General features: G+C 68.1%; 103 protein-coding genes, 3 tRNA genes and 2 rRNA genes (2 of these 108 only partly in view). 55 read left to right on the top strand and 53 right to left on the bottom strand.

The features are described from left to right. On the top strand, positions 1-345 hold the end of the coding sequence (moeB, locus tag KNN16_RS12850; RefSeq protein ID WP_303897398.1) for a molybdopterin-synthase adenylyltransferase MoeB. It extends 813 nt beyond the left edge of the window; 345 of the gene's 1,158 nt are visible here — the last part of the coding sequence; its start codon lies off the left edge, out of view; its stop codon occupies positions 343-345. 142 nt (positions 346-487) lie between these two features. Here the strand turns inward: moeB and KNN16_RS12845 are convergent, their stop codons facing one another. From KNN16_RS12845 to KNN16_RS12815, 7 genes are all read right to left on the bottom strand, one after another. Beyond that, on the bottom strand, positions 488-757 hold the full coding sequence (locus tag KNN16_RS12845) for a type II toxin-antitoxin system Phd/YefM family antitoxin (RefSeq protein WP_303897396.1): 270 nt from the start codon (positions 755-757) through the stop codon (positions 488-490). 72 nt (positions 758-829) lie between these two features. Then, positions 830-1,249, bottom strand: coding sequence for an OsmC family protein (locus tag KNN16_RS12840; protein ID WP_303897393.1), 420 nt, complete (start codon positions 1,247-1,249; stop codon positions 830-832). A 40-nt stretch (positions 1,250-1,289) separates the two neighbouring features. After that, the gene (locus KNN16_RS12835; RefSeq protein ID WP_303897391.1) at positions 1,290-2,648 is read right to left on the bottom strand and encodes a prenyltransferase; all 1,359 of its coding nucleotides are present in this window, start codon (positions 2,646-2,648) and stop codon (positions 1,290-1,292) included. 1 nt (position 2,649) lies between these two features. After that, a complete protein-coding gene (locus tag KNN16_RS12830) occupies positions 2,650-3,132 on the bottom strand; it encodes a pyridoxamine 5'-phosphate oxidase family protein (RefSeq protein ID WP_303897389.1) in 483 nt (160 codons plus the stop codon). Between the two features lie 42 nt (positions 3,133-3,174). Further along, positions 3,175-4,296 (bottom strand): threonine synthase, encoded by a 1,122-nt coding sequence (gene thrC, locus KNN16_RS12825; RefSeq protein ID WP_303897388.1) that lies wholly within the window; start codon positions 4,294-4,296, stop codon positions 3,175-3,177. Between the two features lie 130 nt (positions 4,297-4,426). Next, positions 4,427-5,143, bottom strand: coding sequence for a hypothetical protein (locus tag KNN16_RS12820; protein ID WP_303897386.1), 717 nt, complete (start codon positions 5,141-5,143; stop codon positions 4,427-4,429). Between the two features lie 63 nt (positions 5,144-5,206). Then, positions 5,207-5,338, bottom strand: coding sequence for a hypothetical protein (locus tag KNN16_RS12815; RefSeq protein WP_303897384.1), 132 nt, complete (start codon positions 5,336-5,338; stop codon positions 5,207-5,209). A gap of 938 nt (positions 5,339-6,276) precedes the next feature. Between KNN16_RS12815 and KNN16_RS12810 the strand changes: the two genes are divergently transcribed. Beyond that, a complete protein-coding gene (locus tag KNN16_RS12810; protein ID WP_303897383.1) occupies positions 6,277-7,440 on the top strand; it encodes a CPBP family intramembrane glutamic endopeptidase in 1,164 nt (387 codons plus the stop codon). Between the two features lie 72 nt (positions 7,441-7,512). On the opposite strand, the gene KNN16_RS12805 is transcribed toward KNN16_RS12810, so the two are convergent. From KNN16_RS12805 to KNN16_RS12780, 6 genes are all read right to left on the bottom strand, one after another. After that, positions 7,513-8,295 carry an ABC transporter permease gene (locus KNN16_RS12805; RefSeq protein WP_299288040.1) on the bottom strand — a complete coding sequence of 261 codons (783 nt, stop codon included), beginning with the start codon at positions 8,293-8,295 and terminating at the stop codon, positions 7,513-7,515. Between the two features lie 3 nt (positions 8,296-8,298). Further along, complete coding sequence (locus KNN16_RS12800) at positions 8,299-9,291, bottom strand: ATP-binding cassette domain-containing protein (RefSeq protein WP_303897381.1); 993 nt, start codon at positions 9,289-9,291, stop codon at positions 8,299-8,301. Positions 9,292-9,303: 12 nt separating this feature from the next. Next, entirely contained in the window at positions 9,304-9,807 is a 504-nt protein-coding gene (locus tag KNN16_RS12795; RefSeq protein WP_303897378.1) for a MarR family winged helix-turn-helix transcriptional regulator, read from the bottom strand. A gap of 217 nt (positions 9,808-10,024) precedes the next feature. Continuing rightward, complete coding sequence (gene tsaA, locus KNN16_RS12790; protein WP_299289006.1) at positions 10,025-10,453, bottom strand: tRNA (N6-threonylcarbamoyladenosine(37)-N6)-methyltransferase TrmO; 429 nt, start codon at positions 10,451-10,453, stop codon at positions 10,025-10,027. 22 nt (positions 10,454-10,475) lie between these two features. Beyond that, positions 10,476-11,876, bottom strand: coding sequence for an MATE family efflux transporter (locus KNN16_RS12785; protein WP_303897375.1), 1,401 nt, complete (start codon positions 11,874-11,876; stop codon positions 10,476-10,478). A 124-nt stretch (positions 11,877-12,000) separates the two neighbouring features. After that, entirely contained in the window at positions 12,001-12,489 is a 489-nt protein-coding gene (locus KNN16_RS12780) for an SH3 domain-containing protein (RefSeq protein WP_303897373.1), read from the bottom strand. 357 nt (positions 12,490-12,846) lie between these two features. On the opposite strand from KNN16_RS12780, the gene KNN16_RS12775 reads away from it, so the two are divergent. The 4 genes from KNN16_RS12775 to KNN16_RS12760 all read left to right on the top strand — a co-directional run bounded on the left by KNN16_RS12775 (position 12,847) and on the right by KNN16_RS12760 (position 18,022). Then, positions 12,847-14,745, top strand: coding sequence for a peptide ABC transporter substrate-binding protein (locus KNN16_RS12775; RefSeq protein ID WP_303897371.1), 1,899 nt, complete (start codon positions 12,847-12,849; stop codon positions 14,743-14,745). Positions 14,746-14,888: 143 nt separating this feature from the next. Next, positions 14,889-15,833: a prephenate dehydrogenase gene (locus KNN16_RS12770; RefSeq protein WP_303897370.1), complete on the top strand. Its 945-nt coding sequence runs from the start codon at positions 14,889-14,891 to the stop codon at positions 15,831-15,833. Between the two features lie 60 nt (positions 15,834-15,893). Then, on the top strand, positions 15,894-17,225 hold the full coding sequence (locus tag KNN16_RS12765; protein ID WP_303897368.1) for a glycosyltransferase family 4 protein: 1,332 nt from the start codon (positions 15,894-15,896) through the stop codon (positions 17,223-17,225). After that, entirely contained in the window at positions 17,210-18,022 is an 813-nt protein-coding gene (locus KNN16_RS12760) for an ABC transporter permease (protein ID WP_299288275.1), read from the top strand. Before KNN16_RS12765 ends, KNN16_RS12760 begins: the two co-directional genes overlap by 16 nt. 1 nt (position 18,023) lies before the next feature. Here KNN16_RS12760 and KNN16_RS12755 read toward each other — a convergent pair whose 3' ends face one another. Further along, entirely contained in the window at positions 18,024-19,337 is a 1,314-nt protein-coding gene (locus KNN16_RS12755; protein WP_303897366.1) for a DUF58 domain-containing protein, read from the bottom strand. Further along, complete coding sequence (locus KNN16_RS12750) at positions 19,334-20,989, bottom strand: hypothetical protein (protein ID WP_303897365.1); 1,656 nt, start codon at positions 20,987-20,989, stop codon at positions 19,334-19,336. The genes KNN16_RS12755 and KNN16_RS12750 overlap by 4 nt, the downstream gene beginning before the upstream one ends. Positions 20,990-21,117: 128 nt before the next feature. On the opposite strand from KNN16_RS12750, the gene KNN16_RS12745 reads away from it, so the two are divergent. The 21 genes from KNN16_RS12745 to murJ (KNN16_RS12645) all read left to right on the top strand — a co-directional run bounded on the left by KNN16_RS12745 (position 21,118) and on the right by murJ (KNN16_RS12645) (position 42,970). After that, entirely contained in the window at positions 21,118-22,113 is a 996-nt protein-coding gene (locus KNN16_RS12745) for a LacI family DNA-binding transcriptional regulator (protein ID WP_303897363.1), read from the top strand. An 11-nt stretch (positions 22,114-22,124) separates the two neighbouring features. Next, positions 22,125-22,520: a D-ribose pyranase gene (rbsD, locus tag KNN16_RS12740; protein ID WP_303897362.1), complete on the top strand. Its 396-nt coding sequence runs from the start codon at positions 22,125-22,127 to the stop codon at positions 22,518-22,520. A 51-nt stretch (positions 22,521-22,571) separates the two neighbouring features. Then, positions 22,572-23,573 carry an ABC transporter permease gene (locus KNN16_RS12735; RefSeq protein WP_303897359.1) on the top strand — a complete coding sequence of 334 codons (1,002 nt, stop codon included), beginning with the start codon at positions 22,572-22,574 and terminating at the stop codon, positions 23,571-23,573. Between the two features lie 116 nt (positions 23,574-23,689). Next, positions 23,690-24,640 carry a ribose ABC transporter substrate-binding protein RbsB gene (gene rbsB / locus KNN16_RS12730; protein WP_303897355.1) on the top strand — a complete coding sequence of 317 codons (951 nt, stop codon included), beginning with the start codon at positions 23,690-23,692 and terminating at the stop codon, positions 24,638-24,640. Between the two features lie 106 nt (positions 24,641-24,746). Next, a complete protein-coding gene (locus KNN16_RS12725) occupies positions 24,747-26,249 on the top strand; it encodes a sugar ABC transporter ATP-binding protein (protein WP_303897353.1) in 1,503 nt (500 codons plus the stop codon). Next, positions 26,233-27,225, top strand: coding sequence for an ABC transporter permease (locus KNN16_RS12720; protein WP_303897349.1), 993 nt, complete (start codon positions 26,233-26,235; stop codon positions 27,223-27,225). The genes KNN16_RS12725 and KNN16_RS12720 overlap by 17 nt, the downstream gene beginning before the upstream one ends. Further along, positions 27,222-28,148, top strand: a complete 927-nt coding sequence (gene rbsK / locus KNN16_RS12715) for a ribokinase (RefSeq protein ID WP_303897346.1) — start codon at positions 27,222-27,224, stop codon at positions 28,146-28,148. Before KNN16_RS12720 ends, rbsK begins: the two co-directional genes overlap by 4 nt. Before the next feature lie 103 nt (positions 28,149-28,251). After that, positions 28,252-29,295 carry a histone deacetylase gene (locus tag KNN16_RS12710; protein ID WP_303897343.1) on the top strand — a complete coding sequence of 348 codons (1,044 nt, stop codon included), beginning with the start codon at positions 28,252-28,254 and terminating at the stop codon, positions 29,293-29,295. A 6-nt stretch (positions 29,296-29,301) separates the two neighbouring features. Next, a complete protein-coding gene (locus KNN16_RS12705; RefSeq protein ID WP_299284796.1) occupies positions 29,302-30,120 on the top strand; it encodes an isopentenyl phosphate kinase in 819 nt (272 codons plus the stop codon). Positions 30,121-30,222: 102 nt separating this feature from the next. Then, positions 30,223-31,272 carry a selenide, water dikinase SelD gene (gene selD, locus KNN16_RS12700; RefSeq protein ID WP_303897339.1) on the top strand — a complete coding sequence of 350 codons (1,050 nt, stop codon included), beginning with the start codon at positions 30,223-30,225 and terminating at the stop codon, positions 31,270-31,272. A 49-nt stretch (positions 31,273-31,321) separates the two neighbouring features. Next, positions 31,322-31,765, top strand: a complete 444-nt coding sequence (locus KNN16_RS12695) for an archease (RefSeq protein WP_303897338.1) — start codon at positions 31,322-31,324, stop codon at positions 31,763-31,765. Between the two features lie 59 nt (positions 31,766-31,824). Next, complete coding sequence (locus tag KNN16_RS12690) at positions 31,825-34,815, top strand: intein-containing RctB family protein (protein ID WP_303897336.1); 2,991 nt, start codon at positions 31,825-31,827, stop codon at positions 34,813-34,815. An 8-nt stretch (positions 34,816-34,823) separates the two neighbouring features. Beyond that, positions 34,824-35,567, top strand: coding sequence for a YggS family pyridoxal phosphate-dependent enzyme (locus KNN16_RS12685; protein ID WP_303897335.1), 744 nt, complete (start codon positions 34,824-34,826; stop codon positions 35,565-35,567). A 124-nt stretch (positions 35,568-35,691) separates the two neighbouring features. After that, positions 35,692-35,958 carry a YggT family protein gene (locus KNN16_RS12680; RefSeq protein WP_299284810.1) on the top strand — a complete coding sequence of 89 codons (267 nt, stop codon included), beginning with the start codon at positions 35,692-35,694 and terminating at the stop codon, positions 35,956-35,958. Between the two features lie 38 nt (positions 35,959-35,996). Further along, the gene (locus tag KNN16_RS12675; protein ID WP_303897332.1) at positions 35,997-37,259 is read left to right on the top strand and encodes a hypothetical protein; all 1,263 of its coding nucleotides are present in this window, start codon (positions 35,997-35,999) and stop codon (positions 37,257-37,259) included. A gap of 163 nt (positions 37,260-37,422) precedes the next feature. Next, positions 37,423-38,346 carry an alpha/beta fold hydrolase gene (locus KNN16_RS12670; protein WP_303897331.1) on the top strand — a complete coding sequence of 308 codons (924 nt, stop codon included), beginning with the start codon at positions 37,423-37,425 and terminating at the stop codon, positions 38,344-38,346. A 69-nt stretch (positions 38,347-38,415) separates the two neighbouring features. After that, positions 38,416-39,381, top strand: a complete 966-nt coding sequence (locus KNN16_RS12665; protein ID WP_303897330.1) for a metallophosphoesterase — start codon at positions 38,416-38,418, stop codon at positions 39,379-39,381. Between the two features lie 20 nt (positions 39,382-39,401). Continuing rightward, a tRNA-Glu gene (locus KNN16_RS12660) sits at positions 39,402-39,480 on the top strand. A gap of 57 nt (positions 39,481-39,537) precedes the next feature. Next, a complete protein-coding gene (locus tag KNN16_RS12655) occupies positions 39,538-40,500 on the top strand; it encodes an NUDIX hydrolase (RefSeq protein ID WP_303897327.1) in 963 nt (320 codons plus the stop codon). A 55-nt stretch (positions 40,501-40,555) separates the two neighbouring features. Then, positions 40,556-41,467: an esterase family protein gene (locus tag KNN16_RS12650; protein WP_303897326.1), complete on the top strand. Its 912-nt coding sequence runs from the start codon at positions 40,556-40,558 to the stop codon at positions 41,465-41,467. Between the two features lie 48 nt (positions 41,468-41,515). Then, the gene (murJ, locus tag KNN16_RS12645; protein WP_303897325.1) at positions 41,516-42,970 is read left to right on the top strand and encodes a murein biosynthesis integral membrane protein MurJ; all 1,455 of its coding nucleotides are present in this window, start codon (positions 41,516-41,518) and stop codon (positions 42,968-42,970) included. Here murJ (KNN16_RS12645) and KNN16_RS12640 read toward each other — a convergent pair. Continuing rightward, a complete protein-coding gene (locus KNN16_RS12640; RefSeq protein WP_303897324.1) occupies positions 42,939-45,218 on the bottom strand; it encodes a GAF domain-containing protein in 2,280 nt (759 codons plus the stop codon). The two genes, murJ (KNN16_RS12645) and KNN16_RS12640, sit on opposite strands and share 32 nt — an antisense overlap. A 366-nt stretch (positions 45,219-45,584) precedes the next feature. Between KNN16_RS12640 and KNN16_RS12635 the strand changes: the two genes are divergently transcribed. Together KNN16_RS12635 and KNN16_RS12630 are read left to right on the top strand one after the other, a co-directional pair. Next, positions 45,585-46,205, top strand: a complete 621-nt coding sequence (locus tag KNN16_RS12635) for an RNA polymerase sigma factor (protein ID WP_299284831.1) — start codon at positions 45,585-45,587, stop codon at positions 46,203-46,205. A gap of 5 nt (positions 46,206-46,210) precedes the next feature. Beyond that, on the top strand, positions 46,211-46,480 hold the full coding sequence (locus KNN16_RS12630; RefSeq protein WP_299284834.1) for an anti-sigma factor: 270 nt from the start codon (positions 46,211-46,213) through the stop codon (positions 46,478-46,480). A gap of 547 nt (positions 46,481-47,027) precedes the next feature. Here KNN16_RS12630 and hemW read toward each other — a convergent pair. Together hemW and uvrC are read right to left on the bottom strand one after the other, a co-directional pair. Continuing rightward, complete coding sequence (hemW, locus tag KNN16_RS12625) at positions 47,028-48,212, bottom strand: radical SAM family heme chaperone HemW (protein ID WP_303897319.1); 1,185 nt, start codon at positions 48,210-48,212, stop codon at positions 47,028-47,030. After that, positions 48,209-50,095, bottom strand: a complete 1,887-nt coding sequence (gene uvrC, locus KNN16_RS12620) for an excinuclease ABC subunit UvrC (RefSeq protein WP_303897316.1) — start codon at positions 50,093-50,095, stop codon at positions 48,209-48,211. Before uvrC ends, hemW begins: the two co-directional genes overlap by 4 nt. 183 nt (positions 50,096-50,278) lie before the next feature. Between uvrC and KNN16_RS12615 the strand changes: the two genes are divergently transcribed. From KNN16_RS12615 to KNN16_RS12600, 4 genes are read left to right on the top strand one after another with little or no spacing between them, the layout of a single operon-like run. Next, the gene (locus KNN16_RS12615; RefSeq protein ID WP_303897313.1) at positions 50,279-51,838 is read left to right on the top strand and encodes an acyl-CoA carboxylase subunit beta; all 1,560 of its coding nucleotides are present in this window, start codon (positions 50,279-50,281) and stop codon (positions 51,836-51,838) included. 30 nt (positions 51,839-51,868) lie between these two features. Then, positions 51,869-53,371 (top strand): acetyl-CoA carboxylase biotin carboxylase subunit, encoded by a 1,503-nt coding sequence (accC, locus tag KNN16_RS12610; protein WP_303897311.1) that lies wholly within the window; start codon positions 51,869-51,871, stop codon positions 53,369-53,371. Then, a complete protein-coding gene (locus KNN16_RS12605; protein WP_088570392.1) occupies positions 53,368-53,865 on the top strand; it encodes an acetyl-CoA carboxylase biotin carboxyl carrier protein subunit in 498 nt (165 codons plus the stop codon). The genes accC and KNN16_RS12605 overlap by 4 nt, the downstream gene beginning before the upstream one ends. A gap of 23 nt (positions 53,866-53,888) precedes the next feature. Further along, positions 53,889-55,562 (top strand): methylmalonyl-CoA mutase, encoded by a 1,674-nt coding sequence (locus KNN16_RS12600; RefSeq protein ID WP_303897307.1) that lies wholly within the window; start codon positions 53,889-53,891, stop codon positions 55,560-55,562. Between the two features lie 7 nt (positions 55,563-55,569). Here the strand turns inward: KNN16_RS12600 and menC are convergent, their stop codons facing one another. The 4 genes from menC to KNN16_RS12580 are packed head-to-tail and all read right to left on the bottom strand — an operon-like array spanning position 55,570 to position 59,222. Next, the gene (gene menC / locus KNN16_RS12595; protein WP_299286836.1) at positions 55,570-56,679 is read right to left on the bottom strand and encodes an o-succinylbenzoate synthase; all 1,110 of its coding nucleotides are present in this window, start codon (positions 56,677-56,679) and stop codon (positions 55,570-55,572) included. Positions 56,680-56,702: 23 nt separating this feature from the next. Continuing rightward, entirely contained in the window at positions 56,703-58,241 is a 1,539-nt protein-coding gene (gene murJ / locus KNN16_RS12590) for a murein biosynthesis integral membrane protein MurJ (RefSeq protein ID WP_303897304.1), read from the bottom strand. 60 nt (positions 58,242-58,301) lie between these two features. After that, the gene (gene dtd, locus KNN16_RS12585; protein ID WP_299286834.1) at positions 58,302-58,772 is read right to left on the bottom strand and encodes a D-aminoacyl-tRNA deacylase; all 471 of its coding nucleotides are present in this window, start codon (positions 58,770-58,772) and stop codon (positions 58,302-58,304) included. Positions 58,773-58,820: 48 nt separating this feature from the next. Continuing rightward, positions 58,821-59,222, bottom strand: coding sequence for a hypothetical protein (locus tag KNN16_RS12580; RefSeq protein ID WP_303897302.1), 402 nt, complete (start codon positions 59,220-59,222; stop codon positions 58,821-58,823). A 193-nt stretch (positions 59,223-59,415) separates the two neighbouring features. Here KNN16_RS12580 and KNN16_RS12575 point away from each other — a divergent pair, with 193 nt between their 5' ends. Genes KNN16_RS12575 through KNN16_RS12565 form a run of 3 tightly spaced genes read left to right on the top strand, consistent with a single transcriptional unit; the run spans position 59,416 to position 61,737 of the window. Continuing rightward, complete coding sequence (locus KNN16_RS12575; RefSeq protein ID WP_299286832.1) at positions 59,416-59,811, top strand: hypothetical protein; 396 nt, start codon at positions 59,416-59,418, stop codon at positions 59,809-59,811. Between the two features lie 52 nt (positions 59,812-59,863). Further along, a complete protein-coding gene (locus tag KNN16_RS12570) occupies positions 59,864-60,424 on the top strand; it encodes an IS607 family transposase (protein ID WP_303900617.1) in 561 nt (186 codons plus the stop codon). Further along, positions 60,415-61,737, top strand: a complete 1,323-nt coding sequence (locus tag KNN16_RS12565; protein WP_303897300.1) for an RNA-guided endonuclease TnpB family protein — start codon at positions 60,415-60,417, stop codon at positions 61,735-61,737. The genes KNN16_RS12570 and KNN16_RS12565 overlap by 10 nt, the downstream gene beginning before the upstream one ends. A gap of 156 nt (positions 61,738-61,893) precedes the next feature. Here KNN16_RS12565 and KNN16_RS12560 read toward each other — a convergent pair whose 3' ends face one another. Then, entirely contained in the window at positions 61,894-62,241 is a 348-nt protein-coding gene (locus tag KNN16_RS12560) for a hypothetical protein (protein ID WP_088570385.1), read from the bottom strand. A gap of 258 nt (positions 62,242-62,499) precedes the next feature. Here KNN16_RS12560 and KNN16_RS12555 point away from each other — a divergent pair, with 258 nt between their 5' ends. The 4 genes from KNN16_RS12555 (at position 62,500) to KNN16_RS12540 (ending at position 67,293) form a co-directional block, all read left to right on the top strand. Next, positions 62,500-63,510, top strand: a complete 1,011-nt coding sequence (locus tag KNN16_RS12555; protein ID WP_299286831.1) for a LacI family DNA-binding transcriptional regulator — start codon at positions 62,500-62,502, stop codon at positions 63,508-63,510. 72 nt (positions 63,511-63,582) lie between these two features. After that, the gene (locus tag KNN16_RS12550; RefSeq protein WP_303897296.1) at positions 63,583-64,902 is read left to right on the top strand and encodes an extracellular solute-binding protein; all 1,320 of its coding nucleotides are present in this window, start codon (positions 63,583-63,585) and stop codon (positions 64,900-64,902) included. A gap of 85 nt (positions 64,903-64,987) precedes the next feature. After that, positions 64,988-66,352, top strand: a complete 1,365-nt coding sequence (locus KNN16_RS12545) for a carbohydrate ABC transporter permease (RefSeq protein WP_303897294.1) — start codon at positions 64,988-64,990, stop codon at positions 66,350-66,352. Beyond that, positions 66,349-67,293 (top strand): sugar ABC transporter permease, encoded by a 945-nt coding sequence (locus tag KNN16_RS12540; protein WP_303897293.1) that lies wholly within the window; start codon positions 66,349-66,351, stop codon positions 67,291-67,293. Before KNN16_RS12545 ends, KNN16_RS12540 begins: the two co-directional genes overlap by 4 nt. 44 nt (positions 67,294-67,337) lie before the next feature. On the opposite strand, the gene KNN16_RS12535 is transcribed toward KNN16_RS12540, so the two are convergent. The 5 genes from KNN16_RS12535 to KNN16_RS12515 all read right to left on the bottom strand — a co-directional run bounded on the left by KNN16_RS12535 (position 67,338) and on the right by KNN16_RS12515 (position 72,199). Further along, positions 67,338-67,790, bottom strand: a complete 453-nt coding sequence (locus KNN16_RS12535) for a hypothetical protein (protein WP_303897292.1) — start codon at positions 67,788-67,790, stop codon at positions 67,338-67,340. A 93-nt stretch (positions 67,791-67,883) separates the two neighbouring features. Next, the gene (locus tag KNN16_RS12530; RefSeq protein WP_299286388.1) at positions 67,884-69,590 is read right to left on the bottom strand and encodes an ATP-binding protein; all 1,707 of its coding nucleotides are present in this window, start codon (positions 69,588-69,590) and stop codon (positions 67,884-67,886) included. A 163-nt stretch (positions 69,591-69,753) separates the two neighbouring features. Next, a complete protein-coding gene (locus KNN16_RS12525) occupies positions 69,754-70,392 on the bottom strand; it encodes a hypothetical protein (protein WP_088570379.1) in 639 nt (212 codons plus the stop codon). Between the two features lie 12 nt (positions 70,393-70,404). After that, positions 70,405-71,589 (bottom strand): DNA double-strand break repair nuclease NurA, encoded by a 1,185-nt coding sequence (locus KNN16_RS12520; protein ID WP_303897290.1) that lies wholly within the window; start codon positions 71,587-71,589, stop codon positions 70,405-70,407. 121 nt (positions 71,590-71,710) lie between these two features. Then, entirely contained in the window at positions 71,711-72,199 is a 489-nt protein-coding gene (locus KNN16_RS12515; RefSeq protein WP_303897289.1) for an EVE domain-containing protein, read from the bottom strand. Positions 72,200-72,351: 152 nt separating this feature from the next. On the opposite strand from KNN16_RS12515, the gene KNN16_RS12510 reads away from it, so the two are divergent. The 6 genes from KNN16_RS12510 to corA all read left to right on the top strand — a co-directional run bounded on the left by KNN16_RS12510 (position 72,352) and on the right by corA (position 78,235). Then, positions 72,352-73,434 carry an inositol-3-phosphate synthase gene (locus KNN16_RS12510; RefSeq protein WP_299286376.1) on the top strand — a complete coding sequence of 361 codons (1,083 nt, stop codon included), beginning with the start codon at positions 72,352-72,354 and terminating at the stop codon, positions 73,432-73,434. Continuing rightward, positions 73,415-74,314, top strand: coding sequence for a lysophospholipid acyltransferase family protein (locus tag KNN16_RS12505; RefSeq protein WP_299286374.1), 900 nt, complete (start codon positions 73,415-73,417; stop codon positions 74,312-74,314). The genes KNN16_RS12510 and KNN16_RS12505 overlap by 20 nt, the downstream gene beginning before the upstream one ends. Before the next feature lie 46 nt (positions 74,315-74,360). Continuing rightward, positions 74,361-75,515, top strand: coding sequence for a glycosyltransferase family 4 protein (locus tag KNN16_RS12500; RefSeq protein ID WP_303897287.1), 1,155 nt, complete (start codon positions 74,361-74,363; stop codon positions 75,513-75,515). 18 nt (positions 75,516-75,533) lie between these two features. Next, a complete protein-coding gene (locus KNN16_RS12495) occupies positions 75,534-75,995 on the top strand; it encodes a KTSC domain-containing protein (RefSeq protein WP_303897285.1) in 462 nt (153 codons plus the stop codon). 166 nt (positions 75,996-76,161) lie between these two features. Continuing rightward, positions 76,162-77,232: a low-specificity L-threonine aldolase gene (ltaE, locus tag KNN16_RS12490; RefSeq protein WP_303897283.1), complete on the top strand. Its 1,071-nt coding sequence runs from the start codon at positions 76,162-76,164 to the stop codon at positions 77,230-77,232. A 40-nt stretch (positions 77,233-77,272) separates the two neighbouring features. Then, positions 77,273-78,235: a magnesium/cobalt transporter CorA gene (gene corA, locus KNN16_RS12485; protein ID WP_303897281.1), complete on the top strand. Its 963-nt coding sequence runs from the start codon at positions 77,273-77,275 to the stop codon at positions 78,233-78,235. Positions 78,236-78,249: 14 nt separating this feature from the next. Here corA and KNN16_RS12480 read toward each other — a convergent pair whose 3' ends face one another. From KNN16_RS12480 to KNN16_RS12390, 19 genes are all read right to left on the bottom strand, one after another. After that, positions 78,250-79,599: a hypothetical protein gene (locus KNN16_RS12480; protein ID WP_303897279.1), complete on the bottom strand. Its 1,350-nt coding sequence runs from the start codon at positions 79,597-79,599 to the stop codon at positions 78,250-78,252. Continuing rightward, positions 79,596-80,531 (bottom strand): hypothetical protein, encoded by a 936-nt coding sequence (locus KNN16_RS12475; RefSeq protein ID WP_303897278.1) that lies wholly within the window; start codon positions 80,529-80,531, stop codon positions 79,596-79,598. The genes KNN16_RS12480 and KNN16_RS12475 overlap by 4 nt, the downstream gene beginning before the upstream one ends. A gap of 50 nt (positions 80,532-80,581) precedes the next feature. Then, complete coding sequence (locus KNN16_RS12470; RefSeq protein WP_303897275.1) at positions 80,582-83,998, bottom strand: FtsK/SpoIIIE domain-containing protein; 3,417 nt, start codon at positions 83,996-83,998, stop codon at positions 80,582-80,584. A gap of 88 nt (positions 83,999-84,086) precedes the next feature. Next, positions 84,087-84,626 carry a hypothetical protein gene (locus KNN16_RS12465; protein ID WP_303897272.1) on the bottom strand — a complete coding sequence of 180 codons (540 nt, stop codon included), beginning with the start codon at positions 84,624-84,626 and terminating at the stop codon, positions 84,087-84,089. 34 nt (positions 84,627-84,660) lie between these two features. After that, complete coding sequence (locus KNN16_RS12460; RefSeq protein WP_303897270.1) at positions 84,661-86,127, bottom strand: hypothetical protein; 1,467 nt, start codon at positions 86,125-86,127, stop codon at positions 84,661-84,663. A 99-nt stretch (positions 86,128-86,226) separates the two neighbouring features. Beyond that, positions 86,227-86,673 carry a hypothetical protein gene (locus KNN16_RS12455; RefSeq protein WP_303897268.1) on the bottom strand — a complete coding sequence of 149 codons (447 nt, stop codon included), beginning with the start codon at positions 86,671-86,673 and terminating at the stop codon, positions 86,227-86,229. A 16-nt stretch (positions 86,674-86,689) separates the two neighbouring features. Further along, positions 86,690-88,045 (bottom strand): hypothetical protein, encoded by a 1,356-nt coding sequence (locus KNN16_RS12450; RefSeq protein ID WP_303897266.1) that lies wholly within the window; start codon positions 88,043-88,045, stop codon positions 86,690-86,692. A gap of 3 nt (positions 88,046-88,048) precedes the next feature. After that, complete coding sequence (locus KNN16_RS12445) at positions 88,049-89,065, bottom strand: hypothetical protein (protein WP_303897264.1); 1,017 nt, start codon at positions 89,063-89,065, stop codon at positions 88,049-88,051. A gap of 36 nt (positions 89,066-89,101) precedes the next feature. Continuing rightward, positions 89,102-89,491, bottom strand: a complete 390-nt coding sequence (locus KNN16_RS12440) for a hypothetical protein (RefSeq protein WP_303897261.1) — start codon at positions 89,489-89,491, stop codon at positions 89,102-89,104. Beyond that, the gene (locus KNN16_RS12435) at positions 89,488-89,886 is read right to left on the bottom strand and encodes a hypothetical protein (protein ID WP_303897260.1); all 399 of its coding nucleotides are present in this window, start codon (positions 89,884-89,886) and stop codon (positions 89,488-89,490) included. Before KNN16_RS12435 ends, KNN16_RS12440 begins: the two co-directional genes overlap by 4 nt. A 13-nt stretch (positions 89,887-89,899) precedes the next feature. Then, the gene (locus KNN16_RS12430) at positions 89,900-90,265 is read right to left on the bottom strand and encodes a hypothetical protein (protein WP_303897258.1); all 366 of its coding nucleotides are present in this window, start codon (positions 90,263-90,265) and stop codon (positions 89,900-89,902) included. Continuing rightward, positions 90,265-90,456 (bottom strand): Flp family type IVb pilin, encoded by a 192-nt coding sequence (locus KNN16_RS12425; protein WP_088570322.1) that lies wholly within the window; start codon positions 90,454-90,456, stop codon positions 90,265-90,267. The genes KNN16_RS12430 and KNN16_RS12425 overlap by 1 nt, the downstream gene beginning before the upstream one ends. Before the next feature lie 26 nt (positions 90,457-90,482). Further along, positions 90,483-91,385: a hypothetical protein gene (locus tag KNN16_RS12420; RefSeq protein ID WP_303897257.1), complete on the bottom strand. Its 903-nt coding sequence runs from the start codon at positions 91,383-91,385 to the stop codon at positions 90,483-90,485. Continuing rightward, positions 91,382-92,344, bottom strand: a complete 963-nt coding sequence (locus KNN16_RS12415) for a type II secretion system F family protein (protein WP_303897256.1) — start codon at positions 92,342-92,344, stop codon at positions 91,382-91,384. Before KNN16_RS12415 ends, KNN16_RS12420 begins: the two co-directional genes overlap by 4 nt. Before the next feature lie 17 nt (positions 92,345-92,361). Beyond that, positions 92,362-93,678: an ATPase, T2SS/T4P/T4SS family gene (locus tag KNN16_RS12410; protein ID WP_299284246.1), complete on the bottom strand. Its 1,317-nt coding sequence runs from the start codon at positions 93,676-93,678 to the stop codon at positions 92,362-92,364. Positions 93,679-93,794: 116 nt separating this feature from the next. Then, positions 93,795-94,949 carry a hypothetical protein gene (locus tag KNN16_RS12405; protein ID WP_303897254.1) on the bottom strand — a complete coding sequence of 385 codons (1,155 nt, stop codon included), beginning with the start codon at positions 94,947-94,949 and terminating at the stop codon, positions 93,795-93,797. After that, entirely contained in the window at positions 94,946-96,064 is a 1,119-nt protein-coding gene (locus tag KNN16_RS12400) for a hypothetical protein (protein WP_303897252.1), read from the bottom strand. The genes KNN16_RS12405 and KNN16_RS12400 overlap by 4 nt, the downstream gene beginning before the upstream one ends. Positions 96,065-96,074: 10 nt before the next feature. Further along, positions 96,075-96,401 carry a hypothetical protein gene (locus KNN16_RS12395; protein ID WP_303897249.1) on the bottom strand — a complete coding sequence of 109 codons (327 nt, stop codon included), beginning with the start codon at positions 96,399-96,401 and terminating at the stop codon, positions 96,075-96,077. 18 nt (positions 96,402-96,419) lie between these two features. Beyond that, entirely contained in the window at positions 96,420-96,722 is a 303-nt protein-coding gene (locus KNN16_RS12390; protein ID WP_303897248.1) for a hypothetical protein, read from the bottom strand. A gap of 236 nt (positions 96,723-96,958) precedes the next feature. Between KNN16_RS12390 and KNN16_RS12385 the strand changes: the two genes are divergently transcribed. Continuing rightward, positions 96,959-97,522, top strand: coding sequence for a sigma factor (locus tag KNN16_RS12385; RefSeq protein WP_299284232.1), 564 nt, complete (start codon positions 96,959-96,961; stop codon positions 97,520-97,522). A gap of 67 nt (positions 97,523-97,589) precedes the next feature. Here KNN16_RS12385 and KNN16_RS12380 read toward each other — a convergent pair whose 3' ends face one another. The 4 genes from KNN16_RS12380 to KNN16_RS12365 form a co-directional block, all read right to left on the bottom strand. After that, positions 97,590-98,663 (bottom strand): RNA polymerase sigma factor RpoD/SigA, encoded by a 1,074-nt coding sequence (locus tag KNN16_RS12380; RefSeq protein ID WP_299284229.1) that lies wholly within the window; start codon positions 98,661-98,663, stop codon positions 97,590-97,592. Positions 98,664-98,892: 229 nt separating this feature from the next. Further along, positions 98,893-98,964 (bottom strand) — tRNA-Met (locus KNN16_RS12375). A 12-nt stretch (positions 98,965-98,976) separates the two neighbouring features. Further along, positions 98,977-99,094, bottom strand: a 5S ribosomal RNA gene (gene rrf, locus KNN16_RS12370). Between the two features lie 159 nt (positions 99,095-99,253). Continuing rightward, a 16S ribosomal RNA gene (locus KNN16_RS12365) occupies positions 99,254-100,823 on the bottom strand. A 970-nt stretch (positions 100,824-101,793) separates the two neighbouring features. Here KNN16_RS12365 and trpS point away from each other — a divergent pair. The 5 genes from trpS to KNN16_RS12340 all read left to right on the top strand — a co-directional run bounded on the left by trpS (position 101,794) and on the right by KNN16_RS12340 (position 106,644). Further along, the gene (gene trpS, locus KNN16_RS12360) at positions 101,794-102,834 is read left to right on the top strand and encodes a tryptophan--tRNA ligase (protein ID WP_303897247.1); all 1,041 of its coding nucleotides are present in this window, start codon (positions 101,794-101,796) and stop codon (positions 102,832-102,834) included. Positions 102,835-102,894: 60 nt separating this feature from the next. Beyond that, positions 102,895-104,265 carry a TrpB-like pyridoxal phosphate-dependent enzyme gene (locus KNN16_RS12355; protein WP_299284223.1) on the top strand — a complete coding sequence of 457 codons (1,371 nt, stop codon included), beginning with the start codon at positions 102,895-102,897 and terminating at the stop codon, positions 104,263-104,265. Positions 104,266-104,836: 571 nt separating this feature from the next. Continuing rightward, the gene (locus KNN16_RS12350) at positions 104,837-105,859 is read left to right on the top strand and encodes a D-2-hydroxyacid dehydrogenase (protein WP_299284220.1); all 1,023 of its coding nucleotides are present in this window, start codon (positions 104,837-104,839) and stop codon (positions 105,857-105,859) included. Positions 105,860-106,121: 262 nt separating this feature from the next. After that, entirely contained in the window at positions 106,122-106,373 is a 252-nt protein-coding gene (locus KNN16_RS12345; RefSeq protein ID WP_299284217.1) for a hypothetical protein, read from the top strand. A 10-nt stretch (positions 106,374-106,383) separates the two neighbouring features. After that, entirely contained in the window at positions 106,384-106,644 is a 261-nt protein-coding gene (locus tag KNN16_RS12340) for a hypothetical protein (RefSeq protein ID WP_273089103.1), read from the top strand. Between the two features lie 40 nt (positions 106,645-106,684). Here the strand turns inward: KNN16_RS12340 and KNN16_RS12335 are convergent. After that, positions 106,685-106,759: transfer RNA gene (locus tag KNN16_RS12335), tRNA-Pro, on the bottom strand. A 170-nt stretch (positions 106,760-106,929) separates the two neighbouring features. On the opposite strand from KNN16_RS12335, the gene KNN16_RS12330 reads away from it, so the two are divergent. Next, positions 106,930-108,231 (top strand): nitrate/sulfonate/bicarbonate ABC transporter ATP-binding protein, encoded by a 1,302-nt coding sequence (locus KNN16_RS12330; protein ID WP_303897245.1) that lies wholly within the window; start codon positions 106,930-106,932, stop codon positions 108,229-108,231. 99 nt (positions 108,232-108,330) lie between these two features. On the opposite strand, the gene tkt is transcribed toward KNN16_RS12330, so the two are convergent. Continuing rightward, positions 108,331-110,376 (bottom strand): transketolase, encoded by a 2,046-nt coding sequence (gene tkt, locus KNN16_RS12325; RefSeq protein ID WP_303897244.1) that lies wholly within the window; start codon positions 110,374-110,376, stop codon positions 108,331-108,333. A gap of 705 nt (positions 110,377-111,081) precedes the next feature. On the opposite strand from tkt, the gene KNN16_RS12320 reads away from it, so the two are divergent. Together KNN16_RS12320 and ileS are read left to right on the top strand one after the other, a co-directional pair. Continuing rightward, positions 111,082-111,801 carry an alanyl-tRNA editing protein gene (locus KNN16_RS12320; RefSeq protein ID WP_303897242.1) on the top strand — a complete coding sequence of 240 codons (720 nt, stop codon included), beginning with the start codon at positions 111,082-111,084 and terminating at the stop codon, positions 111,799-111,801. A gap of 74 nt (positions 111,802-111,875) precedes the next feature. Continuing rightward, positions 111,876-112,521 carry the start of an isoleucine--tRNA ligase gene (ileS, locus tag KNN16_RS12315; protein WP_303897240.1) on the top strand. The gene runs 2,534 nt beyond the window's last position, so only the first 646 of its 3,180 coding nucleotides appear in the window; the start codon lies at positions 111,876-111,878; its stop codon lies beyond the right edge, outside the window.

The following is a 112,521-nucleotide window of genomic DNA, read 5'->3' as shown; positions in this document are numbered from 1 at the left end:
CCCATCCATGAGCATGAGGTGCGCACGGAGTTCGACATCACCCCGCAGGAGCTCAAGGCCATGCTGGAGCGGGACGGCCGGGGGATCGTGCTGCTGGACGTGCGGGAGCCCCACGAGTGGGAGATCTGCCGCCTGGAGGGGGCCATCCTCATCCCGCTTCGCGAGCTGCCGGCGCACCTGAACCGGCTGGACCCGACCCGGGAATACGTGGTCTACTGCAAGACGGGGGCGCGCAGCGCCCAGGCGGCCCGGATCATGCAGGCGGCCGGCCTGCGGGTCCGCAACCTGCGGGGGGGCATCAACGCCTGGTCGCGGGAAGTTGACCCCAACGTGCCCCTCTATTAAAATTGGAGGAAATACCAGGCGGCCGATAACCCGCTCCATACACCGGCGCCCCGGATTCCGGAAGCGCGCACCCCCTAAGGGCCGGGGGCCCGGCAAAGATCGCCGGGCCCCCGGCTGCTTGGAGGGGATGAGAGGGACACCGTCAGAAATCCCTTCGCTCTCCCCGAACCGCCTCGACCGCGGACACGCCCGTTGGCCACTTTTTGCCGATCTCCGCGGCCAGCCGATCCAGGTCGCGTAGCACCTTCCGCACCTTTTTCATCCCCACCCGCCGCTCCGGTGGCACAACGGGCGAGATGCGCGCCACCACGCGGCCACGGTATGTGACCAGATACTCCTCCCCTCCCTCCCGCACATCCCGCAAGATCCGGCTGAGCTGTTCCTTGAGTTCGCGCACGCTAACGCAGGGCATGTCCGACCTCACGCGCCGGAGATCTCAGAAGGTCCGCACCTTCCATTGGGAGAGCCTTCGGGATGTGGAGCCTCATCCCTCTTCCTCCACGAGCTCGATGGTGTGGGTGAGCGCGGCCACCCCGCGGACCGTAGCGCTGACGGAGCAGTATTTCTCCTCCGAAAGGCGCACTGCGTCCTCCACCGCCTTCGAGGAGAGCCCGCGGCCCCGGACCCGATACGTCACGTGGATGCGACGGAAGGCCCACGGCGGCTCCGGATCCTGCTCGCCGTGCACCCGGACCTCCAGGCCGGTGACCTTCTGCCGTTTCTTCTCCAGGATGTCTAACACGTCGAAGGCGGAGCACGCCCCCAGGGCGATCAGCAACAGCTCCGCCGGCTTCATCCCCACCCCGTCCTCCGGCCCGGTGCCGGAGATCACCACGCTGTGCCGCGTGCTGTCGATCCCCACAAACTGGCGCTTCTCCACCCACTTGATCTGCACCTCGGCCATGCGCGTTCCACCTCATCTCTGGGTTCGCCCCCGCCCGGGCTCAGGATCCTCCAGGCCCCAGCCATCGGCTCACCAGATAGCTGGCGGTGAGCAACAGCCCGGCGTAAAGATGCAGACGGATCTGTGTGGCCATCGCCGGGATCAGGGCGTAAGGCTGCTCGGCGAAACGGGCAAGGGAACGGCCGACGGAGACGGCCATAGGGAGGGTCACTCCGACCGCGACGGCCCAGGGGGGCATCCACCTCAGGATCACCGCGATCCCGACAAAGAGATAAGCAGCCGCCACCCCGATCCCGTAGATCCTTGCCCGCCATCGCCCGGAGAGGCGAACGGCCAAAGTGCGCTTCCCAGCCGCCGCATCCCCCGCCCGGTCCGGCACCTCGTTGACATAAAGCACCAGCGCGATCAGGAGGGCGACGGGCACGGAGGCGATCAGGGGGGGCCACCCGATGCGGCCGGTCTGGACCATATAGGCGCCTATGGTCATCAGGGGGCCGAAGCCCAAGGCCACCGCCAGCTCCCCCAGCCCCCGATAGGCCAGCCGCAGCGGAGGGGCCGTATACGCGATGCTGAGCAGAAGGCCCAAGGCCCCCAGAACGAGAAGCGGCACCCCGGCGCGGAAGATCACCATCAACAGGCCGAGGAGAGCTCCACCTCCATACAGGGCTGCGCACAGGAGGGCCATCTCCCGGATCCCCAGGAGGCCATATTGGATCACCCGCGAGCCGCCGCTGAACGGCGTAGGGCTCGGGTTGACCGCGTCCGCCCCGGAGAGCGCGTCGAAGATGTCGTTGCACACGTTGAGCCCCAGGTGCACCAATGCCGCGGCGGCCAGGGTGAGGACCAGCCAGGGCAACGAGAAGGACCCCTCGTAGAAGGCCACCGCCGCCCCCAGGAGCACCGGGATCACGGTGGCCGTCAGGAACGGCGCTCGCGTCGCCCGGAGGAGCAGCCCGACAAGCGGCAGGCGCGGACGGATCGGACGGCCGTGGATCCGGCTCAGAAAGGCGAAATAGCGCTGCGCTTGCGGCACTGCCCCCTCGCACAACGCCAGGAACGGCCGCTCATCCTCCCGCCATCCGGAGACCCGATGGGGCCGCACGGCCACGCCATCGGCTCGACGGTGTGCAGAACCGTGGAAGGTCCAGTATCGTCGCCCCTCGTAGCCTCCCTGAGGCCGCGGCCGGATCCGGCTCAGGATCACCGCGACCGGGGCACCATCCGGTGGCAGGGGCTCATCGGAGATCCGCAACCGGATCCCATCCTCCTCCACCTCAAAAGGCCCCGGGCGATGCATCGGGTAGCCCGCCTCGTCCACCCAAACCAGGACGGCGAAGGGATGCTCCGCCGTCCGCCGCTGCGCCTCCGCCAGGATCTCGCGCATCGCAGGCTGGGACATCTCAGCCACCCTCCGAGAGATCGTAAACAACCGGCTCCCCCACCCCACCGGGGGGCCAGTGGAAGATCCGGCGAGGGGTGATGGCGATCACCGCGCGCTCCCAGAACAGCGGGAGCATCCACCGGTTTTTCACGAGGCGAGGGATATCCGGCTCCTTCCGCGCCCAGGCCGGCAACAACCACAGCCATCCAGAGTGGGGGTCCGCGTCATCGATCGTGGCCTCCCCCTGGATCGTCACCGCCCCCCAGCGCGCCACCGGCGCCGCCACGGGGTCCGTGATGCTCAGAGCCACCCGTGGGTTCCGCCGGATGTGAAAGAGCTTGCGGGAGAACAGCACACTGGAGGTGAGATAGATCCGTCCATCCCCGACGTAAAGGGGGAGCATGGGATGGACCACGGGACGGTTCCGACCATCCAGCACTGTGAACTCCGCCACCAGGGCGGCCTCCAGCAAGGCTTCCACCGCTTCCGGCAAGCGGCTCATCCGTTCACCTCCGGACCGGAATCAAACGAGGGAACGAACGGCTCAGGGAACGCTCGGGCGAGGGAGGGGCGCTTCGGTTTCCGCCCGGGGCTCAGGCGGGCGCTCCAGCAACGGCTCCAGGGTCCGACGGAAGGCCTCCCAGTCCGCCGGGACCTGGACGGGCACCGGGAGGACCCGCATGGCGATCTCGGGATCCTTCAGGCCGTGGCCGGTCAGCACCGCCACCACCTGGAGCTCCTCCCGGCGCGGGATCAGCCCCTCGGCCAGCGCCCGGCGCAGCCCGGCCACCGCGGCGGCTGAGGCCGGCTCCACGAAAAGGCCCTCCAGGGCCGCCAGCATCCGCCACGCCTCCAGGATCTCCTCATCCGGGACCGCGAGGAACCGCCCGCCGGACTCCCGGACGGCCTGCGCCGCCTCAGGTCCGCGGGCCGGCCGCCCGATGCGGATCGCCGTGGCCACCGTCTCCGGCTGATCGATGGGATGGCCCCGCACCAGCGGCGCCGCCCCCTCCGCCTGGACGCCCAGCAGATGCGGCAAGGCGGCGATGCGGCCGGCCTGATGGTAAGCGCAAAACCCCTTCCAGTAGGCGGTGATGTTCCCGGCGTTCCCCACCGGGATCGCCAGCCAGTCGGGCGCCCGGCCCAGCTGATCGCAGATCTCGAAGGCAGCGGTCTGCTGACCTTCCAACCGGTAGGGGTTCAGGGAGTTCACCAGGGCGATGGGATAGACCTCCACGGCGCGCCGGACCAGCGCCAGCGCCGCATCGAAGTTCCCCTCCACAGCCAGGACGGTCGCGCCGTAGGCCATCGCCGCCGCCAGCTTGCCCAGGGCGATCTTCCCAGCCGGGACCAGGACGATGGCCCGCAGGCCGGCGCGGGCGGCATAAGCGGCCGCCGAGGCGGCGGTGTTCCCCGTGCTGGCGCAGATCACCGCCCGAGCGCCCTCCGCCACCGCCTGGGTCAGCGCCGTGGTCATCCCCCGGTCCTTGAAAGAGCCCGTGGGGTTCAGGCCTTCGTATTTCAGATAGAGGGAACCGGGAAAGCCGATGGCCTGCGCCAGACGGGGAGCGGGCACGAGCGGGGTGTTGCCTTCGTGGAGGGTGATGGGATCGATCGGGGCCACGCGCAGAAACGGGCGATACGCATGGATGATGCCGCGCCACATCGATCCTTCCGCCATGAGGTCCTCACTCCCCACCTCCGGGATGTGGCTCCATTTTAACTCGAGCACCCCGGGGTTTCCGGACAGCGCATGGCCCCCGCAAAGGGCGGACGGGATCTTCGAGAGGGCTCTTTCAGCGGCCAGCCTCCTGGAGGGCGGTCGACACAGCCGGACGCTGGGTGGCCAGGAGGAAGCCGGCGAACATCAACGTGGCCGCCAGCAGCTCCCCCAGATACAGATACTGCCCGGCCCCCAGGCGGGTCAGGGTGCTCGCCGCCGCCACCAAGAGGGCGCCTGCGGCGATCAGGATGTTCCCGACCACCCGCTGGGGGAACGTCTGCCGGCGCCACAACAGATACGCCGAGTAGAGCGCACCCCCCACCAGGGTGATCAGACCGTAGACGTTAAAAAAGGGCGTGGTCAGGCGAACCGGCGCCCGCGAAGGCATGATCGCGCGATACTGCTCGCTGATGGGACGAGCAGGGGTGTAAGCGGAAGAATCCAAGGGGGTGGTCAGCATCAGATATCCGGCGAAGAGGCTCCCTAAGATCAGGACCGCCAGCAACGCGTGGGCGACCTCCCGCCGACGGACCAGCAGATAAACCGTCCCCTGGCCCAGCCAGGCGGCGTTCAGCGCCGCGCCGAAGAGATACCAGGCCCGGAAGATCCATGGGTTCCAGCCCACGGCCAGATACGCCTCAGCGAAGCTGCCCAGCCCGAACATGGTCAGCCCGATGCCCCAGAGCAGAAGATGCGTCCCACGCCGCTCTGCATACCGCCGGAACACCGCCGCCACGAAGGCGGCCATCACCGCGGTGGAGAGAAAGGGAAGGATCTGATGCACCGACATCACCGGCCTCCCTTCCGGAGAAGTTGGCGCAAGCCTCCCGCCATCGCCCGGCGCCCCGCCCCACTACACCCACGGGATCCAGCCCGCCACCACCCCAACCGCGATCCCGATCAGGGCCAGCAGGATCGCCCCCAGCAGGATCAACAGCGCCGGCACCCCCCAGCGCATCCACCCGAACCCCCCGGAATCCCTCATCCCACACCACCTGCAGAATGTTCACAAATCTGCAGAATAAAAAAGAGCAAAGCAAATTTTATTGCAATCCGAAGGAGCTTGCAACCCTCCCCTGTCTGAGGCCGGACCTGGATAGAGGGTGGGGCCTCCGGGCCCATCCAGGGGTTCCCTTGTGGGGAAATCGGGGTTTGGAGCGCAGGAGCAGATTCCGCCGCGACCTTGCAGCCTCGAAGACGAAGGGTTCGGGACGAAAGCCCCTCCTACAGGATGTGTAGGCCGAAATTCATTTCGGCATCCACATGCTTGTTGTAGGAGCGGCTTCAGCCGCGACCCTTATGCCATCAAAGACCGAGGCTCTGGGTGAAAGCCTCTCCTGCAGCCATGACCTCCGCGCCATCGAAGATGGAAAGTTCGGGGCTAAAGCCCCTCCTACCAAAAAACCGCCTTTTGTAGGAGCGGCTTCAGCCGCGACCCCTGCGTCATCGAAGACGGAGGTTCGGGGCGAAAGCCCTTCCTGTCAAAGATTGAGGTTGTCGGAGCGGCTTTCGCCGCGACCGATTGTGGCGATGGAGAAAAGCCGTCCACGAATGAGGGATAAGCGGAGGCTCCGAAGGCCGCATTCGTGGATGGGATTCGTGGACGGCTCCCCTCATTGTCGGAGCGACCCTCGCCGCGATCCTTGCGTCATCGAAGACGAGAGGTTCGGGGCGAAAGCCCCTCCTGCGGGAAAATCAATCGATGTAGGAGCGGCTTCAGCCGCGACCCTTGCGTCATCGAAAACCGGAGGTTGGGAGTTGCCGGAGCGGCTTCCGCCGCAACCCTTGCATCCTCGAAGACGGAGGTTCGGGGCGAAAGGCCTTCCTACAGGAAGATGGAGGATTGCGCGCAGGATCCGGAGACATTAGATTGAGCGAGGAGAGCGCTTCCATGCGGCGTGGATCCTCTTCCGGAGAGCCCGGATGATGCGGGCATCGAGCGGAACCCCTCCGGTGACGCGGGTTTCGGAGACCCTGGCCCGGGAGTGGCCGGCGCTGGGGATCTGGATCCTGGCAGTCCTCGGCTTCGGATGGCAGGCCCTCTCCCAAGAAGGAGCCGGACAGGGACTTCCTGCCCTGGCGGTCTTCGCACTGCTGATGGCAGCCTATATGGGGAGCGCCTTCCTGCCCGTCGAGGCCGCGCGGCGCTGGGCCGGCGAGGACCTCCGGCGGGTTTACGGGATTCCCTTCGCGCTCTGGTTCGCCGGCGGCCTGTTGGAGATCCTGCGCGGGCTTCCTACGGATCCATGGGCCCTTCTCGGGGGTTTGGCCTTCCTGGTCTGGCCGGTGGCCCTCGTCCTCCACAACCGGGCCGCCTGGGGTCCGATCCCCGCCCTGGTGGTCCTGGGCACCCTGGCCCTGATCCTGATCCCCGGTCCCCTCCCCGGGGATCCGGTGGGCTGGGCCTTTCGGATCGGGGCCGGGCTCTGGCCCCTCCCGCTGATCCTCGGATGGCCCGCCGCGGCCCGCCCGCGGGCCCATCTGCTCTACTTCGGCGCGATCCTGTTTGTGTGGTATGCCGTGGAGTTCGACCGCCTCCCGGCGCTGCCCCTGCTGCGCGGTGGACCCTCGTATTTCCACCTCGCGGCCATCCCGCTGTTCCTGTGGCTGATGCTCCTGAGCGGGCGCTTCCCCGATCTGGGGTTGACCTTCCGCTGGACGGGGCGGGATCTCCTCGCCATCCTGGTCCATCTGGCCGGGTTCGCGGCCTTCGCCCTCCCCTTCGGGTGGCTCACCGGCTTCCTGACCCCGGCGTCGACCCATCCGGGCCTGCCGGAGGCCCTCCTCCGCCTGCTGGCCATCTATCTTTTCATCGCCCTTCCGGAGGAGATCCTCTTCCGGGGCGCGCTGCATGTCCACCTGCAGCGGGCCCTGGGATGGCCGCCGCTGCGCACCCTGCTGCTATCCTCTCTGCTCTTCGGCCTCGCCCATCTGAACAACCCCCCGAAGGTGGGGCTTTACGCCGTCCTGGCCACCGTGGCGGGCTTCTTCTACGGGCGGACATATTTGCAGACGGGGAAGGTGACCACGGCGGCGATGGTGCATGCCCTGGTGGACTGGGTGTGGGGCCTTCTGTTCTCGAGGTAGATGGGACGCCCCTTCATCGTTGCGGTAGGAGGGGAGACGCAGCATCGCTGCGTCCCCCCTTTTCGGATGGGCTTATTCGGTCTTGCTGAACAGCCACACCGCGGGGATCAGGAAGAGGGCCCAAAAGGCGATGAGGGCGATCAGGTTGACCTCCAGCGGATGGAGGATCAACATCCGCAGGATCGGCTCCGGAACCAGGCCCTGCAGCGCCGTCTGGCGCATGGCGTCCACCCCGTAGGTGACCGGGTCCACGCGGGCCAGCCACTCCATCCAGAGCGGCACCTGGCGCAGGGGGAAGAAAGCCCCGCTGACGAAGAACATGGGCATCAGCAGGAAGTTCATCATCATATGGAAGCCCTCCATCGACCGCATGCGGGCGGCGATCAGGATGCCGAAGGAGGTCATGGTAGCCGCCACCAAGATCATCATCACCACCAGGGTGAGAACCTGGGGGAGGGTGAACCGCACGCCGACCAGAGGGGCCAGGAGCATGATCAGCAGTCCCTGGATCAGGGCGGTGGTGCTGCCGCCGGCCACCTTCCCCAGGGCGACGGCGGTCCGCGAGACCGGGGCCACCAGCACCTCCTTCAGGAAGCCGAACTCCCGATCCCAGACAATGGAGACGGCGGAGAAGACGGCGGTGAACAGCACAGCCATGCTCAGGATGCCCGGGAAGAGGAAAGCCCGGAAGTCCACCCCGCCCATTCCCGCGGCTACGGCGGGGGCGAGACCGTTCCCGAACACGATCAGGAACAGCAAGGGCTGCCCCAGGGAGCTGATGATCCGCGCGCGGTCCCGCAGGAACCGCAGGAGATCCCGATACCAGATGGTGTAGACCGTTTTGAGAAAAGCCATGGATCACCTCCGACCCCAGAGTCGACGGCTCAGGCGCATCCGCTCCAGGGGCGAGGCCTCCTCGTCCCGGATGGCGCGTCCGGTCAGCTTGATGAAGACATCCTCCAGGCTCGGCCGGCGCAAGCTGATGCTGTGGACGATCAGCGGAGGCTCTGCGCCGTTCTGGAGGACCCCCAGCAGGCGGGGGATCAGCTGATCGCCCCGTGGGGCTTCCACCAGAACCCCCTCCGCCGTGGGCCGGGGATCCAACCCCAGGGCCTCCCGCAGGCGCTCCACCGCCCGGGCGTCGTCGCTGGTCCGCACCAGGATCACATCCCCGCCGATCATGGCTTTCAGATTGTCAGGGGTGTCCAGGGCGATGATGCGGCCGTGGTCGATGATGGCGATGCGATCCGCCCGCTCCGCCTCATCCATATAGTGCGTGGTGAAGAAGACGGTGGTTCCCTCGGTGTCCCGCAGGCGGAGGATGTAATCCCAGATGTGGCGACGGGTCTGGGGATCCAGCCCCAGGGTGGGCTCGTCCAGGAAGAGGACCTTCGGCTGATGCAACAGGCCGCGGGCCAGCTCCAGCCGGCGCTTCATCCCGCCGGAGAACGTGCGCACCTCCTGGTGGGCGTGGTCCAGGAGGTCCACCAGCTCCAGCAGACGCTTCGCCCGCTCCTCGAAGATCCGTCGGGGGACGTCGTAGAGCATGGCGTGGAACGCCAGGTTCTGCCACGCCGTCAGGCGATCGTCCAGGCTGGGATCCTGGAAGACCAGCCCGATGCGCCGGCGCACGGCATGGGGCTCGCGCACGATGTCGTGGCCGCCCACCCGGGCGGTCCCGGCGGTGGGCCGCAACAGGGTGCAGAGCATGTTGATGGTGGTGGTCTTGCCTGCGCCGTTCGGGCCCAGGAAAGCGAAGAGCTCCCCTTCCCGGACCTCGAAGGAGACCTCCCGCACGGCCGTGAAATCGCCGAACCGTCGGGTGAGACGCTCCGCCTCGATCGCGTTCATTCCTCCACCTCCTCACGGTATGGGACGGCGAGCGCGCTGGGCTTCCCGCGGCCCCTGCTGCGGAGAGGGCTCCGCCGGCCCGAGGGTCCGCTGCAACAGGGCCATCGCCTGGGCCAGCAGCGCCCGCTCCTCCGGGCCCAGCGGGCGCAGGCGGCGCCCCAGGCGAGCCGCCGCCCGGGCCTGAAGCCGCCGCAGGGCCCGTCGCCCCTGGGGAGTCAGCCGGATCCACACCCGGCGCCGGTCCGAGGGATCCCGCTCCACCCTCACCCAACCTTGCTCGGAGAGGGTCCGGATGGCGCGGGAGACCGTGGAGGGGCGGACGGCCTGGGCGCGGGCCAGCTCCGTGAGAGTGTAGGGCCGCTGGGCCAGCATGCCCAGCATGCGATAGGACTGGGCCGGGAAGAGCTCCCCGGCCTCCCCTTTCACCTCCGCCCAGATCTGACGCATCACCCGATGCAGGGTCTCCAGCACCACACGGGCCAGCTGGCCCTCGCTCAGGGAACCCCGGGTCGCCACAGGCCGGCTCCTGCTCGGATTGTTGCCCTGGCTAAAAGTTAGCGAGGCGCATTATAAATCTCAGGGGCCGGCCTGTCAAAAACCCGGCCGGGGCGGTTTTTCGGCTCCTGTCACCGATGGAGCCGCAGGCCTCCGTCCGGGGCAACCTCCGCGCCGGCCTTGTTGCCCTGATGGAAAACCGACAAGGCGGGCGCGGTGTCCGGGCGATGAAGAGGCATCAGGGGGCGGGCTCCGGAGGGTCGGGTGGACGATCCAGGTCGGAGGCGATCTTGAGGTCCAGGATGGGGGAGCCGTCCAGGGCATCCAAGCCCCGCACCCGCACCACGTTGCCCTCGATGGCCAGCACCCGCACGCCGGTCAATCCGATGGGGTTAGGTCGATACTGGGAACGGGTGGCGAACACCCCTTTCATGGGCTTGGTTGGATCCCCTCGGGGATGAACCTTCAGCCGGGGCTCCTTCACGCGGTCCAGGACGTAGAGCACCATCAGGATATCGCCGGGCTGCAGGCCCTCCAGCCCTTCCACGAACTCGGGGTCGAGGACCAGCTCGCTTTCCTCCTGCCGCATCACGTCCGCCTCGGTCCACTCCGTGAAGCGGCTCCGCACATAACCGATGGCCCGGAAGGTCCACTCTTTCCGATCCATCCCAGACCCCCGCAGGTTTCCTTCAAACCCGGATGCGTTGCCAGGCCCCGCTGCGGAAGCGGTAGCCGAACAGCAGCGCCCGCACGGCGAAGTCGGCGAACATCCCCAGCCAGGCCCCGGGCAGTCCCCAGCCCAGGCCATGGGCGAGGAGCGCCGCGACCGGGAGCCGAACCATCCAGATGGAGGCGGCGGTGACCAGCAGCGTGTAGCGCGTGTCTCCTGCGCCGCGCAGGGCTCCCGAGAACACGAAGCTGACAGCCATCACCGGCTGGATCAGCGCGGTGATGCGCAGGGCCGCCGTGCCCTGGGCGATGACCGCCGGGTCCTCTGTGAACAACGCGACGAGCAACGGCCCGGCGAGGGCCAGGATCAGCCCCAGCGAGCCCATCAGCCCCAGGGCCAGGAGGAGCGCAACGAGGGCCGCCCGTTTCCCCTCCTCCGGCCGCCGGGCCCCGAGGGCCTGACCGGTGAGGGTGGAGGCGGCCACTGCGAACCCCCATCCGGGTAGAAAAGAGAGCGACATCACCCGCAGGCCGACCTGATGGGCGGCGTAAGCCGCCGTGCCCAGGCCGGTGATCACCCCGGTTAGCTGCAGCAGGGCGAGCTGGAGGAGGAGCTGCTCCAGGCCGGCGGGCAACCCGACGTTCAGGATCCTTCGCACCAGCCCCCACTCCAGGCCCGGCCAGCGATGCGGCAGGCGAAGCACGGAGGTGCCTTGCCACAGACGGATCAGCACCAGGCCTGCCCCCAGGGCGCGGGCGCAGGCGGCTGCCATGCCCAGCCCGGCCACGCCCACATGCCATGGGCTCCACGGGCCGACCAGAGCCCAGGCCAGAAGGGCGTTGGTGAAAACCACCACAGCCCAGGTGCGCATCGGCGTGAGGGTATCACCGGCGCCGCGGAGGGCCGCGTTCCCCACGAAGAGCACGGCCATGGCCGGAAAGGAGAGGGCGACCCAGCCCAGATACGTGGCCGCGGCATGTTCCACCGCAGGCTCCGCGCCCAGCCCGCGGAAAAGGGCCGGTCCGCTCAGAAGGGCGAAAAGGGCCCCGCCGATGCCGAGGAGCCCCGCGCTGAGGAGGGCCTGGACGGTGATCCGGCCGGCCTGTTCAGGGTCCCGGGCGCCGACGGCTCGGGCCACCAGGGCGGTCGCGCCCACCCCCAGGGCGCCGAAGAAGGCGGCCACCAGGTTGATCACCTGGCCGCTCAGCCCCACCGCCGCCAGGGCCACTGTCCCCAGGTGCCCGGCCAGGTAGGCATCCGTCCAGTCCACCACGATGTTGAGCAGCTGCTCCAGGGCCGCGGGGCCGGCCAGCTGAAGGACCACCCGGATGGTCTGCGTCCCTGGGGCGCGCGGATGGATGCGGGCCTTCCAGGAAATCCCCAGCGCGCTGGGGGCGCGTTTCACATCCCGATGAGGCATCCCCTCCCCTCCAGGCTTTCGCGGCGGGGATCCAGGGTGTGTCCCAAAATCGTAGGACAACTGCGAGCAGTTGTCCTACAACGCGGCGAGGCCCGACAAAATTGGGACACACCCGGGATCCACCCTACGGTCCGTAGGAAGGCACCAGATACGCGCCGGCGGCCCAGCCTTGCTCCCCCGTGCGGGGATCCTCCAGCTGCCACCAGGTCAGGCCGTCCGCCTCTGTGGGGCCGCCGATCACCCGCATCACCGTTCCCTCAGGGAGGAAGCGGATCCGCTCCGCCTGCAGGCCGGGGGCCTTGCGGAAGCTGAGCCCCTGGTCGCCGGCGCCGCTCACTTTCACGAAGATCCCCACCTGAACGGCGGCGGGGAGGGTCGGCGTAGGGGTAGGCTCCGGAGGCGTGGGCGTCGGCGAGGGAGCGGGCGTCCAGGTCGGTCGGGGCGTCGCCGTAGGCGCTCCCCTCAGGTCCGCGGCGAGGGTGCGCTGCAGATATCGAAAGCCCCCTGTGCAGAGCAGGGTGGCCATGAGCAGGGCGCTCAGCAGAAGAAGCCATTCCCCGGGTCGTAACTCGCCCTCTCCGGGTCGGGGTCGGATGCGAATCGGCCGTTGCATCTCTCCCTCTCCACGACGGCGTTTCCAACCGCGGCCAGCCCCATTTTACCGGATATCTCTTACGCCTGATTGGAGGCCGCCTCGGCCGACGGGATCGCGACGCCCTCCCTCCATACCCAGCCCTCGATGAGGAGATCCTTCACGCCGTCCGGTCCGGGGAAGACGCCCCGGATAACGCTCAAGTCCGGGTCCCCCGGATTTAAGAAAAGAGCCTTGCGGGAAGGCGCACATTTTGTATAATTTAGGGTGTAACCTCAGGCTATGAAGGAGGGACAGGCCGAGAGCCTCGACTGAGCGCTGGCCCCGCGTCGTCTGGGTAGCAGCTCCCCCCCTCATTTTCAGCAAGGAGGAGAAGCGATGGTTCCCAAAAAGCTTGGATGGAGCGTGGCCTTTTTGATGCTCCTGGCCCTGGTGGCCGGAGCGTGTGCGCCCGCTGCGACCCCCACCCCGGCTCCGGCTACCCAGCCGCCGCAGCCCACCCCGCCACCGCCTACTCCCACCCCAGCCCCGAAGACCCTGGTGGTCTGCATGGCCCAGGAGCCGGCCAGTCTCTATATTTACTCCGAACCCATGCTGGTGAGGTCCCACGTCCTCGAAGCGATCATGGATGGCCCCATTGACAGCCGCACCTTCGCCTATCAGCCGGTCATCCTGGAGAAACTGCCCAGCATCAAGGACGGGGACGCAGTGGTCGAGGAGGTCGAGGTCCAGGAAGGCACCTACCCCATCGCCGATGCAGCGGGGAACGTGGTCACCCTCACCAAAGGGGTCACGGTGAAGGTCCTGGTCGACCCCAAGACGGGGAAGACGGAGGACCGCACGTTTGAGGGCGGCTCCATCAAGCTGCCCGTCATGAAGGTCACCTTCAAGATCAAGGAGGGGGTCCTGTGGTCGGATGGCCAGCCGGTGACGGCGGAGGACTCGGTCTTCTCCTTCGAGGTGGCCAAGGCCCCCGAGACCAAGGTCTCCAAGTTCACCATCGAGCGCACCGCTGAATACAAGGCCCTGGACGCCCGCACCACCCAGTGGGTGGGGATCCCGGGCTGGATCGACGCCACTTACTTCATCAACTTCTGGACTCCGCTGCCCAAGCATAAGTATGGCAAACTGACCCCGGCCCAGATGAACGAGGATCCGGATGTGAACCGCAACCCGCTGGGCTGGGGCGCCTTCATGATGAAGGAGTGGGTGGCGGGGGATCACATCACGGTGGTGAAGAACCCCAATTACTGGCGGGCGAAGGAGGGCCTGCCGCGGATCGACACGGTGATCTTCCGCATCGTGCAGGACACCAACCAGCTGCTGGCCCAGCTGCTCTCCGGCGACTGCGACATCGGCACGCAGGACGCCGCCTTCGACGCGCAGGCCGAGTTCCTCAAGCAGGCGGAGGCCGAGGGGCTGCTGAAGCCGCAGTTCGTCCTGGGCACCGCCTTCGAGCACCTGGACTTCAACATCCAGCCGGCGCCGGGCTACCAGATCGCGGCCGGCAACGATGTGTTCCAGGACAAGCGGGTGCGCCAGGCCTTCGCTTACTGCATCGACCGCAAGGCCATCATCGACAAGGTGCTCTTCGGCCGCAGCGAAGCCCCCGCCGTCTACATGCCTTCCATCCACCCGCTCTACGCCAAGGATGTGGTGACGGTCTATGAGTTCAACCCGGAGAAGGGCCGCGCCCTCCTGGAGGAGGCGGGCTGGAAGGACACGGACGGGGACGGGATCCGGGACAAGGGCGGCAAGAAGTTCAGCGTGACCTACGGGACCACGGCGGGCAACCGGCTGCGGGAGCAGGTCACCCAGATCATCCAGAAACAGCTCAAGGATAACTGCCAGATCGAGGTCAACCTCTACTACAAGCCGGCCCGGGAGTTCTTCGCCAACTGGCCGGACGGCCCGGTCTTCGGGCGCAAGTTCGATCTGGCGGAATACGCCTGGGTGACCGGTGTGGAGCCGCCGTGCGAGCTCTACAAGACCGATCAGATCCCGTCGGACGAGAACCCCGGCGGCCAGAACAACACCGGCTACAGCAACCCGGCGTATGATGAGGCCTGCAACCGCGCCCTGAGCACCCTGGATCCCGACGAGAAGAAGAAGTGGCACGCCGAGGCCCAGCGGATCTTCAGCGAGGACCTGCCGGCGCTGCCGCTCTTCGTGCGGCTGAAGATCGCCGTGGCCTCGCCGAAGGTGAAGAACTTCATCGTCGACCCCACGGCGAACTCCGAGATGTGGAACATCGAGGAGTTCGACATCGAGCAGTAAGGCGGGAAGCCGCCATCCATCCCCGGGCGGGTGGGCCTCCACCCGCCCGGTTTTTTTCCGAGAAACTCTCCCTCCTCAGGAGAGGTGGTATACTCGAAGCGGCAGGCACAAAGATTGAACCTTTCGGCGAGATCAGGAGCCGCATGCGGATCGCGATCGTGGGGTTAAGGAAGATCGGGATCTCCCTGGGGCTGGCGCTGCGGGAGGCAGTGCCCCAGGCCCAGCGGGTGGGCCATGATCCAGACCCGGCGCAGGCGCGGGAGGCGCTGCGACGAGGGGCCGTGGACCGCACGGACTGGAACCTGCCGGGGGCCTGCGAAGGAGCCGACCTGGTCCTCCTGACGCTCCCCCTGGCGGAGATCGAGCGAACCCTGCAGGCCATCGCCCCGGTCCTGGCCGAGGGCGCCCTGGTGATGGACACCGCTGAGCTGAAGGCGCCGGTCATGGCCTGGGCCCGGCAGCATCTCCCCCCTGCCACGCCCTTCGTGGGCGGCCATCCCATCCTTCGGCCGGACGCGGGGGAGGAGCCCGCGGCCGATCTTTTCCGGGACGCCCTGTTCTGCCTGACCCCTTCCGCCCAATCGCCCGCCTGGGCGGTGGAAGCGGCGGCGGGGCTGGCCCAGCGCCTGGGCGCCCGGCCGTTCTTCATGGACCCTGTCGAGCACGACGGCTGGATGGCGGCCCTGGAGCAGCTGCCGGCCCTCCTCGGGGCCGCCCTCCTGACACTGTGGTCCGCCGCGCCGACCCGGCGGGAGCTGCCCCAGGCCGTCGGGGCGCGCTTCGCCCGGATCACCGCCGACCTCCCGGACGCCCCCAGCGCGCGGCTGGCCGCGGTGGCCAACCGGGACGCTCTGCTCTACTGGCTGGATCGCCTGCTGGAGACCCTGGGTCAGCTGCGGGGCGCCCTGGCCAGCGCCGAAAGCGCCACAGAGCTGGAGGACCTTTTCCAGACGGCTACCCAAACCCGAAGCGACTGGCTGAAGACCCGTCGGGAAAGCCCGCTCGGTCCCTCCATCCCTCTCGAGGGGACCCGCCCGTTGGAGGCCTTGCTGGGCCTCCATCGCCTTCGCCCTACCCGCAAGCGCTGAGCGGCCATGGCGGCTCGAAAGCGAAGCGCGGCCCACACCGGAGAAGGACAGGCACGCCCGATGCGGGTGTTGATGATCGCGCCGACCTCGTTCTTCAACGACTACGGATGCCACGTCCGCATCCTGGAGGAAGCCCGGGCGCTCCAGGCCCTGGGCCTCCGGGTCCGAATCGTGACGTATTACAAGGGCCGTGACCTGCCCGGGTTGGAGATCGTGCGCACCCCGCCCCTGCCCTGGCGCTCCCACTATGAGGTGGGATCCTCCCGTCACAAGATCGCCTTCGACGTCTATCTCTCGGCGACGGCCCTGATCACCGCCCTCCGGTGGCGCCCGCATCTGATCCACGCCCACCTGCATGAGGGCGCCCTCATCGGGACCGCCCTGCGGGCGCTGCTTCGGACGCCGCTGATCTTCGATTTCCAGGGCAGCCTCACCGGGGAGATGATCGATCACCGCTTCCTGAACCCGGAAGGGCCCTGGTATCCCTTCATGCGACGGCTGGAGGTCTGGATCGACCGTCAGCCCGATCTCATCCTCACCAGCTCCATCCACGGGGCGCGCCTGCTGATCGAAGCGTTCGGCGTGCGGCCGGAGCGGGTGATCCCCTTCCCGGACGCGGTGAACACCGAGGTCTTCCGCCCTCCGCAACCCGAAGAGGGGCCTGTGTTGGAGCGCCTGCGGGCCCAGTGGGGGATCCCGTCGGAGCGCCGGGTGGTGGTGTATCTGGGGCTGCTGGCACCTTATCAGGGGACCGACCTGCTCTTAGAGGCCGCCGCCCGGGTGGTTTCGAGCGACCCTCAAGTTCACTTCCTGGTGATGGGCTTCCCGGGGGAAACGACCTATGCGGCCCGGGCGCAGGCCCTGGGGATCGGAGGCCATGTGACCTTCACCGGGAAGGTGCCCTATGAGGCGGCCCCCCTCTACCTCCGCCTGGGGGAGGTAGCGGTGGCTCCCAAGATGTCCGCCACGGAGGGAAGCGGCAAGCTGCTCAACTACATGGCCACCGGCCTGCCCGTGGTGGCCTTCGACACCCCGGTGAGCCGGGAGTTCCTGGGGGAGGCCGGCTATTACGCCCGGCTGGGGGATGCGGAGAGCCTCGCGGCCTGGATCCGTTACGCCCTCCAGCACCCCGAGGAGTCCCGGGAACGCGGCAGACGGCTCCGCGCCCGCGCGGTCGCCCATTACAGCTGGGAGACCGCGGGACGAACCCTCCTCGCCCTCTATGAGGCGCTTCGAGCGGGGAAGCTCCCACAGCGGGTATACGCCCCGGCGCCTCGGCGCGCCACCACCGGCCCGGAGGCCCGGGGGCGCCCCGGGCATGAGCCTTTCCTCTCCACCCCAGAAAGCCTGAAACGCCATCCGGGGGAGCACCGAGGATGGGGCGCGCGTTGAAGGAACTGTGGGGATATCGGGATCTGCTCTGGCTGCTGACGTTGCGGGATCTGAAGGTCCGCTACCGGAACTCCGTCCTGGGGATCGCCTGGTCCTGGATGAACCCCCTGCTGATGATGACGGTGTTCACCGTGGTGTTCACGGTCATGAACCGGGGGCCGGCCAGTCTGCCTCATTTCCACGCCTTCGTGTTGATCGGCATCCTGGCCTGGAACGCCTTTGCGGTCTCCGTGCAGGGAGCGGCGGAGAGCGTCACCGCCAACGCCGCCCTGGTCCGCAAGGTGTATTTCCCCCGGGAGGTGCTGCCCCTCGCCGTGGTCCTCTCCAACGCCCTCAATTTCCTGATCTCGCTTCCCATCTACTTCGCCATCGCCTGGATCTCCGGGATCCGCCCGACCCCCTGGCTGCTGCTCCTCCCGGTGACCCTGATGGCCCATCTCATGTTCACAGCGGGGGTCTCCCTCACGGTGGCGGCGCTCAACGTGTTCTACCGGGACACCGCGCACATCCTCCAGGTGTTGCTGCTGGCCTGGTTCTTCCTCACCCCCATCTTCTATCCGATCTCGGTCCTGCCGCGCCACGCGGTGATCCTGGGGCTTTCCGTGGACGTCTGGCTCTGGACCCGCCGCCTGAACCCCATGGCCTCGATCATCGCCTCGTATCACGACCTGCTTTATTACGGGATCTACACGGCGCCGGAGTTCCTGCTGCGCACCTGGGCGACGGCGGCCCTCACCCTGGCCCTCGGCTACGCCCTCTTCCGCCGCCTCAGCCCCCGCTTTGCTGAGGAAGTCTGACCTACGGGGCTCCCAGCGCCTCCAGGGCGAGAGGAAGCGCTTCGCCGAACCGGATCACAGCGGTCGGGATGCCGGCGCTCTGCAAGATGGGCAGGACGCGGGGGCCGGTCTCCGCCCCCCCAAAGGAAGACGCCTCCAGCACCACTGCCGCCACCCGGATCCCGTGTCCGTCCAGGCTCCGGGCCACGATCGCCCAGCGCGGATCCCCGGAGGGGGTGATCAGGATCAGGACGGCGCCGCGGACCATCCGCATGGCGTGGGTCTGCAACACATCGTGGAAGGGCTGCGTCCCGTAGGCTCGCAGGAGCGCCAGCCCCTCCAGGATGCGCTCCAGCTGGGCCTCCCCCCGATGGGGCGGCAGGAGCAAGCGCTGGGAGCCGTAAGCCAGCAGCCCCACCGCCCGCTCCCGCTTCAGGAAATAGGCGGCCAGGGACGCGGCCGCGGCGACCGCATATTCCTCCGTCGAAGGAGGAAGGAGCCCACGGGGAGCTCCGAGGCCCCATTCCTCCTCGGGCAGCGGGCGCTGGACGTGAACCTCCGCCATCATGTCCAGCACAATCCAGAGATCGGCCGCCGGGTCCTGATCGAACTCCTTCACCATCAGGCGATCCCGCCGCGCGGTGGAGGGCCAGTGGATCCGGTGGAAGGCATCCCCGGGCTGATACTCCCGAACCCCCCCGGCGCTCGGCGTCACCTCGGAGGTGCGGCGCCGGGCGGCCTCGCTGCTTCGCCAGAGCCCAACCGGAAGGCCGATCCGCCAGAGGGGGAGCACCGGCGGGTAGATCAGAACCTCCGAGGTCTCGGCGAGCTGCAGGGTGGCCTCGAACAGGCCGAAGGGATCCGTGCCGATCAGCGTCAGGGGGCCCAGGCGATACAGCCCGCGCCGCCGGCAGCGGGTCCGCGCCGTCCACAGCCGCTCCCGCTGGGGCCCGAGGTTGTCCAGGACGAAGCTGGCCCGATGGCCCGGCAGATTGGATCCATCCCGGATCTCCAGCCAGACCTTGGGGAAGAAGCCGGTGTTGCGGAGGATCAGGGTTTCCTCGAAGAACCCGCCCACGTTCTGGCGACGAACCCGGGGGATGCGGCGGATCTCCAGATCCCGCACCGCGCTCCACGCCCAGGCCAGGGAGACGAGGAGGAGGGCGATCAGCAGGTAGGCCAGGTTGTAAAGGATCGATCGGCCGGTGATGAGGGCGGCCAGGGTGACCACGGCCGTGAGGAGGAGAAGGCCGCGCGCTCGGGGCCGCAGAGCCAGCCGGAAGCCCGGCCGCGGCGGCGAAGACGCCGATGGAAGCCACACCGGCCTCGACGTCATCGCGAACGGACCTCCCACGGCACCGTGGGAATGACCTGCAACTCCCCTCGATAAAGGCGAACCCGACCGATGATCTCCACGTTCGCTCCCGGCTCTTGAAGGGGCTCCGGGATGAGGGCCGCGACGTTTTCCCAGAGGATCACCGGAAGCGCCCCGCTCTCATCCCGCACCACCAGCCGGATCCCGGCGGAGAAGCGGGTGCGCTCCACCACCTGCCCGGCGATGCGCACCGTTGCGTTCTGATCTGCGGGGCCCAGGCTCCCGATGGCCCGCGGGGGCGCATCCGGTCGAACGCCCTTTTCTACAAGGATGGCACGGCCGGAACGAGGGAGCAACTCCAGCTCCCCCCGATACAGGGTCAGCACACCGGTGGCTCGGATCCGCGCGCCCGGGTAGATCCCTTCCCGGCCGGGGACGCCCGCCATCTGTTCGCTGGGGATGAAGACCCGAAGGCGGTGCCCTTCCTGCTCCAGGATCAGCGCCCAGCCGGCGGAGAACCCCTGCAACTCCGCGACCGTCCCGGCCACCGTCACGGAGGCACCCGGGGCGAGGGTCGCGAGGGCGCTCAGGGGGAACGGCGTTGCCGTCGCGGAAGGCCGCGGCCGAGGCGTGGGGGTGGGCGATCGGATGGGCGTGGGTGAAGCCGTTGGGCGAGGGACCGGCGTGGGGGTCGCCACCGGAGGCTCCCAGCGTATGTCGATCGAAAGCTCGGGATAGAGCGTCGGGGTCCCTGTGCGCCAGCGCACGCGTCCCCATACCTGCACCCGCGCCCCCGGCGGCGGGGTGGCGGGAAGAGCCGCCCGCAGCTCCCGGGAGAGGCGCACCTCGAGGGATCCCGTCTCATCCGCGAGGGTCCAGCGGGTGTCGGAGCGCTCCTCCAGGATCCCTTCCACGCCGACCCAGGCGCCGTCAGGGCGCTCCTGAGCGCGGGAGATGGGTTGAGGCGTCGGCGTCCAGGGGATCCGGGCCCAGCCCTCCGGATCGTCCAGCGCCACCTGAGGGACTTCCCGATACAGGGTCAGCGCCCCTGTGATCCGAAGGCCCGCGCCCAGGGGCAGCTCCGCCCGCGTCCCCACCAGGGCCTCATACCACGCCACATCAATGGACCCGGTCTCATCCTGCAAGCGGATCAGGGTGAGGCCCTCATAGGGGCGGCGGACGCTTCGGATCTGCCCGGTGATCTGCACCCGGGCTCCCACCGGGGCGGAGGGGAGATCGCCGATGGAGAGGGGAAGAGGCTCCGGACGCTCGATACGCAGGGCCTCCGCGTGGACGATTTCCAGCGCGGGAGGATCCCGATCCTCCCGCAGACGTCCCTCCACGGTGACCCCGTCGCCGGCGCGGGGGATCCGGTTCGCCCGGGCCAGGGTGGCGGCGACCGATCCATCGGCGAGAACCCAGAGCTCGCCCGTGCCGTCGCTGAGGTGGAAGCGGAGGCGGGGGCCTTCCGGCTCCCAGCGTGGGGGCTCGGGGAGAACCCCGTGGACGCGGACGTAGCCGGCGATCGCGCCCCCCGACAAATCCGCAAGGGATAAGGCGGGCACAGACTGGAGACGGGCCTGGATCCAGAGCGAAAACAATCCGGCCAGGGCGAGGGCCAGCGCCCCCAGCGCCGGCCCCACCCGAAAGGGAGGCGGGGAATACCGCAGCATCGAACTCCTCGAGACGGGAATCCCTCGTAAAAGATGATAGCCTCCGGACCACCTCGCCGCGGGGCCCCGACTTGACAGATTCCCGGCTTTATGCTTTCATGAAGTTAAACGTTTAACCAGCATGAGCGATGGCGACGCTTCGGGATGTCGCTCGGCGGGCGGGGGTTTCGATCGCCACGGTCTCGTATGTGCTGAACGGGACCCGGTCGGTGAGTCCGGAGGTAGAGGCTCGGGTTCGGGAGGCTGTCCGTGCCTTGCAATATCGCCCTAACCGGCTGGCCCGGGGGCTCCGACGCAAGCGCACCCATGTGATCGGCCTCGTTGTCCCCGACAGCGCCAACCCGTTCTTCGCGGAAATCGCCCGCGGGCTGGAGGATCTGAGCTTCGCCCACGATCACAGCGTGATCCTCTGCAACTCCGACGGGGATCCAGCCAAGGAGCAGCGTTACTTGGGGGTTCTGATCGAGCAGCAGGTGGATGGGATCGCCCTGGTTTCGGTCCGGTCCACCCCGGCGCATCTTTCTATGCTGCGCCAGCGCGGGATCCCCTTCGTGGTCGTCGACCGGGATCTGCCGGGCCTAGAGGCGGATTGCGTGCTGGCGGATAACTTCCAAGGTGGGTATCTGGCAACCCGCCACCTCCTGGAGCGAGGGCATCGGCGGATCGCCTGCATCACTGGTCCCTCGGAGCTGACCCCCAGCGCGGATCGCGTGCGGGGCTACCGGAAAGCGTTGGAGGAGGCGGGAATCCGGCCGCCGGAGGTCTGGGTGCGGCGAGGTGATTTCCGGGCGGAGAGCGGTTATGAGGCGGCCCGCTTTTTCCTGGGCCTGCCCGCGGAGGTCCGCCCCACAGCCATCTTCGCTTGCAACGACCTGATGGCCATCGGGGCGATGCGGGCGATCGGGGAGGCCGGCCTGTCGATCCCGGACGACATCGCTTTAGTGGGATTCGACGACATCCTCCTGGCGTCCTATGTGATCCCGCCCCTGACCACGGTGGCCCAGCCCACCTATGAGATGGGACGTATGGCGGGGGATCTCCTGTTACGCCGGCTGGGGGAGCCGGATCGCCCGCCGGCTCGCCTGATCCTCCCTGTGCGCCTAGTGGTCCGTCAGTCCACTTAGGAGCGAGGCCCATGAAAAAACGGGGATTGCTCAACGCGCCTCTGAGCCAGGTGATCGCCGAGATGGGCCATGGGGATCTGCTGGTTATCGCCGATGCCGGGCTGCCCATCCCCCTTACCGTTGCACGGATCGATCTCGCTGTCCGCCCCGGCCTGCCCCCCTTCCTGGAGGTCCTCGATGCCGTCCTGGAGGAGCTCCACGTGGAGAAAGCGATCGTCGCCATGGAGATGAGAGAACGCAGCCCGCAGCTTTATGAGGCCGTGCGCGATCGGCTGCGCGCCGTCGAGATCGAGCACGTGCCCCATGAGACCTTCAAAGCGATGACCGGCAGGGCCCGGGCGGTGGTCCGCACCGGGGAATGCACGCCTTACGCGAACGTGATCCTGGTCTCGGGTGTGATTTTCTGATCCGATATGACGCGGCGGAGGCTCTCGTGACCTCCCTGGAGGCGTAAAGGGATGGATCGTCCCTCCGTGGAACCCGTGAGGGCGCTGGGACGGCCGGCCTGGCTTCCCCGATGGGGAAGCACATTGGAGGCCCGGGAACGCTGGACCCGATGGGGTCTGGTGCTCACGCTGCTCATTTTCGGCGTGGTGCTGAGCCTGGCCTCCCCGCGTTTCCTCACGCCGGGCAATCTGATCAACGTGGTCCGCCAGACCTCGGTGAACGGCATCATCGCGGTGGGGATGACCCTGGTGATCCTCAGCGGGGGCATCGATCTTTCCGTCGGTTCGATCCTGGCCCTGACGGGGGTGGTGGCGGCCAGTCTGGTGACCAGCGGGCAGGCCCCGCCCCTGGCGATGTTCAGCGCCCTGGCCCTGGGCTTCGCCCTGGGGGCCCTGAACGGGATGGCCGTGGCCTATCTCCGGATTCCGCCCTTCATCGCCACCCTGGGGATGATGACCATCGCTCGGGGGCTTGCCCTCAGCTACACCCAGGGCCGGCCTATCACCGGGTTCCCAGACGCCTTCCGGTGGCTCGGGGCCGGCTGGGTGGGGCCGTTCCCGGTTCCGGTTCTGGTGATGGCCCTGGTGTTCGGATTCGGAGGGATCCTGCTCCAGTTCACGGTGTGGGGAGAGCATTTGCTGGCCATCGGCAACAACCCGACGGCCGCACGCGCCGCCGGGATCCCGGTCGCGCGGCGCCTGGTGCTGACCTACGCCCTGAGCGGGGGGCTGGCTGCCCTGGCCGGCCTGATCCTGATCGGTCGGCTGGATTCGGCGCCCCCTACCCTGGGCATCGGCTACGAGTTCGACGCCATCGCCGCCGTGGTCATCGGCGGGACCAGCCTGGCCGGTGGGGAAGGATGGCTGGGGGGCACGCTGATCGGCGCCCTGCTCATCGGGATGCTGAACAACGGGATCAACCTGCTGAACATCCCCTCGTTCTACGAGCAGGTGTTCAAAGGCGGCGTGATCGCCATCGCGTTGCTGCTCCACCGGCTCCTGCGGCGCGAGTAGCGGCGTCGCCCGGTTGAACCCGGGAGGACATTGTGCGGAGATGGGAGTTCCCGGGATGAGCGATCGGCCCTGCGTCCCGGTTCTGAAACCTTAAGCAAGCGAAAGGAGGAGAAGCGATGCGCGCCCGTGTAGCTGTGCTGGTGGGATTGGTTCTGGCGCTGGCCGCCGGCGCCTGCGCGCCGGCCACGCCCGCAGCCCCTTCGGCTACTGCGACCCCTGCTGCGGCGCAACCCAAGGAAATCGTCCTGGGTCTTTCCCTTTCCACCCTGAACAACCCCTTCTTCGTCACCCTGAAGGAGGGCGCGGAGCGTGCCGCCGCCCAGTATGGGGTGAAGCTCATCGTGGTGGATGCCCAGGATGATCCCGCCAAGGAGGCGGCCAACATCGAGGACCTCATCCAGAAGAAGGTCTCCGCCCTCCTGATCAACCCCACCGACACCAAGGCCGTGGTCCCCAGCATCCAGAAGGCGAACCAGGCCGGGATCCCCGTCTTCACCGTGGACCGGGCCGCGGAGGGGGGTGAGATCGTCTCCCACATCGCCTCGGATAACGTGGCCGGGGGACAGATGGCCGCCGAGTTCCTCTGCAAGGCTCTGAACGGCAAGGGCAAGGTGGTAGAGCTGGAGGGCATCCCGGGCACCTCCGCTGCCCGCGATCGGGGCAAAGGCTTCAACGACTACTTGAAGGAGAAGTGCCCGGGCCTCGAGGTGGTCGCCCGCCAGCCCGCCGACTTCAACCGCGCTAAGGGCCTGCAGGTCTTCGAGAACATCCTCCAGGCCCAGCCTCAGATCGACGGCGTCTTCGCCCACAACGATGAAATGGTCCTGGGCGCCATCCAGGCGGCCGAGGCGGCCGGGCGCACCGGGATCATCTTCGTAGGCTTTGACGCTATCGACGACGCCGTCAAAGCGGTGAAGGAAGGGAAGCTGGCGGCCACGGTGGCCCAGCAGCCGGCGGAGATGGGCCGGCTCGCTGTGGAGATGGCGGTCAAGTATCTGCGGGGCGAGAAGGTCGAGAAATTCATCCCTGTCCCCCTTTCCCTGGTGACCAAGGACACCGTTAAGTAGGCAAGCTTAAGAGGAGGGGCAGGCGAGCCGGTTCCTCGCTCATCCCGGTGATCGCCGATGCGGGCGGGGGGACCCCCGCCCGCACCTTCATCTTCTGGAGCAGATAATGGAGCCCCTGCTGCGCGCCGAAGAGATCTCCAAAGCTTTCCCGGGCGTTCAGGCCCTGGACCGGGTCTCCCTGGAGATCTTCCCCGGGGAGATCCACGGGTTGGTGGGGGAGAACGGCGCAGGCAAGAGCACCCTCATCCGGATCCTTGCGGGGGTCATCCCCCGGGACAGCGGCCGGATCCTCTGGAAGGGCCAGCCGGTGGAGATCACCGATCCCCGCCACGCGCGCCGCCTGGGGATCGCCGTGATCCACCAGGAGCTCAGCCTGCTGCCCAACCTCACCGTCGCCCAGAACCTCCTTCTGGGCCGGGAGCCCCGCACCTTCTGGGGAGGATTGGATCCGCGGACCATGGAAAAGCAGGCGCGGCGGATCCTGAACGGGGTGGGGTTGGATCTGGACCCCCGCGCCGTGGTCGGCAACCTCCCCTTCGCCCAGCGCCAGATGCTGGAGATCGCCCGGGCGCTCTCCGAGGACGCCCGTTTGCTGATCATGGACGAGCCTACCTCCGCCCTCAGCGAGCGGGAGATCCATCGTCTGTTCGAGCTGCTGTCGGACTTGAAGCGACGAGGGGTGGCGATCCTCTTCATCTCTCACCGGCTGGAGGAGGTGTTCCGCATCGCCGACCGGATCACCGTGCTGCGGGACGGCCGGCACATCGGGACCTTCCCCATCTCGGAGGTGACACCCTCCGCGGTGGTGCGCATGATGGTCGGGCGTGAGATGAAAGAGATGTTTGTGAAAACCGCAACGCCCGGGCAGGAAGTGGTCCTGGAAGTCCGGGGGTTGACCCGCGTGGGGGTCTTCCACGAGGTTTCGTTTCAGGTTCACCGCGGGGAGATCGTGGGGCTGGCCGGGCTGGTAGGGGCCGGCCGCACCGAGGTGGCCCGCGCCCTGTTCGGGCTGGACCCCCTCGATGGCGGGGAGGTGCGCATAGAGGGCCGGCCGGTGACCATTCGTTCCCCTGCGGATGCCATCCGCCTGGGGATGGCCTTCGTCCCGGAGGATCGCAAAGCGCAGGCGCTGTTCCTGGGCATGGCCTTGCGCTCCAACGTCACGATTTCCTCCCTTCCTCGCCTTGCTCGCCTGGGGTTGCTCTTCCCTGCGCAGCTGGACCGGGCGTGCGTCCCTTACATCCGCGCGCTGGACATCCGTCCACCCCGCCCAGCCCTTCGGGTCCGTTATTTATCCGGTGGGAACCAGCAGAAAGCTGTCCTGGCACGGTGGCTGATGCTCCGGCCGAAGATCATGATCCTGGACGAGCCGACGCGGGGGATCGATGTGGGGGCCAAGGCGGAGATCCACGGGCTCATGGACCAGATGGCCCGCGAAGGGATGGCCATTCTCATGATCTCCTCAGATCTCCCCGAGGTCCTGGGCGTGAGTGATCGGATCGTGGTGATGCGAGAGGGTCGGATCGTCGGCGAGTTGAGTCGGGAGGAGGCCACCGCCGACCGTGTCCTCGCCCTGGCGATGGGGGAAGGCGATGTTCGAGCTGCGTGAGTTTCTCGGACGATGGAGTGGGGCGCTGGTTCTGGCGATGCTCTGGTTGGCGCTGGCCGCGCTGACCCCGCAGTTCCTGACCCCTTCCAACCTGCTGAACGTGGCCCTTCAGTCCTCCATCCTCGCCGTGGTAGCTATGGGGATGACGATGACCATCATCAGCGGGGGGATCGATCTCTCGGTGGGCTCAGTGGTCGCCCTCACAGGCGCCCTGGCCGCCGGGTGGATGGTCCGGGACGGATGGCCGGTGGGGATCGCAATCGCGGCCGCGCTGGGGGTGGGGCTGATCCTGGGCGCGTTGAACGGAGCCCTGGTGGTCTACGGCCGCCTGGCACCGTTCATCGCCACGCTCTCCACCATGGCCATCGCGCGCGGGCTCACGCTGGTTTACACCCGTGGATATCCGATCTCCGGACTGCCGGACTCCTTCACCTTTCTGGGCACCGGGGACCTGGCGGGCATCCCGATGCCTGTCCTGGTCATGCTCTTTGTCGCCCTGGTGGTTCGCCTCCTGCTCCATCGCACCGCCTGGGGCTTACATCTTTATGCGATCGGCGGGGGGGAAGAACTGGCCTGGCTTTCCGGCGTTCGCGTGCGGAGGGTCAAGGGGATGGTCTACGCCCTGAGCGGCCTCCTGGCCGCGCTGGGAGGCATCCTGCTGACCGCTCGCCTCTGGTCCGCCCAACCCAATGTGGGCGTCGGCCTGGAGCTGGAGGCCATCGCCGCTTCCGTCCTGGGGGGCGCCCGCCTCAGCGGGGGTTACGGCCGTGTAGAGGGCACGCTCATCGGAGCGCTGGTGATGGCTACCGTGGGCAACGGCCTCAATCTGCTGGAAGTTCCTTCTTATCATCAGCAGGTGATCAAGGGGCTGGTGTTCATCCTCGCAGTCGGGCTGGATCGCGCCCTGCAGGCCGGCGTTGAATGGGGACGCCTCCCTCGAACCTCCCGTTTGATCCGAAGGAGGAGCGAAGGATGAGTGTGGTGGTGCTGGGGAGCATCAACATGGATCTGGTGGCGGTGGCCCCACGGTTCCCACGGCCTGGGGAGACGCTGCGGGGGCACCGGTTCTTCACCGCCCCGGGAGGCAAGGGGGCCAACCAGGCGGTGGCCGCCGCCCGCCTAAGGGTGCCGACCCGGATGATCGGGCGGGTGGGGAACGACGTGTTCGGCCCGGCCCTGCGCCAGGGCCTGGCAGAGGCCGGGGTGGAGATCAGCGGGGTGATGACGGACCCGGAGGCGAGCTCCGGGACCGCGCTGATCGTGCTGGAGGAGAGCGGACAGAACGCCATCGTGGTGATCCCGGGCGCCAACGGCCGGGTGGGGGAAGCCGAGCTGGCCCGGCTGGAGGAGGCCCTCGCCGAGGCCCGGGTGCTCCTGCTACAGCTGGAGGTGCCGCTGGAGGTGGTGGCCGCGGCGGCGGAGCGGGCGGCCCGGGCCGGGGTGACGGTGATCCTGAACCCCGCGCCGGCGATGGAGCTGCCGGAGGAGATCTATCGATGGTGCGCGTGGCTGACACCGAACGAGGTGGAGGCGGAGGGATTGGTGGGCTTCCCGCTGCGAGATGCGAACGCCATCGAAGAGGCGGCACGGACGCTGGTGGGACGGGGATGCCGGCACGTGGTGATCACACTGGGGGAACGCGGATGCGTGTATGCGGATGAGAAGGGGACACGCTGGGTGCCGGCCTATCGAGTGCCGGTGGTGGACACAGTGGCGGCAGGGGATGCCTTCAACGGAGCGCTGGCGGCGGCGCTGTGGGAGGGCCGGTCCGTCGAGGAAGCCCTCCGCTGGGCCAGCGCGGCCGGAGCTTTAAGCGTCACCAAACACGGCGCTCAGCCCTCAATGCCGACCCGAGAAGAGCTCCTCGCCTTCCTCGCTCAACGTCCCGAAACGCGCTGAGACCCATCCGCAGAAACCGCCTCGCTCTTGAAAACCGAAATGGCAGGGTGCTCGAATCCCTACTAAACTCCCCTCTGGAGAGCTCTACCCAGAGGGGAGTGCGATGGCCATCGCCTACGCTTTTGATCCCGTTTTCCTCGAGCACGATGACCCCCAGCACATCGAGCGCCGCGACCGCCTGGAACGCATCCTGGAGGTCCTCCGGACCCACGGGGTCCTGGACCGGATCACCCCGCTCCCCATCGAACCCATCCCGATGGAGCGCCTGACCCGGGTGCATGAGCCCGCCTATGTGGAGCGGGTGCGCCGCCTGGCCGAGCGGGGCGGCGGGGGCCTGAACTTCCCCGGCGATGAGACCTACGTGACCCCCCATTCCTTTGAAGCCGCCCGGCGGGCCGCCGGGGCCGTGGAGGCCGCCGTCGCCGCCGTGTGGGAAGGCCGCGCCCGCAGGGCCTTCGCCCTGGTCCGCCCCCCCGGCCATCACGCCTTCCCGGACCACGGCGAGGGCTTCTGTCTCTTCAACAACATCGCCCTCGGCGCCCGCTTCGCCCGTGAGGAGCTGGGCGCGCGCCGCGTGATGATCGTCGACTTCGACCTCCACCACGGCAACGGCACCCAGGCGATCTTCTATACAGACCCCACCGTGCTGTATCTCTCCACCCACCAGTGGGGGATCTACCCGGGGAGCGGCCACTGGCGGGAGATCGGGGCCGGGCCCGGGGAGGGAGCCACCATCAACCTCCCCCTGCCGGCAGGGGTGGGCGACCATGGCTTCCAGCGCCTCCTGGAGGCCGTGATCGCCCCCGCCGCGCGACGCTTCGAGCCGGAGCTGCTGCTGGTCTCCGCCGGCTACGACCCCCACTGGGGAGATCCCCTGGGCGGGCTGTCGATGACAGTGCAGGGGTTCGCCGCCCTGACCCGGGGGCTAACCGAGCTGGCCGATGCCCTCTGCCAGGGACGCCTCGTGTTTGTGCTGGAAGGTGGCTACCACCGGGACGCCCTGGCCTACGGGGTCCTGGCGGCCTTCCGCCTCTGGCTCGGACACGACGATGTCCTGGATCCCCTGGGACCGCCGCCTCGGGCCGATGAGCCCTCCGTGGAGAACCTGATCGCCCAGGTCCGCCGCCTCCACCGCCTGGAGGGATGAACACCCATGCGTGAAGGAACGGGAGAACGGATCTTCATCAAGCTGGGCGGCTCCCTGATCACCGACAAGCGCCGGGAGCGGCGGGCGCGCCTGCGGGTGATCCGCCGGCTGGCGGAGGAGATCCGCGAGGCCCTGCAGGAGCGGCCCGGGCTGCGGATCCTGGTCGGCCACGGCAGCGGCTCCTTCGGCCACGCCGCCGCCGCCCGCACCCGCATCTATGAAGGGATCTCCCGCCCGGAGGACTGGTGGGGGTTCGCGGAGGTGGCCCTGGCGGCCGCGGAGCTCCACATGCACGTCCGCCGCGCCTTCCACGCGGCCGGCCTGCCCGCCCTCAGCATCCCTCCCTCCGCCGTCGCGGAGGCCGCCGGCGGGATCCCCATCGCCTTCGAGGCCCGGGCCTTCCAGCGGGCGTGGGAGGTCGGCCTGATCCCTCTGACCGGCGGGGATGTGGTCTTCGATCGGGAGCGGGGGGCGACGATCCTCTCCACCGAGGCGGTGTTCGATGCCCTGCTGGAGGTCCTCCGCCCCACCCGCATCCTGCTGGTCGGCGAGGTGGCCGGGGTGCTGGCCGACGGGCCCGAAGGACACCAGGTCATCCCCCACCTCACCCCCGCACGGTTTCGGGAGATCCTCCACGCCGTCGGAGGATCCCACGGGATCGACGTCACCGGAGGGATGCGAGCCAAGCTGGAGATGGCCCTGCGCTGGGTGGAACGGGATCCCCGCCTGGAAGTCTGGATCTTCTCGGGACGACGCCCGGGCGCCCTTCGGGAGGCCCTCCGGGATCCCCTCCGGATCCGGGGGACCCGGATCACGTGGGCGTGAGGCCGGGTAGGGGTGAGCGCCATCGCCCGCTCGAGATATACTTCATAGCGGCACCGGCGGATCCGCCGCGCGACGCGCAATTCCATTGAGAGGAGCAAGGCGTTGGACAACAAGACCGTCCGGTTGACGGCGCTGGCTTCGTGCGCAGGTTGAGCCAGCAAGATGGGCCCGGAGGCCCTGGCGCACGTGCTGCGCCGGCTCCACGAAGAACTCCCATCCCGGCCGCATCCGGCGGTTCTGGTCGGGCTGGAGGCGCCGGATGACGCGGCCGTCTACCAGCTGGACGAGGAGACCGCCCTCGTCCAGTCGGTGGACTTTTTCCCGCCGGTGGTGGATGACCCTTACGCCTATGGGGCCATCGCCGCCGCCAACGCCATGAGCGACATCTACGCCATGGGCGGCGAGGTCCGCTTCGCCCTGAACCTGGTGGCCTTCCCGGAGGGACTGGATCCGGAGATCCTGGTCCGGATCCTGAAGGGAGCTGCCGAGAAAGTGCGAGAGGCAGGCGGGGTGGTCCTGGGCGGCCACACGGTCAGCGATCGCGAGCCCAAGTTCGGGCTGGCGGTCACCGGCATCGTCCACCCCCAGCGCATCCTGCGGAAGTCCGGCGCCCGGCTGGGGGACGTGCTGGTGCTGACCAAGCCCCTGGGCAGCGGGGTGATCACCACCGCCCTCAAGCGGGACATGGCCCGGCCGGAAGAGGTTGAGGAGGCCATGGCCTGGATGATGCGCCTGAACAAGACGGCGGCCCGGCTGGCGGTCAAAAGCAACGCCCATGCCGCCACCGATGTCACCGGGTTCGGGCTGCTAGGCCACGCCTGGGAGATGGTCGAGGCCTCGGGGGTGGGGCTGACCCTGGAGGTCGGGCGGCTGCCCTGGATGCGAGGGGCGCAGCGCTGCGCCGAGGCCGAGGCCTTCGCCGGCGGGCTCTGGCGCAACCGGGACTTCTATCGCCCCCATGTCGCGCTGGATCCCTCCATCGACGAACGCACAGAGGCCCTCCTGTATGATCCCCAGACCTCCGGCGGGCTGCTGTTGGCCTTCGCGCCCCGGGATGCGGAGGCCTTCCTCGCCCGCATGGCTGAGGCCGGCGAGCCCGCATGGGTGATCGGCCGCTTCGAAGGAGAGCCCGGGATCCGCGTGATCCCGTAGCCGAGCCCCGCGTCCCCCGCTCCTCCATCCTTTACCGGGAGGGAACCCGATGCCGGAGCTGGCGGTGCCTTTTGAGGAGATCCCCCACACGGCGGACTGGGCCATCCGGGCCTACGGGCGCACGCTGCCGGAGCTGTTCGCCCACGCCGCCCTGGGGATGTATAGCCTGCTCACGGACCTGGAAACCGTGCCCGAGGCAGAGCGGCGGGAGGCCCTGGTCGAAGCCGCCAGCCCCGAAGGCCTGCTGGTGGCCTGGCTGAACGAGCTGGTCTACCTCACGGAGCGCGAGGGGCTGGCCTTCAAGCGCTTCGAGATCCTGGAGCTCCACCTTCCGGATCCCGAGGATCCGGAGTCCATCGGCCGGCTCCGCGCCGCCGCCTATGGAGGGCACCCGGAGTCCGTGCGAAAATATATTAAGGCGGTCACGTATCACAACGTGGCCATTCGGCAGGAGGACGGCCTCTACGTGGTGGAGCTGGTGTTCGACGTGTGAACACAATGCCCGGAGGCGCCCTGCGTTCCGGCAGCGGGATGGAATAGAGGGGGTGAGAGATGGCTCGGGAGATTCGCAAGCAGGATTTCCGTCGGATCAATGAGTATCTTTGGGAGCTGCCCACGTCCTTTGACCCGCGGATGAACGTCCCCGTTCGCATCTACGCGGACGAGGAGCTGCTGGAGGATGCCCTGGGGGACCTTTCGGTCCACCAGGCGGTGAACGCGGCCTCGCTACCCGGCCTGGTGGGGGCTGTGGTGGTCATGCCGGACGTGCATATGGGCTACGGGTTCCCCATTGGAGGGGTGATGGCCAGCAAAGTCCCCGGGGGGATCATCTCGCCGGGAGCCATCGGATATGACATCAACTGCTTGACTGGAGATGCCCGCATCCTCCACCGCTTCGGATATACGCGGGCGATCCAAGAGCTCGCTCAGGACTGGTCCCGTGCGGAGCTGATCTGCTACAACACCCGTTCAACCTGCCTGGATTCGACACCGATCATCCGCTTCCTGCATCGGCCAGCGGATCCGGTGCTCTACCGGGTGCTCACCCGCTCCGGGGACGAGATCATCGCCACCGGAGATCACCCCTTCCTGACCCCGGAGGGAATGCGTCCGGTGGACGAGCTGCAGCCGGGGGATCGGATTGCTTTCCTGCCCTTCGAAGGCGTCCCCTATGAAGATCCCCCGGATGAAGTGATCGTGGATATCCCGGATGTAGAACGCATCCTACAGGAGGCTGGCAAAGACAACCAGCGAGGTGGGATCACTAAGGCCATTACAGGCCTTCAGCGCAGGGGGCTGTTGCCTCTGCGTTACACATCCCCCGCTCTCCCGTATTTGCTGAAACTCCTGGGCTACGCATGGGGCGATGGAACCGCTGGGTTCATGCGCCGTCGAAAAGAGGGGGTGTTGGTCCTATATGGAAAGGAGGAGGATCTCGCACAGATCCTGGACGATCTCCACCGCCTGGGATACGGAGGTTACCTCCGCTCTCGACGCCGAAAGGTGGTTATCCGAACCCCTTATCAGGTCTATGAGACGGTGGGGGCCACAGGAGAGCTGGAAGTAAACTCCACCGGGCTGGTGGCCCTCCTGGCCGCGATGGGATTGCCCCTGGGCTCCAAGACGGAGCACGGCGGACGCATCCCGGAGTGGTTGAAGCGAGCCCCCCTCTGGCAACAGCGACTCTTCCTCGCCGCTTTCTTCGGAGCAGAACTTCCGGCACCGGCTCTGCATGGCCGGTCCGCCATCAAGATGCGGCGACCTGTCCTGACCATCGCCTGCGCCGAACATCACCTTGCGGAGGGATATCGGTTTCTGGCGGATATCGCGGAGATGTTGGAGCGCTTCGGGGTTCGAACCAACGGGATCTATGTCGAAAAGCGGGCGCTTCTGCGAAGCGATGGCTCGCGCTCTCGAATTCTCCGCTTGTTGATCTCAGGGGATACAGAGAATCTGATTCGGTTGTTTACGCGAGTCGGCGTTGAATACAACATGGAACGTCGGTTCCTGAGCCTGGTCAGCGCCCAATACCTGAAGCGGAAACAGACTGTTCGTCAGGCCCGGCAAGCTCTGCGCCGCGCCATCGCGGAAGCCTATCGCCAAGGGCAGCCGGTTCAGGCGGTGCTGGAAGCCGCCTCGATCCCGGTGAACACCCGTTTCGTAACACGATCCATGTGGGAAGCGCAACCGAAGGGAGCTGGGCTTCCGCGGGATTTCCCAGACTTCCCCACTTACATGAAGCAGGCGACAGAAGGGCTCGGGCGGTCCGGTATAGTGTGGGAGGAAATCGATCGCATTGAGCGGGTAGAGGATTACAAGGGCGAAGTGTATGACTTCACGGTTTTGCATGAAGACCATAACTTCGTCGCCAATGGTTTTGTGGTTTCGAATTGCGGCGTTCGTCTGCTGGCGACCAACCTGACCGAGGAACAGATCGCGCCCCATCTGGCGGAGCTGGCCACCCGGATCTACCACAACTGTCCCAGCGGGGTGGGCTCGGAGGGCCATGTGCCCCTGACCGCCCGGCAGCTGGACGAGGTGCTGGCGGAGGGGGCCCGTTGGGCCCTGCGCCACGGCTACGCCCGGCCCGAGGACCTGGAGTGCACCGAGGAGTTCGGCTGCATGCCCAACGCCGACCCCGACAAGGCCACCCCTAAGGCCAAGGAGCGGGGGAAGGATCAGCTGGGCACCCTGGGCGCAGGGAACCACTTCATCGAAGTGGATGTGGTAGACGAGATCTTCGATCCGGTAGCCGCAGAGCGCATGGGGCTCTTCAAGGGACAGGTGGCCGTGCAGATCCACTGTGGCTCGCGGGGCTTCGGCCACCAGATCTGCACCGATTACCTGCAGCGCTTCGAGCGGGTCATCCATAAATACGGCATCAAGCTCCCCGACAAGGAGCTGATGTGCGCCCCCATCGACAGCCCCGAGGGCCAGGACTACATCAAGGCCATGGCCTGCGCGGCGAACTTCGCCTTCTGCAACCGCCAGATCCTGGCCCACTACATCCGCAAGAGCTTCGAGGAGGTCCTCAAACCGAGGGGCATCGCCCACGACGTCTGGCAAGTCTACGACATCGCCCACAACATGGGCAAGATCGAGACCCACGAGATCGACAGCCAGCGGATGACGGTGTGCGTGCACCGCAAAGGGGCGACCCGTGCCTGGGGGCCGGGCTCTCCCGGCCTGCCGAAGAAATACGCCGACATCGGTCAGCCGGTCCTGATCCCCGGCTCCATGGGCACCGCCTCCTACGTGCTGCTGGGGACGCCCGGCTCCATGGCCCAGACCTTCGGGAGCACCTGCCACGGGGCCGGCCGCGTCATGAGCCGCGCCCAGGCCAAGCGGGAGATCCGCGGGGAGAAGCTCAAGGCGGAGCTGGAGAGCCAGGGCATCGTGGTCCGCGCCGGCTCCATGGCCGGCCTGGCCGAGGAGGCCCCCCGGGCCTACAAGGACGTCAGCCGCGTGGTCGAGGTGGTCCACCACGCCGGGATCGCCAAGAAAGTGGCCCGGCTGCGGCCGATTGCCGTGATCAAGGGTTGAGACCCTCGATGGAAGCCTCCGTCGCCGAACGCTGGGCAGCGGTGCAGGAGCGGATCGCCCGAGCCGCCCGCCGGGCGGGCCGGGATCCGGCCGAGGTGACGGTGGTGGCGGTGACCAAAACGGTGCCGCCGGAGCGCATCGTCGAAGCCTATGCCTGCGGCCTGCGGGTCTTCGGGGAGAACCGGGTGGAAGAGGCGGAGGAGAAGATCCCACAGGTGCACGCCCGGCTGGGGAGCGAGGCCCACATCCACTGGCATCTGGTGGGCCACCTGCAGCGCCGGAAAGCGCGGCGGGCCCTGGGCCTCTTCGAGGTGATCCACTCCGTGGACTCGCTCCCCCTGGCCGAGAAGCTGAGCCGCCTCGCAGCGGAAAGCGGGCGGGTCGTGGAGATCCTGCTGGAGTGCAACGTCTCCGGCGAGGCCACCAAATACGGCTTCCCTCTGCACCGCTGGGAAGAGGACCCGAGCCAGCGCGAGGCGTTCATGGAGGCGGTGGCCCGTATCCTGGACCTGCCGGGCCTGCGGGTGAGCGGGCTGATGACCGTCGCCCCCATGGCCTCCGACCCGGAAACGGTGCGGCCGGTGTTTCGGCGGTTGCGGGCCCTGCGGGACTTTCTGGCCAAGCGGTTCCCCCGAGCCTCCTGGGCCCATCTCTCCATGGGGATGACCGATGACTTCGAGGTGGCCATCGAGGAAGGCGCCACGATGATCCGCCTGGGACGGGCCATCTTCGGAGAACGCCCCGCGCGTTGAGGTCCCCACGGCCCCCCGACCCCTGGCCCTTGCCTCCACCCCGGGGAACCGCCTTGAGGTAAGATGGGGAACGGATGGGCGCGCAGGCCGCCCTCCCTGATTCCTCAGGAGGAAACCGACGGAGATGTCCGGAAACTGGATCTCACTGGTGGACGCCCTGGTCAACCTCTACGTCCTGCTGATCGTGGTCTACGTGTTCACTTCGTGGATCGGCATGGACCCGTGGCATCCGGCTCGCCGTCTTCTGGGAGGTCTGGTGGAGCCGGTGCTGAATCCGCTGCGGCGTTACATCCCCCCGGTCGGCGGACTGGACTTCACGCCCCTGGTGGCCATCCTGCTCATCGAGCTGGCCGGCCGGCTCCTCAAGGCGCTGCTGGCCGGAGGGCTCTGAACATCATCCGGGATTGATCCTCATGAGGACCGGAGGCTATGCGCGTTCCTGAGATGCGGCGCTTCGGACGATGGTTCGGTCTGATCGGGCTGTTGCTCGCCCTGTCCGCATGCCGGCCGGCCCCGTTGCTGCGCTCCGCCACGATCCAGCCGGATCTCCTGACTCCGGATGGGGACGGCCGGAACGAGGTGGTGGCGATCCGTTACGCGCTGGGTCGGAACGCCATCGTCTCGATCTATTTCGTGGGCCCGGACGGGACCCCCCGCTACTTCCGGCGGGAACAACCCCGGCCTCGGGGGGAATATGAGGTCCTGTTCAACGGGGTGGTGGAGAACCAGCTGCTCCCCGACGGCCATTACACCTGGGTGGTGGAGGCCCGGGACGGATCGGAGACGGCGCAGATCACCGGCACCCTCACCGTGAGCGGATCGCACCCTCAGGCTCTCCGCATCACCGGCTTCAGCATCTCGCCCCCCGAGTTCACCCCCAACCGGGACGGGTTGAGCGACCGGGCGACCATCAACGTTTGCATCAACCGACCGGCCCAGATCCTCGTCTACCTGGAGGGCGCCGACGGCGTCCGTTACCCGGTCCCCCGCAAGGAGGTGCAGCTGCGCAAGCCCGGCGAGGAGGGATGCCACATCTTCGACTACGACGCCGGCGTCGATCGAGGCCAGGAGCCGCCCCCCGACGGAACCTACACGGTCTACGCGGTGGCGGAGGACGCCCTGGGGCTTCGGGATGTGGTCACCGGAACCCTGACCATCCGCGAGGGCGGAGTGCCGCGGGCGGAGATCCTCAACGGACGGGTGGAGTTCCGTTCGGACATCTCCGCAGGGACCGGGGATTACATCCCGGTCAACCTCGGCGGCTTCCTCTATTTCACGCTGACGGTGCATAACTACGGGGCGGTTCCGATCCGGACCAGCGGGCCGCCCCCCGGGACCTGTTATGATCTGGATCAGACCTTCAACACGCCGCAGCCGGGGCGGCCGGAGGGCTGGGCCGAGGAATCCGGGGCCTGGCGGGTGGGCATCGACTTCGACACCTCCCTGCGCAACTACCCCTTCCGCTGGGCGGTGGGCCGCCCGGAGGATCTCGAGGTGCGGATCATCGACGGCCGGCCGTATTACTATCTGCCGGCGGGCCGAACGGCCATCGTGACCGGCTGCATCCGGATCACCTACGTGCCACCCCGCAACCCCCTGTATTTCTGGGCCGGCCTGATCCACGAGGACGTGGAGATCGCCCCGCTGAACAACCGGGTGGATCCTCACCGGGTGCTTATTGAGGGCCCGTGAAAGCCGCTTTCCCGGGCTGTGCTCACCTTTCTCACCCGAGGGGTGCTTAGCAGACCGCCCTCTGACACATAAAGCAATAGCGCGTCCTGGCCTCCGTTGAAATCTTCTCTCAGGGAAGATATATCCCACCAGAGGCTGCAGGTCTCGTTGAGGAACGAGGAAAATGAAGAGCAAAATCCGGAAGCGCTGGACTTCGGGAGTCTTGCTGTTCTTAACTTTGATTCTAGCGGTCGCAATAAGCTCCCTCTACTTTTACTTCAAGCTAACCCACCGTGTAGTCGGCCAATATGTGGAAGTCAACAACATCCACCTTCATTATACGGATGAGGGAGCAGGGGAGCCCGTTATCTTAGTCCATGGATTCGCTACCAACGCTGATTTAAACTGGCGGTTGCCTGGAATTCACAATGAACTTAAAGCTCATTTTCGAGTGATCGCCATGGACTTGCGCGGGCATGGCTTGAGCGATAAGCCCCATAGCCCAGAGGCCTATGGTTTGGAGATGGTGAAAGACATCGCCGCGTTGATGGATGAATTGGGGATCCAAAGCGCTCACCTGGTCGGTTATTCGCTCGGAGGCTTCCTCGTCCTGAAATTTGCCGTGTTGTATCCCCAGCGGGTGCGTACCCTTAGCATAATGGGCGCAGGATGGGCCAATCCTGAAGAAAGGGATTTTCAACAGTCCCTGGAAGCTATCGCTCAGCAGCTCCGGGCAGGCCGGGCGATTGGACCTCTCAGCGCTGCTTGGCCCGAGGCTCGACGTAAGCCTGGGGTTCTCCATACCACATTCGTTATGCTGATGACACGCTATTTCAACGATCCTCTGGCACTAGCTGCCATGGTGGAAGCTTTGCCCGAAATTGCTGTATCTCGAGAAGATTTGGCCCATTTGAGGGTTCCGATTTGCGTCATAGTTGGCGAACGGGATCCCTTAAGGGGATCCGCAGAGAACCTCTGCGCCAATGTGCCCTGCACGTTCATCCTCATACCAGGAGCGGATCATGTAACAGCTCCTTTTAGCCAAACTCTCCGAGATTCGTTGGTGAAATGCCTTCTCTATAAAAGCATGGAGACAACTCGTAACTAATGGACCCTTAACGGTCTGTTACGAAAAAAAGCGCAACCCTCGGCCGATGGATCTAGAGAGACAGGATCTATGCGCGTGTGGAAGCGAATAGGGTTCGGGCTGCTCCTGCTCGGGGCGCTGGCCTTCGCCGATCCCCGTGGTTCGGCGGGGGATCGAGCGCCCCAAGCCCCGACACCGACCCCATCCGTGCGCTTCGCCGTGATCGGCGACTACGGGCAGGCCGGTCCGGCCGCCGAGGCCGTGGCCCGGCTGGTCCGCGGCTGGAATCCCGATTTCATCGTCACCACCGGGGACAACAACTACCCGCGCGGGGAAGCTCGGACCATCGATGCGAACATCGGGCAGTATTACCACACGTTCATCGCCCCTTACCGGGGCCGCTACGGCCCGGGCGCCGACCGCAACCGCTTCTTCCCCGTCCTGGGCAACCACGACTGGGCGGCCGCCGGCGCGCGGCCCTATCTCGAATATTTCGACCTGCCCGGCAACGAGCGTTATTACGACGTCCGCTGGGGTCCGGTGCACCTGTTCCTCCTGGACAGCGATCCTCACGAGCCCGACGGGATCACCGCGGACTCCCGCCAGGCCCGCTGGCTGGCGGAACGATTGAAGGCCTCCGATGCGCCGTGGCGCCTCGTGGTGATGCATCACCCCCCTTACTCCTCGGGCCTGCACGGCTCCACCCCCGCCCTCCAGTGGCCCTTCGCCGCCTGGGGGGTCGCCGCCGTCCTCGCCGGGCACGACCACGTCTACGAACGGATCGAACGGGACGGGGTCCTCTACTTTGTCAACGGGCTGGGCGGCCATCCCGCTCGTTACCCTTTCCGCGCCCCGGTCCCCGGCAGCCGGGTTCGCTATTGGGCCCAGCATGGGGCGATGCGGGTGGAGGCGAACGCGTGCCGGATCACCTTCGAGTTCATCACGGTGGACGGCCGCCGCATCGATGCGGTGACCCGTCTCCATCCGGCGTGCGGGGGCACGAGCCTCCGCGCCTCCGGGTCGCTCCGTCTTGACGGAGGAAGGCTCCCACGGTAAGATTGAAATGCAAGGACCGTGGCCCCGTCGTCTAGCCCGGTTTAGGACGCTGCCCTCTCAAGGCAGAGATCGCGGGTTCAAATCCCGCCGGGGCCACCATCCCGGGCGCGGCAGAGGCCGCGCCCGATTTGCTTTACCGAGGAGGCCTGCGCCGCGATGGATTACATCCGCTGGCTACGGGAGCGGATCGGCCCGGAGCCGGTCTGGCTGGTCTACGCGACCGCCCTCATCGTCGACGAGGCCGGACGGATCCTGCTGCAGCGCCGGGCCGACTTCGAGGCCTGGGGGCTCCCCGGCGGGGTGATGGAGCCCGGCGAGTCCCTCCTCCAGGCCCTCCACCGGGAGGTCCGGGAGGAGACCGGCCTCTCCATCCGCGTGGAGCGATTGATCGGCCTCTACACGTCCCCGGAGTTTATGGTGCGCTACCCGAACGGCGACGTCGTCCACCCGGTGACCGCTTGCTTTCTGGCCCGTCCCGCAGGGGGCACCCTGCGCCCGGACGGACGGGAATCCCTGGCCCTGGACTGGGTGTCCCTGGCGGAGCTGCCGCCCCTTCCCCCCTGGTATGCGGCGATGATCGCCGATTTCCGTCGCCACGATCCCGCCGCCGCCTTTCGGACCGGCGCCCCCGGCCGCCTCGCTTCACGACCGGGCGAGACCATCCGGCGCCTGCGGGCGCGGGTGGGCTCCGCCCCCCTGGTCGTCCCCGCCACCAGCGCGGTGATCTTCAACGATCGGGGGGAGATCCTCCTCCAGCGCCGCGAGGACAACGGGGAATGGGGCCTCCCCGGGGGGATCATGGAGATCGGCGAGCGCATCGATCAAACCCTGGTCCGGGAGGTGTGGGAGGAAACCGGCCTGGAGGTGGAGCCCCTCCGCCTGACCGGCCTCTATACGGATCCGGCGTGGACGTTCACCTACCCGAACGGGGATCGCTCCCAGCCGGTGGTGGCTTGCTTCGAGGCGCGCATCATCGGAGGGCACCTCCAGGCCGATGGAGCGGAATCCCTGGAGGTGGGGTTCTTCCCGCCGGATCGACTGCCGGAGCCCCTGGATCTTCGCTGGCGGATCCGCATCGAGGACGCGCGCGCCGGGCTCCCCGGCGCCGTGGTCCGTTGAAGAGCGAGCCACGCGAACCCCGGAAAAAAGATCCCGGCCCCGGATGAAAGAGGAGATGCGGAAAGATCCCTGGCTGGCGCTCGTTGGATTGCTGCTCCTGTTGAACCTGGCGCTTCTCGGAGGGCCTCGGGCGCGGATGGCGCTTCCCACCTGGCCGCCTCCCACACCCACGCCCGTGCCCACGGCGACGCCGTCGCCGACTCCAACCTCCACACCCACGGCAACGCCCACCTCAACGCCTGCGCCCACGCCGACCTGCACGCCCGGCCGCTGGGAGCGCGCCTCTCTTCCGATCCCCACCCTGGGGCTGGAGATCCCTTATCAGGTTTACCTGCCTCCCTGCCTGGATCCCGGGCACCGGTATCCGACCCTGTATCTCCTGCATGGGTATCCCTATGATCACCGGCACTGGGACCAGCTGGGCATCGATGAGGCGATGGCGGCAGGGATCGGCGTCCGCCGCTGGCCGCCCTTCCTCATCGTGCTGCCGGGCTTCCCGGACGATCTATACCTGGGGACCAGCGGCGGGCCCGGCTCGGTGGAGGCCGTGGTGATGGAGGCGCTGATCCCGGAGGTCGAGGCGCGTTACCCGGCGATGCCGGCGCGGTGGGCCCGGGCCATCGGGGGGATCTCGCGGGGCGGGGTGTGGGCCCTGGAGATCGCCCTGCGCCATCCCGAGGCCTTCGCCAGCGTCGGGGGACACAGCCCCGCTCTGAGCGTGAACGCTGCCCCGCCGGCGTATGATCCTCTCATTCTCGCCCAGGAAGCCGACCTGCTGGGACTCCGGATCTACCTGGACGCCGGGGATGCGGACTGGGCGCTGGAGGGGGCCCGGCAGCTGGCGGAGATCCTGCAGGGGCGCGGGGCCTCTGTGCGCTTCGAGATCCATCCGGGGGGCCACGACGATGCCCTGTGGGCCGGGGCGCTGGAGGCGTATCTGGACTTTTACGCCGAGCCGTGGAAGTGAGGCGCGGCGGGGGGATCGATCCCGCGGGATCGTGCCGGGAGGTGGGGGATGGGATCGGGAGGAAGGCCGGAACGGCGGTGCGATCCGACCTCTCGGGAAGGCTTCGGGGAGTGGGCGGAAGGCCTGTGGCGCATCGCGCCTTTCCTGGATGCCGGCACCCTCCGGTTTCTTCGTCAGATCCTGCAGCCGGCGGCCGTGGTGGCCGGCCTGGGGCTGGCGGGGAAGCTCACTGGCTTCCTGGCTCAAATCGTGGTCGCCGCCCGCTTCGGGACCGGGCTGGAGAAGAGCGCTTTCGACGTCGCCATGGTGATGCCGGACTTCCTCTTCCTGTTCACCGGGGGAACCCTGGCGGTGGTTCTGGTGCCGGTGCTCACCGCGCTCTCCCTGCGCGATCCCCATGAAGCCGCCCGCCTGGCCACCACGGCGGCCCTTCTCACCCTGATCGGTCTGACCCTGGCCGGCCTGCTCATCGCCGGGAGCGCGCCCTTCTGGGTCTGCCGGGTCTTCGGACCCGGCCTTCCCCCTGAGGGACAGGAGGTGGCCATTCGTTTGCTGCGGATCCTCTGGATCGGGACGGTGCTCTTCGGGCTCAGCGGGGTGCTGACGGCGGTGCTCCACACCGCCCGCCGCTTCGCATGGCCGGCCCTGGGCTCGGTGCTGGCGGACGCCGGGCCGATCCTGGGGGCGCTGGCCCTGGCCGCCCCCCTGGGCATCGTCGGGCTGGCCTGGGGGGTGATCCTGGGGGCCTTTCTTCATAACCTCAGCCTGCTGCCGGGGCTGCGCCGCTGGCCCTGGGCCTGGGCGGTGGACCTTCGGCATCCGGGCCTGCGGCAGGCGGGACGCCTGCTCCTGCTGCGGGGCCTGATCGTCGCCCTGGCGTATTTTCAGATCGCCTGGGGCTATCGGCTGGTGGGCGGCATGGCACCCGGGGCGGTGGCCGCCCTCGCCTACGCCTGGCGCCTGATGCAGGTCCCCCAGACCCTCATCAGCACCAGCCTGGCCACGGTGCTCCTCCCGACCCTTTCCGCTCACGCCGCCCGGGGCGACCCGGAGGCCCTGCGGCAGGATCTGGTCCGGACCCTGCGGGTCGCAGGGGGGCTCAGCCTCCTGGCCGGCGGGGCGCTCTGGTTCGGCGGAGAGACCCTGGTGCGGACGATGCTGGCCCGGGGCGCCTTCGGCGAGGCGTCGGTGGAAGCCGTGGGGGCGGCGCTGCGGATGTTCGCTCCCGGGCTGCTGACCTACACCATCGCCGAGCTGGCCGCCCGGGCCTTCTACGCCCGACATGATTTCCTCCGGCCTCTCGCGGCGGCTGCCATCGGGACGGCGGCCTATCTCGGGATGGCCCCTCTTTTCGCCCATGCCCTGGGTCCTTCCGGACCCGCCCTCGCCAACAGCCTGGCGATCGGGCTGGAGGGGCTGCTGCTGTTGCGCGGGCTCCGTCGGATGCGGATGGCGCCCCCTTCCCCGCCTCTTACGCGGCAGATCCCTCCGGAGATCCGCTGAGGGGGATCTCCAGGACGGCTTCCACGCCCCGCGGCGCGCGGGGGTGCAGGCGCAGGCGGCCGCCGTGGGCTTCCGCCACGCTCCGGGCCACCGCCAGCCCAATGCCCATCCCTCCGAACCGCCGGGTGGTCCCTCCATCCACCTGATAGAACGGCTCCCCCACCCGCGAGAGGGACTCGATCGGAATCCCGATCCCCTCATCCCGTATGATCACCCGGGCGATCCCACCCTCTGAGGCCAGCTCCAGTTCCACCCGTCCGCCTGGAGGGGAGAACTTGAAGGCGTTGTCCAGCAGTTCTCCGATCGCATGCGCCAGCGCTTCCGCGTCCCCGACCACCCACACCGCCTCGGCCGGGAGCCGGACTTCGAAGGGGTTCTTTTCGGGATCCGGGCGCGCCCGGATCATACGAGCGACGGCCTCCACCAGCCGACGCAGATCCAGGGGCCGGTGGAGCTGGGGAGCGCCCCGCACGGTTTGCAGAGTGAGCAGGAGCTCAATATAGCGGTGGAGCTGGCCCAGCCGCTCCCGGGCGATGGCCACCGCTTCCTGCTGAGATGCGCTCAACGGACCGAGGGCACCCTCCGCGAGCAGCTCCAGATACCCCAGCGCCACGGCGAGGGGGGTGCGCAGCTCGTGGGAGACGTTCTGGATCATCTGCTCCCGGGCCGTCAGCGCCTCCTCCAGGGCCCGGTTCAGCGTCTCCCGCTGCGCCAGGGCTCGCTGCAGCGCCTCGAACACCCGGGCGCTGTGGATCCCCGTCGCCAGCAAATCCGCCAGGCTCTCCAGCAGATCCCGGGTCTCCGGATCCATGGCCCGCGGCCTTCGCCACACCACGTGGAGCACTCCGAGGAGCGTGGCGCCCCGCCGTAGCGGGAGGGCCGCGTGGCTGCGGATCCCCTCCTGAATGAGGATCCGCCGGGTGATCGGGGGATAAGGATATCGATCGCATTCCTCCACCCACACCGGCTCGCCCCGGATCGCGATCTGGGCGGTGATGGTTTCCTCAGCCGCCTGAGAGGAAAGACGAACCATCGGCACGGTGGAATACCCGAGCGCGACTACCGCGCGCAACACATCCGGATCCGCCGGATCCACCACGTAGACGCTGGCGCCGTCAGCCGGGAGGTGGGCCAGGATCTCCTCCAGGGCCCGGGTCAGGAGAGCGGGCAGGTCCTGAAGCTCCGCCAGCGCCCGGGCGGTCTGATACAGCACGTGTAGCCGATCCGCCTGAGCCTGCAGGATGTGGATCATCCGGAAGCGTTTGAGGGCGTCTGCCAGCTGATGGGCGGCGGTTTCCGCCAGGCGGATCTCCTCCGGGGTGAACACGTGCGGCTCGCGGACGTAGTCGATCCCCAGGGTGCCCACGATCCACTCCCCGATCCACAAAGGGACCAGAAGCATGGAGCGCACCCCGACGCGCTTCAGCATCGCGCGCACGGGAGCGATGCGGGGATCCGTCTGCACATCCTCGATCGCGAGGGGACGGCGCTCCTGCAGGATCCAGGCCATGGAAGGGTTGTCCGGGATGGGGATGCGCTCGCCCAGGCCGGAAGGCGTGCCGACGGGGTTGTATTCCGTCACCACGACGAGGTGATCGCCGGAGGAGGCGATCAGCGCGACGGCTCCCCGATCCGCGCCCATCAGCTGGACCAGCTCGGTGAGGACGCTCGCAAAGAGCTCGTAGAGATCCTGGGCGCGGTTGGCCCGGAGGGCCAAACGGTTCAGGAAAGCCAGCTCCTCCGCCTGGCGGGCAGCGGCCTGATGCAGGGCCGCCCGCTCCAGGGCCAGCCCGATGGCCTGGACCGCGCCTTCCAGGAACTCCCGCTCCTCCGCTCCCCAGGTCCGGGGCTTCGGGCTCCCGAGGATCAGGCCTCCGGCCCATCCCGGACCCCCGCCCATGGGGAGGCCCGCGGCCGCGCCCAGGCCGGCGGCCCGTAGCGCCTCCCGGAGCATGGGGGGAGCCTCCTCCACATCCCGCACCCACACGGGCCGATCCGAGGTGAGGTCCCGGAGCGCCGCCAGGAGGGCGCCGGCGGACTCCTCCGGGAGTCCCCGGAAAATCCGGAGAACAGGGCCTTCCGGGCGGGGACGGAACTCCAGGATCCCCATTGGGAGATCCAGGGCGCCGACCACGATCTCCAGCCCGGCGGCCATCATCGGTTCCATTCGGGGATGGGCTCGGGTCAGCTCCAGGAACAGTCGGGTCAGCGCTTGCTGCAGGGTCCAGCGGCGTTCTATTCCGGACATACTCCCAACTCGCGATAAGTCTCCGGAAGAATCGCGCTCCGGCGATCTCCGAACCGGGGAGCCTTCCCTGATCCCCAAAGGGGCCTTCCCCCGATGAGGTCCGATGCGGAGGAATTCGAGAAGAGCGCCCCGCAGTTCTACCTCTTCAGCGGGGATCCGGAGCCGCCTTACCGATCCGCTCAACACCCATCTGCGGTCTGTGGAAAGATCACGCGCCCAGGACCAAGATGTAACTGCGCTCAAATTTTATGGGGCGGAACGGGATTCTGGCAAGCATCCGGCTGGTGATTCTGGACGAGCGAGCCACGCGCTCTTACAATCAGAATCAGCGGGGTGGGCCGAACCTGAGGGCGAGGTCCCTTCGAGATGGCTGCGGATCGCCGATCTACGGGAGATCTCTCGGAGGCGGATCTACTCGCTGCGCTGCGGCGGGGAGACCGGCAGGCCTTCGCGGCGGTGATCGACCGGTGCGGGGACACGGTCTACCATGTGGCCTACCGGCTGCTGGGGAGCCGGGAGGAAGCGGAGGATGTGCTCCAGGAGACGTTTCTGCAGGCCTTCCAGCACCTGAAGGATTTCCGGGGGGAGGCTCGGCTGTGCACCTGGCTGTATCGCATCGCCTACAACCTGGCCCTGATGCGGCTTCGGCGGAAGGAGCCGGAGACGATCTCCATCGACCAGCCGCTGACCCTGGGCGATGATGAGGAGGTCCCCCGGGAGCTGTTCGACTGGTGCTGCCTGCCGGAGGAGGAGCTCCTGCGGGCGGAGCTGCGATCGGTGCTGGAGGAGGCCATCCGCAGCCTGCCGCCGGGCCTGCGGGCGGTGTTTCTGCTCCGGGATGGGGAGGGTCTCTCCACCGAGGAGGTGGCTCGCATCCTGGGCATCTCCACCGATGCGGTGAAAACCCGTCTGCATCGGGCCCGGTTGCGGTTGCGGGAGCATCTGTCGCGTTACTTTGCGGAGGATCTGAAGGCCCACGGGGGGTGAACCCGATGCCCGGGCGTTGCGAGGAGTGGCTGAGCCGGATCTCGCTCTATCTGGATGGGGAGCTGGCGGAGCACCTCTGCCGGGAGCTGGAGCGGCATCTCGCGGAGTGCCCCGACTGTCACGTCGTCTTCCACACCACCCGCCGCACCATCGAGCTTTACCGCCGCTACGGGCGGACCCCCATGCCCGCGGAGGCCCGCGAGCGCCTCTTCCGCGTGCTGCGCCTGGAGGATCTTCTCTCCCGGGCCGACCAGGCCCCCGAAGGCCCCCCGTAAACAGGATTCAGCGGTTGAACCCGCGTACCGCTCTCCAACCCAGCGAGATGCGGATGAAACCCCCTGCCACCCTTAGGGTCCCCGGAGCGGTTGACGGCCCCGATGCTCCCAGCCTGTGATCCCGGCATGATCGCTTTCGCCGGACCTCCCACCATTCAGCCGAAGAGAATCCGGTTCGGGAATCCCTCTTCCATATTCTCGATGAAAATCGTGCCAATCATAGGGTTCGAACACCGGCCATATGAGCGGAGCGCGGCAGCCTGAGCCGGAGGTCCTCGCTGCCGGGCCGGGCCTGCCCGAGGGGGATTAACGAAATGTTCACGAAATGCTCACATTTGGCTGATAAATATTTAAAGTGGCTGCGCCCACCACGACACCGGGCCGGCTAAGGAGGTGAGGCCGATGCGGCGGGATCTCTGGCTCACGATGGTCGGGGTGCGGGACCTGCCCCGCTTCGCGGGCCGGGAGACGCTGCCGCGGACCGCGCGCCCCCTCGACCTCCTGGCCCGGTGGGGGGAGGTGATCCGTGCCCCGCCCCTCAACTCGCCTATAAAAAGCGCCAGAACACCTGATTCCCCAGCAACTGCCCCCGGGGGGTCAGGCGCAGGCGGACGCCGTCCCACCGGACCAGCCCCAGATCTTCCAGCTCGGCGATGACCGCCCCGTAGCGCTCCATGAGGCCCTGGCCGAAACGGGCGCGGAAGCACGCCTCCTCGACGCCCTCTTCCACCCGGCGCAGGCCCAGGATGACCATCTCCGCCATCTGCACCGGCAGCGGGAGGATCTCCTCCTCGGCAACCGGGCTCTCCCCCCGCTCGATCCGCCCGATGTAGTCCTTCGGATGTCGCACGTTCATCCAGCGACGATCCCTCAGGAAACTCCAGGCCCCCGCACCGAAACCGACGTAGGGCTCGTAGCGCCAGTAGACGGCGTTATGCTGGCTCTCATAACCCGGCCGCGCCCAGTTGGAGAGCTCGTAGTGCCGATAGCCGGCCCCCGCCAGGCGCTCTCGCGTCCACTCATACATCTCGGCCGCGAGATCCGGGTCCGGCGCCGGGATCCGCCCCTCCCGGATCCAGCGGTGGAGGGCCGTGCGTTCCTCCACGATCAGCGCATAGGCCGAGAGATGTTCCGGGCCCCAGGCCAGGACAGCCTCCAGGGTCTCCTGCCAGCGGCGCAGGGTCTGGCCGGGCAGCCCGTAGATGAGGTCCACGTTCAGGTTGGCGAAGCCGGCGGCGCGGGCCATCGCGAAATGATCATGGGCTTCCTGAAAGGTGTGATCCCGGCGCAGCAGGCGCAGCTCCTCCGGATGGGCGCTTTGCACCCCGAAGCTCAGGCGGTTGACCCCCAGGGCCCGCACGCCCTCGAGATAGGCCACGGAGAGGCCGCTGGGGTTCGCCTCCATGGTGATCTCGATCCCGGGCGGGATCTCGAAGGCCTCCCGGAGCGCCTCGAACAGGCGCTCGAGAAGCGGGAGAGGCAGCAACGAGGGGGTCCCACCGCCGATGTAAATCGTGCGGGCGCGGGGCCGCCCGGCCGCCCGGCCGAACCACTGGATCTCCTGTCCCAGCGCCGCGACGTAAGGGGCGAACCAGCGCGACATCCCTGCGTAGATGTTGAAATCACAGTAGCTGCAACGCCAGCGGCAGAAGGGGATGTGGACATAAACCGCCAGGGCCTCCTCCGGCCCGGCGGGGAGGGCGGGCCAGGGAGGCGGAGGGAACGCTTTCATCCGAGGGCCTCTTTCAACCGTTCGGCCACCGCCCGGGGGAGCCCGGCTTCGATCAGGGCCTCCAGCGGGGCCTGACGGATGGCCTCCAGGGAGCCGAAGCGCTCCAGCAGCGCCCGCCGCCGCTTCGGCCCGATGCCCGGGACCTCCTCCAGAAGCGAGGCCATGGAGCGGCGCTCCCGCCGGGCCCGGTGATGGCTCAAGGCGAAGCGATGGGCCTCATCCCGGATGCGCTGGATCAGGAAGAGGGCCGGCGAGGAGCGCGGCAGCAGCCATCCCTCCGATCGGCCGGGCAGGAAGAGCTCCTCCCGCTCCTTGGCCAGGGCGGCCACCGGGACCCGCTCCCGGAGCCCGAAGGCCTCCAGGACCTCCAGGGCGACCCCCAGCTGGCCTTTCCCCCCGTCCACCAGCAGGAGGTCGGGGAGCATGGCGAAGCTCTCATCCGGCTTCTGGCCCGGGAGCCGCTGGGAGGCGTTCGCCTCCTGCCAGCGGCGGAAACGCCGGGTCAGCACCTCCCGCATGCTGGCGTAATCGTCCGGTCGCCCCTGCACCGTGCGCACCACGAAGCGGCGGTAGTGCGCCTTCAAAGGGACACCGTGGATGAAGACCACCATGCTGCCCACCACGGCGGTCCCCTGGGTGTTGGAGATGTCGAAGCCCTCGATGCGGGCGGGGGGAGCCGGGAGGCCCAGGGCGGTGGCCAGCTCCTGCAGGGCCGCCTCCTGCCGGTGCCGGTCGGCCAGCCAGCGGGCCCGCAGGGCGTTCAGGGTCTCCATGGCGTTCTCCGTCGCCAGACGCACCAGCTCCGCCGCCTCCCCCTCCCGGGGGACGGTGAGAGTCACCGCATCGCCCCGTCGCTGGCGGAGCCATTGCTCGATGATGGCCGCCTCCTCGATGTGCTCCGGCAGCACGATCTCCGGGGGCACCTCGGCGGCGGCCTGATAGAACTGCTTGAGGAAGCCGGCCAGGGCCTCCTGCAGGTCGGCGTCCTCCAGGCCCTCCAGGACGAAATACTCCCGGCCGATCAGGCGGCCCTGGCGGATGAAGAACACCTCCACGCAGGCCTCCCCGTCGGCCCGGGCGATGGCGATCACGTCCCGGTCCGCAGCCACCGTGGAGACCACCTTCTGTCGCTCCATCACCTGGCGGATCGCCCGCAGGCGGTCCCGCAGCTGGGCCGCCCGCTCGAACTGCAGGGCCTCCGCCGCCGCCCACATCCGGGCCTCCAGATCCCGGACCACCTCCTCGGTATGGCCCTCCAGGAAGCGGATCAACCCCTCGATCATCGCCCGGTATTCCGCCTGGCTCACCGCCCCGATGCAGGGCCCCAGGCACCGCCGCAGATCGTAGTAAAGGCACGCCCGGGGATCCCGCCCGGTGATCGTCCGGTCGCAGGTCAGATAGGGGAAGATCCGCCGCAGCTCGTCCAGCATCTGATAGACGGCGCTGGCGGAGGTGTAGGGGCCGAAATAGCGGGCGCCATCGTTCTCGATCCGCCGGGTGATGGTGACTTTGGGGTAGGGATCCTGGACGGAGATCCGGATGTAGGGATAGCGCTTGTCGTCCTTCAGGCGGACGTTGTATTTCGGCCGGTGCTTCTTGATCAGGTTGGCTTCCAGGATGAGGGCTTCGAGCTCCGAATCCGTGACGATGAAGTCCAGATCGGCGATCTCCCTGACCATGCGCCGGACGCGGGGGGAGAGGTCGGCGCCGCTCTGGAAATACGAGCGGACCCGATGGCGGAGCGAGACCGCCTTGCCCACGTAGATCACCTCCCCGTGGGCGTTCCGGAACATGTAGACCCCCGGCCGCGCGGGCAGGGCCCGCAGCTTTTCCTCCAGGGCCGTCCGATCCACCCGCTCCTCCGTCCCCAGCGCCGAACCCATCGTCCGGACCTCCCTCTTGCGCTGAGTTAATTATTACCCTTTCCCTCTCCCCATCGCTACATGCGGCGGACCCATCCCCGGTCCGGCCGCCGGGGTCCCGCCCGTGGTCTGAGTTATAATGAAGGCGTGCTGTCCTCATTGGTCGGGCCTTATCCTTCATTATTTATCATCCGGAGCGGACTTATGCAGATCGAGATCCTGGAGGATCGGCTGGAGCAGTTGCGGCGGTTGCGGGCGGAGGCTCAGGCCGGCGGGGGGCCGGAGCGGATCGCCCAGCAACACGCCAAGGGGAAGCTCACGGCCCGCGAACGGCTGGAGCTCCTGCTGGACAAAGGCTCCTTCCGGGAGCTGGACCCCTTCGTCACCACCCGGGTGACCGATTTCGGGCTGGCCGAGCGCCGCTACCTGGGGGACGGCGTGGTGACGGGGTGGGGGACCATCGACGGCCGCCTGGTCTACGTCTACGCCCAGGATTTCACCGTCCTGGGGGGGAGCCTGGGGGAGGGCCATGCCCGCAAGATCGTGAAGATCATGGACATGGCCATGAAGAACGGGGCTCCCCTCATCGGCCTCAACGACTCGGGTGGTGCCCGGATCCAGGAGGGGGTCCTCTCCCTCGGCGGCTACGCGGACATCTTCCTGCGCAACGTCATGCTCTCCGGCGTGGTGCCGCAGATCAGCGCCATCCTGGGGCCGTGCGCCGGGGGGGCGGTTTACTCCCCCGCCCTCACCGATTTCATCTTCATGGTCCGCCGGACCAGCTACATGTATATCACCGGCCCCGATGTGGTGCGGGCGGTCATGCACGAGGAGGTCACCCACGAACAGCTGGGCGGCGCTGACGTCCACACGACCATCAGCGGCGTGGCCCACTTCGCCGCGGACACCGAGGCCGATCTCTTCTACATGATCCGCAAGCTCCTCTCGTATCTGCCCTCCAACAACATGGAGGATCCCCCTTACGTTCCCAACGGCGATGATCCCCTGCGCATGGAGGAGCGCCTGAACACCATCGTCCCCGAAGACCCCGCCCGCCCCTACGACATCAAAGAGGTCATCCGCCTCATCGTAGACAACGGCGACTTCTTCGAGGTCCAGCCGGATTACGCCCCCAACATCGTCATCGGCTTCGCCCGGCTGGGGGGCCACAGCGTGGGAATCGTCGCCAACCAGCCGGCGGTGCTGGCAGGGGCTCTGGACATCAAGGCCAGCGAGAAGGCGGCCCGGTTCGTGCGCTTCTGCGACGCCTTCAACATCCCCATCATCACCTTCGAGGACGTGCCGGGCTTCCTGCCGGGGGTGGCCCAGGAGCACGGGGGCATCATCAAGGCGGGGGCCAAGCTCCTCTACGCCTACGCCGAGGCTACCGTCCCCAAGATCACGGTGATCACCCGCAAGGCCTACGGCGGCGCCTACTGCGTGATGAACTCCCGGCACCTGCGGGCCGATCTGGTGCTGGCCTGGCCTACGGCGGAGCTGGCGGTGATGGGGCCCGAGGGGGCGGTTAACATCATCTTCCGGCGGGAGATCGCCGAGGCGCCGGACCCGGAGGCCCGGCGGGCGGAGCGGGTGGCGGAGTATCGGGCCCGCTTCGCCAACCCCTACGTGGCCGCCTCCTACGGCTTCGTGGACGACGTCATCGAGCCGAAGGAGACCCGCCCCCGCCTGATCAACGCCCTGGAGATGCTCCAGAACAAGCGGGATCAGAACCCGCCGAAGAAGCACGGAAACATCCCGCTCTGATCTTCCCCCCTCCCGGAAAGGAACCGCGCCATGTTCCGCAAGGTTCTGGTCGCCAACCGGGGCGAGATCGCCGTGCGGATCATCCGGGCCTGTCGCGAGCTGGGGATCCGCACGGTGGCGGTGTTCTCGGAGGTCGATCGCAACGCCCTGCACGTGCGCTACGCCGACGAGGCTTACTGCATCGGGCCGGCCCCCGCCCGCGAAAGCTACCTGCGCATCGATCGCATCATCGATGTGGCCCGCCGGACGGGCGCCGACGCCATCCACCCGGGCTACGGGTTCCTGGCCGAGCGGCCGGATTTCGCCGAGGCCTGCGAGGAGGCCGGCATCGTCTTCATCGGCCCCCCTCCCCGGGCCATCGGAGCCATGGGCGATAAGGCCACCGCCCGCAAGATGGCCAAAGCCCTGGGCGTCCCTATCATCCCCGGCACGGACGGCGGGCTCTCCGATGAGGACCTCATCCGGGCCGCTGAGATCATCGGCTTCCCTATCCTGATCAAAGCCTCCGCCGGCGGCGGCGGCAAGGGCATGCGCATCGTCCGCTCCCCGGAGGAGATGCCCGACGCCCTGGCGGCGGCCCGCCGCGAGGCCATGGCCGCCTTCGGGGACGACGACGTCTACCTGGAGAAGCTGGTCGAGGGCGCCCGCCACGTGGAGGTCCAGATCCTGGCGGATCAGCACGGCAACGTCATCCACCTGGGCGAGCGGGAGTGCTCCATCCAGCGCCGCCATCAGAAGCTGATCGAGGAATCGCCCTCCCCCATCGTCGACGAGGAGATGCGCCAGCGCATGGGGGAGGTGGCCGTGCGCATCGCCCAGGCCATCGGCTACGTCAACGCCGGCACCGTGGAGTTCCTGGTGGATAAAGAGCGCAACTTCTACTTCATCGAGATGAACACCCGCCTGCAGGTGGAACACCCGGTGACCGAGATGGTGACCGGCGTGGACATCGTCAAGGAGCAGATCCGCATCGCCCGCGGACGGAAGCTGCGCTACCGCCAGGAGGACATCCGCCAGACCGGATGGGCCATCGAGTGCCGTATCACCGCCGAGGACCCCTTCAACGGCTTCATGCCCTCCACCGGCCGCATCGTCACCCTGGCCGAGCCCACCGGCCCCGGGATCCGGGTGGACAGCGGGGTCTATGAGGGCTGCGAGATCACCCCCTACTACGACTCCCTCATCGCCAAGGTGATCGCCTGGGGCGAGACCCGGGGCGAGGCCATCCTGCGCATGCGGCGGGCCCTGGAGGAGTTCCGCATCATCGGCATCCAGACCACCATCCCCTTTCATCAAGCCATCCTGAACAGCACCCGCTTCCTGGCCGGGCACTTCGACACCAAGTTCGTGGAGGAGCGGTTCTCCATGGACGACGAGACGCCGCCGGAGCTGGAGGAGGTGGCGGCCATCATCGCCACCCTGGTGGCCCACCGGCGGGGCCAGGCCGCCACCCACGTGGCCCGGCGGGCCGCGCGGGAGATCCCCGGCTGGAAGTGGGCCGGACGCTGGGAGCAGCTGCGGAGGGGCGGATGAAATACATCGCCACGGTGAACGGGAAAACCTACACCATCGAGATCAACCGGGAGGATCGCATCCTGTGCGAGGGCGTCGAGCGGGCGGTGGACTTCCGCCTGATCGACCAGCAGCACGTCTACTCCCTGCTCCTCGACAACGCCTCCTACGAGGCCCTGATCCAGGAGCGGGAAGGGGAATACTGGGTCTTCCTGCGGGGCTACCTCTTCACCGTGCAGGTGGAGGATGAGCGGGAGCGCCGCCTGCGGGAAGCCTCGGGCGGGCGCCCCGGCCCCGCCGGAGAGGTAACGGTGAAAGCCCCCATGCCCGGCCTCATCGTCGCCGTGCCGGTCCAGGAAGGACAGCCCGTCCGCAAAGGGGAGAAACTGGTCCTCCTGGAGTCTATGAAGATGCAAAACGAGATCCGGGCCCCCCGCGACGGGGTCGTGAAAGCGGTCCGGGTGAGGCCCGGCCAGAGCGTGGAGCAGAACCAGATCCTGGTGGTGCTGGGATAGCGGGAAGATCCCCGGAGGCACATATGGCGGCCGAGGCGCGTATCCAGGAGGCGGAGATCCGGCAAGTCCAGCGGCGATGGCAGGAGGCCATCCGGGATGCCCCCCAGCGCCGCCCCCGCTTCGAGACCCCCTCGGGCATCCCCCTGGAGCCCCTCTACACCCCCGCGGACGTCGAGATCGACTACCTGCGGGATTTGGGATTCCCGGGGGAGTTCCCCTTCACCCGAGGGATCTACCGGACGATGTATCGGGGGCGGCTGTGGACCATGCGCCAATACGCCGGCTACGCCACCGCCGAGGAGTCCAACCGGCGCTACCGTTACCTGCTGGCTCAGGGCCAGACCGGCCTCTCGGTGGCCTTCGACCTCCCCACCCAGCTGGGCTACGACGCCGACCACCCCACGGCCCACGGGGAGGTCGGCCGGGTGGGGGTCAGCATCTGCTCCCTGGAGGACATGCGGCGCCTGCTGGACGGCATCCCCCTGGACCGGGTCAGCCTCTCCATGACCATCAACGCCCCGGCGGCGATCCTGCTGGCCATGGTCCTCGCCCTGGCCCGGGAGCAGGGCGTGGACTGGAAGCAGCTGCGGGGCACGGTCCAGAACGACATCCTCAAAGAATATGTGGCCCGTGGCCTTTACATCTTCCCGCCCGAGCCCTCCATGCGGCTGGCCGTGGACGTGATGGCTTTCTGCCACCGACACGTGCCGAACTGGAACCCCATCAGCATCAGCGGCTACCACATCCGGGAGGCCGGCGCCACCGCGGTCCAGGAGGTGGCCTTCACCTTCGCCCATGCCCTGGAGTATGTGCGGGCCGCCGCTCGTGCCGGCCTCTCCATCGACGACATCGGCCCCCAGCTCTCGTTCTTCTTCAACGCCCACAACCATTTCCTGGAGGAAGTGGCCAAGTTCCGCGCCGCCCGCCGGCTGTGGGCCCGCCTGGCCCGGGATCGCCTAAGGGCCACCCGCCCCGAGGCGATGATGCTCCGCTTCCATGTGCAAACGGGCGGCAGCACCCTCACCGCCCAGCAGCCCGAGAACAACATCATCCGGGTGACGATCCAGGCTCTGGCCGCCATCCTGGGCGGCTGCCAGTCCCTCCACACCAACGCCATGGACGAAGCCCTCTGGCTGCCCACTGAGAAATCCGCCCGGGTGGCCCTGCGCACCCAGCAGATCCTGGCCTACGAATCGGGCGTGGCCGACACCATCGACCCCCTGGCGGGCAGCTACGTCATCGAATACCTGACGGCGGAGATCGAGCGCCGCGCCCGGGAGGAGATCGATCGCATCGAGGCCATGGGCGGGGCCCTGCGGGCCATCGAGACCGGCTACATCCAGCGGGCCATCGCCGAATCAGCCTACCGGACCCAGAAGGCCGTCGAGTCCGGAGAGCAGATCGTCGTGGGCGTGAACGCCTTCCAGGTCGAGGAGGAGCGCCCGGAGCTGGAGCGGCTGAAAGTGGACCCGGCCATCGAGGAGGCGCAGCGGGCCCGCCTGCAGGCGCTGCGGGCCCGCCGGGATGGGGAGCGGGTCTCCGCCCTCCTGAGCCGCATCGAGGAGGCCGCCCGCCGGCCCGAGGAGCCCCTCATGCCGCTGTTCGTGGAGGCCGTGGCCGCCGACGCCACCCTCGGGGAGATCTGCGAGGTGCTGCGCCGGGTCTGGGGAGAATACCAGCCCCCCGAGGTCCTTTAAAAGGGCCTCAAGGGCGGAAGGCCTCCATCCGCACGGTTACCCGATCGACCCGCCGGCGGTCGACGGCCACCCCCAGGCCGGGCCCAGTAGGCACCGCCAGCGTCCCATCGGGCTGAAGGACGAAAGGCGGGTCGATCAGATCCTCGTGGTAATACCGGTCGCTGGCCGAGAGATCTCCCGGGAGGGTGAAACCGGGGAGGGAGGCCAGGGCGACGTTGGCCGCCCGCCCGATGCCGGTCTCCAGCATCCCCCCGCACCACACCGGGACGCCCCGGGCATGGCAGAGATCGTGGATCCGCCGCGCCTCCAGCAGGCCGCCCACCCGCCCGGGCTTGATGTTGATGATCCGGCAGGACCCCAGCTCCAGAGCCGCGCGGGCGTGGCGGACGCTGTGGATGCTTTCGTCCAGACAGAGGGGCGTGCGCAGGCGAGCCTGCAGGAGCGCGTGCTCATACAGGTCATCCCAGTGAAGGGGCTGCTCGATCATCATCAGCCCGAATTCGTCCAGCGCGGCCAGGCGATCGGCGTCCTCCAGGGTGTAGGCGGAGTTGGCGTCAGCCATGAGGGGGATCTCCGGGAAGGCCCGGCGGATGGCGGCGATCATCTCCACATCGCGGCCCGGCTTGATCTTCACCTTGATCCGGCGGTATCCCTCTTCCAAATAGCCCCGGATCTTCTCCAGCAGCTCGGCGTCGCTGGGCTGGAGCCCGATGCTCACCCCCACCGGGATCCGATCGCGAACGCCGCCGAGGTAACGGGCGAGGGGCAGGCCCGCCTGGCGGGCGAAGAGATCCCAGAAGGCGGCCTCCAACCCGGCCCGGGCCATGGGATGTCCCCGGAGCCGCTCCCCGATGCGGGCCACGGTCTCCACATCCGGGATCTCCCGCCCCAGCACCGCCGGGATCAGGAAGGTCCGCAGCACATACCAGGCGGTCTCCGTGGTCTCATAGGAATACCCGAAATCCCGGGAAGCCACCACCTCGCCCCATCCCTCCAGGCCATCGGCATACACGGTGACCAGGATGGCCTCCCGCAGATACTCCCGCCCGAAGGAGGTCTCGAAAGGCTCCTTCAGGGGCATCTGGATCACCCGGAGCTCCACACGCTCGACGATCATGTTCCCTCCCTCCGCGTCGTATTTCATGCCTTGTGGGCAGACCGGGCGCGCCAGTGGCGCAGCCAGCGCACCCAGGGGACGCCCAGGCCATGGAGGGTCAGGCCGTAGGCCCCCGCGCCGGCGAGCCCGGCCAGCGCCAGCCCGAGCCATCCATGGTGGGCTGCCCACGGCGCCATCGGCCACAGCACCAGGCCCATCGCCAGCGTCGCGATGGCCACCGGCCCCACCGAACGCCCCCATCGGTGGACTTCCATTCCCTCCAGCCGCCGGGCCAGGAGCCCCAGCAGCAGCGCGCCCTCCAGGGTGGTGGCCACCGTGTTGGCCAGGGCCACCCCCCCATGCCGGAGGGGGCCGATCCAGGCCAGGCTGAGCAGGACGTTGAGGGTCATCGCGGCCACCCCGATCCCCACCGGCGTGCGGGTGTCGTGAAGGGCGTAGAAGGCCCGCGCCAGGACCTCCACGGCCGCGTGGGCCGGAAGGCCCAGGGCGTAAAACTGCAGCGCCTGGGCGGTGAGCTCCGTCGAGGCCTCCCCGAAAGCCCCTCGCTGGAAGAGGACGGCGATCAGCGGCCGCCGCAGAAGGATCATCCCTGCCGCGATGGGGAGCGTCGCCCCCAGCAGGAGCCCGAGGGTCTCCGCCAGGGTCCGGCGCAGGGCCTCCCGCTCGCCCCGGGCGGCCAGAGTCGAGAAGGTGGGGAAAGCCGCCGTGGCCACCGCCTGGGCCAGCACGATCTGCGGCTGCAACATCAGCTGCCAGGCCAGGTTCAGCGCCGCCAGATACCCGGCCCCCAGACCGGAGACCAGGCGGGTGTTGACCAGGAAGTTGACCTGCACCGCGGCCAGGCCCAGCATCCGGGGAGCCATCAGGACCATGACCTCACGGACGTCCGGGTCGCGCCAGCCCAGCCGGGGCCGATATCGCCCGCGCACCCTCCGCCATCCCGGCGCCTGGACCAGGAGATGGAGCGCCGAGCCCAGCACCACCCCTCCGGCCAGCCCGTGCACCCCCCAGATGGGCGTCAGGAACAGCACCCCGAAGATGATGCCCAGGTTATACATCAGGGGGGCCAGGGCGATCCAGAGGAACTGCTGATGGGCCTGCAGGATGCCCATCACCACCCCGCTCACCCCGAACACCGTCGGCGTGATCAGCATCACGCGCATCAGGGAGGCGGTGAGCTGTTGCTGCGCGGGCGGGACCCCCGGGGCCAGCAGGAGACGGACCAGGGTGGGGGCGAGCAGGCCGGCCAGCACGGAGAGGCCGCTGACCACCAGGGCCACGCTGGTGAGCACCGCGCCGGCCAGCTGCCAGGCCGCCTCCTCCTGCCCCCGGGCGAGGTGGGTGGTGAAGACGGGCAGGAAGGCGGAGATCAACGCGCCCCCCGCCAGCAGCGTGAACAGGAGATCCGGGATCCGGAAGGCCGCCCAGTAAGCATCCAGCTCCCGGGAGGTGCCGAACGTTGCGTAGATCAGGATCTGGCGGAGGAGGGCCAGCAGGCCGTTCGCCAGATAGGCGACGGTCAGCAGGCCCGCCGCGCGGACGATGCGAGACAGGGCGCTCATCCAGATATCTCCCCCCGGGGGATGGGGATGCGGAGGCGCCCGGCGACCCGGGTCCGTCCTTCACGGGCGTCCGGACGCCGGGGGCTCCGGGGCGGCGCGCTCCAGCCAGATGGTGACCGGGCCATCGTTGTGGATCTCCACCAGCATATGGGCCCCGAAAACCCCCATCTGAACCGGGATGCCCTCGGCGCGGAGGGCATCGGCGAAGCGCTCGATGAGGGGTCGGGCGTGCTCCGGCGGGGCGGCGTGGATGAAGCTGGGGCGGCGTCCCTCATACGGGTCCGCATAAAGGGTGAACTGGGAGACCACCAGCGCCTCCCCGCCCACATCCTTCAGCGAGCGGTTCATCTTCCCGGCCTCGTCCTCGAAGATCCGCAGGTGGGCCACCTTCTTGGCCAGCCATTCGGCCTCCGCGGGCGTGTCCGTGTGGGTCACGCCCACCAGCAACACCACCCCCGGGCCGATCCGGGCCACGGTCTCCCCCCCTACGTGGACCGCTCCCTGACGGACGCGCTGGACCAGGACACGCACGGTGGGCTCCTCCGCGTTTGCGGTCGGCAGAGCAGGTGGAATCTCACCTCAGCGTCGCCCGAAGGGGAAGGCCCCCACGCTGGCCAGGGCGATGAACACCAGGAGCAGCGAGAGGCCGTAGGCGGCCAGCATCCCCCGGGCCCGGGCCGGGTTCTCCCGCTCCCGGAAAGCCGCAGCCCCGTGGGCCGCCCCCGCCGCCAGCAGCCCCCAAACCGGATGGATCACCTGGATCGGCGTGAGGGGCACCGCGCCCCACCGCTGGGCCAGCCAGAGCAGGATCCCCAGAGCGACCTGGATGTCCAGGACCACAGGATACCAGCGGACGGCATATCCCACGACGGCGGGCATGGGATCTTCCCGCCGCGAGCGGATCAGCCCGTAAAGGGCGAGGAGGGCGACGATCAAGACCGCCCATCGCCAGACGCTGTGCAGGATCAGCAGCACAGGCATTCCTTGCGTCCTCCCCTCAGAGGATCAGAGGCCCCGGGGCCGCCCCGCGAGCGCGCACGTCCCCAGGAACAACCTGAGTTATTATTCTATGGGAAGATCACGGCCTCAGCGCGTTGGCTCCCGGAGGACAAGGACATGGAAGGGCCAGGCCGTGTCCGCGGGAGATCTCGAATCCCCCGCACAGGAGGCAGATATGCGTGGACATGGGTATCTTCTGGGACTGATGCTCATGCTTTCGGGGTGGGTCCTCGCCTGCGCCCGTCCGGCGGTTTCTCCCACCCCTGCCCCTCCGGGGCAGGTTGTGCGACCCACCCCGACCATCCGGCCGGATCTTCCCCTTCCCCCGGATGCCTTCAACCTGGATGTGACCTCCGCGCGGATCGCTTTTGATACCCGGATGGGTGTTCAGGAGTTGATCGAGTTCTACAAAAGCCGGATGCAGGAGAACGGATGGCAGGTCCTGGGAGCGCCGGCTCAATACGGCCAGGTGGGGAACCTGCTTTTCCAGAAAGATGGGTTGACGGTGAACATCCAGTATCAGCATAACGACCTCACTCAGATCACCTCGGTTCAGATCACCCTTCCATGAGAGGCCAGGGGGTTGACAACTGTTGACAATTTTATTATCATTTATTTCGGCCATGAAACTCTCGGATTGGGCTCGTCAGCAGGGGATAAGCGATATCACCGCCTGGCGGTGGTTTCGGGCAGGAAAGCTTCCTGTCCCTGCCCGCCCATTGCCTGCTGGGACCATCTGGGTAGAAGCGCCTCACCCAGAAGGTATCACCGTGCTTTATGCCCGAGTGTCCTCCGCTGACCAGAAAGAGGATCTGGAACGGCAAGTTCAACGCCTTCAGGCCTTTGCCCAAGAACAAGGTTGGACAGAGGTTAAAGCGGCGACCGAAATCGGCTTCGGGCTGAACGGAAAACGAAAGAAACTTCTACGGATCCTGCGGGATCCCCAGGTGGTTCGGATTGTCGTGGAGCATCGCGATCGGCTGGCCCGGTTCGGATTTGACTTGCTGGAAGCGGCTATGGCCGCTTCGGGGCGACATGTTGTTGTCATAGAGGAGGGGGAAGTGACAGACGACCTGGCGCAAGACGTCCTGGAGATCCTCACCTCGGCCTGCGGGCGTCTGGATGGGCGTCGGTCGGCCAGGAGACGAGCCCAGCCAGCATGGGAGGCAACTGGATGCAAGTAAAGCAGGCGTTCCGCTTCGAGCTGGACCCCAACCGGGAGGCCCGGATCGCCCTGGCGAAGCACGTGGGCGCCGCCCGCTTCGCCTACAACTGGGGCCTGACCCGCTGTTTGGAAGCCCAAGCGCGCGGCGAGCAGATCCCCTCGGCGGTGGACCTCCACAAGGACTGGAACGAGTGGAAGCGGAAGCACGCCCCCTGGTGGGTGGAGGTGTCCAAGTGCGCTCCTCAGGAGGCCTTCCGGGATCTGGAGCGGGCCGTTCGCAACTGGCGGGAGGGCCGGGCCGGCTTCCCCCGCTTCAAGCGCAAGAAGGCTCTGGCGGACAACAAGGCCCGGCTGACCGGCTCCATCCGGGTCACTCCTCGGCACGTGCAGCTCCCTCGCATCGGCAAGGTCCGCACCAAGGAGCGGACGGACCAGCTCCTGGAGCTCCTTCAGTCCGGGAAGGCCCGCATCCTCTCGGCGACCATCTCCCGAGAGGCGGATCGCTGGTTTGTGAGCCTGACCTGTGAGGTGGAGCGCCCGGATCCCGAGCCCCGGGAGGTCCGGGGACCGGAGGATGTGGTGGGCATCGACGTGGGGCTGGAGGCTTTTGCCGTGCTGTCGGATGGAGCGCGGATGGAGGCCCCGAAGCCTCTGGAGAGGGCCTTGCGGCTTTTGAAGCGGCGTTCGAGGCAGCTCTCCCGCAAGCAGAAGCGGACGGTGGTGGAACAAGACCCGGAGACGGGGGAGGAGCGGAGGCGGACGGTTTTCTCTCGCAACTATGAGAAGGCGGCCCTGCGTCTGGCCCGGCTACACCGCCGGGTTCGGAACATCCGCCGGGACTTCCTGCACAAGGTCACCACGGAGCTGGCGAAAGCCAAGCCGGTTCTGGTGGTGGAGGACCTGAACGTGCGGGGCCTGGCGCGGAACGGGAGCCTTTCCCGGGCCATTCTGGATGTGGGGTGGGGGGCCTTCCGGCGGATGCTGGAGTATAAGTGCGCCTGGTATGGGGCCGTGCTCCTCATTGCGCCGCGGGATTTCCCGTCCACGAAGCGGTGCTCGCGCTGCGGCTGGGTTGCTCCCACGTTGCCGCTGTCCCAGCGGGTGTTTCGCTGTGGGGCGTGCGGGCTGAAGGTGGATCGGGATCTCAACGCGGCCCTCAACCTGCGTCGTTTTGGGTTGGCCGCCCTGAAAGGCCCTACCGGGAGTTCCCCGGGAAGTGACGCCTGTGGAGATCCCTCTGGCGGCGGAACGGGCAAGGCCCGGTCTACGAGCCATGGGTCGATGAAGCAGGAAGCAGCCCGTCATGAGTTTCACTCCAGGCGGGTGAAATAAATGACGATGCGCTGCAGAACGGAGACGGATCCCCTTGAGAGAAGAGAGCCGGCCGGGCATCCGGCCGGCTCTCCTGGGCTTGCGGGGCGATCCCGTCGGCGGGGATCCGTGACGGGGAGGATCCCTGACCCGCAGGATGAGGAGAGCGGGCGCCTCCTACATCACCTCCACGGTCATCTCCTCGTGAACGATCTCTGCGAAGCGCTCCAGATCCAGGATGTTCAGGCGCATCTGCTCCGCGTTGCCTTCTTCATCCTCCGCGGGCTCCAGGACGATGTCCGCCACGTCCTCTAACAGCGCCCGCTTGGTGGCGATGCCCAGACGCCCGCGCAGCTGCTCCGGGGTGAGCTCCGGATAATAGGCCGCCAGAGTGTCGAAATCCACTGCGGCCATCGCCAGGTCCTCCAGGAAGAGCTGCTTGGCCAGGATATCCGCTGCGTAGCGCTCCAGCGGATTGCTCCGCCGGCGTCCCCGCCGTCCTTTTCGAGAAGCCGCTTCCGCCATCGCCGCGTCCCTCTCGGGATTGTCCCCTCGAGTATACGCGATCCCCGGAGGCTCGACAACTTCCCGTCCGGACGCCCCGCCCGCGGGCGATCTGCGGATCCCCCGGACATGCCCCACCCCAGTCCCCTCCAGGGACCTGCAGCTCCCCTTGACACCGTTTCCGAATCCGAATATAATGAAATCGCTTTTGTAAAGCGCTTTACTTAAAGTTTTTCCTGCCTGTTGGGGTGGGTTGGCAAGGCCTCTGGGGGAGGGCGCATGCCCAACATCTATGACATCGCCCGGGAGGCAGGAGTTTCCATCACCACGGTCTCCAACATCCTGAACAACAAGGGCCGGTTCAAGCCGGAGACCGTGGCGCGGGTGCTGGAGGCGGTGGAGCGCCTCAAGTATCGGCCGAACTTCGCCGCCAAGAGCCTGGCCGCCCGCCGCACGAACACCGTCGCCCTCTCCGCGTTGCTCACCCCCGAATCCTTCGACCCCCTGAACCTCCAGTATTTCGGCGCCATCGCTCAGGCGATCAGTCGCTCCGGCTTCAACTTCCTCCTTCATATCAGCCACGATCAGGCTTCCTTCGAGGGCTTCGTCGCCGCGGGCCTCTGCGACGGATGGTTGTTGATGATGGTCCGCCGCCGGGACGAGCGGATCTCCCTTCTACGGGAGCTGGGCATCCCGGTGGTGACCATCGGGCGGCCGGACGAGCCGGAGGATATGGATATGGTGGACACCGATTTCGAGCAGACGGCCCGGCTGGCCCTGGAGCATCTGCTTGCCCTCGGACATCGGAGGATCGCTTACATCGCCGAGCCCCTGGATTTCGCTTACTCGGCCATTCGTCTCAACGCCTACCTGAAGCTGTTGCGGGAATACGGCCTGGAGGAGAACGCGGAGCGGGTGGCGGAGACCGATGGCACGGAGGCCGGGACGGTGCGGGCGCTGGAAACGCTCTGGACGCGGTCCCCCCGGATCACGGCCATCATCACCCATGACATCCCGGCCCTCACGGTGCTGCGGGTGTTGAAGGAGTGGGGCCTGCGTATCCCGCAGGACGTCTCGGTGATCGGGTGTTCGGATTCCCCGCTGGCGGCGCTGGCGGATCCCCCGCTGACCACCATCAATCTCTATGTGGAGCGGATCGCGGAGGCGGCGGCGGAGGCCCTGGCCCGCCGGCTGCAGGAGCCGGAGGCCCCGCCCGCCCGGGTCCTGATCCCCGCCCGGCTGGTGGTGCGAGGCTCCACCGGCCCCGCGCCACACGGATCCGATCGCTGACGACCGGAGCCGGCCCCAGGGGCGCCCTTCGGGGTGTCCCTGAGACGGGAGATTTTCACAGGGAGGTGGAAGATGGTTCCGCGACGTTTCTACGTGGTGATGGCGGCCCTCGTTCTGGCGGGCCTGCTGCTGTCGGCCTGCGGGCCGGCGGCCACGCCCAGCCCCACGGCGGCGCCGGCGCCGACACAGCCCCCTCAGCCGACCCAGGCGCCAGCCCCCACCCCCACCGCGGCCCCGAAGGTGAAGATCACCTTCTGGGAGCAGGAGAACGAAGAGGTGGATGCTTTCCTTGACGAGCTGGTCGCCGATTTCATGAAGGCCCATCCCAACATCACGGTGGAGCGGGTGCACTACGGCAACGAGGAGCTGCGCGATCAGTTCCAGGCGGCCAGCCTGGCCGGGGCAGCCCCCGAGCTGGTCCGGGTGCCGAACGACTTCGCCGGGCCCTTCAGCGCCCTGGGGATCATCGCCAAGGCCACCGACGTCTTCGACAAGGCCTTCCTGGACCAGTTCATCCCTGAGGCCCTGAACGCCACCCGGGTGAAGGGGGAGATCTGGGGAGTGCCCGATAACTACGGCAACCACCTGATGCTGCTCTACAACAAGGACCTGGTCAAGGAGCCCCCGAAGGACACGGACGAGCTGATCAAACTGGCCCAGGAGCTCACCAAGGGCGAGGTTCAGGGCTTCGCCTACAACCTGAACGAGCCCTTCTGGCTGGCTCCCTGGCTGGGCGCCTTCGGGGCCTGGCCCCTGGATGAGAACGACAAGCCGTCCTTCGACAACGAAGGAACGGTGGGGGCCCTCCAGTTCGTGCAGGACCTGAAGTTCAAGCACAAGGTGGTGCCCCAGGAGTGCGACTACAACTGCGCCGACACCCTCTTCAAGGAGGGCAAGGCGGCCATGATCATCAACGGCGACTGGTCCCTGGGGGGCTACGCGCAGGTCCTGGGCGACAAACTGGGGGTGGCGCCCATCCCGAAGGTCACCGCCACCGGCAAATATCCCACCCCGATGACCGGCGGGAAATACTGGATGGTCTCCAAGGCCGTCCTGAACGACCCCGCCAAGCTGGAGGCGGTGCGGACCTTCGTGACCTACATGACCTCGGTCGATGTTCAGAAGAAGTGGATCGAGAAGTTCAAGCGGCTGCCCTCCCTGAAGGCCCTCAAGGACGATCCGGCCATCCAGAAGGATCCCATCCTGAAGGGTTCCTTTGAGCAGCTGCTCCTGGGCAAGCCGATGCCGGCGGCCCCGGAGATGCGCTGCGCCTGGGACGCGATGCGCCCGAACCTGGAGGGAGTGATGGCCGGGACGCTCAAGCCGGCCGACGCGGCCAAGGCGATGCAGCAGGCCGCCGACCAGTGCGTAGCCGAGCTGGGGAAGAAGTAAATCCTGCAGGGGCGGGGGGGCCGGCTGGCTCCCCCGCCCTTTTCTCGCCGGACGCCACGCAGATCCGGCGTGGGAGGAAGGAGCGATGGGGGCCCTGACCCCTCAGATTATGATCCGTTCCCTGAGCCAGGTCCTGGGGTTCATCCTGGCGATCGCCCTGGTCCTTCTGCTTCTGGAAGGATACGCCTATCTGCTCTTCTTCCGGCGGCCCCGAACGCTCCCGGCTGCGGTGTTCGCCCGGAGCGTCCAGATCGGCCTCGCCGGGTTGCTGATCCTGGTGATCCTTCGCTTCCTGGAGCAGATCGGTCTGATTGCCGATTGGGTGGCTGCTCTGCGCCTCGCCCCGCTGACCACCCTCCCGGAGCGCCTCTGGGCCGCCTGGGCGGCGGCCGTCCCCAACCCATGGCGCTTCCTCCTCCCCGGGGCCCTGGTGCTCGCACTGGAGGCGTGGATCTACCTGACCGGCGAGCCGCGCCCCTCGCGCCTGGGCCTGGCTTATGTGCTGATCCTGCCCGCCCTGCTGGGCATCAGCCTCCTGATCGTGATCCCCTTCCTGTATGAGGTCCGGCTCGCCTTCTCCAACATGGCGATGTATACCGCCCAGAACCCCGAGTTCGGGCTGCGCTACGGCATCGAAAACTTCATGAAGGTGTTCACCGGCCCGGTGGCGAAAGACGCCACGTTCTTTGAGGTATTCGGCCGGACTGTTCTCTGGACGGTGATCAACGTCTCCCTTCACGTCACCGGGGGTCTGAACCTGGCCCTCCTGCTGAACCGCCCCATGCGGCTGCGGGGCCTGTATCGGACCATTCTGATCCTGCCCTGGGCCGTCCCTTCGACCATCACCGCCATGGCCTGGCGCAACGAGTTCGATTTCCGCTATGGGTTCTTCAACATCATGCTCCGAAACCTCCAGCAGTTCTTCACGGACCTGGCGGCCCAGACCCAGAGCCTTCCGCTGATTTATAACCTCTTCGCCTGGCTCTCCCAGGCCGTCCATCCGGTCCCGTGGCGGCAGGATCCCACCTGGGCGTTCATCTCGGTGGTGATGACGAACGTCTGGCTGGGGATCCCCTTCATGATGGTGGTGATCCTGGGCGGTTTGCAGAGCATCTCCCAGGAATATTACGAGGCGGCGGAGATCGATGGCGCCAGCAAGTGGCAGCAGTTCCGCCACATCACCTTGCCGCTCCTGCGCCCGGTCCTGGTGCCGGCGACCATCCTGGGGACCGTGTGGACCTTCAACCGGTTCGAGGTGATCTTCCTGGTGACCCAGGGAGGGCCGCAGGAGAAGACGGACATCCTGGTCTCCTCGCTTTACAAGGCGATCTTCCAGTTTTACCGCTACGGGTTCAGCGCGGCCTTTGCCCTGGTGATCTTCTTCATTCTGCTTCTCTGGTCAATCCTCTACCTGCGGATCACGAAGGGGTTGCGGGGGGTTTACGAATGAAGCGGGAGGAGTTCTCCCTTTCGGCGATTGAAGTTGCGGCGGCGCCGGCCCGAGCGTGGCCCCGGCTTCGGGTGCGGGCCCTCTTCCGGCGCCCCCGGGGGGATAGCCCGATCAAGCGCCTGTTCATCCACATGGCCCTGTGGATGGCCTGTCTGATCGCCGTCTATCCGGTCCTGCGCGTGGTGACCATCTCCCTGCGGCCGGCCAACAAGCTGCTGACCACCAGCCTGGCCATCATCCCGGAGGACGCCACCCTGGCCAACTACATCGAGCTGCTGGTGGGGCGTCCGGGGCGTCCGACGGAGTTCTACCTCTGGATCTGGAACAGCCTGCTCATCACGGTGACCACGGCCACCGTGGGGCTGCTGCTCTCCGCCACGGCTGCCTATGCCTTCTCGCGCTTCCGCTTCCCCGGGCGGGATGCCGGGCTGATCTTCCTGCTGAGCACCCAGATGTTCCCGGCGGCGATGCTCTTGCTGCCCCTCTTTATCATGATCGCCCGCCTCAACCTGATCAACTCCTACCTCGGGATCGTGATCGCGTATTCGGTGACCGCCGTTCCCTTCAGCATCTGGATGCTGAAAGGCTACTACGACACCATCCCTCGCGATCTGGAGGAGGCCGCGCTCATCGACGGCGCCTCCCGCCTGGGAGTCCTGTGGCATATCATCCGCCCCCTCTCGACGCCCGCCCTGGCCATCGCTTTCCTCTTCAACTTTATGAGCAGCTGGAACGAATACATCGTCGCCCGCATCATCCTGAACAAGCGGGAGATGTATACCTGGCCGCTGGGGCTGTGGACGTTCACCGAGCAATACACGGTGTTATGGGGGAAGTTCGCCGCCGCCTCCATCCTGGTGGCCGTGCCGGTGACCCTGCTCTTCCTGTATTCCTCCCGCTGGCTGCTCTCCGGTCTAACCCTGGGAGGCGTGAAGGAATAAACCGGGCGGACCCTTTCAGCGTCCGCCCGCTCCTCGGATCGGGATCATGGGCCCTCGAGGGGCTCCCGGGCCCGGTCGGGTGGGCACAGGAAGGGTGAGCCTCCGCGACCGGCGTGATAGGCGTATCGCCGTCCCTGCGCTTCCAGGACGATCCGATAGCCGGGCGTGAGGACCTGCAGATACATCCGCCCGGGCTCGGGGCATCCCAGGCTGCTATCGGGCCAGGTCACCGCCCGCGCCTCGATCACCCGGATTTCCTCAGGATCCAGGCTCAGGCGAGCCGCCAGATCCTGTCGAGCCTGCTCCACCAGCGCCTCCAGCTGCGGCTCCACGATGGATCCTCCCGGGGCGCCCGGAGCGAGCGTGGGTTCGGCCGGCGCAGGAAGCGGCGAGAAGCCCTCCAGCGGAGAAATCCCTGGGCGGGCCGGCGCGCACGCGCCCATCACCCCCAGCAGCACCCCTGCGAGCAGCATCCAGCGCCTCTGCCCTATCTTCATTCGAAGCCTCTTAGGGGAAAGATTCACCCGCCTGATGCCGGGCATCCAAGAGACGTCCCCTGGAAGGTGAGGGTTCCGTCTCGGTCAGCGGGATCAATCTTCATCCCGCATCGCCCTGAAGTATTTCTCGACCACATCCGGCGGCCTGTCGCCCTCCCTCCGCGCCAGATCCTCCACAAAGGAGGAATCGTAGTCGCGGGTCCGCACCACCACCGGCATCGGCACGGCGTGGCCCAGCAACAGGGCCTGCTGCTTGGTCTCCAGGCGGGCCAGCACCTCCCGCAGCCGGGAGGCCCCCGAGATCCCGGAGAGGGCCGCCCGCACATCCTCCTCGTGGTCCAGCAGACACAGCACCCGCGTGCCGATCTGGGAGAGGACCTCGCCGTCGATCTGGCTGGGCCGCTGGTCGACGATCAGCAGCGTCACGTTGTATTTGCGCAGCTCCCGGGCGATGGTCCCGAACACGGTGTGCTCGGCGATGCCGGGCTGGAGGAACTTATGGGCCTCTTCGACGACGATCACCAGGTGCGGGGGCTCCTGGCCCGGGTCGCCCAGGGCCATCTCCTTCCGCCGGACGTATTCGGCGTGGATGCGGCGGGTGAGGTAGTTGGCCACCAGCACGTAGGCCGCCATGTCGTTGCCGTAGCGGCCGAACTCCAGGACCACGCTCTGGCCCTGGAGCAATCGGGAGAGAACCGCCTGGGCCGCGTCCTCCGGAGCCCGTGGGATCAGAAACCGAAACCGGTGGAAGAGGCCCAGCTTGCGCTGGAGAGCCCCCAGGGTGCTGCTGGTGATCAGGTCCCGCTCCACCAGCTCGGCCAGAGGGCTTCCGCCTCCCTCCTCGTCCTCCACGGGCGGCGCCTCTTCTTCCTCCAGGAGGATGCGCAGCCAGTCCCGGCCCAGCCGCCGCCGCAGCATATACAGGGCGCCGATCTGGACCTCGGAGAGGCCGATGACGCCGCGCAACAGCTCCACATCCTCCGGCTCGATTTGATCGTAGCCGATGCGGATCACCAGGTCGTAGCGGCTGTTCCGGCGCCGGGAGGACTCCTCATCGAGGGTGGCGATGACCACGCGGGAGAAGCATCCGGGCAGTTGCTTCAGGCCCGGCACCTGCCCGCCCTCCCCCGGCGCGCTCCATCCGTATTCGTTGTGCATATCGAAGATCAAGGCCACCGAGGCGTTGTGGTAGATCACCCCGGCCAGGAGCAGCCGGGCCAGGAAAGTCTTTCCGGTGCCGCTCTTCCCGAAGACGCCGCTGGAGCGCTCGACGAGACGATCCAGGTTCAGGGGGATGCGCACCCCCGGCATGTCCAGGGGCTCCCCGATCACGAAATAGCGGTCCTCCCCTTCCTTCCGACGGGGTCGAAAGATGGCGTGCACCTCCTCCTCGGTGGCCTCATAGACCGGGGCGAAGTGAGCGGGGACGGTCTTCACCGGCCGGGGGAGGGGATCCCCCTCCTCCAGAAGCAACATGGGCTGCACGTGGATCTGCCCGAACACCCCGATCCCGGAGACCATATCCCGGATCAGCGGATCATCGGGATCCGGGGGCATGCGGGCGAGATCCGGGTTGGCGCTGTCCAGCCGGATGTCGGTGATCATCCCGAAGAAACGCCGCCGGTATCCGTGGATCACCACGTAGCGTCCCACCGCCAGCCCTTCGATGGCGATGCGGGGGTCGAGTTTCACCACCAGCCCCTCGGAGAGAGAGCCCCCGATCACCCGTCCCAGCCGGCGCGCCTCCTTCTCGGAGGGCCGATTCGGGGAACGCTCCATCCCTTCGCGTGGCCAGGCCATACGCCGATCCTCCTTGCGGGGTCCCCAGCCGGTCTTCGACGGCTGGGGTGCCCCGAGATCCTCCCCTTTAGAGACGAAGACGCCCGCAGGTGTCAACCCCTCCCGGAGCGGAGAAGACCGTGGGCGCTTGTCCGGGTGCTCCGCGTAATGATTCGTGGGCTGCTCATGAAGGCGCTCCGATTTCCACCGCGGCGCGGATGCGGCGCAGGAGCTGGGCCAGACGGATCGGCTCGTCGGCCAGCAACCGCACCAGCTCCTGGCCGGCCTGGATCACGAAGTCCCGCCGGGCGGGCCCGGAACGTGCCTCGGCGGCCGTGCGGATCACCGCCGCCACCACGTCGTCGGAGGCCTCCCGGGCCTCCACCAGAGTGCGCAGGAAATCCGGCCGCTCGGTGAAGCGATGGATCTGGGATGGAAGACATGCGTAAACCGGCTCCAGCAAGGCGGGAGGCTGGGGTGGGATCCCATAGGCGGTCCCTCGCTCCCGCAGATAGCCCAGGATGAGCACCCCGATCTGGACCGGGATGTTGCGGTTTTCGATCATGTCCTGTTGGATCTCCTGGGGCGGGATCTCCTGCAGGGCCACCATGCGGGTCAGCTCATCGCCTTGCAGGACCAGGTCGTAGATCACGCCGATGATGGTGGTCTCCCCCCGGGCGGTCTGGACGAAGGAGCCGAAGGCGGGGATGTCATCGGCGGTCAGCCGGCAGCCGACGCGGAAGGCCCGGGCGCTGGCCTCGATGACGCGACCGATGAAAGCGGGGCCGGATGAGCTCCTCGGATGCGCTCCCGGGCTGGCCATCTCCGATCCTCCTCACCGTAGCCATTCTTTCTGCTGGGCTTTTGCGGAGATCATCGGTCGGAGGCCGCGGCGCAGAAGCGCCTCCTGGATCATCTGCTCCAGGCGCGCCCGCTCCTCCGAGCGGATGCGAGCCAGCTCGTGAGCCCGGGTCAGCAGATAGGGATAGGGCGCCTCCGCCAGGATCCGACACTGGTCCCAGATCGTCCGATGCAACCGGTCCAGCCGCTCCCGATCCTGAGCCACCCATTCCGGGATCTCCACCCGGGCCAAGTGGGGCCGACCGGGCGTCCCCACGTTCACGTAGAAGAAGAGCAGGCGGTGCCCCTCCTGGCCCAGGCGCTCGTTAATGGGCCAGCTCAGGGCGAAGAGGGCGGAGCGCTCCCCGGGCTCCAACAGCTCGGCGAAGAGGGTGCGATCCCGCAGCTGCCCGAAGGGGTAATCGGCGATCTTCTCCCGCGAGAGCTCCTCCAGGAGACCCAGGGCCAGCAGCCGCAGCACCGCATGGCCGGTGGGCCGGTCCACATATCCGGCGATGGCGCCGCCCGTCCCTTTCGCGGTCTCCAGGGCGCGGAGGACCCGGCCGAGGAGCTCCCGATAGCGCTCGGGGGGGAGCCCGGCGAAGGGTTCACCGCGGGCCAGGGCCCAGGGGAGCAACAGGCCGTCCGCCAGGCCGACCGGCGGCCCGAAGGGATCCGCCGCCCGGGCGGCCATCGCCGCCGCCAGCTGCTCCAGCTCCTGGATGTCCCGTTCCGCCTCCAGGTCGTTAAGCGCCCGCATCTCCCCGTCGTCGGTGAAGAGCTCCTCCTCCCGATACCAGAACACCAGGTGATGCCGGGTCTGCGGGGGAGCCCCGGAGCCGGCGCGCATCTCGATCAGGCCGATGTTGAGGACGAAATAAGGCACCGTCCCGTGGCGATCCGGGTAAATCTGGGAGCCGTCGGCGGCGATCACCAGGGCCTGGGGCTGCTCCGGGGGCAGCGGGAAGCGGGCCGCGAGGGGCTCGCCTCCCGGGAAGGCGCCCCGCCAGCCGAATCGCTGGGCCTCCCGGGCCAGCCGCCCCAACCGGTCCAGATCCTCGGAGAACCGGTGGAGCAGGCTCAGCGCATAGCGCAGGGTGGGGGGATGCGCGCGCAGGCGCTCTCCCGCGTAATCCGCCAGCTCCTGCACATACACGCTCACCTGCCGCCAATCCAGCATGCCAGATCTCCCCCTTCCCGGACTGGAGGCCGCCGCACATCCCTCCCTCTCCGACGCCCCTTTCGAACCGTTGCGCTCTTCCTTCCTTACGAAGGCTCACACGAATGATCCGTGGAGCACCTCAATTATAGTCTCGCAGGAAGGCATCCAGATCCGCAGCCTGCTCGGGGTTCAGGGCCCGGATCAGCCGGAGGAGAGCCTCCAGCCCCTCGGGTGTGATCCGGAAGACGGTGCCGTGATGGAGGCGGAGGAACTCGAAGTGAGATCGGGCCCCGGGGAGCTGGCGGATCAGGGCGAGGGGAATGGGCTCGTGGAGCAAGAGGACGGGAGCGGGGGCCAGGTCGAAGGTGTCGTAAGGCCCGCCGGGGACCTCCGGATAGCCGTCCGAGGCCAGGCGGGCCAGCCCGATCACTCCCTCTCCCGCCTGATACGCCACCACGATATCCCCTCGACGCATCTCGCGGATGCGGGCCCATGAGAGAGGCGAACGGATCCACTCCCGCCCGCCCCAGTTGCGCCCTTCTTCGGCCGGATCCCGGAAGAAGTCCCGCCAGTGCCAGTCGCTGGCCGCGGCGCTGGCGACCACCCACCATGCGCGAGGCAACCGCATCGGACCTCCCCCATCCTCCCCTTTCTGACTTCTCATCATTGGGGAACTCCGCCGCCGGGGCAAGCCCGCGTCGGGGCGCTGCTTTTGGCGAGGGGAGACAGCTCGGCTAAAGTAATGCAAATGAGCCATCCTCACCTGCGGGAGGTTCCACCGTGGCGGATCGAAAGGTGCGCGTGGCCATCATCGGCGTCGGGAACTGCGCCTCCGCCCTGGTCCAGGGCGTGTGGTATTACCGGAACGCCCCCGACGACGCCTTCGTCCCCGGCCTGATGCACGTGCGGCTGGGCCCTTACCATGTGGGAGACATCGAGTTCACGGCGGCCTTCGACATCGACGTCAACAAGGTGGGGAAAGATCTTTCGGAGGCCATCTTCACCCCGCCCAACAACACCCTGAAGTTCGCCGACGTGCCCCGGCTGGGGGTGAAGGTCTATCGGGGCATGACCCACGATGGGATCGGCCGCTATCTCTCCGGGATCATCCGCAAGGCCCCCGGCCCGACGGACAACATCGTCAAGATCCTCAAGGACACGGGCACCGACGTGGTGGTGAACTTCCTGCCCGTGGGCAGCGAGGAGGCCACCAAATGGTATGTGGAGCAGGTGCTGGACGCGGGCTGCGCCTTCGTGAACGGGATCCCGGTGTTCATCGCCCGGGAGCCCTACTGGCAGCAACGGTTTGAGGAGGCCGGCCTCCCGGTGATCGGCGATGACGTGAAGTCCCAGGTGGGGGCGACGATCCTCCACCGCGTGCTCACCCAGCTCTTCATCGAACGAGGCGTGCGGGTGGAGCGGACCTATCAGCTGAACTTCGGAGGCAACACGGACTTCCTGAACATGCTGGAGCGGGAGCGGCTGGAGTCCAAGAAGATCTCCAAGACCAGCGCGGTGACCAGCTTGATCCCCTACGAGCTCCCGCCGGAGAACATCCACATCGGCCCCAGCGACTACGTCCCCTGGCTGCAGGACCGCAAGTGGTGCTACATCCGGATTGAGGGGACCACCTTCGGCGGGGCGCCCATTTCCCTCGAGGCGAAGCTGGAGGTGTGGGACAGCCCGAACTCGGCGGGGGTGGTGATCGATGCGGTGCGCTGCGCCAAGATCGCCCTCGACCGCGGGCTCAAGGGGGCGCTGATCGGCCCCTCGGCGTATTTCATGAAATCGCCTCCTCGCCAGTTCCCTGACCACATCGCCCGGCAGATGGTGGAGGATTTCATTGCGGGACGCGGGGTCTGAGGCGCTGGCCTGGGCGGTGTATCTCCTCTTTCGGGGCCTCGGGGCGGCGGCCGGGCGGCTGCCGCCCCGCTTCGCCTATATGCTGGCCGCACGCCTGGCCGACGTGTGCTATCCCATCCTGCCCGCCACGGCCGGCCTGCGGGATAACCTGGCTCACGTGCTGGGGGTCTCGCCGGAGGACCCGGCGGTGCATCGGACGGCCCGCCGGGCCTTCCGGCTCCTCTGGCAAAATTACGTGGACCTCTTCCAGGCCCCCCACCGTCCGCCGAGGGCCTGGTTCTCCTCCATCCGGGTGGAGGGATGGGCGCATCTCGAGGAAACGGTGCGGGCGGGCCAGGGCGGGATCGTGGTGAGCGCGCACTACGGCTGCGTGGAGTGGGGGCTGCAGCTGCTGGGGGCCAGCGGCTTCCCGGCCCTCGCGGTCGCGGAGGCGGTGCGCCCGCCCGCGATGTTCCGCTATCTCTGCCGGCTGCGGGGCGCCCACGGCCTCCGGCTGATCCCGGCGGATGGGGCCCTCCGGGAGGTCTTCCGCACCCTCCGACAGGGAGGGATCGTCGCCCTGGCCCTGGACCGCGACACCACCGGGAGCGGTCGGGTGTATGCTTTCTTTGGGGCGGAGGCATGGCTGCCGGACGGCTACGCCGAGCTGGCGGTCCGCCAGGGCGCTCCGGTGCTGCCCGCCTTCGCCCGGCGGGAGACCCAGGGGGTCTCTTTGCGGGTCTGGCCTCCCCTCTGGCCATCCGGGAGGTCCACGGAGGCTCGGGACGAACTCATCGCCCGGGTCCTGGAGATCTTCGCCGGGGTCCTGCGGGAGGCTCCCGAGCAGTGGGTGTTGACCACTCCCATCTGGCAGATCCGGCCGGGGGAACGGCGCGCTTGAGGGGATGGGACTGCCGTCCGACCGGCGGGGCTGGAGGCCGCCGTCCATGCGCATCGCCCTGGTGTCCCCTTACGATTTCGCCGTGCCCGGCGGGGTGAACAACCACATCGCCCATCTGGCCCGGAGCCTGCAGCGCCTGGGCCATGAGGCCCACATCATCGCGCCGGCCTCCGACGGACGGTCCAGCGGGGACGGGTTCATCAACGCCTCGGCCTCGGTGATCGCTTTCCCCTTCGCCGGCTCCATCGCCCGGATCACCCTCTCGCCGCGCCTCTACCGCCGGATCAAAGGTATCCTGCAGTCCGGCGCCTACGATGTGTTGCACCTGCACGAACCCCTCACCCCCGCCCTCCCCCTCGCGGTCCTGCGGCACCGGGATCTGGTCCCTCAGGCCATCGCCGTGGGCACGTTCCACGCCTATCGGGAGGTGAGCCGGACGTATTACTACGGCAAGCCGCTGCTGCGGCGGTTCTTCAAGCGGCTGGACGGCTGCATCGCGGTCTCGGAGGCAGCGCGGCAGTATCACATGCGCTACTTCCCGGCGGATTACGTCGTCATCCCCAACGGCATCGACTATGCCCGCTTCGCCGATCCCGCCCTTTGTCCCCCTGAGCCCTTCGACGACGGCCGTCCCACCGTCCTCTTCGTGGGGCGTCTGGAGCGGCGCAAGGGATTGCGCTATCTCCTGGAGGCCTTCGCCCGGGTGCAGGCCGCATGTCCAGAGGCCCGGCTGCTGGTGGTGGGGGCCTTCGGAAAGGCGGAGAAGGCGCCTTATGTGGCCCAGGCCTGGGCGCTGCGCCTGCGCCAGGTTCGTTTCATCGGCTACGTGCCGGACGCCGAGCTGCCCCGTTACTATCGGGCGGCCACCGTGTTCTGCGCCCCTTCCATTGGGATGGAGAGCTTCGGCATCGTGCTCCTGGAGGCCATGGCGGCGGGGGTGCCGGTGGTCGCCACCGATATCCCGGGCTATAACGAGGTGGTGGAGGACGGCGTGCAGGGTTTCCTGGTTCCCCCGGAGGACCCGGAGGCCCTGGCGGAGGCCCTGTTGCGGCTGCTGCGCGATCCCGCCCTGCGGGCGCGGATGAGCGCCGCCGGCCGCCAGCGCGCCCGCCAGTATGATTGGGACGAGATTGCCCGCCGTGTGGTGGAGTTCTACGAAGAGGTTCGGGAACGGGTCCGCCGGGGGATGCGCGGCGTGTGAGGCGAAAGGAGGGAGGAGATGGAGACCGGGCAATGGGTGGAATACGATCCCGAGACTGACGCGCTCCGTCTGCGGTGGAGGGAATCGCCGGATCTCTCCGTCCGCCTGGAGGTGCGCGGGGGAGAGGGGACGCTCTCCATCGCGCCGTTGCGGAAGTGGCGGCCGTTGCTGGAGGCCCTGGGGCTTCCCCTCGAAGCGGAGCGCCTCCCTTCGGGATGGATCGGTGTGGACTCCAGCATGATCAGCGCGGTGCGTTATCACCCCGAGGAGAGGATCCTGGAGGTCGCTTTCAACAAGGGGGTTTATCTCTATTACGGGGTGCCGCCGGAGGTCTTCGCAGGCCTCCTGCGGGCGGAATCCAAGGGGCGCTACATGCGCGCCCATGTCATCGATCGATATCCGTGGATCAAAAAGAGCCGCCTGCTGGCCCGCCAGCGGACGGACGCCTCCCGGAGGTCTGAGGAATCTCCATCCGCATGAAGAGATCGCGGTTGGAGACAAAAGCCCCTCACCGGCCCGGGATAGCGGTCGAAATGAATTTCGGCCTACAATCGTTGTTGTCGGAGCGGCTTCAGCCGCGACTTCTTGCGTCATCCGAGGAGTTCCCTGGGAGATTGAGTCCCATCTGAAGCGAACGAGGGGGAAGATGCTGGACGGATGGATCGATTTGCGCAGCGACACGGTGACGCATCCCACGCCGGCCATGCGGGAGGCCATGGCCCGGGCGGAGGTGGGGGATGACGTATTTGAGGAGGACCCGACGGTGCGGCGGCTGGAGGAGGTGGCCGCCGAGCGGATGGGGAAGGAGGCCGCCCTCTTCGTCGCCAGCGGCACCATGGCCAACCTGGTCTCCCTCCTCACCCACTGCGGCCGGGGCGATGAGGTGATCGTAGGGGATCAGGCCCACACGTTCCTCTCCGAAGTAGGCGGGATGGCCGCCCTGGGCGGCATCCACCCGCGCCCGGTCCCCAACCAGCCCGACGGGACCATACGCTTGGAGGACATCGAGGCGGCCATCCGGACGGAGGATGTGCATCATCCGCGGACCCGGTTGATCGCCCTGGAGAACACTCATAACCGCTGCATGGGCGCGGCGTTGCCGCCGGATTATCTCCAGGCGGTGCGGGCCCTGGCCGACCGGCATGGATTGCGCGTCCACATCGACGGCGCCCGGATCTTCAACGCGGCGGTGGCGCTGGGGGTGCCGGCGGCGGAGCTGGCCCGGCATGCGGACACGGTGACCTTTTGTCTCAGCAAAGGGCTATGCGCGCCGGTGGGCTCGCTGATCTGTGGGCCCGCCGCGTTCATCCGGGAGGCCCGCCGGGTGCGCAAGATGGTGGGCGGAGGCATGCGGCAAGCCGGAGTGCTGGCCGCCGCCGGCCTGGTCGCCCTGGAGACGATGGTGGATCGTCTGGCGGAGGATCACCGGCGGGCCCGGCGCCTGGCCGAGGGCCTGGCGGAGATCCCCGGGATCCGCATCGAAGCCCATCGGGTGCAGACCAACATCGTGATCTTCGAGCTGGACCCTCAGCTGTCGCTCTCGGAGGAGGCGTTCCTCGCCGCCCTGGCCGAGCGCCGGGTGAGGATCCTGCGCTGGGGTCCCCGGCGCTTCCGGGCCGTGACCCACTACTGGATCGATGACACGGACATCGATCAGGCCCTCCGGGCCATCGCGGAGGTGGTAGGCCAGGCGATGCGTGGGCCTCACCTCTCGTGAAGGGCTCCCTTCACGCCCGAAACGCGATGAGGATCCTCGCATGAGCATCCGTTGGGTGATCCCAGGGGGAGGCGCAGAGGTTTCAACGAGGGAGGAGGCCATCCCGGCCCTCCTCGCCCGCTCCGACGGCTTCCTCTGGCTGGACCTGTGTCCCCCGGAGGAGGCGGATCGCCAGCGGCTCCGGGAGGCCTTCGGGTTCCATCCCCTGGCCCTGGAGGATGCCTTTCGGGCGCGGGAGCGGCCCAAGGTAGATGCCTACCCCGATCACTACTTCATCGCCTTTTACGCGGTGGGATATGAGACGGAGGACGGGCTGTCCCTCCGCCCCCTCCACATCTTCGCCGGCCCTCGCTATGTGGTCACCATCCGCTCCCAGCCGATCCCGGAGGTGGAGCAGGTCATCGCTCGCTGGCAGGGTCCGGAACGACAACGGGTGCCCACGCCCGGGAGCGTGGTCTATGATCTCCTCGATGCCGTCGTGGACGGCTACTTCCCGGCCCTGGATCGGATCGCGGAGGAGGTGGAGGAGCTGGAGGAACGGATGTTCGCGGGAGGCGACGGCCATCTGGTGGAGGCGATCTTCCGCATGCGCAAGACCCTGCTGGAGCTGCGCCGGGTGGTGGCCCCGGAGCGCGAGGTGATCAACCTTCTGCTGCGGCACGAGCTCCCCGTCTTCCGCTCGGAGGACATGGCCTACTTCCAGGACCTCTACGACCGGCTGGTCCGGCTGATCGAGAGCATCGATCTCTACCGGGACATGCTCTCAGGAGCCCTGGAGAGCTATCTCTCCCTGCAGTCCAACCGCCTGAACGAGATCGTCAAAGTCCTCACCATCGCCTCCATCATCCTGATGGCCAACGCCCTGGTGGCCGGGATCTACGGGATGAACTTTCGCTACATGCCGGAGCTGGAGTGGCCATGGGGGTATCCCATGGCCCTCCTGATGATGGCAGGGATCAGCGCCGGCCTGGCGCTCTTCTTCCGCCGACGGGGCTGGCTGTGATGGAGCCGAACCTTTCACCGGCGCCAGGGGAGCCGCAGGCCGCCGCGGGGCTCGGGGCGGGAGGAGGCCGCCTGGGCGATGGCCGGAAAGAACTCCGCCAGCATGCCTCGCAGGGCCTCGGCGAACGAAGCCGTCTCCGCCGCGTATCGGCCCTGGGTGAGGGCCTGGAGCGCCGCCAGGAACTCCACCCCCAGCCTCAGGTTGGCCTGGGCGCGGGCGACGTCCACATCCAGTAGCGGCAGGACGCGAACGGGAAGCGCCCGGGGCAGCCGCTGACGAAGGATGGCCTCCACATGATCTCGCAGGCGGCTCACCAGGAGATCCCCGCTCTCCGCACGCACCTTGTTGAACACCACGCGGATCCGCTCGAAGGCGGCAGGCCCGGCCATCCGATACACCGCCGCCAGCCAGGAGGCCCCAGCGATCAACCCGGTGTCCTCCGGCTCCAGGACGATGAACAGCACATCCGCGATGTTGAGGGCGCGAAGGGAGAGGGGGCTCAACAAGTTGTTGCCGGAGTCCAGGATCACCGTGTAGCCCTCGCTCGCCGCCCGTCGCACCCCGAACTCCAGCCAGTCCGCCGCCCGGGCCATCAGCGGGCCGGAGCGCTCCCCCAGGATCTGGTCCACCACCAGGACCCCCGCCGTCAGGCGAAGGTCCCAGCGCACACCCTTCGGGGAAGGCACGGAGGTCCAGAAAGTCGGCACGTGAGCGCCCGGCTGGAAGATCCCCGGGGACGCCGCCGGGGGCGGCCCGGCCGCGGCGAGGTCCACCACGGAATAAACGGTGCTCTCCTCCCCCAGACGGAAGAAATCCACCATGTTGCCCCGGGTGTCGGATTCCGCGTCGAACACCCAGATGGGGACGCCCAGGGCGGCCAGCAGGGCCGCGGCGTTGGCGGCAAGGGAGGATTTCCCGGTCCCCCCTTTCGGGCCCCCGAAGCCGATCACCCGGGGGGCCGTCCCCACGATCACCGGGCCCCGGTAGAGCTGCTGCAGGTAGCGCTCCCGATCCCCCGCCCGGGCCTGCTCCACCAGCTGGCTCAGGCGGCCTGCCAGCTCCTCCGCAGCCCGCTCCGGGGAGAGGACGGGGAACTTCCGCGCCTCGGCCCAGAGGAGCCAGGGATCCCCCGCCGCGGCCACCGCCACAACGGGAGCCCCGGTGTCTTTGAGCACCCGCTCCACCACGGCGATCTCCATGCCGGTCTCCGAGGCCACCACCACCAGCAGCTCGGGATGGAACCCGATGAGGATCTCCGGAGGCTGCTGGCCGGGCAGCGGGATCGCCTCGTGGCCCAGGGCGGCAAGCCGGTTGGCGATGGAACCGGCGATCCCGGTGAGGGTCCCCAGCACCACGACCTTCATGGCGCACCTCCGCTCGGCTTCGTCGGCAGGGTGGAGGAGATCGGGAGGAAGAAGGCCGGCGGCCCCGCCTCCGCCCGCCCGGATCGGACCCACTCCTGCAGGTCCCCCTCGGAGAAGGCGGAGGAAGGTAGAATCTCCGCCCGGGCGCACGGCGGGGCCAACAGCAGATGCACCTGCTCCGCGGACCCCAGGACGTAAGCGATCCCCTCCGCCGCAGCCTCCGGGATGGCGACCAGCACCTGAGGGGACCCGCCGGAGGATGCGGAAGCGCTCACTCCGCCTCCGCCGACTGCCCCGGCCTCCGACCTCGTCGACGGCGCGCTGATCCCCAGCACCGAGCGCACCACCACCCGGGCGATCCACTTCGCCAGCGGGCGGGTCGGTGGGGTGATCGGTTGGGTCGCCGCAAGGGAGGAGGCGGGCGATGAGGCTTCCTCCGGGCTCAGGGACGCGGCCGGCCTGGTCGACGCCCCTGTCTCTCGGAAGAAAGCGACAAGGTCCATACAGTCCCCGGGACGCAGGGCGCTCACAGGCGGCCCGCTGACCCGACCGCCTACCGACAGGACCATGAGCCGCTCGCCTTCCTGAAGAAGGGCCGAGAGGCGGCCCGGCGCGGTGATCTGGCGGGGCGGGACGATGGCGGTCCGTGGGACCATGGCTCCCGCCGGGACGAACATCACCACCGTCCCCCCTGCCAGCCCCCGCATCTCCTCTTCGCGGATCATCCCGGAGAGGGCGGGGCTCTCATAGGCCGTGACCGTCCGCAAATCCCCTTCCTGGATCACCCGGCCTGGGTGCAGCGGGATCGCAGCGACCGCCACCGACACCGTCCGGGGGACCCCGATGGTCGCGAACGTGCGGGCGATCACGGCCACGACCAGGGCCAGTCCGACTCCGATTAACAGGGGAAGCATCTGTCGGATCCTTCGCATCGTTTCCTCCGCAGTCTCGAATTCCGTGGCGGGGAGACTCCAAACGCTTGCTATTCGCCCAATGGGAGCAATATCCATTCGCCCTCCCCGGGGGCGCTCAGCCAGGCCAGCCCGGGATGATCCGCTGCGATGGACGGTTGGGAGGGACGTTCCTCCGGGGAGCGGCTCAACGTCCAGGCCCGCAGCTCCAGGCGCTCTCGCCCGACCAGGAGGTAAGCGCCCCAGCGGGGCCGGCGAAGGGGAGGCGGGATCTCCCCGGTATAACCCAGGCGCATCCGGAAGGTGTCGGTGTCCGGGAGGACCGCCAGCCAGGGGATCCCCTCCGCTTCCAGACGCCCCAGCTCCTCCAGAAAACTCTGGGGATCCGGGAGGCTTTTCAACGCCGGGATCTCCTCCAGGTCCCCCTCCGGATCCCAGGTCCGAAGGGCGATCCCGGCGCCCGCCACGCGGGACAAGGAACGCCGCAAGGGATCCAGGGCCGCCACCAGCTCGGGGGCCATCCGCAACGCCGGGCGACGGGGGGAGAGCAGGACGCTTATGGGCTCCAGGTCGAGATCGCGCCAGCCCAGGGGCCACCACCACCCCTCTTCCGTGCGGGTGGGGAGCGGGAGCTCCGACCACCGCCCGAGCCAGGAGCGGGCCAGCGGCGGAGCGGGAGGAGGCGGCGGCCCCATGGCCCGTCGCAATCGGATCTCCCGTCCCCCCTCTCCGTCGGCCAGCCAGCCCTGAAAGGGACCTTCCGGGATCGGGCGCCGCCCCATGAGGGCCTCCCACTCCGGAGGATCCAGCGCGAGGAACACCCGAACTGCCGGACGGCCTCTCAAGGGACGCAAGGGGAGCTCGCGGCGGGAGGCCGTCCAGATCCACAGCTCCGGCCGTCCCGTCAGGCCCTCCAGCCCCGGCTCCAGCTCCCCCATCGCCGCTTCCGGGATCCGCTCCACGCCATCCAGAACGAGAACGGTAGGGGAAGGATCGGTGGAGAGCGTTCGAAGCAACCGGCGGAGCCCTTCCCGGTCCTCGGGGAGAACGCGAAGGACCCATGGGCACTCCTTCCACCCGCCGTCCCCATCCACCACCGCCACCCGCCGGCCCGCCCGGGCGGCCGCGGCGGCCGCCGCCATCAGGGCCGCCGTCTTCCCCGTCCCCGCCTGCCCCACCAGCCGCCAGTCCGGCGCCGAGGGGGTGAGGAAGATCCAGCGGATCTCGCCGATCTCCGGGTAGTCCGCCACCCCGATCCCGATCCCATGCTCCCCCTCCCCCTCCGGGAAGCCCGGATCGGCCGGCAGCGGCGGGGGCGTCCGCCGCGGGGCCGGAGGGTCCATCCGGGCGAGCGCCTCCACCAGGACGTCCAGATCCCGCCGCGCCTCGCCGCCGATCACCTCCCGCCGCAGCCGCCGGGCGGGATCCACGGGGTCCATCCAGAGGATCTCCCGGGCCCCGAGACTCCGCCCCGAAACATAGGCCACCCGGATCCGCCGGAACACCTCGTTCTGGCCGACCTGGACGAAGGCCCACCCGGAGCCGACCAGATACGCCGCGTCCGGCCGCCCGATCACCGCGGCGGATTCGTCCGGGGTCTCGCAGCGCAGGGCGATCCGCACCCGAAGGTTCGCCCGCAGATCCGCCGGCACCGCGCTCCCCAGCCGCTGGGTGGCCAGCACCAGATGCATCCCGAGGCTGCGGCCCAGCCGGGCCAGGCGGATCATGCGGGCCATCCCGTCCGGGATCGCCTCCAGCATCTCCGCGAACTCGTCGGCCATCACCACCAGATGCGGCAGCCCAATCTGGTCGGCATGATCCGCCCCGCGCGCGGCCAGGACCCGCTGCCGCCGGTCCAGCTCCCCCTCCAGGGTCCGCAGGGCCCGGGCGGCCTCCCGGGCGTCCAGGTTGGAGAGCAGCCCCACGCAGTGGGGCAGCCCCTCCAGGGGCGCGAAGGCCCCGCCCCCTTTGAAGTCGATGAACAGCAGCTGCACCCGCTCCGGGGGGAAGTGGAGGGCCAGCGCCAGGGCCAGGGTGCGCAGGGCCTCGCTTTTGCCGGACCCGGTGGCCCCGATCACCATCGCATGGGGGCCGTGGGCGCGGTCGTGCAGATCCAGCACAAAGGGCTCCCCGCTTTCCTCAGTTCCGAGCGGGACCGCCAGGGAGGGGGCCTTTCCGCGAAGGGCCCGGAGGCGCTGGATATCCTCCGGCGCCGTCTCCCGCGCTTGGATCCCCCACAGGGCGGGGGCAGGCACCGGACGGGGCGAGGGACGCATGCCCATCGGACGCAGCGAGGCCAACCGCCGGGCAAGGGCCTCCGCGTGCCCCGCGGTCAGAAAAGGCCCGGGATCCCGTCCCTCCTGCGGCCCCCCATCCCGATGGGAGATCCAGATCCCACCCCCGGGGAACAGGACAGCTTCGGTTCGCACCTCCCCCGGCACCGGCTCCCCCGGCGAAAGGATCAAAACCGGGTGGATGCCCCGGACAGGGCCCTCCCGGAGCAGCTCCCCCAGCCGGGGATCCCCCAGCGCGTCCGCGTCCAGCAACAGCAGAATGCGAGGGAGGATCCCTTCTCCCCGTCCCCGTCGGCGATAGAACTCTTCGAAGATCCGCTCCCGGACCGCGGCGGGTCCATCCGCCCATCCCTCCCGTTCCTCCCCGGTGTGGGGCAGCCAGCGCAGGAAGGACCATTCCGGATCGGCGAGGGCGGCGAAGAGCCCCACCTCGCTGGGGGAATGGGCAAGCGCCACCTCCAGGAGGATCCGCCGGAGGATTCCCTCCTGTCCCGGGAAAACCCGAAGCACTGCCGGGCGGCGGAGGTCCAGCCCGAGGGGGACCTCCCGGCGCATCTCTGCAATCGACCGGACGGCGTGAGCGGCCCCTCGCAACGGCGGCGGCACCTCCTCAGGGTCCAGCGAGGACCAGCGCCCTTGAGGGGGACGGAGCGGTTCGGTGGTAAGCCCCAGCCGGACGTGCAGGAAATCGGGATCCTCCGGCCGGCGGAACCAGAGATCGGATCCGCTTCGCAGCCGGGCCTCCAGATCTTCCCACGGAGGGAAGAGCGTGCGCTCCCAGGCCTCCATTGCCTGACGCCATGCCTCCACTCCTTCGAGGAAACAACGAAGCCGCCGCTCTGAGCGGGCCAGGGTCTCCTGAAGCTCCCGGCGATATCGGGAGAGACTCCACCGGTGCTGGATCTCGGCGGCCAGGAAGGAGGAGCCCAGGGCCAGAGGGAGGAAGAGCAGCGAGACCCAGCTGGATCGCATACCGGTCAGGGGGCCGACCAGCCCGTAGACCAGCGCCATCAGCGCCCAGGGGGCGTGGAGGTAGAAAGGCGGCCGCTCGGGGGCCCGAGGCACCGAAGGGAGCTCCGGAGGCTCCGGGAGGCCCATCGGGGTCGCCGGCAACCGCCGCAACCCCGGCCAGATCCGCTGCACCGGGGCCTCCGGGTCCAGCATCTCTTTCCCATCCCGCTCCACCCAGCCCATAAAGCCTTCTCCTTCAAGATCCTGGAAAGGTGCGGAGGCGAACGCTCCTGGCTCCCTCGCTCCCCCGCTTCCCTCATCTCCGGGAGGTCTACCGCGGCAGCGTGAAGGGGATGGAAAACCGCCGTCCGTTGCGCCGGGGCGCGAAGGTCCGGATCTCCGGCGCCAGCCACCAGCGCTCCGTGGGCGGGACGGCCAGGCCGGGCTCGGCCGCCATCCGGGCCCGCCGCAGCCGCTCCGCCGCCCATCGGTCCCCCGTGGTGAGCGCATCCAGGACGACCCCCTCCCCCCGCCCCGGCGGATGTGGCGAAAGGATCCAGGCCTTCCCGTCCGCAATCACCCGGAAGCCCGGACCTCCCGGAAGCGGCGTCACCTCCTGCACCCGCACCCCCTCCATCCCGGCCCGGGCCAGCAGATCCGCCAGATACCCCCGCAGGTCCTCCGGCGGCCGGATCTCCCGGGCCTCCTGCTCCCGCCGGCGGGCCAGCTCCTGCAGCGCCCAGGCCTCCAGCGCCTCCCGGATCCGCCGCGTCTCCCGGGCGTTCCGGGCCCAGCCCCACGTGGTGGCCAACCCCAGCAGGGCAAAGCCGAAAATTAGCAGCATCCCCAGAGCCAGATCCCCCTCGGTCATCGCGCGCCTCCCCGAATCGAAGGTGCCACACGAATCATTCGTGGAATGCCTTTAGAAAGAACTTCGCCAGCCCCTTCAGGTCTTCCGAAAGCCGCCGCAGCTCCCGCGCCCAGGGATTGAAGGCCCAGGAAAGCGCCAGCAGCAGCATCCCCACCCCCAGCCCCAGCAGCCACCGGGGCCGCCGCAGGGGCTGCACCCCGAACACCACCCCGTCCGCCACCGTCAGCCGCCCCGCAACCGGAAGGCGCAAAAGCGCTGCCTTTGAGCCGGGCGGCAGCAGGAAGCGCCCGTCGGGCCCGGTGATCCGGATCTGCTCCTCCACCTGCACCACAGCCCCCGGGATCCCGGGCTCGTCGGGGTCCAGCCGGCCGTCCCCATCCCGGTCCAGGAAGACGATCCCCCAGATCGCCGAAGGCGTCGGCGCCGGCGCGGGCGGAGGGGACGGCGTCGGCGTCGGCGTCCCCGTCGCCGTCGGCGTGGGCGAAGGCAGGGGCGTCTCCGTGGGCACCGGGGTCGGCGTCGGCGTGCGGGTCCGCGTCGGAGCGGACGTCCTCGTGGCCGTCGGCGTGGACGTTGGCGTCTCCGTGGGCGGCGGCGGAGGCGGAGGCGGCGCGAAGGTGGAGGTCGGCGTTGCCGCAGGCGTCGGCGTGTTCGTCGGCGTGGGGGTCGGCGTATCCGTAGGCGTGGGAGTAGGCGTGTTCGTCGTTGTAGGCGTCGGCGTGGGCGTGTTGGTGGGCGTGGGAGTCGGCGTGTTTGTAGGCGTAGGAGTAGGCGTATCCGTGGGCGTGGGCGACGGCGTGAAGGTCGGCGTCGGCGTGGGCGTCCATGTCGCGGTCGGGGTGGGCGCCGCATAGCCCTGGATCCGCACGTAGTCCACGTGCAGGCTGGTCCAGTTCCCCCAGAAGGCACACCCATAACGGTAGTTGCCGATGTGGATCCCCCCGGGCCGCCCCGCCCCCGGCGGGATCGCCCCCGAGGCCCGCGGCGTTCCATCCATCAGGAGCATCCATATCCCGGAGGAGCCGTAGACCTCCAGCCGGACCGTGAAGAAGGCCTCCGGCGACGGCGGAGCGTAAACGTCCCCCTCGAAGACCGCCACCTGGGCGCCGCTGCTGTTGGCGTGGATCCGCAGGATGTCCTCCACGAAGGACCAGTAAGCGCCGCCGGAGCAGCCGGCCGGCGTGCCGGTCCCCACGGAGAGCAGCATTCCGAATGGCGTGCGCTCGGGGAAGCGCAGGCGGACCTCGACGGCATAGTCGGAGTAGGCGGCGGGGATGGAGACGGAGCGGGCAGCGAAGCCGGAGTAATCGTCCCGCCCCGGGCCGTCCGCGGAGGCGTTGTCGGCCCGGATCACCGTTGCCCCGCCGTCTGATGAAAAGGCGATCTCATCCCCGCCTCCGAACTGGTAGATGCTCCACCCGGTGTTCCCGTTGAAGTCGTCGAAGAACACGTCGACCCAGCCCGACTGGGCCCGGACGGAGGAAGGAACCACCGGGAGCAATCGGGTGATCCCCCCAATGAGGACGAATAACAGGAGGATTCTCTTGCTCCGCGTGACATCTCTGAACATCTCGTCCCGTCGCTCCATGCCCTGTCGCCTTTATCCTCCGAAAGCGATCCGGGTCAGGGCGGCCGCCAGCGCCCAGCCGGCGGTTGGGGCCGACATGGGGACGCGCACGCGCGGGGCGAGCCCCGCCCGCCATCCCCAGCCCATCCGCCAGGCCCGCAGGCGGGCCAGCGCCACCAGGGCCACCAGACCCACCGCCGAAGGCCCGATCCCGCCTGCCGCCGCCAGCCCCATCCAGACCTTGGCATCCCCTGCGCCGACCCCACCGGCCCGCCAGCCCAAGAAGAAAGCGGGCCACAGGATCAAGCCCGTCCAGTCCCGTGTGATCAGGGCCAAGCCCAACCCGGCTCCCAACACGGTGAGGGCGATCGGTGCCGGGATCCGCCCCTCCGGCCGATCCCACCGCCGATCCACCCAGAGCATCCCAGGGACCATCACCGTAAGGAACGCCAAGCGCATGCCCTCGGTGAGCTCGCTCATCCAGAGACCGCTCCGCTTAGGGTGTGTTCCAGTTCACGTAGCCGCCGCAGGTGGGGTCGGAGCACACCACCCCCTGCCCCTCCCGCACCGCCAGGGGCAGATACAGCCAGGGGATCTTCCCCCGCCACACCAGGGGGATCCACCACGCCTTCCCCTCCGGCCCCTGCACCTGCCCCCGATCTGGATGCAGATGCGCATAGGGCCGACCGAAGGGCTCCAGGGTCAGATCCAGGACCCCATCCCGCGCCTCCTCCAGGACCCACTCCTTGCGGGCCACGTAGGTCTCCGTCCGCCTTCGGCCCGGGGCCACGACGGGGGGATCGGTCCAGCAGTCCATCTCCCCCCACCACGCCCGGGGCAGGGGCTCGCAGATCGCGCGGGTTCCGGTGACGTCCCGCACGGTCTTTTTGTCGACCCGCAGGCGCACGGGCCATCCCCGCTGGAAGTAGCCGTTGAAGGCGGGCAGCGTCCGATCCCCGAAGGCCACCTCGCTCACCTGGCCGGTGGCCGGATGGGAGGCGTAGGGGAAGTTGATCGCCACCTCCCGTCCGGGGGCCACCTCGGCGTCCAGGCCGGCGGCGGGGAACTGCAGGAGACCGGGCAGGAGGACGGCCTCCATCATCCCGCTGGCGTCCTGCTGGAAGCCGCCGGGGGCGGTCCAGAGCTGGAGGCGCAGGCAGGCGGTGCCGGCGGGGACCTGGTGGGCCAGCAGTTCCGCCTCGCGCATCCCGCAGGGGAAGGGGGCGGCGCCGGGGCCGCGGCTTCCGCCCCAGGTCCACAGGCGCCAGCCGGAGTCGGCGGATTGGGGCCAGGGGGGCTCCTCCCAGACCAGGCGGGCGGTGGGGCGGAAGACCCCCCAGGGGTCCTCCCGGGCGACGAAGCCGACGGGGTAGGGGGTGACCCGGAAGCGGTGGGGTGGGACCTGGACCTTCAGGCGGATGGTCTGGCCGTAGTAGTCCCGCCAGGCGCAGGCGCCGGCGCTGTCCCCGACGCCGGAGCCCAGGGTGGGGTTCTCCAGGCAGTAGGTTTTCCAGGCGACGTTGGCGGTGGGGCAGAAGTCGGGGCCTTCGCCGAAGCGGTGGGTGATCTGGACGTGGCCGGCGCAGTCGATCTCTGCCTGGGCCTCGACGCAGGAATTGGGCCCGGAGCCGGGAAGGATCACCCCGATGCGGGTGGTCCCGGTGCACCGCCGCGCCTCCCGCCCCGAAGCCCCCAAGTCCTGCGTCTGACGGATCTCAAGGTCCAAGCAAGCGGGGTTCCAGCTGTCATCACACTGATCCTGGCCCTGGGCAGCGACGGGGCTGGGTCGGCTGGTTGCCCACCCGAACAGCAACAGGAGCGCCGAAAGCATTGCAATCCACCGCATCCCCATCTTTCACCTCCTGACCTCTGACCCTTCCGGGCGGATGATGAGGGTGCCGATGGGTTTCACGGTGGAGGGGTTGATCGTCTCCGGGAAGATCTCCTCCAGGCCGAAGCGGGCCAGCAGTTCCGAGCGCCGCCAGAGGGGCAATCCGAACAGTTTCGCCAGGTCCTCCGCCGAGCCCGCCGGCGCTGCGTGGATATCCCGAGGCGGAAAGGGGCGCTTGTAGGCAATCCGAACCCAGCGTCGAATCTTCAGATCGTAAGCTACTGCCAGGATGCCGCGGGCAACCTCTCCGCCTTCGATCCGGTAACGGGCCCAGATATCCTCCCGGCCCTCTTGGCGCGCCACCCCCCAGGCCAGGGGACCATCCGAATAGACATAGACCAGGATCGGGAAGTCGGGATCCCCGGTGGCGACGGCCGTGTAGGGCAGATAAAGGTGGTCAATCCGCTTCCCCTTAGCATCATAGTAGACATCGAAATTCTCTCGCTTTACAGGTTTCGCCTGGATCTGAGGCGCCTCCATTCCAGGGGCCCAGAACCAGGGGACGGAGAGCACCTTGTCCTCCACCGAGGGCGCGGGGACGTCGGGGTTGGGGACCAGGGTGTGGGCCAGGTCCCGGGCCAGCCCCTCGTAGACGCAGGCGGGCTCGATGCGCTGGGGCGGCTTGGGCAGCTGGATGGGCTGCCCCGTCTTCGGATCCCGCAGCGTCCCCTGGAGAGGAACGAGCTGCCACAGCCGGGGGTCCTCGGGGCACCGGGGGGCGGGGGTGCGGGTGGGGGCCTGGGCGGTGGCGGTGACGGCGGCGAAGATCGCCGTTTTCGTCAGGGGCGGCAGGGTGGGGGCGGGCCGCTCGCCGGGGAGGGCGGCCTGCTGGCCCAGCCAGAGGGCGAGCAGGTAGAAGGCGGCCAGGAGGGGGAGGGTGAACAGCAGGCCCCAGGTGGCGGGGCGCAGGCGGCGGCGGCCGTAGTGCTCATACGTGAGATACCACCACAGCTCCTTGAAGAACCACCGGATCCAATACATTGCGACCTCCTCGCCGGCTTTGAATCCATCTTGCGATCACTGGCCTTCCTGAAGGATCCCCTCCAGCACCGTCCCCTCGATCGCCACTCGGGTGGAGAGGGTCCCCAGGAACCCCCGGGTGGTCACCCGAGCGCGCGCGGCACAGGCCGGAGGGACAGACATGCAGGAGACCTCCTCCAGGACCGCGCCGGGGATCCGGGCGTCCGCCCAGATCTCCGCTACCCGCGCCGCCATGGCGGCGGGCTCCCCCACCAGATGCCCGTCCGCGTCCGGGGCGCTCATCTGAGCCCCATCCCGGACGGCCAGGTTGAGGACCGCCCGGGTCCGCTCGATGCGGATCTGGTGCACCATCAGGTCCCGGATCGCGGCCGTCATCGGCGCGAACACCACCGCCAGATACAGGGCCAGGAACGGCAACAGGCTCATGGCGGGATCTCCTGCCAGCCGGATTTCCAGTGTTCGATATAGGTCTCCTGGCGGACCCGGACGTCCTGTCCCAGAAACGAAAGGAGGGGAACAAAGAGCGTCGGGCGGGCGATCACGGTGCACACCACCCGGCCGCCCCAGACCCCGTCGTGCTGGACGGTGACGTCCACCAGTCGCCGGCCCAGCACCGCCCGGGCGGCGGCCTCCCCCTGGCGCAGCCCCTGGGCCCCGTCGGGGGTCTGGGAGGCCTGGGCCGCGCAAGCGTAGGCGGCCCAGACCGCGAGATTCGCCGTCCGCCCCCGCTCCATCAGGCCCAGGATCCCCCAGAACATCAGGGCGAGCACCGGCAGCGCCAGGGCCAGCTCGGTCAGGGCCTCCCCGCGGCGTCCGCGCATAGGTCCTCCCCCGTCACCACCAGTCCTGCGGCGGCCCGTCCCAGAACCGCCACTTGCGGAAGAGCAGCTGCAGGGACACCCGCCAGCGGATCGGGACGCCGTAGAAGCGCCCGCCGGTATCCTGGACCTCGTCCACGCGGGCCTCCAGGGCCCGGCGGGCCGGATCGATGGCAGAGACGATCTCCGCCGAGGTCACGCCCGGATAGGCCGAGGTCCGGAAGGCGGCCTCCGCCGCCAGCCGGGAACGGACGCTCCAGCGCAGGGCGTAGGCGCCCGCGTAAAGCATGTAAAGCAACAACAGGAAGAAAGGAACCATAGCCAGGGCGAAGGAGACCAGGCCCTGGCCCCGCTGATCCCGCCGCCGGCGCGCCCTCCCCATCAATCTCCTCCTGACGCCGCTCCCGTAGCCTCGTCCATCTTCTGGCCGCCGATCCGGAAGGCGTTGAGGATGCGCTGGCGGACGCCCGGCAGGGCCAGGGCGGCCACCACGGCGATGAAGAGGAACAGCAGGGCGAACTCCACCAGGGACTGTCCCTCCTCCTCCGTCAGAAACGCCCACAACGTCTGCATGGATCACCTCCGCTCACCGCGAAGATTTAGAAGCCGAGCAAGTCCTGGCCGCCGGCGAAGACGTGATAGAGCAGGACGATCATGTAGCCCATAATGGCCAGGATCCCCGCGGCCATTACGTAGGGCTCGACGGCCGTCACCCGCTCGGAGACCTCCTGCTCCATCTCGGAGCCCAGATCCTGGATGAGGGAGGAGAGGATGACCTCAAAACCGGCTCCTCCGGAGATGGCTGCGCGCACCCCATCCATGAAGCGGATCAGGTAAGGATCCCGCGGATCCGGGGCATGGAAGAGGGCTTCCTGAAGGCCGGCCTCCCCGCGCGCCGTGTAACGGGCGACCAGGAAGCGGGCCCAGTTGGCGAACACTCCGTCTCCCACCGCTGCCCGGGAGAGGGCATCATCCCAGGCTCTCCCTCCGCGCAGGAAGCCCCGGGCCGCCGCCAGCACCAGGAGCATGTTCGACCGAAACCGCCGCTTCCGGGCGGCGATGGCCGCCGCGATCCGTCGATCCGGAGACAGCACCCCGTAAAGCCCTGCCGCCAGCCCTCCCAGGATCCCCGGGATCAGGGTGCCCAGGAGCAGGCCGGTGAGCAGACTTCCTCCGATCATCGCCAGAAGGCCCAGGGCCATCCCCCACAGCCGCGCGGCCCACACCGCCGAGACCGTGGCGTAAGGCGTATATCCAGAGCGGGCGATGCGCTCGGCCAAGGGAGCTCCCCGGCGAAGCGCGATGCCCTCCCAGACAGGCAGCAGCGGCCACAGGAGGGGATAAAGCGGCGTCAGCCAGGCCGGCAGCGCAGTCCCCCGATCCAGCGGATCCGGGCTCTCCGGCCGGGCCCGAATCGGATCCGCCGACCGCAGGAGGGACGCCCACAGCCCTCCCAAGACCAGCCCGCCGGCAAGGAGCGCCGCCAGATCCGCCAGGCTCATCGGGCTTCCCCGCCGGGCAGGATGGGGTTCCCATAGCGGTCCGTGGGGATCAGGCCGGCGCCTCCCCGGGCGATGCCCACCGTCTCTTCCATCGAAAAATATCGATCCATTATCCACTGGGAAACCATCAAAGCCCCCCACCATCCGCCCACGATCAGGACGGGGCTGATCGGATCCCCGAGGAGGAGATCGCGGAACATCGGATCGGAGGCGATCAACAAGAGCAGGCCCGCCGCGGACATCACGATGATGAGATAGATCCGGCGTTGCATCCCGCGCCCCCGGGCCCGGGCGACCTCCAGGATGCGGCGCACCCGGTCCATCTCCTCCGCGATCACCTGAACGATCTCCGAGACCCCCGCGCCGCCGCTCATGAACACCTGCAACACCTGGGCGGCCGAGGTGGCCACCGGATGGGCGAGGGCCGCTGCCCACTCCTGAACCGCCCGGGTTCGCGCCTCCGGCGCATCGCCGGCCCGAGCCAGCCGCTCCTCCAGGTCCGTAAGGGCCCGACGGGCCACCGGTCCGCATACTTGCTTGGCCCGCGCGATGGCCTCCGAGCGCGGCGCGCCGGCCCGCAGCCCGGCTGCCAGCATCCGCAAGAAGACGAGGAGCTCCCCCGCCAGGAGCAAGCGGCGGGTCGCGGCCTGCTCCTGGGCACGGACGAAATAGAAACTGGCCCCGAAGAAGGCCAGCATCCCGGCGGCCACGGGACCCAGCCCCGCCATCAGGCCGATCAGCCCACCCGCCGCCGCCCAGAGGACCGCAAACTGCAAAAACAACGTGGGCGGCAGATCGATCCCTGCGGCCCGCAGCATGCCCTCCAGCCAGGGGCGGCGCACCAGTTCCCGCCAGCCGGACCGGATCAGAGCCTCCTCGGTCGGGCGGGCCAGGGCGGCCAGCGCCCCCGCCCCCACAATGGCACCCGCCAGCAATGCCACCGCGTCCCGCAGATCCATCGGATCCCCCCGATCTCTCACCAGACCATTGCGCCGGCCCCCCAGGGCAGATCCGTCAGCCCCAGCTCCTCCGCCGTAAAGCGCGGCCGAGCCGGCCGGGAAGCCGGTCGCAACCCCTCCCCCGTCCGCTGAAAGACCGTCCGCAGGGCCGGCTGATCGGAATCGCCCTCCACAAAGGGCAGGACCTCCGCGATGGCCTCCACGAAGCGCTGCCCTCCGTCCGGCCCCTCCCGGTAACCCATCACCACCACCGCCGCCACCGCCTCGGCAAACATCATGGCGATGGTTCGGACCGGAAGATCCCGGGCCTCCGGGTGGGCCTGGGCCATCTGGAGGTAACGCGACCACACCCGCTGGACGCTATCGGTGTGCATCGTGGTGACCTGGGGGCCGTGGCCGGTGTTGGCCGCCCGCAGGATCTCGAAGGCTTCTGGACCCCGGGCCTCTCCCACCACGATGCCGTCGGGGCGCTCCCGCAGGGCCATCACGATCAGATCGAAGGCCGAGAAGGGGACGATCTCCTCGCCCGGCAGCTTCTGTCGGGTGAGCTTGTGCACCACGTTCCCCGGGTCGCTATCCGGGCGGCCGTCCCAGAACACCATCAGCTCGTAGGAGTCCTCGATGATCACCAGGCGGAACTCCCGGCCCACCTCCCGCAACAGCGCCCGGGCCAGGGTGGTCTTGCCGCAACCGGTCGGCCCGGCGATGATCAGGGTTCCCCGCCGCCGGAGCACCCCCAGCAGATACCGAGCCGCCTCCGGGGTGAGCACCCCTCCCGCCACCAGATCGGATAGCCCGGGCGCTCGGCCGGGACGGGCCAGGCGCACCGTCAAACAATCCGAGGGGACCAGCGGCGGGGCCGACCAGGAGATCCGCACGGTCAGGAAACCGATGGGATCCGGGAGATCGATGGAAAAAGATCCCTCGGCGGCCGGCTTCACATCCCCCGGCGTGCGGATCCCGTAGCGCTCACACAGCCGGCGGATCCCTCCCATCAGGCGATCCGGATCCTGCACCTCCCCCCAGCGCGCCCAGCGCCCACCCCGGAAGACCCACAGATAGCGCCGGTGGTGAAGGGCGAAATCCTCCACCGCGGGGTCGCTCAGGATGGGAAACAGCTCCTCCCAGTCCAGAACGGCCAGGGCAGCCCGGGCCAGCGTCGCCGGAGCCGCCGCCGGCCCCAACACCTCCTGGGCCGCCCGCAGGGCATCCGCCACCCCTGCCGGACGTCCTCCGGTGTTCCGGGAAAGGGCCGCCCGAAGCGCTTCCAGAGGCAGCGCGGCCTCCGTAGGGAGAAGCGACTCGATGGTCTCCGCCCGGATCTCCGGGAACATCCTCCGCTTGCCTCCTCGTCCGGTCCGGTTTCATCGCACCCGGCCAGGCCGATCGCACCCCTCCTCACCGTCTCCGCCCTCCTGCTCATCGCGTGCCGGCTTTCCTCGTTCCGCCCTCATGGGCTCTTCTCCACCCACCGGGCCTGGTCCCCCGGCAAGGGATAGATCACGCGATCCTCCAGCCGCGCCACCCAGGACAGCGGGAAACCGAGCATTCCGGACCCATCCGCCTCTGTGCCAAACAGCAGGAACGATCCATCGGAGGAGCAGCCTCCCTCCACATAGGGGAGGAGGTGATTCGGCATGGAGAATCGTTCGTCCCCTCGGACGAAGGGGATCCGACCCTCCGCTCGGAAAGCGTCTACGAGCTGCCCGCGCGCTTCGATGGCGCCCAGCGGACGCACCGTTTCAGCGGACAGATCGGCGATGTAGAGCTCGCTATGTTCGAGCCCACCGCCCGCGGCGCCGCCCCACGGATGCCGATACACCGCGAAGTCCAAAACCACCCAGCGACCTCGAGCCCCACAGACCGGTTTCCATACCCTTGTCTCAACGATCCCTCCTCTCTCCGTGGTCCTGTATCGGATCTCCATCCGAACCCCTTCCGTCCCAACTTCCGGTGGGGAGATCTCCTCTATCTTCTGCGAGGGATCCGGCCGGAACAGCTCCGCGGGCAACGGAAGCGATCGGACGGAACCGTCCGATCGCTTCACGCAGAGGGAGCGGCCGTCCGGGCACGGCGACGCCTCCGGAGAGGCCGAAGAAGCCTCCTTCGGACCCACCCCCGAAGGCGCCGGGGCGCAGAACACCATCGGCGCCTCCTGCGCCCCCAACGTGGGCTGCACCGCCACCCGCGCGCACAACTCCCACCCATCCCCCGCCCGCCGCCAAAACGCCCTCTCCAGCCGCGTGATGTAAAGACCCACCTCCGGCACCGGCCCCAGCCACCGCTGCCCGTCCGTGAACCAGATCGCATACGTGTCCGCCGTATACGCCGTCCGCTCCTTCGCAAACTCCCGCACCACCCGCACCGCCAGCCAGTGATCCCCCGTCCGAAAACCCTCCGGAAGCGGCTGGGGACGGAACGCCAGAGGCGCCGGAGTCAGCGTGGGGAGACGGGTCCGCGTCGGAGCTGGCGAGGGAGAGGCCGCCGCCTCCTTCGCCGGAGCCGTGGCCCCCGGACGCGGCCCGGGGGATGGCTCCGCCGGGGCGCCGCACGCCCCCAGCAGCAACCCCACCACCAGTCCCACCGCCTTCCACCGCCCGCTCATGGCATCCCCCCTCCGGACTGGCCTTCTCCCTTCGAAAACGCCAGCATCCACCATCGCTCTTTCCGGGCCTGATCATCAACGGCTTCGAGGAAATCCTCCCAGCGGTAGCGCTCGGAGCGGTTGAAATAGGGGTTGCCGATCACCACATAGCGCCCCTCGGGCCCCTCCTCCAGCTTCTGCACCGTCACCCAGTGGGAGACGGAGTCTGAAGCCTGATGGGGAGTCAAAAGACCATCCCCAACCTGCAGGCCGCGTTTCTCTTGAATGCGCACCAGGGCCATCAGGGCCTCCCCGCGGCCGAGGCGCTCCTGCAAGCTCTGCCACAGCCCCTCCGAATCCTGTTCTCCATTCGGCACCCAAGCTTGCTCTCCCTTTAACCCCAGTTCGCCCGCCGCTCGGATCAAGTCATGGGTCCCGGTGTAGAAGCCGAGGCTCCCCTTGCCCGGACGGGCTTGGATGTTCTCGCGAATCGATTGCTGAAGCGAAGCATCTGCGGTGCGCAGCGTGCTGGCAATCGCCGCCTCCACCGGGACGGAGCGGCCCAGCACCGCGCTGGCGGCCATGCTCAGCCCCACCGGACCGCAGGCCGCGCTCCACGGAATGGACTCCGGCAACGGTTGTCCTTCCCGGAGCCCCAGCAAGGACCGGAGGGAAGCCTCCGAAACCCCCAGCTGGAGCAGCTGGGCCGTGGAGACGCGGGCCTCGAACTGGCTTTGAAGGGGACGTCCGGTGGCGTCCACGGCGCGGGGATACCCCTCCGGGCTCAGGGCGAGGGGCACGAAGGGCAACGCCCCGCGCTCCGCCGTAGGGGCCTCCTGCACCATCCGGGCTGCCATCCGGAAGGCCTCCTCCAGCCGGTCCATGGCCCGCTCCAGGACCTCGGCCATGCGCATCAGATACTCCGCGCCCCGTTGCCAGCGGGGATACTGCCGGACCCAGAAGGCGCGGAACTGTTCCCCGGGCACCGCCCGGGCGATCTCCCCCAGCGCGTTTCCGTGCCCCTGGGCTCGCTGAGCCAGGGTCTCCCATTCCCGGGCCCCCCGCCGCAACGCCCGGGCGATCTCCCGAACCGCCTCCGGCTCCACCTGCAGCCCGCGAGGATCCTGCGCGCCCATCGCTTCTCCCTCACAACGTTGGATCCGGCAGCGATCGCAGCATCTGCTCCACCTCGGCGACGGCCTGGGCGATCCGTTCTTCCCCGGCCGCAATCGCCCTGGAGAGCTGCAAGCCTTCCACCAGCCAGCGCTGGAAGATCTCCAGCCGGCGCTGGGCCTCCTCCAGGTAACCCCGAGCGGCCTCTCCCGCCCAGAGGCCCGGCAGCTCCTCCAGGAGCGCCCTCCTCACCTCCATCCCGATACGCTGAGGGGTTTCCTCCTCCAGCCCCCGTCGGTAGGCCTGGATCGCTTTCGGCCAATGCGTCCACTTTCGCGACGCCGGCTCGTCGTACGCCATGGCTCCTCCTTTGTGCCCTCAATATGCGCGCGGGGATCGCATGCGCCGCGCCTGCTCCTCCTCCAGGGCTTTCAGGTTGTTCAGGGCCTGGCGCAGCGCGGCGATCGCCGCGCGGTTTTCTTGAACGCACTTCCGCAGGTGCTGGATCAGGGTTTCGCCGTAAGCCCGCGCTGCCGCCCCATGCGGCACCCAGCGGGGTTCCAGCGGCTCGATGGACCGGCCCATGGTCGTTGTCTCGCCCTCCATCTCGCCCATGACCTGCTCCATCTCCGCGCAGAGCGCGAAGGCCTGATCGTAATCCACCTGGTAGATCCGTCCCATCCCGATCGCCTCCGCGAGGATGTCTCATTAAGATGATAGACAGTCGCCCCTCTCTCTCGTTGCCGCCCCGCTCAACGCCCGTTCCCATTTTTCCCATTTTTCTGAACGCGATCTCCGGTTCGAATGGGGCACCGCTTATCATCATGACGGAACCGGCCGCATGGACGGCAGGCGCCCTGCGCCCGGACCGGCTCCCCTCCGTGCGGCCGTTTTCATCCCGCCCGGAGGAGCGCCGGATGAGCAGGGACCGCATGGCGCAGGCCTTTGCGGACTTCGATCGCATCCAGCAACTCGTGGAGCGGGCCGCCACCCGTCTCTTGCGCGTCCTGGACCTCCCCTCGTGGCTGGATCCGGAGGATGTGATGCAGGAAGGGTTCCGGATCGTTTGCGAGGCGGTCGAGCGATGGGATCCCGAGCGGGCACGCTTCACCACCTATCTTTACCTCCACCTGGACCTGTTTCTGCGTCGGGCGATCCTGCGGCGCCTGAGAGGGCATGCCGAGTGCCCCTTGTGGGAGGAAGAGGAGGAGTCCGGGGATGGGATCCATGAAACGGTGGAAGCACGGGAGGAGCTGGAGGCGCTGCAGCATGCCCTGCAACGCCTGAAGGAGGAGATGCCCCTGGCCTTCGCGGTGGTGGTTCGCTATTTCGGGCTGGAAGGGCATGCCCCCAGCGCGATCCCGATGATCGAGCGGCGGCTGGGGTTGACCCGAGGGGAGGGCCAGGGCTGGTTGCAGAAGGGCCTGGACCGCCTGCGGTCGCTGCTCCAGGAGAGGGATGGGGAGGGAAGGGGAGGCTGAAAACAAAAAGGGCTGACCTCCCCTCTCAGGGGAAATCAGCCCCAGGTGAGACCATCTGTGTCCGCGCTCATGCAGCCTTGAGGAACTCCCGCATCTGGCGGACCTTCATCTGCTTGCGCAGGTAGCGCAGCGCTTCCGCCTCGATTTGGCGGATCCGCTCCCGGCTGAGGCCGAACCGCTGGGCGACCTCCTCCAGGGTGTAGGAACGGCCGTCCTCAAAGCCGTAGCGGAGGCGCAACACGCGGGCGTGGCGGCTCGGGAGCTCATTGAGCAGCTCCTCGATCTGCTCCCGCAAGAGCTGGTCCGCGACCACCTCATCGGGAGCCGGGCTCTCGGCGTCCCGGATCGCTCCCTCCAGGGTGGTCTCTCCCTCCTCGTCCATCGGCTCCTCCAGGGAGAGCAGAGGCCGGGCGGCGTTCCAGAGCCACTCCACCTTATCGGTGGCCGTGCCCATCCGTTCCGCCACCTCCTCCGGCGTGGCCGGGCGGCCGGCCTCCTGCTCGATCTGATGGGCGATCCGCTGTGCCTTGCGCAGCTGCTCCTGGGCGTGGATGGGCAAGCGGATGGTGCGCGCTTGCATGGCCAGGGCCCGGGTGATGGCCTGGCGGATCCACCAGGTGGCATAGGTCGAGAAGCGGCGGCCCCGCTTGGGGTCGAAGCGCTCCACGGCCTTCATCAGACCCAGGTTCCCTTCCTGGATCAGATCGAGCAGGGGCACGCCGAGGCCCTGATATTTCTTCGCCACGCTGATGACCAGGCGGAAGTTCGAGGTGATCAGCTTCTCCCGGGCCTGGCGGCCCTCTTCCACCAGCCGCTCCAGGCGCTGGCGGACATCGGGCGGGAGGTTTCCATCCCGGGCCAAGCGGCGGGCGGCCTCACGCCCCCGGGCCATCCGCATGGCCAGCTCCTTTTCCTCCTCAGCGGTGAGCAACGGATGGTCGGTCACCTCCCGAAAATACAGGGAGATCAGATCCCGATCCTCCGCCAGCTCGCCCAGGACCGGGAGGGAGGTTTCCTCATCGAGCTCGGCCCATTCCGCCTCCGCCTCAAGGGCCTCTTCGTCCCAGGGCTCGCCCCAGAGCTCCTCGTTTTCCAGCTCCTCCTCCTCATCGGGGAGGATCGGACGGTTTCGACGCTCCATTGTGACCTCCTTCCGGCGCTTCACAGAGAATCCGTGCCGGGAAACCGTGAAGCACCTTTCCGTATCCTATGGAACCCGCATCCGGCGTGACACACCTGCGTCTGTGGTCAGGCTGGGACCGCGTTTTGGGAAGAAATCAAAGAAGAAAAGATGGGCGAGCGGTCATTTCACCGTCCGCCCTTCCCACAGGGGTGCAGGAGGAGGATCTGGCGGATCCCGAACCTTCCAGTTGCGGGGGCGGGATTCGAACCCGCGACCTCCAGGTTATGAGCCTGGCGAGCTACCGCTGCTCCACCCCGCGGCGCGCCCATTCCCCTGGCAACGGCCTACTCTCCCAGGGGGTCGCCCCCCCCAGTACCATCGGCGCTGGCGGGCTTAACTTCCGGGTTCGGGATGGGACCGGGTGTTTCCCCGCCGCTCCAGTCACCAGGGGAATGGGGATGTTCCGGCATCTTAACAACTGAATTGTGGTAGGAAGGCCGGGTATCCGGCGTTGGGACGCCAGGGGGAACCCCTGACGGACCACCTTGGGGTGGGTCGAAGGGCATCCGGCTCACGCCGGGATATCGCCCCCGACCGGCACTCCCTAGAAAGGAGGTGATCCAGCCGCAGCTTCCGCTACGGCTACCTTGTTACGACTTCGTCCCAGTCGCCGGCCCCGCCTTCGACGGCTCCCTCCCTCCCCCACGCAAGGCCCCTCCGGGGAGAGGCCCTGGGTGGGGGAGGGTTGGGCCACCGGCTTCAGGCGTTGCCGACTCCCATGACGTGACGGGCGGTGTGTGCAAGGCCCGGGAACGTATTCACCGCCGTATGGCTGACCGGCGGTTACTAGCAACTCCGCGTTCATGCAGGCGGGTTGCAGCCTGCAATCCCAACTGAGCCCGGCTTTGATGGGATTGGCTCCCCCTCGCGGGTTGGCAACCCATTGTACCGGGCATTGTAGCGTGTGTGTAGCCCCGGGCATCAAGGCCATGCTGACTTGACGTCATCCCCACCTTCCTCCGGCTTGTCGCCGGCAGTCCCCCTAGACACGTGTAACTAGGGGCAGGGGTTGCGCTCGTTGCGGGACTTAACCCGACACCTCACGGCACGAGCTGACGACAGCCATGCAGCACCTGTGCCGGCTCCCCTTGCGGGGTCCCTTCCCTTTCGGGTCGGTACCACCGGCATGTCAAGCCCGGGTAAGGTTCTTCGTTTTGCATCGAATTAAACCACACGCTCCGCTGCTTGTGCGGGCCCCCGCCAATTCCTTTGAGTTTCAGCCTTGCGGCCGTACTACCCAGGCGGCGCACTTAACGCGTTAGCTTCGGCACGGAGAGCGTGGTCAGCCCCCCATACCTAGTGCGCATCGTTTAGGGCGTGGACTACCCGGGTATCTAATCCGGTTCGCTCCCCACGCTTTCGCGCCTCAGCGTCAGGGACGGGCCAGGTGGCCGGCTTCCCCACTGGTGTTCCTCCCGATATCTACGCATTTCACCGCTACACCGGGAATTCCACCACCCTCTCCCGCCCTCAAGGGCTCCAGTATCGAGCGGCCTCCCCGAGTTGAGCCCGGGGCTTTCACGCCCGACTTAGAGCCCCGCCTACGCGCACTTTACGCCCAGTAAATCCGGGTAACGCTCGGCCCCTACGTATTACCGCGGCTGCTGGCACGTAGTTGGCCGGGCCTTATTCGCCGGGTACCGTCCTTTCTCGTCCCCGGCAAAAGCGGTTTACACCCCGAAGGGCTTCTTCCCGCACGCGGCGTCGCTGGGTCAGGCTTTCGCCCATTGCCCAAGATTCCCCACTGCTGCCTCCCGTAGGAGTCGGGCCCGTGTCTCAGTGCCCGTGTGGCCGGTCACCCTCTCAGGCCGGCTACCCGTCATCGGCTTGGTGGGCCATTACCCCACCAACTACCTGATGGGCCGCGGGCCCCTCCCGGCGCGACCCGGTTCGTCTCCTCCCCGGGCCTTTCCTCGACGGGCCGTCCCCGCCGAGCGTATGCGGTATTAGCCCCCCTTTCGGAGGGTTATCCCCCACGCCGGGGCAGGTCACCCACGTGTTACTCACCCGTTTGCCGCTAAGAGGGCTCGGCTTGCGCCTACCCCCTCTCCGCTCGACTTGCATGTGTTAGGCACGCCGCCAGCGTTCACCCTGAGCCAGGATCAAACTCTCCGTCGGCTCATGCATCCCCAGGAGGTTGACCTCCCGGGGTGTAAGGTCCGACCGCAAGACTTCCGCCGGACGTCCCCGGACGCTTCCTACCACAATTCAGTTGTTAAGGTGCCGCCCCACCGCTTCGGAGACCCTTGCCCCTCGGGCAACCTCGCAGGGCATCAGGGCCTCCAGCGCATCTTATTTTATAGCACAGGCGCGGGCGTTTGTCAAGGCCCATCCCTCCGCGCCCTGCCGGGGGTCTGCCCCCACCAGGGGCGATGGCCCTCCGGCCTTCTCCAGGCCTATGTTATAACCGAGGACGGCCACGCTGTCAAAAATCCCCCCCACGGATGGAACGGTCGCCCCACGCGGCCTCCTTTGTCGTCTGACAAGCGGACTTCGCGCGATCGTTCCGCGATGCATCGCCCTCCGTCCCTCGTCCAAGGCAGGTCCGAATCTCCCACCAGGGGAACCGAAGCGCCCGCTCACCGGAGCTTTCCAAGCGCGCAGCAGGGCGACCGACCGCCCGCCCCCTGAGCCTGGGGCGGGATTTGACAAATCCGGCTGCAGATGCTAAAGTGGGAACAAATCAAGGGAAGGCCTCCGGGCAGCATCGCCTTCCAACGGAGAGCCTTAAATGCGATGAAGGGGAAGAGTAGGGATCCGGCGCCGCCCAGAGAGTCGGGGTTCAGGTGGGAGCCCGATGCGGATCCGGATCCTGAATGGGCCCCGGAGCAGCCGCCCGAACCGGAGCATTCCTCCGCAGTAGGCGCGGCCGGAGACGCCACCGTTATCGGCTGAGGGCCTCGTCCGGCGATCCCAACCGGGCGGCGCCTGCGCGAAGGAGAGGGGCTGGCTTCTCCTCCGGAGAGGCCAAGCCCAAGAAGGGTGGCACCGCGGGTTCACACAGGGCCCGTCCCTTCAGGGGACGGGCCCTGTCGTTTTTCCGGAGGTGATTGGGGCTCCGCATTCTCCTGGACACGAGGAGGTTGCGATGGGGAACAAAAAACGCGTGCTGACCGGCGATCGGCCCACCGGGCCGCTCCATCTGGGCCACTACGTGGGAACCCTGGCCAACCGGGTCCGGCTGCAGGACCAGTATGAGGTCTTCCTCCTCATCGCCGATTATCACGCGCTCACCACCCGACCCGAGAAGGCGGACATCCTGGCCTCCCGGGAATACATCCGGGAGATCGTGCTGGATTACCTGGCCGTGGGCATCGACCCCGAGAAGACCACCATCTATTTGCAGTCCGACGTCCCGGAGGTTTGCGAGCTCACCTTGCTCTTCTCCATGCTGGTCACCCTGCCTCGGGTGGAGCGCATCCCCACCCTGAAGGACATGATCCGGGACCAGAAGATCGAGAACCCCTCGATGGGTCTGATGCTTTACCCCATCCTCCAGGCGGCGGACATCCTCCACGTGAAGGCGGAGATCATCCCGGTAGGGAAGGACCAGGAATCCCATGTGGAGCTGTGCCGGGAGATCGCCCGCCGCTTCAACAGCCTCTACGGGGAGGTCTTCCCGGAGCCCGAGGCCCTGATCGGGGACGTGCCCACCCTTCCGGGGATCGACGGCCGGGCCAAGATGAGCAAATCCCTGGGCAACGCCATCTTCCTCAGCGATCCCCCTGAGGAGGTCGCCCGCAAGGTCATGCAGATGTTCACCGACCCGACCCGCATCCGGCCGGATATCCCGGCGGACCCCGATGCACCGCACAACGTGGTGTTCCGTTACCACGAGGCCTTCAACGACGACAAAGCCGAGGTGGAGGAGCTCAAGGCGCGCTATCGCCAGGGGAAGGTGGGCGATGTGGAGGTCAAGCGCCGGCTGATCGCCGCCCTTGAACGGTTCCTCGCGCCCATCCGCGAGCGGCGGGCGTATTATGCCGCGCGACCTCAGCTGATCGACGAGATCCTGGCCGCCGGCGCGGCGAAGGTCCGCCCCATCTCCCAGGCCACTCTGGCGGAGGCCCGGGAGGCGATGGGCCTGAGCGCCCGTCGCTTGGCCGAGCTGAAAGCCCGGCTGCCGTAAACCGCAAGGGGTGGGGCTCGGCCCCGCCCCTCTTTCCGAAAACCATGGCGGAGGTGCCCCATGAAGAGCGAGCGAACGCGTTTCCTGCTCTCCGAAGAGGACATCCCTCGGGCGTATTACAACATCCTGGCGGATCTTCCCTTCGAGCTGCCGCCGGTGTTGCATCCCGCCACCGGCCGCCCCATCGGCCCGGAGGATCTGGCTCCTCTTTTCCCCATGGCGCTGATCCAGCAGGAGGTCAGCCGGGAGCGGGAGATTGAGATCCCGGAGCCGGTGCGGGAGATCTACCGTCTCTACCGGCCCACCCCGCTGATCCGCGCCCGCCGGCTGGAGCGGATGCTGGATACCCCCGCGCACATCTACTACAAATACGAGGGGGTGAGCCCGGCGGGCAGCCACAAGCTCAACACCGCCCTGGCCCAGGCTTTCTACAACAAGCAAGAAGGGGTGCGGGGGCTGACCACGGAAACCGGAGCAGGGCAGTGGGGCAGCGCCCTGGCCATGGCCTGCCGGTTCTTCGACCTGGAGTGCACCGTCTTCATGGTCAAAGTCAGCTACCACCAGAAGCCCTACCGGCGCATCCTGATGGAGACCTTCGGGGCGCGGGTGATCCCCAGCCCCAGCCCGGAGACCGCTGCAGGACGCAAGGTGCTGGCGGAGAACCCGGACTCCCCGGGCTCCCTGGGGATCGCCATCAGCGAGGCGGTGGAGGCGGCGGCCACCAGCGGCGGGCGCCTGAAATACAGCCTGGGGAGCGTCCTCAACCATGTGCTGCTCCACCAGACCGTGATCGGCCTGGAGGCGAAAAAGCAAATGGAGATGGCCGGGGAATACCCCGACGTGGTCATCGGCTGCGTGGGCGGAGGCAGCAACTTCGCCGGGCTGGCGCTGCCCTTCATGCGAGATCGGATCGTCGAGGGGCGGCCGATTCGCTTCGTTGCGGTGGAGCCCACCGCCGCCCCCAGCTTCACCAAAGGGGTTTACGCCTACGACTACGGGGACACGGTGCGGACCACCCCGCTCCTCAAGATGTATACCCTGGGCCACACCTTCACCCCCGCTCCCATCCACGCCGGCGGGCTGCGCTACCACGGGATGGCGCCCATCCTGTGCGCCCTCTACGAGAAGGGCTACCTGGAGGCCGTCGCCTACCCGCAAACGAAAGTCTTCGAGGCCGCTGTCCGGTTCGCCCAGGCCGAGGGGATCCTCCCGGCCCCGGAGTCGGCCCACGCCATCCGCGCGGCCATCGACGAGGCGCTGCGCGCCAAGGAGGAAGGACGCCCGCGGGTGATCCTGTTCAACCTCAGCGGCCACGGCCACTTCGACCTGGCCGCCTACGATCAATACCTGCGCGGGGAGCTGCCGGATTACGAATACCCGGCCGAGGAGGTCCTCCGAGCCCTCGCCGACCTCCCCCGGGTCCCCGCCTGAACCCGAGGCGCGTGAAACCGCAGCCGGGAGTTTTCCACGGATTGTGGAAAACTCCCGGCCCATCCCCCAGATATGGGAGGAGGCCTTTCCGAAACCCCAGGATCTCGGGGCGGCCGATGGGGCCAAGGAAGGCGGCGGCTGGGGAAAACCGGCGTGAAACCTGTGGAAAAGAAGGTCATGCTGGGGATAACTTCTCCCCAGAAGCCATCCTTTTTCCCCAACATCCACAGCGCGCTGGCGATCCGCATCGGAGGATCCCCCATATATGGGGGCTGTTCGGTTTTCCACAATTTCCATGAGTTTTCCACACGCGCCTTTATTAAAGGGTTTTCCACACCCCCTCTTCATGCCCCAGAGGGCGGGTTCTCCCAGATCTGGTTGGGAGAGGGACCCTCCCCCGCAGATATACGAGGGCTCGAACGGGAGCCCTCGAGATCTCCACAATCCACAGCCTCTACGACGGCGACGGGATCTTCATAATATGAGGAATTGGGTTGTGAATTTCCGGCCAGGGCAGGCCGGGGGCATCATGCTCGTGCAGGTGGATCTTTCCGCATGGAGGGAGAGACGGATGAGCAACGAGACCCGACGGGTGCTGATCACCGCTCGGTTCGATCCGGAGTGGGTGGCCCGCTGGCAGGCCCGCTGGCCGGCGTTGCGCTTCGAGCTTCACCCCACACGCCATGCGGAGAAGATCCCGCTGGAGGTATGGCGGGAGGTCGAGATCCTTTACACCTTCAACACCCTGCCGCCTCCCGAGTGGGTGCCACGCCTGCGCTGGGTGCAGCTGCACTCCGCCGGGGCCGATCATGTGCTGGAGCATCCCCTGTTTCGCAGCCCGGTGGAGTTCACCACGGCCAGCGGCGTGCACGCGATCAACATCGCGGAATACGTGTTCGCGATGGCCCTGGCATGGTTCCACCGTCTCCCTCGCATGCTGGAGTGGCAAGCCCGGGGCCAGTGGCCACCGGATCGGGAGCGATGGGCGCTCTTCGTGCCGGAGGAGCTGTGGGGGAAGACCATCGGCATCGTGGGCTACGGCAGCATCGGCCGGCAGGTCGCCCGCCTGGCCAAGGCCTTCGGGATGCGGGTGCTGGCCATGCAGCGTGGGGAGGATCATCGGGATCACGGCTTCGTCTTCCCCGGCACAGGGGACCCGGAGGGGACGCTGCCGGATCGTTTCTACACGCCGGCGCAGCTGCACGAGATGCTCGCCGAAAGCGACATCGTGGTCATCGCCGTCCCGCTGACGCCGGAGACGCGCGGGATGTTCAACGAGGCGGCCTTCCGGGCGATGAAGCGAGACGCCTTCCTGATCAACATCGCCCGCGGATCCGTGTGCGAGGAGCCCGCGCTGATCCGGGCGTTGCAGGAGGGGTGGATCGGCGGGGCGGCCCTCGATGTCTTCGAGCAGGAGCCGCTGCCGCCGGAGCATCCCCTCTGGCGGTTGCCCAACGTGCTGATCAGCCCGCACGTGGCCGGCTTCACCCCCCACTACGACGCCCGGGCCGCGCAGATCTTCGAGGAGAACCTCGCCCGCTATATGCGCGGCGAGCCTCTGCTCAACCGGGTCGATAAGGCCCGGGGTTATTGACCCCGGAGGCCTGCCTGGCCTGAACGAGAGGGGGAAGGGGAGGCTTGCGGGCCCGCCTTCCCAGATCTTCGGGAAGACCTGGTCGGACCCGCCAGATATGGGGGAGGGCGGGAGGGTGATGTTCACGGAAGCCTCACGGGACCTTCACCGAACGGCCACGGAGGGAAGCCGGGGGCGGTGTTACCATGGCCTTGGCGCCTCTGGAAAGCCGGGGCGCGCCCCCTGCCGCAGGGGGCGCGTCGGAGCTGGGAGGTTGAACGCCATGACGGTCTCTCCGCAGGATCTCGCCGGGAAATCCCTGATCTGTGCGGACGGCGTGCTGGGGACGGTGGCCGAGGTGCTGGTCGACCCGGTGTCCGGGCGTCCCACTCATCTGGTCTGGCGGGAGCCGGTGATCCTTTATCAGGAGATCAGCATCCCGATCGCCTACGTGGAGCAGGTGGACGGCGAGGGGATCCGCTTGCGGGTCCGTCGGGAGGATATCGAGCGACTGCCGCGCTTCGTGTGGCGTTGAGGGAGGACCCTTGTCCGTCCTGGCGCATCTGCTGAGCGATCTCCTGAGCGGTGGCATCGCGGGATCCACGGGGTTATCCCCCACGCCCCCGCCTTCCCCCTATCACGTGTTCATCCCGGCGGTGGGGGCTCCTTCCCCTTCCCCGGCCGCCGCGACGGTGTCATGGACCCGCTTCCTGGAGAGCCCCTGGCTGTATCTGGCCCTGGGGGTCCTGATCGGAGCCTGGCTGGCCCTGCGGGCCCTGGAGCGCTCTCGGGGATCCCCGAGGTAATTCAAAAGGCCGGCGGAAGGAGCCTCTTCCGCCGGCCTTGTCGGGGCGGGCGGATTTGAACCGCCGACCTCGTGGTCCCGATCCACGCGCGCTAACCTGGCTGCGCCACGCCCCGTCGTTCCACCAACGGATTATATCCCCATCCTTTCCCCCTGGCAAGGTCCGGGCGAAGCGATCCGGATCTCTCCGGTTTTCTCCGCTCCACTCAAATGGGAAATCCGGGGAAGCCGCCTTCGCTGCGCTATAATGGGCGCAGGCCGTTGACTTCGTCCTCCGGAGGGCGCGATGGGGGGGATCGGACCGCTGGTAGAGGTGCGGAACGTCTCCAAGATCTATGGGCGGCCGCCCCGTCAGGTGGTGGCGGTGGAGCGGGTCTCTTTTGAGATCCGCCCTGGGGAGTTCGTGGCCCTCCTGGGTCCCTCCGGCTGCGGCAAATCCACGCTGTTGCGGATGATCACCGGCCTGGCCCAGCCCAGCGAGGGGGAGATCCGCTACCGGGGCCAGCCCCTGCGGGGCATCAACCCCTACGCCACCATCGTCTTCCAGACTTTTGCCCTCTACCCCTGGCTCACCGTGCTGGGCAACGTGGAGCTGGCCTTGAAGGCCCGGGGGGTTCCCCCCGCGCAGCGCCGGGAGCGGGCCCTGCAGCTGATCGATCTGGTCGGTCTGGACGGCTTCGAGCACGCCTACCCTCGGGAGCTCTCGGGCGGGATGCGCCAGAAGGTCGGGTTCGCCCGGGCTCTGGCGGCGGAGCCGGAGCTCCTGTGCATGGATGAGCCCTTCTCGGCCCTGGACGTGCTGTCGGCGGAGGCGCTGCGGGGCGAGCTGATGGAGCTGTGGCTTTCCAAGCGCCTGCCCATCCAGGCCATCCTGTTGGTCACCCATAACATCGAAGAGGCAGTGTGGATGGCCGATCGCCTGATCCTGATGGACAAGGACCCGGGCCGGGTCATCGCCGAGCTGGAGGTCCGGCTGCCCCATCCCCGCCGCCGCAAGGATGCGTATTTCCAGGCCATGGTGGATCGGGTCTACGCCACCATCGCCGGGCGGACGGAGGAGCAGGTACCCGGGAAGCGGCCGGGGGAGCCGGGCCGGGCCTACCGGATGCCCGAGGCCCGCATCAACGCGGTGGCCGGCTTGACGGAGAAGCTGCTGGAGGAAGGGGGCTGGGCGGACCTCTATCGCCTAGCGGAGGAGCTGCGCTACGAGCTGGACGACATGCTGACCATCGTGGAGGCGGCGGAGCTGCTGGGATTCGTGAAGGTGGCGGAGGGGGACATCACCCTCACCCCCCTGGGGGAGGCCTTCGCCGAGGCCAGCATCCTGGCCCGCAAAGAGATCGTTGCCGGCCGCCTCCTGCGCCTGCCCATCATCCGCTGGATTTACGAGACCCTTCACGCCGACGACGACGGACGGGTCAGCGCGGACTACTTCCGGGAGCAGCTCCAGCTGGACTTCACTCCGGAGGAGGCGGAGCGCCAGCTGGACATCGCCATCCACTGGGGCCGTTACGCCGAGCTCTTCGCCTACGATGAGGACGCGGATGAGCTCTTCCTGGAGGAGGTCCCGGCCCCGGCGATGGATTAAGAGCCCCTTCCGTCCCCCATCCGGAGGCCCATCTTCCGTTGCAACTCCGGCGCTCCGGTTCAGCGCGAAGGAGAGCAAAGTTCGGAGCTGAAGCCCATCCTATCCGGAGCCGGGCGCCCCTCCACGCCCGAGCAGCCGCAGGGCTTCCTCCACCACCCGCTCGACGGTGAAGCCCAGGCGCTGGTAGACCTCGGGGTAAGGGGCGGAGGCGCCGAAACGCTCCAGCCCGACGACGGCCTGGGCGTAACGATACCATCCCCATGGGATCCCGGCCTCGATGGCCAGGCGGGGGATCCCCGGCGGCAGCACGGCCTGCCGATAGGCCTCCGGCTGGGCCTCGAAGAGCTCCACGCACGGCATGCTCACCACCCGGGTGGGGATCCCCTGGGCCTCCAGCTGCTCCCGGGCGGCCAGGGCCAGGGCGACCTCCGAGCCGGTGGCGATGAGGATCAGGTCAGGCTTCCCGCCTCCGGCCTCGGCCAGGACGTAGCCTCCCCGGGCCAGCTCGGAGGCGGGGGCCAGGACGCTCCGGTCCAGCACCGGCACCTTCTGGCGGGTGAGGATCAGGGCCACCGGCCCGTCGCGCCGCCGCAGGGCCACTTTCCAGGCCTCGGCCACCTCGTTGGCATCCGCCGGCCGGATCACCCACAGGTTCGGGATGGCCCGCAGGGCGGTGAGGTGCTCCACCGGCTGGTGGGTGGGCCCGTCCTCGCCCACAGCGATGCTGTCGTGGGTGAACACGTAGATCACCGGCCGGCGCATCATCGCCGCCAACCGGATGGCGGGCCGCATGTAGTCGCTGAACACCAGGAAGGTGCCTCCGTAGACCCGGAAGGGGCCATACAGGCTCATGCCGTTGAGGATGCCCCCCATGGCGTGCTCCCGCACGCCGAAGTGGATGTTCCGCCCCTCGAAGCGGCCGCGGGCGACCGCCGGGAAGCCGTGAAGATACGTCTGGGTGGATTCCATCAGGTCCGCGCTGCCTCCCACCAGGTTCGGGATGACCCGGGCCAGGGCGTTGAGCACTTTGCCGGAGGCGGCGCGCGTGGCCATCCCGTCCGCCGAAGGTGGGAAGGTGGGGACCGCCTCCTCCCAGCCCTCCGGGAGCTCCCCTTGCCACCAGCGCGCCCACTCCGCCGCGAGGTCTGGATAAGCCGCAGCATACGCCTCGAAGCGGGCGCGCCACTCCGCCTCCCAGCGGGCGCCTTCTTCGATCAGCCTGCGCATATGGGCGTAGACCGCCTCCGGGACGTAGAAGGGAGGTTCAACGGGCCAGCCCATCCGCTCCTTGGTCCGTCGCACCTCCTCGGCCCCCAGGGGCGCCCCGTGCGCCTCCGCCCGGTCCTGTTTATTGGGGCTGCCGTAAGCGAGGTGGGTGTGGCAGATCAGCAGGGAGGGGCGATCGCTCACCTGTCGGGCCTCAGCCAGGGCCTGGGCCACTGCCTCCCGGTCGTGGCCGTCGAGGTCCAGCACGTGCCATCCGTAGGCCCGGAAGCGCATCGCCACGTCCTCGGTGAACGCCAGGTCCGTGGGACCGTCGATGGAGACCTCGTTGTCGTCGTAGAGGACGATGAGGTTCCCGAGCCCCCAGTGGCCGGCCAGGGAGGCGGCCTCATGGGAGATTCCCTCCATCAGATCGCCGTCCGAGGCGATGACGTAAACGAAGTGGTCCACAATGGGGTAGCCCGGCCGGTTGAAGCGCTCGGCGAGCATGCGGGCGGCCAGGGCCATCCCCACCGCGTTGGCGAACCCCTGGCCGAGGGGGCCGGTGGTGGTCTCGACGCCCCGGTGGGGATCGTATTCCGGATGGCCCGGGGTGATGCTCCCCCACTGGCGGAAGCGGCGGATCTCCTCCATCGGCATGTCGTAGCCGGAAAGGTGGAGCAGGGCATACAGCAGCATCGAGCCATGCCCCGCGGAGAGGACCAGGCGATCCCGGTTGGGCCAGAGCGGGTTGCGGGGGTTGTGGCGCATGACGTAGCGCCACAGCACATACGCGGCGTCGGCCATCCCCATCGGCATGCCGGGATGGCCCGAGCGGGCCTGCTCCACCGCATCCATTACCAGCGCCCGGATGGCATGCACGCACAACGCATCGATCTCCGTGTTCAGGCGAAGGGAGGTTTCAGGTCCCGCTGGGATCATCGCTGGCTCTCCTCCGGTGCGGGATGGGCCAACCGGCCTATGGAAGGCAGAGGCCCCACCCGCGGGTGATCCACGGATGTTCACTCCACCTTACCCCGGAACCCGCCGGAGGGGCAACTCCCTGTGGTCGCATGGGCGGCGCGATCTGCGATGTCGATCCGCAGCCGCATGGCCATCCCCGGCGGCGGAGCTCCGCAACCTCCAGACCAACCGTTCGATACGGGATCCGCGCGGGCCACGGCCTCCCGGGTTCCGAGCGGTGCTCGGCGATCCGTGCTTCCTCCTTGGGATCCGGCTCGGCGGCCATACGCGGTTGACAACTCCTTCCGATCCCGCTATAGTGTTTTCGAAACGCTCAGATCGGCGGACTTCGAACAACCGAATCCGGGCAACGGCGATGACGGAGACGAGTAGGCCCGGGCCGTCGGGCCCAGCGAGTCCGGGGCGGTGGGAGCCGGATGCCGACGCCGGGCTGAAGATCCCTCCCGAGCCGGTGACCGAACGCCCGCGATCCGGCGGGTCAGTAGGCTCACCCGGGGTTCGCCTCCCGTTATCCAGGGCGCGGGGATTGGACGGCGGATCCGGCCTGTCCCCGTCAGGAGCGGCCCGGCGCAGCCGGGAAGCAGGGTGGTACCGCGGGAGCCGTCGGCTCTCGTCCCTCCGGGGCGAGGGCCGATTTTGTTTCATGAGAGGAGGGATCCTCCGATGGAGACCCGATTGCTCTACCTCACGGACGCCTATCAGCGGACCTTCGAGGCGACGGTGGTGGCAGCGGAGGGAACGGCGGTGGCGCTGGACGCCACGGCTTTCTATCCGGGAGGCGGCGGCCAGCCCCACGATGTGGGATGGCTGACCGATGGCGTCCGCACCTGGCGCGTGACCGCCGTCCGCCGTCAGGGCTCCCTGGTCTGGCACGAAGTGGAGGGAGCGCCCCCGCCTGTCGGGGAGACGGTGCGCGGGGAGATCGACTGGGAGCGCCGCTATGCCCTGATGCGCACCCACACGGCCCTTCACATCCTGTGCGGCGTGGTCTGGCGGGACTACGGGGCCAAGGTCACCGGTGGGAACATGGAGCCCCTGCGCGGCCGCATGGATTTCGAGTTCGAAACCCTGCGTGGGGAGCTGGTCCGGGAGATCGAGGAGAAGGTGAACGCGGAGGTGGCCGCTGCCCGCCCGGTGCGGGTCTTCTTCATGCCCCGGGAGGAGGTCGACCGCCACCCCGACCTGATCCGCACGAAGGCCAATCTCCTGCCCCCAGAGATCCGGACCGTGCGGATCGTGGAGATCGAGGGGCTGGATATCCAGGCGGATGGCGGAACCCATGTGGCCAACACCCGGGAGGTCGGCCGGATCCGCATCGTGGATTACAAAAGCAAAGGGCGGATCAACAAGCGCATCGAGATCGCCCTCGATCCCAGCCCATAAGGATCCCGCCGACCGCCGCAGGGTGAAAGGCGCGCGACTTTCTGAAATCAGAAGATCGAATTCGGGAGGTGATCATGTTCGAACCGGTTCCGGCTCGTGTGAATTTCCCGCAATTAGAGGAGCAAATCCTGGCTTTCTGGAAAGAGAAGCGGATCTTTGAGCGCTCGATGGAGCAGACGAAGGGTGGGCCGCGATATGTGTTCTATGAGGGGCCGCCCACGGCCAACGGCCTGCCGGGCATCCATCACGTGCTGGCCCGGGCTTTCAAGGATCTGTTCCCGCGCTATAAGACGATGCGGGGGTATTACTGCCTCCGCCGGGGCGGGTGGGATACCCACGGGCTGCCGGTGGAGCTGGAGGTGGAGAAGGAGCTGGGCTTCACCTCGAAGGCGGACATCGAGCGCTATGGGGTGGCGGCGTTCAACCAGCGCTGCAAGGAAAGCGTGTTTCGCTACGTGAAGGAATGGGAGACCCTCACGGAGCGCATCGCCTTCTGGATCGACCTGAAGGATGCCTACATCACCCTGAGCAACGAATACATCGAGTCGGTCTGGTGGATCCTCCGCCAGTTCTGGGATCGGGGGCTGCTCTATCAGAGCTACAAGGTGGTCCCCTACTGCCCGCGGTGCGGCACGCCCCTCTCCGACCACGAGGTGGCCCTGGGTTACCGGGAGGACACGGAGGATCCCTCGGTTTACGTGAAGTTCCCGCTGCGGGAGG

The organism is Thermoflexus hugenholtzii, assembly GCF_018771565.1.
In the GTDB taxonomy this organism is placed as follows: domain Bacteria; phylum Chloroflexota; class Anaerolineae; order Thermoflexales; family Thermoflexaceae; genus Thermoflexus; species Thermoflexus hugenholtzii_A.
Note: the sequence above shows the minus strand (reverse complement) of the source record. Positions and strands in the feature narration are given on the sequence as shown.

Bases quoted from the DNA above. Each gene is read 5' to 3' on its own strand.
- KNN16_RS12845 (WP_303897396.1), bottom strand. From the start codon at position 757: ATGCCCTGCGTTAGCGTGCGCGAACTCAAGGAACAGCTCAGCCGGATC.
- KNN16_RS12840 (WP_303897393.1), bottom strand. From the start codon at position 1,249: ATGGCCGAGGTGCAGATCAAGTGGGTGGAGAAGCGCCAGTTTGTGGGG.
- KNN16_RS12835 (WP_303897391.1), bottom strand. From the start codon at position 2,648: ATGTCCCAGCCTGCGATGCGCGAGATCCTGGCGGAGGCGCAGCGGCGG.
- KNN16_RS12830 (WP_303897389.1), bottom strand. From the start codon at position 3,132: ATGAGCCGCTTGCCGGAAGCGGTGGAAGCCTTGCTGGAGGCCGCCCTG.
- thrC (WP_303897388.1), bottom strand. From the start codon at position 4,296: ATGTGGCGCGGCATCATCCATGCGTATCGCCCGTTTCTGCGCGTGGCC.
- KNN16_RS12820 (WP_303897386.1), bottom strand. From the start codon at position 5,143: ATGTCGGTGCATCAGATCCTTCCCTTTCTCTCCACCGCGGTGATGGCC.
- KNN16_RS12815 (WP_303897384.1), bottom strand. From the start codon at position 5,338: ATGAGGGATTCCGGGGGGTTCGGGTGGATGCGCTGGGGGGTGCCGGCG.
- KNN16_RS12810 (WP_303897383.1), top strand. From the start codon at position 6,277: ATGATGCGGGCATCGAGCGGAACCCCTCCGGTGACGCGGGTTTCGGAG.
- KNN16_RS12805 (WP_299288040.1), bottom strand. From the start codon at position 8,295: ATGGCTTTTCTCAAAACGGTCTACACCATCTGGTATCGGGATCTCCTG.
- KNN16_RS12800 (WP_303897381.1), bottom strand. From the start codon at position 9,291: ATGAACGCGATCGAGGCGGAGCGTCTCACCCGACGGTTCGGCGATTTC.
- tsaA (WP_299289006.1), bottom strand. From the start codon at position 10,453: ATGGATCGGAAAGAGTGGACCTTCCGGGCCATCGGTTATGTGCGGAGC.
- KNN16_RS12785 (WP_303897375.1), bottom strand. From the start codon at position 11,876: ATGCCTCATCGGGATGTGAAACGCGCCCCCAGCGCGCTGGGGATTTCC.
- KNN16_RS12780 (WP_303897373.1), bottom strand. From the start codon at position 12,489: ATGCAACGGCCGATTCGCATCCGACCCCGACCCGGAGAGGGCGAGTTA.
- KNN16_RS12775 (WP_303897371.1), top strand. From the start codon at position 12,847: ATGGTTCCCAAAAAGCTTGGATGGAGCGTGGCCTTTTTGATGCTCCTG.
- KNN16_RS12770 (WP_303897370.1), top strand. From the start codon at position 14,889: ATGCGGATCGCGATCGTGGGGTTAAGGAAGATCGGGATCTCCCTGGGG.
- KNN16_RS12765 (WP_303897368.1), top strand. From the start codon at position 15,894: ATGCGGGTGTTGATGATCGCGCCGACCTCGTTCTTCAACGACTACGGA.
- KNN16_RS12760 (WP_299288275.1), top strand. From the start codon at position 17,210: ATGGGGCGCGCGTTGAAGGAACTGTGGGGATATCGGGATCTGCTCTGG.
- KNN16_RS12755 (WP_303897366.1), bottom strand. From the start codon at position 19,337: ATGACGTCGAGGCCGGTGTGGCTTCCATCGGCGTCTTCGCCGCCGCGG.
- KNN16_RS12750 (WP_303897365.1), bottom strand. From the start codon at position 20,989: ATGCTGCGGTATTCCCCGCCTCCCTTTCGGGTGGGGCCGGCGCTGGGG.
- KNN16_RS12745 (WP_303897363.1), top strand. From the start codon at position 21,118: ATGGCGACGCTTCGGGATGTCGCTCGGCGGGCGGGGGTTTCGATCGCC.
- rbsD (WP_303897362.1), top strand. From the start codon at position 22,125: ATGAAAAAACGGGGATTGCTCAACGCGCCTCTGAGCCAGGTGATCGCC.
- KNN16_RS12735 (WP_303897359.1), top strand. From the start codon at position 22,572: ATGGATCGTCCCTCCGTGGAACCCGTGAGGGCGCTGGGACGGCCGGCC.
- rbsB (WP_303897355.1), top strand. From the start codon at position 23,690: ATGCGCGCCCGTGTAGCTGTGCTGGTGGGATTGGTTCTGGCGCTGGCC.
- KNN16_RS12725 (WP_303897353.1), top strand. From the start codon at position 24,747: ATGGAGCCCCTGCTGCGCGCCGAAGAGATCTCCAAAGCTTTCCCGGGC.
- KNN16_RS12720 (WP_303897349.1), top strand. From the start codon at position 26,233: ATGTTCGAGCTGCGTGAGTTTCTCGGACGATGGAGTGGGGCGCTGGTT.
- rbsK (WP_303897346.1), top strand. From the start codon at position 27,222: ATGAGTGTGGTGGTGCTGGGGAGCATCAACATGGATCTGGTGGCGGTG.
- KNN16_RS12710 (WP_303897343.1), top strand. From the start codon at position 28,252: ATGGCCATCGCCTACGCTTTTGATCCCGTTTTCCTCGAGCACGATGAC.
- KNN16_RS12705 (WP_299284796.1), top strand. From the start codon at position 29,302: ATGCGTGAAGGAACGGGAGAACGGATCTTCATCAAGCTGGGCGGCTCC.
- KNN16_RS12695 (WP_303897338.1), top strand. From the start codon at position 31,322: ATGCCGGAGCTGGCGGTGCCTTTTGAGGAGATCCCCCACACGGCGGAC.
- KNN16_RS12690 (WP_303897336.1), top strand. From the start codon at position 31,825: ATGGCTCGGGAGATTCGCAAGCAGGATTTCCGTCGGATCAATGAGTAT.
- KNN16_RS12685 (WP_303897335.1), top strand. From the start codon at position 34,824: ATGGAAGCCTCCGTCGCCGAACGCTGGGCAGCGGTGCAGGAGCGGATC.
- KNN16_RS12680 (WP_299284810.1), top strand. From the start codon at position 35,692: ATGTCCGGAAACTGGATCTCACTGGTGGACGCCCTGGTCAACCTCTAC.
- KNN16_RS12675 (WP_303897332.1), top strand. From the start codon at position 35,997: ATGCGCGTTCCTGAGATGCGGCGCTTCGGACGATGGTTCGGTCTGATC.
- KNN16_RS12670 (WP_303897331.1), top strand. From the start codon at position 37,423: ATGAAGAGCAAAATCCGGAAGCGCTGGACTTCGGGAGTCTTGCTGTTC.
- KNN16_RS12665 (WP_303897330.1), top strand. From the start codon at position 38,416: ATGCGCGTGTGGAAGCGAATAGGGTTCGGGCTGCTCCTGCTCGGGGCG.
- KNN16_RS12655 (WP_303897327.1), top strand. From the start codon at position 39,538: ATGGATTACATCCGCTGGCTACGGGAGCGGATCGGCCCGGAGCCGGTC.
- KNN16_RS12650 (WP_303897326.1), top strand. From the start codon at position 40,556: ATGCGGAAAGATCCCTGGCTGGCGCTCGTTGGATTGCTGCTCCTGTTG.
- murJ (WP_303897325.1), top strand. From the start codon at position 41,516: ATGGGATCGGGAGGAAGGCCGGAACGGCGGTGCGATCCGACCTCTCGG.
- KNN16_RS12640 (WP_303897324.1), bottom strand. From the start codon at position 45,218: ATGTCCGGAATAGAACGCCGCTGGACCCTGCAGCAAGCGCTGACCCGA.
- KNN16_RS12635 (WP_299284831.1), top strand. From the start codon at position 45,585: ATGGCTGCGGATCGCCGATCTACGGGAGATCTCTCGGAGGCGGATCTA.
- KNN16_RS12630 (WP_299284834.1), top strand. From the start codon at position 46,211: ATGCCCGGGCGTTGCGAGGAGTGGCTGAGCCGGATCTCGCTCTATCTG.
- hemW (WP_303897319.1), bottom strand. From the start codon at position 48,212: ATGAAAGCGTTCCCTCCGCCTCCCTGGCCCGCCCTCCCCGCCGGGCCG.
- uvrC (WP_303897316.1), bottom strand. From the start codon at position 50,095: ATGGGTTCGGCGCTGGGGACGGAGGAGCGGGTGGATCGGACGGCCCTG.
- KNN16_RS12615 (WP_303897313.1), top strand. From the start codon at position 50,279: ATGCAGATCGAGATCCTGGAGGATCGGCTGGAGCAGTTGCGGCGGTTG.
- accC (WP_303897311.1), top strand. From the start codon at position 51,869: ATGTTCCGCAAGGTTCTGGTCGCCAACCGGGGCGAGATCGCCGTGCGG.
- KNN16_RS12605 (WP_088570392.1), top strand. From the start codon at position 53,368: ATGAAATACATCGCCACGGTGAACGGGAAAACCTACACCATCGAGATC.
- KNN16_RS12600 (WP_303897307.1), top strand. From the start codon at position 53,889: ATGGCGGCCGAGGCGCGTATCCAGGAGGCGGAGATCCGGCAAGTCCAG.
- menC (WP_299286836.1), bottom strand. From the start codon at position 56,679: ATGATCGTCGAGCGTGTGGAGCTCCGGGTGATCCAGATGCCCCTGAAG.
- murJ (WP_303897304.1), bottom strand. From the start codon at position 58,241: ATGAGCGCCCTGTCTCGCATCGTCCGCGCGGCGGGCCTGCTGACCGTC.
- KNN16_RS12580 (WP_303897302.1), bottom strand. From the start codon at position 59,222: ATGCCTGTGCTGCTGATCCTGCACAGCGTCTGGCGATGGGCGGTCTTG.
- KNN16_RS12575 (WP_299286832.1), top strand. From the start codon at position 59,416: ATGCGTGGACATGGGTATCTTCTGGGACTGATGCTCATGCTTTCGGGG.
- KNN16_RS12570 (WP_303900617.1), top strand. From the start codon at position 59,864: ATGAAACTCTCGGATTGGGCTCGTCAGCAGGGGATAAGCGATATCACC.
- KNN16_RS12565 (WP_303897300.1), top strand. From the start codon at position 60,415: ATGCAAGTAAAGCAGGCGTTCCGCTTCGAGCTGGACCCCAACCGGGAG.
- KNN16_RS12560 (WP_088570385.1), bottom strand. From the start codon at position 62,241: ATGGCGGAAGCGGCTTCTCGAAAAGGACGGCGGGGACGCCGGCGGAGC.
- KNN16_RS12555 (WP_299286831.1), top strand. From the start codon at position 62,500: ATGCCCAACATCTATGACATCGCCCGGGAGGCAGGAGTTTCCATCACC.
- KNN16_RS12550 (WP_303897296.1), top strand. From the start codon at position 63,583: ATGGTTCCGCGACGTTTCTACGTGGTGATGGCGGCCCTCGTTCTGGCG.
- KNN16_RS12545 (WP_303897294.1), top strand. From the start codon at position 64,988: ATGGGGGCCCTGACCCCTCAGATTATGATCCGTTCCCTGAGCCAGGTC.
- KNN16_RS12540 (WP_303897293.1), top strand. From the start codon at position 66,349: ATGAAGCGGGAGGAGTTCTCCCTTTCGGCGATTGAAGTTGCGGCGGCG.
- KNN16_RS12535 (WP_303897292.1), bottom strand. From the start codon at position 67,790: ATGAAGATAGGGCAGAGGCGCTGGATGCTGCTCGCAGGGGTGCTGCTG.
- KNN16_RS12530 (WP_299286388.1), bottom strand. From the start codon at position 69,590: ATGGCCTGGCCACGCGAAGGGATGGAGCGTTCCCCGAATCGGCCCTCC.
- KNN16_RS12525 (WP_088570379.1), bottom strand. From the start codon at position 70,392: ATGGCCAGCCCGGGAGCGCATCCGAGGAGCTCATCCGGCCCCGCTTTC.
- KNN16_RS12520 (WP_303897290.1), bottom strand. From the start codon at position 71,589: ATGCTGGATTGGCGGCAGGTGAGCGTGTATGTGCAGGAGCTGGCGGAT.
- KNN16_RS12515 (WP_303897289.1), bottom strand. From the start codon at position 72,199: ATGCGGTTGCCTCGCGCATGGTGGGTGGTCGCCAGCGCCGCGGCCAGC.
- KNN16_RS12500 (WP_303897287.1), top strand. From the start codon at position 74,361: ATGCGCATCGCCCTGGTGTCCCCTTACGATTTCGCCGTGCCCGGCGGG.
- KNN16_RS12495 (WP_303897285.1), top strand. From the start codon at position 75,534: ATGGAGACCGGGCAATGGGTGGAATACGATCCCGAGACTGACGCGCTC.
- ltaE (WP_303897283.1), top strand. From the start codon at position 76,162: ATGCTGGACGGATGGATCGATTTGCGCAGCGACACGGTGACGCATCCC.
- corA (WP_303897281.1), top strand. From the start codon at position 77,273: ATGAGCATCCGTTGGGTGATCCCAGGGGGAGGCGCAGAGGTTTCAACG.
- KNN16_RS12480 (WP_303897279.1), bottom strand. From the start codon at position 79,599: ATGAAGGTCGTGGTGCTGGGGACCCTCACCGGGATCGCCGGTTCCATC.
- KNN16_RS12475 (WP_303897278.1), bottom strand. From the start codon at position 80,531: ATGCGAAGGATCCGACAGATGCTTCCCCTGTTAATCGGAGTCGGACTG.
- KNN16_RS12470 (WP_303897275.1), bottom strand. From the start codon at position 83,998: ATGGGCTGGGTGGAGCGGGATGGGAAAGAGATGCTGGACCCGGAGGCC.
- KNN16_RS12465 (WP_303897272.1), bottom strand. From the start codon at position 84,626: ATGACCGAGGGGGATCTGGCTCTGGGGATGCTGCTAATTTTCGGCTTT.
- KNN16_RS12455 (WP_303897268.1), bottom strand. From the start codon at position 86,673: ATGAGCGAGCTCACCGAGGGCATGCGCTTGGCGTTCCTTACGGTGATG.
- KNN16_RS12450 (WP_303897266.1), bottom strand. From the start codon at position 88,045: ATGGGGATGCGGTGGATTGCAATGCTTTCGGCGCTCCTGTTGCTGTTC.
- KNN16_RS12445 (WP_303897264.1), bottom strand. From the start codon at position 89,065: ATGTATTGGATCCGGTGGTTCTTCAAGGAGCTGTGGTGGTATCTCACG.
- KNN16_RS12440 (WP_303897261.1), bottom strand. From the start codon at position 89,491: ATGAGCCTGTTGCCGTTCCTGGCCCTGTATCTGGCGGTGGTGTTCGCG.
- KNN16_RS12435 (WP_303897260.1), bottom strand. From the start codon at position 89,886: ATGCGCGGACGCCGCGGGGAGGCCCTGACCGAGCTGGCCCTGGCGCTG.
- KNN16_RS12430 (WP_303897258.1), bottom strand. From the start codon at position 90,265: ATGGGGAGGGCGCGCCGGCGGCGGGATCAGCGGGGCCAGGGCCTGGTC.
- KNN16_RS12425 (WP_088570322.1), bottom strand. From the start codon at position 90,456: ATGCAGACGTTGTGGGCGTTTCTGACGGAGGAGGAGGGACAGTCCCTG.
- KNN16_RS12420 (WP_303897257.1), bottom strand. From the start codon at position 91,385: ATGAGCCTGGCGGATCTGGCGGCGCTCCTTGCCGGCGGGCTGGTCTTG.
- KNN16_RS12415 (WP_303897256.1), bottom strand. From the start codon at position 92,344: ATGGATCTGCGGGACGCGGTGGCATTGCTGGCGGGTGCCATTGTGGGG.
- KNN16_RS12410 (WP_299284246.1), bottom strand. From the start codon at position 93,678: ATGTTCCCGGAGATCCGGGCGGAGACCATCGAGTCGCTTCTCCCTACG.
- KNN16_RS12405 (WP_303897254.1), bottom strand. From the start codon at position 94,949: ATGAGCGGGCGGTGGAAGGCGGTGGGACTGGTGGTGGGGTTGCTGCTG.
- KNN16_RS12400 (WP_303897252.1), bottom strand. From the start codon at position 96,064: ATGGGCGCGCAGGATCCTCGCGGGCTGCAGGTGGAGCCGGAGGCGGTT.
- KNN16_RS12395 (WP_303897249.1), bottom strand. From the start codon at position 96,401: ATGGCGTACGACGAGCCGGCGTCGCGAAAGTGGACGCATTGGCCGAAA.
- KNN16_RS12390 (WP_303897248.1), bottom strand. From the start codon at position 96,722: ATGGGACGGATCTACCAGGTGGATTACGATCAGGCCTTCGCGCTCTGC.
- KNN16_RS12385 (WP_299284232.1), top strand. From the start codon at position 96,959: ATGAGCAGGGACCGCATGGCGCAGGCCTTTGCGGACTTCGATCGCATC.
- KNN16_RS12380 (WP_299284229.1), bottom strand. From the start codon at position 98,663: ATGGAGCGTCGAAACCGTCCGATCCTCCCCGATGAGGAGGAGGAGCTG.
- trpS (WP_303897247.1), top strand. From the start codon at position 101,794: ATGGGGAACAAAAAACGCGTGCTGACCGGCGATCGGCCCACCGGGCCG.
- KNN16_RS12355 (WP_299284223.1), top strand. From the start codon at position 102,895: ATGAAGAGCGAGCGAACGCGTTTCCTGCTCTCCGAAGAGGACATCCCT.
- KNN16_RS12350 (WP_299284220.1), top strand. From the start codon at position 104,837: ATGAGCAACGAGACCCGACGGGTGCTGATCACCGCTCGGTTCGATCCG.
- KNN16_RS12345 (WP_299284217.1), top strand. From the start codon at position 106,122: ATGACGGTCTCTCCGCAGGATCTCGCCGGGAAATCCCTGATCTGTGCG.
- KNN16_RS12330 (WP_303897245.1), top strand. From the start codon at position 106,930: ATGGGGGGGATCGGACCGCTGGTAGAGGTGCGGAACGTCTCCAAGATC.
- tkt (WP_303897244.1), bottom strand. From the start codon at position 110,376: ATGATCCCAGCGGGACCTGAAACCTCCCTTCGCCTGAACACGGAGATC.
- KNN16_RS12320 (WP_303897242.1), top strand. From the start codon at position 111,082: ATGGAGACCCGATTGCTCTACCTCACGGACGCCTATCAGCGGACCTTC.